The organism is Salmonella sp. NW645 (genome assembly GCF_051703725.1).
Lineage (GTDB): Bacteria > Pseudomonadota > Gammaproteobacteria > Enterobacterales > Enterobacteriaceae > Salmonella > Salmonella enterica.
The window spans coordinates 100,954-214,203 of record NZ_JAMMKR010000005.1; the positions used below are offsets into that span (position 1 = coordinate 100,954).

Sequence of the window (113,250 nt, forward strand, 5' to 3'; positions counted from 1 at the left end):
GGTGCATCCGGGAGGATTCGAACCTCCGACCGCTCGGTTCGTAGCCGAGTACTCTATCCAGCTGAGCTACGGATGCAAATGGCGGTGAGGCGGGGATTCGAACCCCGGATGCAGCTTTTGACCGCATACTCCCTTAGCAGGGGAGCGCCTTCAGCCTCTCGGCCACCTCACCACACGCCTCTTACGAGTGCTTCGAAGAACTTGTTCTGCTCATCGTCGCTGCGTGGCGCACATATTACTTTCTGGGACTTATAAGTCAAACAATTTTTCCAGAGCTTTTATCGTTTGCACACTTCACGCTCAATTAGTCTGTAAAAAAGCCAAAAAGAGTGTTTTATCAACAGATAATTTGATAACACGCTGGCCGCCAAAAGCGCACCATATCCACAGTGAGGTTGAAAAAAGTCATGAAGGGACAACGCGGGCGAGCGAGAAGAGAGGCTGCGTCTCACCCGAAAAGTGAGACGCGAAAACCTTAGTAACTGGACTGCTGGGATTTTTCAGCCTGGATACGCTGGTAGATCTCTTCACGATGGACAGAAACTTCTTTCGGGGCGTTCACGCCGATACGCACCTGGTTGCCCTTCACCCCTAAAACTGTCACGGTGACCTCATCGCCAATCATGAGGGTCTCACCAACTCGACGAGTCAGAATCAGCATTCTTTGCTCCTTGAAAGATTAAAAGAGTCGGGTCTCTCTGTATCCCGGCATTATCCATCATATAACGCCAAAAAGTAAGCGATGACAAACACCTTAGGTGTAAGCAGTCATGGCATTACATTCTGTTAAACCTAAGTTTAGCCGATATACAAAACTTCAACCTGACTTTATCGTTGTCGATAGCGTTGACGTAAACGCCGCAGCATGGGCTGCGGCGCCAACGAACGCTTATAATTATTGCAATTTTGCGCTGACCCAGCCTTGTACACTGGCTAACGCTGCAGGCAGAGCTGCCGCATCCGTACCACCGGCTTGCGCCATGTCCGGACGACCGCCACCCTTACCGCCTACCTGCTGAGCGACCATACCAATCAATTCCCCTGCTTTAACCCGGTCGGTCACATCCTTCGACACGCCCGCAATCAGAGAAACCTTACCTTCAACAACCGTTGCCAGTACGATAACGGTAGACCCCAGTTGATTTTTCAGATCATCAACCATGGTTCGCAGCATTTTCGGCTCAATACCAGCAAGCTCGCTGACCAGGAGCTTCACGCCGTTGAGATCGACCGCTTTACTGGAAAGATTTGCACTCTCCTGCGCTGCGGCCTGGTCCTTCAACTGCTGCAACTCTTTTTCCAGCTGACGTGTACGTTCCAGCACGGCACGCACTTTGTCGCCCAGATTCTGGCTGTCGCCCTTCAGCAGATGCGCAATATCGTTTAAGCGATCGCTTTGCGCATGAACGGTGGCCATAGCGCCTTCACCGGTTACCGCCTCAATACGACGAATGCCCGCTGCGGTGCCGGACTCAGAGATAATACGGAATAGACCGATATCACCGGTACGACTGGCGTGAGTACCGCCGCACAGTTCGGTAGAGAAATCGCCCATGCTCAGAACGCGTACACGTTCGTCATATTTCTCGCCAAACAGCGCCATGGCCCCTTTCGCCTTCGCCGCGTCGAGATCCATGATGTTCGTTTCAATCGGCAGGTTGCGGCGAATTTGCGCATTCACCAAATCTTCAACCTGACGAATCTCCGACGGCTTCATCGCTTCATTGTGCGAGAAGTCGAAGCGCAGCACTTTATCGCTAACCAGCGAACCTTTCTGCGCAACGTGTGTCCCAAGCACCTGGCGCAACGCCGCGTGCATCAGGTGCGTGGCGGAGTGGTTCAGACGGATACGTGCGCGGCGCGCTTCATCTACATCAGCCTGTACCGCATCGCCCACTTTCAGAGCGCCCGCAGACAATTTGCCGAGGTGACCAATCGCCTGACCATATTTTTGCGTGTCGTCCACAGCGAAAGTAAATCCAGCGCCTTTCAGCTCGCCTTTATCGCCAACCTGACCGCCTGATTCCGCATAGAATGGGGTCTGATCCAGCACGACAACAGCTTCCTGTCCCGCGTTAATCGCTTCAACCGCTTTACCATCGACAAACAGCGCAGTCACTTTGCCGTTCAGTTCCAGATGGTCATAACCTTTAAATTCAGAAGCGCTATCAACGCGGATCATCGCGTTGTAGTCCGCGCCAAAACCGCTAGCTTCGCGCGCACGACGGCGTTGCTCTTCCATAGCGGCTTCAAAACCGGCTTCGTCGACTTTGATGTTGCGCTCACGGCAGACGTCCGCCGTTAGATCGACCGGGAAACCATAAGTATCATACAGACGGAAAGCGGTTTCGCCGTCCAGGGTGTCGCCCTGCAATTTCGCCAGTTCTTCATCCAGCAGCGCCAGACCGCGCTCCAGCGTACGGGCGAACTGCTCTTCTTCCGTTTTCAGAACCTGCTCGACCTGCGCTTGCTGACGTTTCAACTCTTCGCCTGCGGAGCCCATTACCTCAATCAGCGGCCCAACCAGCTTGTAGAAGAAGGTCTCTTTCGCGCCCAGCATGTTGCCGTGACGCACCGCGCGACGAATAATGCGACGCAGCACATAGCCACGGTTTTCATTCGACGGCAGCACGCCATCGGCAACCAGGAATGCGCAGGAACGGATGTGGTCGGCGATAACGCGCAGCGATTTATTACCCAGATCGGTGGCACCGGTGACTTTCGCTACCGCTTCAATCAACGTGCGGAACAGGTCGATGTCATAGTTAGAGTTAACGTGTTGCAGTACCGCGGCAATACGCTCCAGCCCCATACCGGTATCTACAGACGGTTTCGGCAATGGTTCCATCGTCCCGTCAGCCTGACGGTTGAACTGCATAAAGACGATGTTCCAGATCTCAATATAGCGATCGCCGTCTTCTTCCGGGCTTCCCGGAGGGCCGCCCCAGATGTGGTCGCCATGATCGTAGAAGATTTCGGTGCACGGACCGCAGGGACCGGTGTCGCCCATCTGCCAGAAGTTATCCGATGCGTATGGCGCGCCTTTATTGTCGCCGATACGGATGATACGCTCGCGCGGGATGCCGACTTCTTTTTCCCAGATCTCATAGGCTTCGTCGTCGGTTTCATAGACGGTGACCCATAAACGCTCTTTTGGCAGAGCAAACCAGTTTTCACCGGTCAGTAATTCCCATGCGAACTGAATGGCGTCGTGTTTGAAGTAATCGCCGAAGCTGAAGTTGCCCAGCATTTCGAAGAAAGTATGGTGACGTGCAGTGTATCCGACGTTTTCCAGATCGTTGTGTTTACCCCCCGCGCGTACGCAACGCTGGGAAGTGGTTGCACGGGAATAATTACGTTTATCGAGCCCAAGGAAAACATCCTTGAACTGGTTCATCCCGGCATTGGTAAACAACAGAGTGGGGTCATTGTTAGGCACCAGGGAACTGCTGGCAACTACCTGATGCCCTTTACTATGGAAAAAGTCGAGAAACGCCTGACGGATCTCAGCGGTGCTCTTGCTCATAATTATCCTGAAATCAAGCTACACTTCATCCTTCAGGCCGCCTCTGCGTTGGCTGCGAGTTTCCCGGTCACGCGTTCCCGAGGCTCACTTGCCGCTTTGATGCGGCTTGAATGATTTTGTGTATTTAAGGAATATTCGTCGCAGACGCTGTTCGCCGTTAAGCAACCCGCGTCCAGACGGAAAAAGTGGGAATAAGATAAGTTTTCTTTACCGGGAAGTAAAATCCCGTATGCGCTCAATCTGCAAAATTTCGCCATATTTGCTGGATATCGTCCATCAGATACCCGCGATAGAGCAAAAAGCGCTGTACCTTAACCTTTTCTGAAAAGTTTGAAGGGAGCGGCTCGCCATATTTGCGAATGGCCTGTTCACGTGCCATTTCACTCCAGTCAATTTCACATTCTCGCATTGCTTTTTCAGTCGATTCACGGGAAATGCCTTTCTGATTCAACTCCTGGCGAATACGCGCCGGGCCATAGCCTTTGCGGCTACGACTGGCGATAAAGCGCATCACGAAGCGCTCGTCATCAAGATAGTGATGTTCGTGGCACCAGGCGATCACGCGTTCATAATCGTCTGCCGTCGCATCAATCTCTTCCGGCCCATTTTTGCCCATCACCGGCGCGGAGAGTTTACGCCGTAATTCCTGCTCGCTGTGATCGCGGACAGCAAGAATACGTACCGCACGATCAAGGAGACGAGCATAAGCGGGACGGCGCGATGTGGGTTCACTCATAAAAAACCTTAACAGGGAGAAATGCCAAAAGGGCCGCATAAATGCAGCCCTTGATGGTAATTTAACGTTTTGCTGAATGGCGGCTTCGTTTTGTCCGACCCACCATCACCTGATGATTAAAAATCTTCGTTGGTTTCTGCAACGCCTTCGCTATCGTCAACGGCGAAATCGGGCGTGGCATTCTGATTACTCAACAGTAATTCACGAACCCTTTTCTCGATCTCTTTCGCTGTCGCCGGGTTCTCTTTCAGCCAGGTAGTCGCGTTCGCTTTGCCCTGGCCAATCTTCTCGCCGTTGTAGCTGTACCATGCGCCCGCTTTCTCGATCAGCTTCTCTTTCACGCCCAGATCAACCAGTTCGCCATAGAAGTTGATGCCTTCGCCGTAGAGGATCTGGAACTCGGCCTGCTTAAACGGCGCGGCGATTTTGTTTTTCACCACTTTCACACGCGTTTCGCTACCCACGACATTATCGCCCTCTTTCACCGCGCCAATACGACGGATATCAAGACGAACAGAAGCGTAGAATTTCAGCGCGTTACCGCCGGTGGTGGTTTCCGGGTTGCCGAACATCACGCCAATCTTCATACGGATCTGGTTGATGAAAATCAACAGCGTGTTGGACTGTTTCAGGTTCCCCGCCAGCTTACGCATCGCCTGGCTCATCATACGCGCCGCGAGGCCCATGTGAGAGTCGCCGATTTCGCCTTCGATTTCCGCTTTCGGCGTTAGCGCCGCTACGGAATCGACCACAATGACGTCCACCGCGCCTGAACGCGCCAGCGCGTCACAGATTTCCAGCGCCTGCTCGCCGGTATCCGGCTGAGAACAAAGCAGGTTATCGATATCGACGCCCAGCTTGCGTGCGTAAACAGGGTCAAGCGCGTGTTCCGCATCGATAAACGCACAGGTTTTACCTTCACGCTGCGCAGCGGCAATCACCTGCAGCGTCAGGGTCGTTTTACCGGAAGATTCCGGCCCGTAAATTTCGACGATACGCCCCATCGGCAGACCGCCCGCACCGAGTGCGATGTCCAGTGAAAGCGAACCGGTGGAGATAGTTTCCACATCCATAGAACGGTCTTCACCCAGACGCATGATGGAGCCTTTACCAAATTGCTTTTCAATTTGGCCCAGTGCTGCCGCCAACGCTTTCTGTTTGTTTTCGTCGATAGCCATTATTACTCCTGTCATGCAACTTGGTATTGAACCGGATAGTGAATTCGTACTGTTGAAGCAATTATACTGTATGCTCATACAGTATCAAGTGTTTTGTAGAAATTGTTGCCACAGGGTTTGTAGCGCGTACGTCGTCGCCTGTCGACGCACCGATTCACGGTCGCCGCTGAAGCATTCCCGACGCGTAATCCCTTCTCCGCTGACGCTGGCGAAAGCAAACCACACCGTACCAACCGGCTTTTCTTCACTGCCGCCATCCGGCCCGGCAATTCCGCTAATAGCGACAGCAAAATCGGCGCGAGCGGCCTTCAACGCCCCGATCACCATTTCGACCACTACGGGTTCGCTGACCGCGCCATGCTGCGCCAGAGTCTCTTCACGCACGCCAATCATCTGCGCTTTGGCTTCATTACTATAGGTGACAAAGCCGCGTTCAAACCAGGCGGAGCTTCCGGCGATGTCGGTAATGGCTTTCGCCAGCCAGCCGCCGGTACAGGACTCTGCCGTCGTTACGGTCGCCCTGCGCGCTTTTAACGCCAGCCCGACCTGCTCGCTAAGCCGCATCAGTTCACTGTCAGTCATCATGACCTCTGTCAGTTAGAAATCTTGCCGCACAAGATAGCACTTTCTCACCAGAGATGGGGACGAGCAGTCGATTTTACGAGTCGGATTCCGAAAAAATGCCAGCAGGTTATTTATGCAGAATGAAAGAGGTAGCACATGACTAAATAGCAGTACCATGTTGCTAAATTTACACGCACGGAGACAAAGCAAGGATGTCACTCAAAAAAACGGAAAGCACACAGCACAAACTGAAACAAACCTGTCAACTACGGCTGTGGTTAATTGTGGGTGGAGTATGTTCATTAGGAATGGGAGTACTGAATATATTGTCGTCAGGCTATTTTGAACCGTATGATGGCGGTCAAATTATCTTAGGCCTGGGATGTCTGGGATATAGTCTGGCACTATCAAAGAAGATATCCCACTTGCAGGCAGAGAATCAGCCCAAAAAGCCATAATAATAGCGGAGGGGGTGCACCCCTCCCTAAGCGTAAATTAGCGCACCCGCGCCAGCGCTACCGCCTGGCCCAGTTGCCAAACCGCCATCGCATAATGCGTGCTGTGGTTATATCGGGTAATGGTGTAGAAGTTCGGCAGGCCGTACCAGTACTGGTAGCCCGTACCGATATCCAGACGCAGCAGGCTGGCTTCCTGATGATTGCCCAACGATTGCTGCGGCGTTAAGCCTGCGGCGGCAAGCTGAGAGAGGCTATATTTTGTTTTGAAACCATTCGCCAGCCCAGGCGCCTGACCATTCGCCGGCACCGCAACCGTATCGCCTTTCACCCAACCATGCGCCTTGAAGTAGTTCGCCACGCTGCCGATGGCATCAACCGGGTCCCAAAGGTTGATGTGATTGTCGCCATTGAAATCGACCGCATATTCTTTATAGGAAGACGGCATAAACTGGCCGTAGCCCATCGCGCCCGCAAAGGAACCTTTCAGATTGAGCGGATCGTCTTGCTCATCGCGCGCCATGAGCAGGAAGGTTTCCAGCTCGCCGGAGAAATATTCCGCCCGACGCGGATAGTTAAATGACAGCGTCGCCAGCGCGTCCAGAATCCGCGTTTTCCCCATGATACGTCCCCAGCGGGTTTCCACGCCGATAATCCCCACGATGATTTCCGGCGGTACGCCGTATACCTGCCAGGCGCGGTTCAGCGCGTCTTCATACTGATTCCAGAACGCGACGCCGTTTTGCACGTTATCCGGCGTAATAAATTGTTTGCGGTAGCGCAACCAGGCGCCATTTGGTCCAGCGGGCGGCTGAGTGGTCGGCGCTTGTCTGTCCATCAGACGCAGGACGTAATCCAGTCTTTTAGACTGCGAGAGGATCTCCTGCAGTTGCTGACGGTCGAAACCGTGTTTACTGACCATTTTATCAATGAACTGCTGCGCATTAGGGTTGTTGGCGAAGTCGCCGCCCATTTGCATGACGTTATGCTGCGGCTCAAGCAGGAAGCCGCCGGAAGGCGTGCCCGTCGTCGCTTGAGTCTCGGAAGATTTTGGCTTGCTGCTACAGGCAGCAAGCAATACGCAAAGTGGAAGTAACGCTACATAACGACGCTTGAACATGAGACATCCATTAAACAAATTCAGCCAGGAAGAAGTATGGTAAAGCATCCCCCGCCGCACAAGGAAGCGGCACAAGAGAATAAATCACCTTTCTCCTCTTTTCAGTTTGTATCTGCTCCCCCACCCCACAAACTTTCAACTTAAAATATTTTTCTTTTATTTTGAGATCACAATAACACTTTTTAATCTTTCAACATGATTAAAATGAATAGGAAATTAGCAAGAAAACTAAAAACCCTACAGGAGAGAACAATGATCGAAACCATTACACATGGTGCGGAGTGGTTCATCGGGTTATTCCAGAAAGGCGGAGAGGTGTTTACCGGTATGGTGACAGGTATTCTTCCGCTACTGATAAGCCTGCTGGTTATCATGAATGCGCTCATCAATTTTATCGGCCAGCAGCGTATTGAGCGTTTTGCCCAACGTTGCGCCGGAAATCCGCTATCTCGTTACCTGCTTTTACCGTGTATCGGGACATTTGTTTTTTGTAATCCGATGACCCTGAGTCTGGGACGCTTTATGCCGGAGAAGTACAAGCCGAGCTATTACGCGGCGGCCTCCTATAGCTGTCACTCCATGAACGGTCTGTTTCCGCATATCAATCCCGGCGAACTGTTTGTTTATCTGGGTATCGCCAGCGGACTCACCACGTTAGGGCTTCCTCTCGGCCCGCTCGCAGTGAGCTATCTGCTGGTAGGTCTGGTGACGAACTTCTTCCGCGGTTGGGTAACCGATCTCACCACCGCTATTTTTGAGAAAAAAATGGGGATTCAACTTGAGCAGAAAGTTCATCTGACAGGAGCGGTATCATGACACGGGTTCGTATTGAGAAAGGCGCCGGCGGCTGGGGCGGCCCGCTTGAACTGGACGTTACGCCAGGCAAAAAGATCGTCTATATCACAGCCGGTACGCGCCCGGCGATCGTCGACAAACTGGCGCAACTAACAGGCTGGCAAGCGGTGGACGGCTTTAAAGAAGGCGAACCGCCGGAAGCGGAGATCGGCGCGGCCATTATCGACTGTGGCGGTACGCTGCGCTGCGGTATCTATCCGAAACGCCGGATTCCAACCATTAATATTCACTCGACGGGTAAGTCCGGCCCACTGGCGCAGTATATTGTTGAGGATATTTATGTCTCCGGCGTAAAAGAAGAAAACATTACTCTTGTCGGCGAAACGCCTGACAGTCCCCAGCCTGCCAAAACGACATTAGGACGTGACTACGACACCAGCAAAAAAATCACCGAGCAGAGCGACGGACTGCTGGCAAAAGTTGGTATGGGAATGGGCTCCGCCGTGGCGGTACTGTTCCAGTCCGGTCGCGACACCATTGATACGGTTCTGAAAACAATCCTGCCGTTTATGGCGTTCGTTTCGGCGCTGATCGGCATCATTATGGCCTCAGGTCTTGGCGACTGGATCGCCCACGGCCTGGCGCCATTAGCCAGCCATCCACTGGGGCTGGTGACGCTGGCATTGATCTGCTCTTTCCCGCTGCTGTCGCCCTTTCTCGGCCCTGGCGCGGTTATCGCTCAGGTCATTGGCGTCCTGATCGGCGTTCAGATAGGCCTGGGCAATATCCCCCCGCATCTGGCGCTTCCCGCCCTGTTCGCGATTAACGCGCAGGCGGCCTGCGACTTTATCCCGGTCGGCCTGTCACTGGCGGAAGCGAAACAAGACACCGTTCGCGTCGGCGTACCTTCCGTGCTGGTCGGACGCTTCCTGACTGGCGCGCCCACGGTACTTATCGCCTGGTTTGTTTCCGGCTTTATCTATCAATAAGAGGTTTAGACATGAGCGTGATTTATCAAACCACTATCACCCGTATCGGCCAGAGCGCGAAGGAGGCGCTCGGCGAACAGATGCTGATTACGTTTCGGGAAGGCGCGCCGGCGGATATCGAAGAATTTTGCTTCATCCATTGTCATGGCGAACTGACCGGCGCGCTGCAGCCTGGCGCGCGGTGTGAATTGGGCCAACATTGCTATCCGGTCACGGCGGTCGGCAGCGTAGCCGAGCAAAACCTGCGTGAACTGGGGCATATCACTTTGCGCTTCGATGGTCTGCGTGAAGCGGAATTTCCCGGCACCGTACACGTTGCGGGGCCTGTACCGGACGATATCGCGCCGGGCTGTATTTTGACGTTTGTCGCTTAAGGAGAAAAAACATGAATCAAGTTGCCGTTGTCATTGGCGGAGGCCAGACCCTGGGGGCATTCCTTTGCCGTGGGCTTGCAGAAGAAGGATACCGCGTGGCGGTCGTTGATATTCAAAGCGATAAAGCCGCGAATGTCGCCCAGGAAATTAACGCCGATTTTGGCGAAGGTATGGCGTACGGTTTTGGCGCTGACGCTACCAGCGAGCAGAGCGTGCTGGCGCTGTCCCGCGGCGTAGACGAGATTTTCGGGCGCGTCGATCTGCTGGTTTACAGCGCGGGTATCGCCAAAGCGGCGTTTATCAGCGATTTCCAGCTGGGCGATTTTGACCGCTCGCTACAGGTGAATCTGGTGGGCTATTTCCTCTGCGCCCGGGAGTTTTCCCGCCTGATGATCCGCGACGGCATTCAGGGGCGCATTATTCAGATTAACTCTAAATCCGGCAAAGTGGGCAGTAAACACAACTCCGGCTACAGCGCGGCGAAATTCGGCGGCGTGGGGTTAACCCAGTCTCTGGCGCTGGATCTGGCGGAATACGGCATTACCGTACACTCGTTGATGCTCGGCAACCTGTTGAAATCGCCAATGTTCCAGTCACTGCTGCCGCAATACGCTACTAAACTGGGCATTAAGCCCGACGAGGTGGAGCAGTATTACATTGATAAGGTACCGCTCAAACGCGGGTGTGATTATCAGGATGTGCTGAACATGCTGCTATTTTATGCCAGCCCGAAAGCGTCTTATTGCACCGGGCAGTCGATCAACGTAACCGGCGGTCAAGTGATGTTCTGACCGTGAATTGCCGGATGGCGCCGTAGGCCGGATAAGACGGTTACGCCGCCATCAGGCAAAACAACAGGAGCACATTATGGTTTCCACTCTGATTACCGTCGCCGTTATCGCCTGGTGTGCGCAACTGGCGCTGGGCGGCTGGCAGATTTCCCGCTTTAATCGGGCTTTCGATAAACTTAGCCAACAGGGGCGGGTCGGCGTCGGGCGCTCCGGCGGGCGTTTTAAGCCCCGGGTGGTGGTTGCCGTGGCGCTGGACGAACAGCAGCGGGTGACGGACACTTTATTGATGAAAGGCCTTACGGTATTCGCCAGACCGGTTAAAATTGCCGCAATGCAAGGAAAACATTTGCATGAATTACAGCCTGATGTGATCTTTCCCCATGATTCGCTCGCGCAGAATGCACTATCATTGGCGCTTAAACTGAAACATGGGTAATTTCGTTGTGAATGCGTATAGCTTGCGAAATTATCATTTTGCAACCAATACCCTAAATAATTCGAGTTGCAGGAAGGCGGCGACGCAGTGAATCCCAGGAGCGTACATCAGTACGTGACCGGGGTGAGCGAGGAAAGCCAACGCACATGCAGCGTGAAGTATGACGGGTAAATACATAAGTCAGGGTAATCACGCCTATGAAACCTCGTCAGCGTCAGGCCGCGATTCTGGAGCACCTGCAAAAACAGGGAAAATGCTCGGTTGAAGAACTGGCCCAGTACTTTGACACGACAGGCACCACTATCCGTAAAGATCTGGTCATTCTGGAAAATGCCGGAACCGTCATCCGCACCTATGGCGGCGTGGTGTTGAATAAAGAAGAGTCCGATCCGCCTATTGATCACAAAACGCTTATCAACACCCACAAAAAAGCGCTGATAGCCGCAGCCGCTGTGAAATATATCCATGATGGCGATTCCATTATTCTGGACGCCGGAAGTACCGTGTTACAGATGGTGCCGTTGCTTTCGCGTTTTAGCAACATCACGGTGATGACCAACAGCCTCCATATTGTTAACGCGCTATCGGAACTGGACAACGAACAAACTATCCTGATGCCCGGCGGCACCTTCCGTAAAAAATCGGCGTCGTTTCACGGTCAACTGGCGGAAAACGCCTTTGAGCAATTCAGCTTTGATAAACTTTTCATGGGAACTGACGGTATTGACCTGAACGTCGGTGTGACCACGTTCAATGAGGTTTACACCGTCAGTAACGCAATGTGCAATGCAGCACGCGAGGTGATTCTGATGGCGGACTCCTCAAAATTTGGTCGTAAAAGCCCCAATGTGGTGTGCAGTCTGGAAACCGTCGACAAACTGATCACGGACGCGGGGATCGATCCGGCATTTCGTCAGGCGCTGGAAGCAAAAGGGATTGAAGTAATCATAACCGGAGAAAGCAATGAGTGATGCACTACTAAACGCGGGCCGTCAGACCTTAATGCTGGAGCTACAGGAAGCCAGCCGTCTGCCGGAGCGTCTGGGCGATGATTTTGTCCGCGCCGCCAATATCATTATTCACTGTGAAGGCAAAGTGATCGTTTCCGGCATTGGTAAGTCAGGCCATATTGGTAAAAAAATCGCCGCGACGCTTGCCAGTACCGGTACTCCCGCTTTTTTTGTTCATCCGGCGGAAGCACTGCATGGCGATCTGGGGATGATTGAAAGCCGCGACGTGATGTTATTTATCTCCTATTCCGGCGGCGCAAAAGAACTCGACCTCATCATCCCGCGTCTGGAAGATAAATCCGTCGCGCTGCTGGCGATGACCGGTAAACCTCACTCTCCGCTGGGGCGAGCGGCAAAAGCCGTTCTGGATATTTCCGTCGAGCGTGAAGCCTGCCCGATGCATCTGGCGCCGACGTCCAGTACCGTCAATACGCTAATGATGGGCGATGCGCTGGCGATGGCGGTCATGCAGGCGCGCGGTTTTAACGAAGAAGATTTCGCCCGTTCGCATCCGGCTGGCGCACTGGGCGCGCGTTTGCTCAATAATGTGCATCACCTGATGCGCCAGGGCGATGCAATACCGCAGGTGATGCTCGCCACCAGCGTGATGGATGCCATGCTGGAACTTAGCCGTACCGGACTGGGGCTGGTGGCGGTTTGCGATGAGCAACATGTTGTGAAAGGCGTCTTTACCGACGGCGACCTGCGTCGCTGGCTGGTGGGCGGCGGCGCGCTCACCACGCCGGTAAGCGAAGCCATGACGCCCAACGGTATTACGCTCCAGGCGCAAAGCCGCGCCATTGACGCCAAAGAGATCCTGATGAAACGCAAAATTACCGCCGCGCCAGTGGTCGATGAAAACGGCAAACTCACCGGCGCCATTAACCTGCAGGATTTCTACCAGGCAGGGATTATCTAATCCTTCAGTCCCAGACGCTTCGCCAGCCGATGCAGGTTGGCGACGTCGGTTTCCAGCGCCCGCGCGCTGGCCGCCCAGTTATGATTATTTTGCGCCAGCGCCTGGCGAATCATCTCTCGCTGGAAGTTCTCCGTCGATTCGCGCAAATTGCGGCAGGTTGGCAGCGCCAGAAAGCTTTCCGCAGGCGGCGCGGGTAAAACGTCCTCTGACAAGGCAAAATGCTGCGCCTCCAGTATCACCTCATCCCCTGCCCGAGTCGCTCTCGCCAGCACAACCGCACGGTGAATGGCATGTTCCAGCTCCCGGACGTTGCCCGGCCAGCCATAGTTGAGCAAATGGCGGCGCGCGTCGGGACTCAGCACCACGCGGGACAGCCCCAGCCGCAGTCGGCACTGCTCGCAAAAATAGCCCGCCAGCAGCACCACATCATCGCCACGCTCGCGCAGCGGCGGCACAAAGAGCGGAAAAACGCTCAGGCGATGGAACAGATCGGCGCGAAAACGCCCCGCCAGCACCTCTTCACGCAGGTCACGGTTGGTCGCCGCCAACACCCGCACATCCACGCGCAGGCTACGATCGTCGCCGACGCGCTGAATATCGCCATACTGCAACACGCGAAGTAGCTTGGCCTGTAGCGCCAGCGACAGTTCGCCAATCTCATCCAGAAACAGCGTACCGTTATCTGCCATTTCGAACTTACCGCTACGATTACTGATAGCCCCGGTAAAAGCCCCTTTTACATGACCAAACAACTCGCTCTCCGCCACGCTTTCCGGCAGCGCGGCGCAGTTGAGATAGACCAGCGGATTGACCGCTCTGGGGGAGCCCTGGTGAATAGCTTTCGCCACCAGCTCTTTACCGGTCCCCGTTTCACCGCCGATCAGCACGTTAAGATCGGAGCCCGCCACAATCTCGATCTCTTTTTTCAACTGCGTCATCGCCGGCGACAGGCCGATCATGTGCGTCTCTTTTATCGGTTCAAACGCGCCTGACGACCCCGGCAGCATGTTCTGGCTTTCCAGTTGTTCAATTAACAGCGCATTACTCAATGCCCCGGCGGCCAGCGCGGCGACAAGCCGTAGCTCTTCATCGCTAAATACCTCGAACTGCTCCGGCGTCATAGCATCAAGGGTCAGCGCACCGATGAGGTTCTGTCCGGCAAACAGCGGCAGACCAACACAGGCGTGGACTTTCAGGCTTTCCTGTCCGGGAATTAACCCGTCATACGGATCGGGCAAATCGCTATCAGCCGGAAAACGCACCACGTCCCCCGCGCGGGCGATGGCTTCCAGGCGCGGATGCCCTTCCAGGGTAAAACGTCTGCCGAGGACGTCCTGCGCCAGGCCATCAATCGCCAGTGGAATAAATTGTCGTGATTCATAACGCAACAGCGCCGAGGCGTCGCACGCCAGCACCTGACGCAGCGTAGTAATCAGCCGCTGAAAACGATCCTGATGCCCAATACCGCGTTGTAACTCAATGGCGATGCCCGCCAATACCTCCACGGAAAAACTCATGGTTACCTCATTGTCATTTTGACAATCTATAGTGTCATATTGACAGCATCATTTATAGTCTTTTTGACTATATCAAAAATACAAACTTATTATAACTTCATATAAATCAATAAGATGTAAAGTTGGCACACTACCTGCAATAAGCAAAACAACTTTTTGCAAACGTTGAATGAATTGAGGTGGTTATGTCTATCCTGGTTAAAAATAATATTCATTGGGTTGGCCAACGCGACTGGGAAGTACGTGATTTTCACGGCACTGAATACAAAACTCTGCGCGGCAGCAGCTATAACAGCTATCTCATTCGTGAAGAAAAGAATGTGCTGATCGATACCGTCGATCATAAGTTTAGCCGTGAGTTTGTGCAAAATCTGCGCAGTGAAATCGACCTCGCGGACATCGACTACATCATCATTAACCATGCCGAAGAAGACCATGCGGGCGCGCTGACCGAACTGATGGCGCAGATCCCGGACACGCCTATCTACTGTACCGCCAACGCCATTGATTCTATCAACGGCCATCACCATCACCCGGAATGGAATTTTAAGGTGGTGAAAACCGGCGATACGCTGGATATCGGCAACGGCAAGCAGTTGATCTTCGTGGAAACGCCGATGCTGCACTGGCCGGACAGCATGATGACCTATATGACCGGCGACGCGGTGTTATTCAGCAACGACGCCTTTGGTCAGCACTACTGCGACGAGCGTCTGTTCAATGATGAAGTGGACCAAACCGAACTGTTTGAACAATGCCAGCGCTACTACGCCAATATCCTGACGCCGTTCAGCCGTCTGGTAACGCCAAAAATTACCGAAATCCTCGGCTTCAACCTGCCGGTGGATATGATTGCCACATCACACGGCGTGGTATGGCGCGACAACCCAACGCAAATCGTGGAACTGTATCTGAAATGGGCGGCAGATTATCAGGAAGATCGTATCACTATTTTCTACGATACCATGTCGAACAATACTCGCATGATGGCGGATGCCATCGCACAGGGTATCAATGAAGTGGACCCGAACGTGGCGGTCAAAATCTTTAACGTCGCCCGCAGCGATAAAAATGAAATACTGACCAATGTCTTCCGTTCGAAAGGCGTGCTGGTCGGCACTTCTACCATGAACAACGTGATGATGCCGAAAATCGCTGGTCTGGTGGAAGAGATGACCGGCCTGCGCTTTCGCAACAAACGCGCCAGCGCCTTCGGTTCTCATGGCTGGAGCGGCGGCGCGGTGGATCGACTGTCCACGCGCTTACAGGATGCCGGTTTTGAAATGTCCCTGAGTCTGAAAGCAAAATGGCGTCCGGATCTGGATGCGCTGGAGTTGTGCCGTCAGCACGGTCGCGACATCGCGCGTCAGTGGGCGCTTGCTCCGCTGCCGGAAACCACACAGAAAACCGCGCTAGCCGAAGAAACCACAACCTGCGCCGCCGCAGACCTCGGCCCTAAAATGCAATGCAGCGTATGCCAGTGGATTTACGACCCTGCGCTGGGCGAGCCGTTGCAGGATGTCGCGCCGGGTACGCCGTGGAGCGACGTGCCGGATAACTTCCTGTGCCCGGAATGTTCATTAGGTAAAGACGTATTCGACGTACTGGCGACGGAGGCAAAATGAGTCGGGGAATCATCATTATTGGGTCGGGCTTCGCCGCCCGCCAGCTCGTCAAAAATATCCGTAAACAAGATGCGCATGTGCCGTTAACCCTGATTGCGGCGGACAGTATGGATGAGTATAACAAGCCCGATCTCAGCCACGTTATCAGCCAGTCGCAGCGCGCCGATGATCTCACCCGCCAGTTAGCGGGGGAATTTGCTGAACAGTTTAATCTGCGACTGTTCCCGCATACCTGGGTTGCTGACATTGATGCCGATGCCCATGTGGTGAAAAGTCAGGATAAGCAGTGGCAGTACGACAAGCTGGTACTGGCGACCGGGGCGACAGCCTTTGTACCGCCGATTGCAGGACGTGAGTTAATGCTTACTTTGAATAGCCAGCAGGAGTACCGCGCCTGTGAGACACAACTGCGCGAGGCGCAGCGAGTGCTGATTGTCGGCGGCGGTCTCATTGGCAGTGAATTAGCGATGGATTTCTGCCGCGCCGGGAAAACGGTAACGCTGATGGATAACGCCGCCAGCCTTCTCGCCTCACTGATGCCACCGGAAGTGAGCAGCCGCTTACAGCATCACCTGACCGATATGGGGGTGCATCTGCTGCTGAAATCGCAGTTGCAAAAACTGGAGAAAACCGAAGCCGGTATCCGCGCTACACTGGCAAGCCAGCGTAGTATTGAGGTCGATGCGGTGATTGCCGCCACCGGCTTACGCCCGGAAACCGCTCTGGCGCGCCGCGCCGGGGTAGTCGTCAACCGCGGCGTCTGCGTGGATAGCTATCTACAGACCAGTCACCCGGATATTTATGCGATCGGCGATTGCGCGGAAATCAATGGTCAGGTGCTGCCCTTCCTGCAACCGATCCAGTTAAGCGCGATGTACCTGGCGAAAAATCTGTTTGGCGGCAACGCGCCGCTGAAGCTACCGGCGATGCTGGTCAAAGTCAAAACGCCGGAACTGCCGCTGCATCTGGCGGGAGAAACTCAGCGCCGCGATTTAAGCTGGCAGATTACCGCAGAATCTGACGGTATGATTGCCAAAGGCATGAGTGGAGAAGGCCAACTACGCGCCTTTGTGGTGAGTGAAGACCGCATGAAAGAGGCCTTTGCACTACTGAAAACGTTGTCCGTATAAGCCTGTGATGCCGGATGGCGCCGCTTCGCGTCTTATCCGGCCTACGAGTGAGCATCTATTTACAGGCCGAATAAGGCGCAGCCGCCATCCGGCGCCCTACACTTCCCTTAACGCTCGCGCTGCGGCAATCACGCCCTGTCCAAACGACAGCCCGCCGTCGCCCGCTGGTAACCGCTGCGGAAATAACAATTTAAAATCAGAAAGATAAAAGGCAAGACGCGCGCGCAGTAAGCGGTTGTGTATCACCCCGCCGCTGAAGACCAGAGTGGTTATCCCCCGCGCCGTAGCCTGCTGGCGCATTAGCGTGGCAAACCCGCACGCCAGCGCATCATGAAAAGCCCAGGCGCGTTGCGCGGGCGTGGCCTGCCAGTTCAACCATTGCCGCCAGAAAACAGCGACGTCCAGTTGAGCGCCGTTAAGCGGCATCGTTACCGGATGCTCAACGTTAGCGCATTGAGAGGCCAGCGCCTCCAGCGCGCAGGCGGCCTCGCCCTCATAGCTAAGCGATGCTGGCGCGCAGCGAAGCGCGGCAGCCACCGCGTCAAACAACCTCCCGCAGGAAGAGGCCAACGGGGCATTGACGCCGCGCTCAATGGCACGCGCCAGGACACTCCAGTTTTGCTGTTGCAGCCCCGCTGTCTCCGGATAATCCAGCCAGTCCGGCACAAAGCGCAGGCACTGCGCTAACAGATTACGCCACGGCTGTTTGGCAGCCAGATCGCCTCCCGGCAGCGCCACGGCGGGTAAACCACCTAAATGTTCGCATTCGCGATAATTGACCCGCAAACATTCTCCGCCCCATAGCGCGCCATTCTCACCCATGCCGATACCGTCTACCGTCAGGGCAATCACCTCTCCGCCGTCCAGCGGCCAACCATGCTCGGCCAGGCAAGCCGCCGCATGGGCATGATGGTGTAACACCGTCTCTGTCGGCAGACGCATCTCACTGGCCCACTGACTGGAAACATAGCCCGGATGCGCATCACAGACGATACGCTCTGGCGTAAAATCGTAGATTGACTGGATCAAACGCAATGCCTCGCGCCACTGCGCCTGGATACCGTCATCGCTGAGATCGCCCAAATGTTGGCTGACAACCGCCTGTTCGCCGCGTACCAGACAGAACGTGTTTTTCAGATCCGCGCCCAGACAAAGTATCGGCGGCACATCGCGAAATCCGGGCGGCAACGCAATCGCGTCCGGCACGTATCCCCGCGAACGACGCAGCATTTCGCCGCTGTCGCGCACGACAGAGTCGTCCATGCGCTGTACAATGTCGCGATTGTGCAACAGAAAACCATCGGCAATATCGTGTAAATCGTCCAGCGCCTGTTCGTTGGTGATGGCGGGCGGTTTGCCGCTCAGGTTGCCGGATGTCATCACCAGCGGGTAATTGAGCGCCTGCAACAAGAGATGTTGCAATGGGTTGGCTGGCAGCATCACACCCACTTCCGTAAGTCCTGGCGCGATGCCTTCACCCAGCGAAGGCACATACTGCTTATCCACCAGCACAATCGGGGCCGCTGGCGTGGTCAGCAGCGAACGCGCCGCGCTCGGCAGCGTTTGCGCCGTGGGCAACATCACCGCCAATGGTTTCGCCGGGCGATGTTTACGCGCCCGCAGCATCGCCACTGCGTTATCGTTGCGCGCATCGCAGGCCAGATGAAAACCACCCAGCCCTTTAACGGCAATAATGCCCCCGGCGTTCAGTTGGGCGACCGCCGCCTGCAAAGCCGCCTCTTTTTCCGCTCGTTCATGTTGGCTCCGCCACTCAAGATGCGGCCCGCATGACGGACAGGCAACGGGCTGGGCATGAAAACGGCGATCGTACGGATCGCGGTATTCGCTGTCGCATTCCGGACACAAGGGAAACGCCGCCATCACCGTAAATGGTCGGTCATAGGGCATAGCACGAATAATGGTGAAGCGTGGTCCGCAGTGGGTGCAATTGATGAAAGGATAACGGTAGCGCCGCTCGCCTGGGGTATTCATCTCGGCAAGACATGCCGGGCAGGTCGCCGCATCCGGCACGATTTGCGTGTTCATCGAACCGCCTGCGCTCTGACGAATGGTAAAATCCGTCGGTGCGCGCTCCCATATCAACGACGCGTGTTCAACGCTGTCAATCCGCGCCAGCGGCGGGCAATCCTGATAAAGCGCGGCAATAAATTGCGACGGCTCTTCCAGTAGCCGAACGACGACGCCGTCGCCGTCATTACACACGTCGCCGTGTAATCGCAACTGCTGCGCCAGCTGCCAGACAAAAGGACGAAAACCGACGCCCTGTACTTTGCCCCGAATGCGTAGCTGTACGCCGGAAGGTGTGTCTATCGCCATCTTATTTTCCCGCCATCATCGAACCCGGATGCCTGATGGCGCGACGCTTATCAGGCCTACAACCGCACGGACCGTAGACCGGATAAGGCATTGATACCGCCATCCGGCAATGCTTTGTGGCGTATTCTACGCGCAATCGCAGAAATCAGAAAAGCAGCGATGCCGTTGAATCCAGCGCCGCACGACGGCGTTTTTCCGCGCTCAGCTGTTCAAGCTTATTGCGGTCCACGCAGATGAGGGCGTGCGTTGGGCAAGCGGCCATACAGGCCGGACCGGCCTCACGGTGGTGACATAGATCGCACTTGTTGGCTTCGGCTTTTTCGGCACGCACGTTCAGCCCCGCGCCGCTATTGCGAACCACCGGACGTACCACCACGTCCATGGCGCCGTAAGGACATGCCACTACGCAAGTTTTACAGCCAATGCAGCGTTCCTGCATCACATGAACAAAGCCTTTGTCACGGCTGATGGCGCCATTCGGGCAAACGTTGGCGCACGGCGCGTCTTCACACTGGCGACACAGCGTTGCCGTGGAAACGTTCACGCCTTTGATGACATGGATACGAGGTAAAAAGGTTTCAGGGGTCAGCGATGCGCAATCCTGATTTTCCTGATGGGATACGACGCAAGCCACTTCACAGGTACGGCAACCAATGCACTTACTCGCGTCTGCAATGATGAAACGGTTCATCAAATTCTCCAGCAATAACAGATGATGTGCCGATATATACACGAATCGTGCCAATTTTTATTTCATTGTTATTTAATAATATTATTTCTATTTTCGTGAGCATTTACGTGTCATCGTCACAAGTGTCGATGACACGTAATGTCGCCAGTGGTGGTCAAGATTTGCAGTGATAGCCAGCCAACTCTGCACCGCAACTGGCATCAATCCTGATTAACGCCTGGCAATACGTTACCGCGTATTAAACAGCGCTGCGTAAGGGAAAGATCGTCCGTTTGCGGATTCCTTCCGGCAATAGGTTTGATAATTAATTTACGGCCAGGATAGTGATTAAAACGGGTCAGCGCCGGATAACTCAACCGGCCAAACCAGCCGTGTACGCGCTGCCAGCGGGCGTCCTTCACCTGATATAAATTGGTTATCCAGTAGCCTGAGTCAAACTGCATATCCAACAGTTGCGTGCGCCCATTGCCCTGTAAATCAAGCAAATCATCGACACCAGTATCGGTCGCGGTATAAAACCCCCACGGTTCAAAGACGCAGGGGCGGCCATTCTTGAGAAAGGTGAAAATGATGTATTGCGCGCTCGGCGCCAGGCCCAACCCAGGATTGCCCAACCAGATAACCAGGTCCTGAATGCCGTTACGATCGAGGTCAGCGCGATAAAATTGCGCATTACCCGCCAAATTAATCAGCCTTCCCACCGGGACAACCCACGAATTACCGGCTCTGTCTTTTCCGCTAATCCGCCATTCGTTATCTTTTTTCGGCTCCGGCAGTAGCGTCACGCCACTGACTCCGACCTGGCGAAAATGCCAGGTCTGGTCGGGCGATACAGAATAAGGCAGGGTCAACAGCGGCTTCAGCGCACGCTTTTGCGCATATTCACCGTCGCTCATCGGCAGGTAACCGACAAAACCGGTGGCCAGTGCGCGCGCGGCGATGCAGAAAAATAGCAGTCCGCTCCATACGATAACCTTCACGTCCTTCTTACCGCCTTTGCCGGGTAACACAAATTCTCCCTAAATATGTGCGCATTTTACGCCTCCGGCGCTTCCAGCGCGGCAAATCCGCCGTTTCCCTGCCAGCCTTCCAGGCGCTGATAGACGATGTTTACCGCGTCCTTAATCGGTTGAGTCATCGGATAATAAAACCCGACGATATCCGGCTGGATACCAAGAAAAATCACCTCGCCGACATCCTCTTTGAGCTGATCGATAAGGTAGTTGAGCGGCATGTTGTGGGTGGTCATCATAAACATTTCGGCGATATCATCCGGATCGATAATGCGGATCTCGCCCGGATTAAGTCCCATGTCGGTGGCGTCGACAATCAACAGACGCTGCGGGCGCAGTTCGCGAATCGCCACAATGTCGTTTTCCGGCACGCTGCCGCCATCAATCACCACCCAATTACCCTTCGGCTGCGCCGCGCACATTTCCGCCAGTAGCGGGCCTGCGCCGTCGTCGCCCATCATGCTGTTGCCGACACAGAGTAAAACGTCAGTCACGAAGCCTCCTCACCATCAGGTAGATGGCGCTTTCCTGATGAATGTCATGCAGCATACTGAGCATCAGTTTGCTCCATTCTTGCTGCTGCGGGGTCTGCGCGGCGCGCGCCTCATCAAACGCGCGCGCCAGCATTTGCACATGGTTGAAATCGATGACGATCTCGCCATACTTCGGCACGCCTTCCATTTTACGCCGGGCATCGCTACCGGCTTCCAGGGTGGCGATCCACGCCAGATACTCATCCCATGGGCAGGTGAGCGCGGCCTCCAGACAATCGATAACCCCCAGGTGGTGACCAATCGCCAGGCTGTAATAGACAACCTGCTGCGCCTCGGCAGGCGTCGCATCGTTCTCATCAATAAACTTACGGCTCAGTTGACTGAACACCACCTGTTCGCTCATCGGATACGCGCCTCTTCAACAACATGATTGAGATGGGTGACAATTTCGGTTAAACGCGGATCGTTTTCCGCTTCCAGCCAACGCGCCACTTGCTGCTCGCCCTGCCCCAACTGTGTCAGGTAATCATCGGCGATCTGACGACCATAGCGATAACCCGCCAGCCGGCGCGCCGCGCGATCCACCTTCACGCGCAGCGGCTGCACCATATCCGGATGCAGGATCTCTGCGGGCTGATCGTCCAGCTCACCCGGCGCGCGGGCGTGGATTTTCTGCTCCAGCAGGCCAAGCGCCATCGCAAAGCCATACAGCGTGGCGGCAGGCGTTGGCGGGCAGCCTGGAATGTAGACATCTACCGGGACGATTTTATCCGTACCGCCCCATACGCAGTACAGATCATGGAAGATGCCGCCGCTGTTGCCACAGGCGCCGTAAGAGATACAGATTTTCGGGTCCGGCGCCGACTGCCAGGCGCGCAGCGCCGGAGAGCGCATGGCGCGGGTCACCGCGCCGGTAAACAGTAGAATATCGGCATGACGCGGCGACGGTACCACTTTGATGCCGAAACGCTCGGCATCAAACAGCGGCGACAGCGTCGCAAAGATTTCGATTTCACAGCCGTTACAGCCGCCGCAGTCCACGCGGTAAACGTATGCCGAACGCTTAATATTTTTCAGTAGAGACGCTTTCATGCTGGCGATGGATTCATCCACCGTCATCGGTACCGGAATGCCGTTGGCGTCACGCGGGCCTAATAAATTGCTCATTAGCTGACCTCTTTCATATGGCGAGTCAGTTCAATACGGTCGGACGGCACCAGGCATTTCTGACGCTTACAGTCCGGGCAGGTCTCAAAGCTTTCGCGGTGGTTTTCCGCGCGGCTGTCGCCGTTGTGCGCAAGCAGCGCAATGGCGTAGTCGATCTCTTTCTGTACCGAGAAAGGACGATTGCACACGCGGCAGTTGCACAGCGCGAAGCGGGACTGTTGCAGGAAGTCTTCTTTCTTCCACACTGCCAGTTCGTACTCTTGCGACAGTTTAATCGCCGCCGTCGGGCACACCTCTTCGCAGCGACCGCAGAAGATGCAGCGGCCAAGATTGAACTGCCACGCCAGCTCATTGGTCGCGAGATCGGTTTCCACCGTCAGCGCGTTCGACGGGCAGGCATTAACGCAGGCGGCGCAGCCGATGCACTGCTGCGGATTATGTTCCGGCTTGCCGCGGAAGTTTTTATCAACCGCAATCGGCTCCAGCGGATAAGACGAGGTCGCCGTGCCGGTTTTGATAACTTTTTTGATAAAGGTAAACATGGCGATTCCTTATTTCAGCGGCGAGTTTTTACGCTCAATGCTGTAGCGCTCAAGTTCTTTGTACGGCACGACTTTGCTCTTCTTCTTACGCACATCGACCACGGTCATCCGGTCGGTACAGGAGTAGCACGGGTCGAGGCTGCCGATAATCAGCGGCGCGTCGGAGACGGTGTTGCCGCGCAGCATATAGCGCAGCGTCGGCCAGTTGGCGTAGGTCGCCGCACGGCAGCGCCAGCGGTACAGCTTCTGGTTGTCGCCGGTCATGCTCCAGTGGATATCGTCACCACGCGGCGCTTCAGCGAAGCCGAGCGCAAAACGGTGCGGAATATAGGTAAAGCCTTCCACCATCAGCGGGCCGCCCGGCAGATTATCCAGACCGAAATCGATCATATTCAGCGAGGTGTAGACTTCGTTGATACGGACTTTCAGACGAGAAATCACATCGCAGCCCTGCTCGCTATGTACTTCCATCGGCAGCAGACCGTAACCGACAAACGGGTGGTCGGCGCGGGTGTCGCGGGCGTGACCGCTGGCGCGCACCATCGGGCCGACATTACTGAAGTCACGGGCAATTTCCGGGTCCAGACGGCCGATACCCACGGTACGCTGTTCCATATTCGGCGTGCTCAGCAGCATGTCCACCAGCTCCTGCACGTCACGACGCATCTGCTGCGCCAGTTGACGGGTCTGGAGCATGTCTTCTTTCAGCAGATCGCGGCGAATCCCGCCGATCAGGTTCAGACCGTAAGTTTTGCGCGCCCCGGTCAGTATTTCCGCCATCTTCATGGAGGTTTCACGCACGCGGAAGAACTGCATAAAGCCGGAGTCAAAGCCGGTAAAGTGGCAGGCCAGGCCGAGGTTGAGCAGGTGCGAGTGCAGACGCTCCACTTCCAGCAGAATGGCGCGGATCATCTGCGCGCGTTCCGGCACCTGAATGCCCATCGCGTTTTCCACGGAAGTGGTGTAGGCGGTGCTGTGGGCGAAGCCGCAGATACCACACACGCGATCCGACAGGAACGTCACTTCGTTATAACCCATACGGGTTTCCGCCAGTTTTTCCATGCCGCGGTGGACATAGAACAGACGGTAGTCGGCGTCGATAATGTTTTCACCATCGACGAACAGACGGAAGTGGCCCGGTTCATCGGAAGTGACATGCAGCGGGCCAATCGGCACCACGTTATTTTTCTTGTCACCCAGCTCGTTAATGAACTCGTAGGTTTCCGCATCGGTGGTCGGCGCCGGGCGCTGACGATAATCCATGCTGTCTTTACGCAGCGGATAGAGTTCATCCGGCCAGTCGTCCGGCAGCACCAGACGGCGCTCGTCCGGCAGACCGACCGGGATTAAACCGTACATGTCGCGTACTTCGCGCTCACCCCACACGGCAGCCGGCACGCGCGGCGTAACGGATGGGAATTCCAGCTTATTGGCATCCACTTCAACGCGGACGGTGATCCAGCACTTGGTGCCCTGCTCCATCGACAGCACGTAATAAACGGCATAGTGGCCGCACAACTGGCGTTCGTCATTACCGAACAGCACCGACAACCACCCACCCTGCTGGTAGTAAAGAAACTCCACCACTTCCGGCAGATAGTTCACTTTTACCGTAATAGTCAGCTGATCTTTGGTCTGCCAGGCTTCGTCCAGCACGACGCCCGGAAAGGCCTGGTGCAGCGCCGCAAGGTATTGTTGACCTAATTTTTCTTCAGACATGCTCAAACTCTCTTAAATCACGCCGCCAGCAAGGAGACGAAGGCTAAAAACGCAAACCCAAAACCGGCCCAGGTCACGCGTGAAGTGGCGCAAAAACGCAGTCGCGCCATGCTGTTTTCAAACAGGGCGATCACCAGTACGCCGACAATCAGCTTGACGACGGCAATCACCAGCGCCAGCAACAGTCCGCCTGCGCTGAAGGTTTCCATCTGTCCCCACGGCAGAAACACGCCGACGAACATTTGCAACACCACCAGTTGTTTAAGGCTGATGCCCCATTTCAGCACCGCAAAGCCGCTACCGCTGTATTCGGTCAACGGCCCTTCCTGCAACTCCTGCTCCGCTTCCGCCAGGTCGAACGGCAGCTTGCCCATTTCGATAAAGGTGGCGAAGGCGCAGGCGCACAGCGCCAGAATCAGCGGAATACTGCGCGCGACAGGCCAGTGATAAATGGTATCGGCGATATTGCTGATATGAGTTGAACCCGCCACCTGCGCGGCGACCCACAGACCCAGCAGCAGAATCGGCTCCACCAGCACCCCGAGCATCGCTTCACGGCTGGCGCCGATCGCGGTGAACGGGCTGCCGGTATCCAGGCCTGCAATAGAGAAGAAGAAGCGCGCAATCGCGAACAGGTAAATCAGGGTGATTAAATCACCCAGTTGCGGCAACGGAGATCCAACGGTGACAACCGGCAGCGCGGTGGCGATAGTCAGCATCACGCCGACCATCACAAACGGCGTCAGGCGAAAAACCCAGCCGGAATCCGCAGGCGCAATACTCTGACGACCGAGCAGTTTGATAATGTCGCGGTACTCCTGCAACACACCCGGCCCTCGGCGATTGTGTAGACGGGCGCGCGCCACGCGAGTAATACCGGACAGCAATGGCGCAACGGCAAATAGCACCAGCGCCTGAATTAACGGATAAAACACACTCATTTTCAGGCTCCTCGTGAAACCACAATCACCACCAGCACCGCCAGCTCAATCAGCGCCAGACGACGGAACAGCACCGCGGCCGCCGCGTTCTGCCAGCCCGGCACCAGCGATACCGGGTTCAGCCATTTACGCAGTTTGAGTACCGGGGCAAAGGCCTCTTTCACCGGCATGGCAAAACCGTGCGCGGTAATCACCATCGACTGCTCATGGTCGTAGCCGCACACCCAGGCCGCGCCGCGAGAACGCGACGGCAGACGGTTGCCTTTGAACATCGCCATAATGATGAACGGCAGTAGCGGACAGGCGACCAACAGCAGCGTGATCATCGGCTGCGATACGGTGGTGTGCGCAGTTTCCAGCGGCAACGGTACCGCAGTGGAAATCATCGGCAGCAGCCACGGCGCGGCAACCCCGCCCAGTACGCAGCAAATCGCCAATGCCACCACGCTGACGCCCATCAGGATCGGCGCGCAGCTGGCGTTTTCAGCTTCCTTCGTGCGCGGCGCGCCAAGGAACGTCACGCCATACACTTTCGCCATACACATCACCGCCAGCGCGCCGGTAATCGCCAGGCCAACCGCCAGCAGCGGTCCTAACAGACGACCAACAAACGCGCCGCTGTTGCCCAGTTTGAAGAAGGACTGGTAAATCACCCACTCGCCGGCAAAGCCGTTCAGCGGCGGCAGCGCGGCCATCGCCATCAGACCGACCAGCATGGCGATAGAAATAACCGGCATCCGTTTACCAATACCGCCCAGTTTTTCGATATCGCGGTGACCGGTACGGAACCAGATGCTGCCCGCGCCCAGAAACAGCACGCTTTTAAACAGGCTATGGTTCAGCAGGTGATAGAGCCCGCCGGTCAGACCCAGCGCGATCAGTACCGGCTGATTGAGAGCAATCCCGGTAACGCCTGCGCCCAGACCGAGCAAAATGATGCCGATATTTTCCAGCGTGTGATAGGCCAGCAGGCGCTGAATGTTATGCTCCATCAGCGCGTACAGACCGCCGACAAAGGCAGTGATCATCCCAAGCACCAACAGCGCCACGCCCCACCACAGCGGCGCATTGCCGCCAAGCAGAGATAGCGTGAGAATGCCCAGCAGCCCGATTTTCATCACCACGGTCGAGAACAGCGCGGCGGCGGGAGCGCTGGCGTTGGCGTGCGCCTGCGGCACCCAACCGTGTAGCGGGATAATCCCGGCCAGCAGACCAAAACCGATAACGCCGAGCAGCCAGATATCGGAGCCCAGCGGCAGTTGCTGAGCGCGTTGATCCAGCAGCCCCAGATCCAGCGTGCCGTAGCGCTGCCACACCAGCCAGCAGGCGATTGCCAGCAGCAGCGTACCGAGACGGCCCAGCGCAAACCACAGTTTGCCCTCTTTGCTACCGCCGGTGAGGAACACGGCGCAGAGCGCCATGATTTCCGCCATCACCACCATCGTCCCCAGATTACTGGCGACCACGGCGCAGGCGGCTGCCGCCATTAGCAGGTTGATTAACAGCCCGTTGGCTTTTACCTGTGGATGGCGATGCCAGTCGATATTGAACAGGCTGACGAACAGACCGCACAGCCCCAGCGTAATCAGCCAGATAGCATTCAGCGGCGTAATTTGCAGCATGTGACCGGTAAACGGCATCACGCCGCTCACCGTAACGGCGCTGGTCAGCGCGGTGAACCCCGCGCCAGCCGTACACAGGCTGCCGACCGCGCCGCCGATACCGGCAATCCAGCCGCTCAGCGCTTTATGAAACGAAAACAGAAACGCCAGAACGGCGGCGGCGGCAAACCACGCGACGCCGCTAGTAATCAGTGAAAGTGAACTCATTATGCATCCCCACTCTGAGCCTGCTGAAACAAGGTGAGATCGCCAAAATCGGTATTAAACGTCAGCTCACGTTTACGTTTGCTGGCGCGGGCGATATCCGTGTTCTCCACCAGGTGTAGCGCTTTAGTCGGGCACATCCGCACACAGGCCGGGCCTTGCTCGTCAAAGCTGCACAGGTCGCATTTCACCGCGATAGCGCGTACGCCCGGTACCCAGTCGAGCAACGTACTGACGCGCGCAGGCGCTGGCGGCGCGGGCGGCGCTTTCGGCGTATTGGCGTTCGCCGGAATATGCAGCGGACGGCTGCCGGAAAACTCAATAGCGCCAAACGGACAGGCAATACCGCACAGTTTGCAGCTCACGCACAGGCTTTCATTAAGCTGGACAGCGCCGTCAACGCGATTAATCGCGTTAACCGGGCATACCGTGGCGCATGGCGCATCTTCACAGTGGTGACAAAGCTGCGGCGCAGATTCTTTTTCATTCAGCATCACTTTCAGGCGCGGCATTGACTGCAGGCCATGCTGGCGATGCGTCTCTGAACAGGCGGCCTCACAGGTGTGGCAGCCGATACAGAGAGTGGAGTCAGCAATTACAAAACGATTCACCAGGCATTCCTCAGGTGATTGTCATTTTTGACGAAAACATGCCGTTGAAATGTCATTTTCGACACTTATCGACACGCCCATCCCCAAAACATTCATGACGTGGCGCAACGCCACATCGCGAATCAAAGCGGGCAACGCCTCAGGCTTATACCGCCGGGCTGTGACCCTTTACCAATTGACGCAAATTAACCGGCGAGTTGGTTTCTACAGCGGTATAGAGGCTGTCGTAAACGCTGGCGATTTTTTCCAGATAGTGCTCCAGCACCTGCTCGCGATCGCGGTTGTTAACCCGTTCATCAACCTTGCCATCGATATCGAGCTGCGCCTGTGCAATCAATTGCTTATCTTCGCCATCTTTGGTTTCAACGTAGTACTCAATGGTGTGGCTGTTAAAACCATCCGCCAACGCGACGTAAATACGAAAGTGCTCAAACAGGACAAAGCAAAGATCCCTTTCCGGCGCGCAGCTCATTGCGTGATGCAGGCGCGCTTTCGAGAGGGTGATCCCCTGAACCAGCGAGTTGCAGTAAATATGCCACTGGTCCTGTAGGCGACGATGCCGTTGCGCGATGTAATCGGCCTTTTCGCTTATTTCCCAAATAGTCATGTCAGGTTACCCGTTTAACAGAGATGCCTGCGTTAAGCATTTTCCATGCCAATTTTTAACTTATTGTTTTTAATGGCAGAAGCACACAGTAACTGCCGTTTCGACGCGGTGACGACATGTCATTTCGTCATCGTCGACATTAAACTGCCAGGGGATAAAAATATTGGCATAAATATTGCTTTACAGGGGCAACCACTACGGGAGGCGATATGCACGAAATCACCCTCTGCCAACGGGCACTGGAATTGATTGAACAACAGGCTTCAGCATACGGTGCAAAACGTGTGACAGCCGTCTGGATCAAAATTGGCGCATTTTCTTGCGTGGAAACCAGCGCTCTTTCCTTTTGTTTTGATCTGGTATGCCGCGGCACGATAGCAGAAGGTTGTAAACTGCACCTCGAAGAACAGGAAGCCGAATGCTGGTGTGAGCATTGTCAACAATATGTCACGTTGTTAACCCACCGTGTACGTCGTTGTCCGCAATGTCATAGCGATACGCTGCGAATTGTGGCCGATGACGGCTTACAAATTCGGCGCATAGAGATTGATGAAACTGAAGATTAATGCCGGATAGACGCTCGCGTCGCCATCCGGCAGAAAGCCTGTAACAAGAAAAAGATCAGGAGTAAGCGATGTGTACGACTTGCGGTTGCGCTGAAGGCAACCTTTATATAGAAGGCGATGAACATAATCCGCACTCAGCGTTTCGTAGCGCGCCCTTTGCCCCAGCGGCTCGCCCGGCGCTGAATATTACCGGCATTAAAAAGCCTGACTTTGCCCCAAGTCAGACCGCAGAAGGCGATCTGCATTACGGCCACGGCGAAGCCGGAACCCACGCGCCTGGTATGAGTCAGCGGCGGATGCTGGAGGTTGAAATCGACGTGCTGGACAAAAATAATCGTCTGGCTGAGCGCAACCGCGCCCGTTTCGCCGCCCGCCAGCAACTGGTGCTCAACCTGGTGTCCAGCCCCGGGTCCGGTAAAACCACCCTGCTGACCGAAACGCTGATGAAATTGAAAGACCGTGTACCGTGCGCGGTGATTGAAGGCGACCAGCAGACAGTGAACGACGCCGCCCGCATCCGTGCTACCGGCACGCCCGCCATTCAGGTCAACACCGGTAAAGGCTGCCATCTTGACGCGCAAATGATCGCCGACGCCGCGCCGCGCCTGCCGCTGGATGACCATGGTATTCTGTTTATCGAAAACGTCGGTAACCTTGTCTGCCCGGCCAGCTTCGATCTGGGCGAAAAGCATAAAGTCGCAGTGCTTTCCGTGACCGAAGGTGAAGATAAGCCGCTGAAATATCCCCATATGTTTGCCGCTGCGTCGCTCATGCTGCTCAATAAAGTCGATCTGCTGCCCTACCTCAATTTTGACGTTGAGAAGTGCATCGCCAGCGCGCGTGAAGTGAACCCGGAGATTGAAATTATCCTGATTTCCGCCACCAGCGGCGAAGGCATGGATCAGTGGCTGGCCTGGCTGGAGGCGCAGCGATGTGCATAGGCGTGCCGGGTCAAATCCGCGCCATTGACGGCAATCAGGCAAAAGTTGACGTCTGCGGCATTCAGCGCGACGTCGATCTCACATTAGTCGGCAGTTGTGATGAAAACGGTCAGCCGCGTCTGGGTCAGTGGGTGCTGGTTCATGTCGGATTCGCCATGAGCGTCATTAACGAAGCGGAAGCGCGCGACACACTCGACGCGCTACAAAATATGTTTGATGTTGAGCCGGACGTCGGCGCACTGCTGTATGGTGAGGAGAGATAATGCGTTTTGTTGACGAGTACCGTGCGCCGGAACAGGTAATGCAGCTCATTGAACACCTGCGTGAACGCGCCGCCCTTCTTCCTTACACTGCCGAACGTCCGTTGCGCATTATGGAAGTCTGCGGGGGTCATACCCACGCAATTTTTAAATTTGGTCTCGATCAGTTACTGCCCGAAAACGTGGAGTTTATTCACGGCCCCGGTTGTCCGGTCTGCGTGCTGCCGATGGGACGCATCGACAGTTGCGTGGAAATCGCCAGCCATCCGGAGGTGATTTTCTGCACCTTTGGCGATGCCATGCGCGTGCCGGGGAAACAGGGTTCTCTGTTGCAGGCTAAAGCGCGCGGCGCAGATGTCCGTATTGTTTACTCTCCGATGGACGCGCTGAAGCTGGCGCAGGATAACCCGACCCGCAAAGTGGTATTTTTCGGGCTGGGCTTTGAAACCACCATGCCGACCACCGCCATCATGCTGCAGCAGGCAAAACAGCGTGACGTGCGAAACTTCTACTTTTTCTGCCAGCACATTACGCTGATCCCGACGCTGCGTAGCCTACTGGAGCAGCCGGACAACGGCATTGACGCCTTTCTTGCGCCAGGCCACGTCAGCATGGTCATCGGCACCGAGGCGTACCAGTTTATCGCCGCCGATTTTAATCGCCCGCTGGTGGTGGCTGGATTCGAACCGCTTGATCTACTGCAAGGCGTGGTCATGCTGGTTGAGCAGAAAATAGCGGCCCTAAGCCAGGTTGAAAACCAATACCGTCGCGTGGTGCCGGATGCCGGAAACATGCTGGCGCAGCAGGCCATCGCCGATGTGTTCTGCGTTAATGGCGATAGCGAGTGGCGCGGTCTGGGCGTGATTGAATCCTCCGGCGTCCACCTGACGCCAGAGTATCAGCGCTTTGACGCCGAAGCGCATTTCCGCCCAGCGCCGCAGCAGGTCTATGACGATCCGCGCGCCCGCTGCGGCGAAGTGCTGACCGGCAGATGCAAGCCGCATCAGTGCCCGCTATTTGGTAAAACATGTAATCCAGAGACCGCGTTTGGCGCGCTGATGGTCTCTTCCGAAGGCGCATGCGCCGCCTGGTATCAGTATCGTCAGCAGGAGTGTGAAGTTTGAACAATATACAACTCGCCCACGGTAGCGGCGGCCAGGCTATGCAACAGTTGATTAATAGCCTGTTTATGGAGGCCTTTGCCAACCCGTGGCTGGCGGAACAAGAAGATCAGGCGCGTCTGGAGCTGGCGCAACTGACGGCGGAGGGCGACCGTCTGGCGTTTTCTACCGATAGCTATGTGATCGATCCGCTCTTTTTCCCCGGCGGCAATATCGGCAAACTGGCGATTTGTGGTACGGCGAACGACGTAGCGGTGAGCGGCGCGATCCCCCGCTATCTCTCCTGCGGCTTTATCCTTGAAGAAGGGCTGCCGATGGAGACGTTAAAAAGCGTGGTCAATAGCATGGCGGCGACCGCGCGGGAAGCGGGTATCGCCATTGTAACCGGCGACACCAAAGTTGTGCAGCGCGGCGCGGCGGATAAATTATTTATCAACACTGCCGGCATGGGGGCGATTCCCGCCGATATTCGCTGGGGCGCGCAAACGCTGAGCGTTGGCGATGTGCTGTTAGTCAGTGGTACGCTTGGCGATCACGGCGCCACTATCCTCAACCTGCGTGAGCAACTGGGACTGGACGGCGAGCTGGCGAGCGACTGCGCAGTATTAACGCCGCTTATTCAGACGCTGCGTCATATTGACGGAGTTAAGGCATTGCGTGACGCCACGCGCGGCGGCGTGAATGCGGTCGCCCATGAGTTTGCGGCGTCCTGCGGTTACGGTATTGAATTGTCCGAATCCGCACTGCCGCTCAAACCTGCCGTGCGCGGCGTCTGCGAGCTGTTGGGGCTGGATGCCCTGAACTTTGCCAACGAAGGAAAACTGGTGATTGCCGTTGAACGGCAGGCCGCAGATCGGGCGTTGGCGGCATTACGCGCGCATCCGCTGGGACGTGATGCGGCGCTGATTGGCGAAGTCGTGGAACGCAAAGGCGTTCGCTTAGCCGGACTCTATGGCGTGAAGCGAACCCTTGATTTGCCACACGCCGAACCATTACCTCGTATATGCTAGCAGCCTGTTGGCAGCATACTGTAGGCCGGATAAGACGCATTTGCGTCGACATCCGGCATTAACGCTGCATGAACGCCTGATGGCGCTTTGCTTATCAGGCCTACGGAGTGTGTGACCAGCGAGTTTGCGGTCAGCCATCCGGCAATAACTTACGACTTATACCTATAATTCATTTACCGTTTTCGCACCGTTTTGCGGTATTTTCCTGGAAAAGCAACATGTCGTATACACCCATGAGCGATCTTGGACAGCAAGGCTTGTTCGATATCACTCGTACCTTATTGCAGCAGCCCGATTTGGCGTCGCTCAGTGAAGCGCTTTCGCAACTGGTAAAGCGTTCAGCGCTCGCCGACAGCGCCGGCATTGTGCTATGGCAGGCGCAGTCGCAACGCGCACAATATTATGCGACGCGAGAAAATGGCCGTCCTGTTGAATATGAAGATGAAACCGTACTGGCGCACGGCCCGGTACGTCGCATCCTTTCTCGCCCCGATGCATTGCACTGTAATTTCCATGAGTTTACCGAAACCTGGCCGCAGCTTGCCGCGAGCGGCCTCTACCCTGAATTTGGTCATTACTGTCTGCTTCCTTTAGCCGCGGAGGGCCGTATTTTCGGCGGCTGCGAATTCATCCGTCAGGAAGATCGCCCCTGGAGTGAAAAGGAATATGACCGTCTGCATACGTTTACCCAAATTGTCGGCGTGGTCGCCGAGCAAATTCAAAACCGGGTAAACAATAATGTCGATTATGATCTGTTGTGCCGCGAACGCGATAACTTCCGTATTCTGGTTGCGATTACCAACGCCGTCCTGTCGCGTCTGGATATTGATGAACTGGTAAGCGAAGTCGCAAAAGAGATTCACCACTATTTCAATATCGACGCGATCAGCATCGTGTTGCGCAGCCATCGCAAAAATAAGCTGAATATCTACTCCACCCACTACCTTGATGAGCATCATCCGGCGCACGAACAGAGCGAAGTCGACGAAGCCGGCACGCTCACGGAGCGCGTCTTTAAAAGTAAAGAGATGCTGCTTATCAACCTCAACGAACGCGATCCGCTTGCCCCCTACGAACGCATGCTGTTCGATACCTGGGGCAATCAGATCCAGACGCTTTGCCTGCTGCCGTTGATGTCCGGCAAGACGATGCTTGGCGTGCTCAAACTGGCCCAGTGCGAAGAAAAAGTGTTTACCACCGCCAACCTCAAGCTGCTGCGTCAGATTGCCGAACGAGTAGCCATTGCCGTGGATAATGCGCTGGCCTATCAGGAAATCCACCGACTGAAGGAACGCCTGGTCGACGAAAACCTGGCGCTCACGGAGCAGCTTAATAACGTCGACAGCGAGTTTGGCGAGATCATCGGGCGCAGCGAAGCGATGTACAACGTGCTAAAGCAGGTTGAGATGGTGGCGCAGAGCGACAGTACCGTGCTGATTCTGGGCGAAACGGGAACCGGTAAAGAGTTGATTGCCCGCGCCATTCACAACCTGAGCGGACGTAGCGGGCGCAGGATGGTAAAGATGAACTGCGCCGCGATGCCGGCGGGGCTGCTGGAAAGCGATTTGTTTGGTCATGAGCGCGGCGCGTTTACCGGCGCCAGCGCGCAGCGGATTGGCCGTTTCGAGCTGGCGGATAAAAGCTCGCTGTTTCTGGATGAAGTGGGCGACATGCCGCTGGAGCTACAGCCTAAGCTGCTGCGCGTCCTTCAGGAGCAAGAGTTTGAACGTCTCGGCAGCAATAAACTGATCCAGACCGACGTGCGGCTGATCGCCGCGACTAACCGCGATCTGAAAAAAATGGTCGCCGATCGCGAATTCCGTAACGATCTCTACTATCGGCTGAATGTATTTCCGATCCAGCTTCCTCCGTTACGCGAACGTCCGGAAGATATACCACTACTGGTCAAAGCGTTCACCTTCAAAATCGCCCGCCGAATGGGGCGTAATATCGACAGCATTCCCGCCGAAACACTGCGCACGCTCAGCAGCATGGAATGGCCGGGGAACGTTCGCGAGCTGGAGAATGTCGTCGAGCGCGCCGTGCTGCTGACGCGCGGCAATGTGCTACAACTGTCGCTGCCGGATATTACCGCCGTAACGCCCGATACCTCACCTGTTGCGACTGAAAGCGCCAAAGAAGGCGAAGATGAATACCAGCTTATTATACGCGTGCTGAAAGAGACCAATGGCGTAGTGGCTGGACCAAAAGGCGCGGCGCAGCGTCTGGGGCTTAAACGAACCACTCTGCTGTCGCGTATGAAGCGATTGGGTATTGATAAAGACGCGTTAGCGTAACGGGTTGCCGGATCTGATCCGGCCTGGAGATGATGCGCGCCGTAGGCCTGGCGCTTCCCCTTCACTTCTTGCGCTGATATTTTTCCGGCAATTCCGGAACGGGGCGCTTATCGTCGATAAGGTGCCGCAAGGTCAGGACAGGATGCCGCCAAAGCATTCGCGGACCTGCCCAACGCATAATCTGCTTCATCTCCTCGCGTTTAGCCGGCTGATAGCAGTGCACCGGGCACTGCTTACAGGCGGGTTTTTCCTCGCCAAATACGCATTTATCAAGACGTTTTTGCGCGTAGGCGAACAGCGCGTCGTAATGCCCCTGCACCGCTGACGCCTGTGGGCACTGGCTTTCATACAGCGCGATCATTTTTTTGATCGTCAGTTTTTCACGAGCGATACGTTTACCAGGCATCGTGCTCTCTCCGAACATTAAGATGCATTTATTTTACACCTTATCCCTCTTTAGCACTATCACTGCATATCGTCGCCATTACGCAAATAAGAATTATTTTCATTTATTCATACCTTGTGCTATATAACATAGCAAAGGCTATATTCGATGATTAATTAACCACATTGTTGCGAGGGATACTATGACGAATCTACATCGTCTGAAAACACTCCTGATTGCCGGTATTGTTGCGATACTCGCGCTATCGCCAGCCTATGCAAAAGAGAAATTTAAAGTCATCACCACGTTTACCGTTATTGCCGACATGGCGAAAAACGTGGCGGGCGACGCAGCGGAAGTCAGCTCAATTACCAAGCCCGGCGCTGAAATCCATGAGTATCAGCCAACGCCCGGCGATATTAAACGAGCGCAGGGGGCACAGCTTATCCTCGCGAATGGTCTGAACCTGGAGCGATGGTTCGCCCGCTTTTATCAACACCTTTCCGGCGTACCGGAAGTCGTCGTCTCCACCGGCGTCAAACCGATGGGCATTACCGAAGGCCCGTATAACGGTAAACCGAACCCGCACGCCTGGATGTCGGCAGAAAACGCGCTGATTTATGTCGATAACATTCGCGATGCCCTGGTGAAGTACGATCCGGATAATGCGCAGATCTATAAGCAAAATGCCGAACGCTATAAAGCGAAAATTCGCCAGATGGCCGATCCGTTGCGTGCCGAGCTGGAAAAAATTCCCGCCGATCAGCGCTGGCTGGTCACCAGTGAAGGCGCCTTCTCTTACCTGGCGCGCGATAACGACATGAAAGAGCTTTATCTCTGGCCAATTAACGCCGATCAACAGGGTACGCCAAAACAGGTGCGTAAAGTGATTGATACCATTAAAAAGCACCATATTCCCGCCATCTTTAGCGAGAGTACGGTTTCCGATAAACCGGCCCGCCAGGTCGCGCGTGAATCCGGCGCGCATTATGGCGGCGTGCTGTATGTCGATTCTCTGAGCGCCGCTGACGGCCCTGTGCCAACCTATCTGGATCTGCTGCGCGTCACGACCGAAACCATCGTCAACGGCATTAACGACGGACTGAGGAGTCAACAATGAGTCAATCTGCGATTACCGTTGATCAAGTCACGGTGACGTATCGCAACGGTCATACCGCCCTACGGGACGCCACTTTTCAGGTGCCTGGCGGTTCAATCGCCGCGCTGGTAGGCGTAAATGGTTCCGGTAAGTCTACGTTATTTAAAGCTTTAATGGGCTTTGTGCATCTTGCGCAGGGCGATATCACTATTCTGCAACAGTCAGTCAACAAGGCGCTGAAAAAAAACCTCATTGCTTATGTTCCGCAATCGGAAGAAGTGGACTGGTCATTTCCGGTGCTGGTAGAAGATGTGGTGATGATGGGACGCTACGGCCATATGGGCTGGCTACGCCGTCCCACTGCGCATGATCACGCCTGTGTTGACGCCGCGCTGGCGCGGGTGGATATGCAGGAATATCGTCACAGGCAGATTGGCGAGCTGTCCGGCGGGCAGAAAAAACGTGTGTTTCTTGCCAGGGCCATCGCTCAGGATGGACAGGTGATCCTGCTGGATGAACCTTTTACCGGCGTGGATGTAAAAACCGAAGCGCGAATCATCGATCTACTGCGGGAACTGCGCGATGAAGGCCGCACGATGCTGGTCTCAACGCATAATCTCGGCTCCGTCACCGAGTTTTGCGACTATACGGTAATGATTAAAGGAACCGTACTGGCCAGCGGCCCTACCGAAACCACGTTTACCGCCGCGAATCTGGAACAGGCGTTTAGCGGCGTTCTACGTCATATCGCGCTAAGCGGAGGCGAAGAGCACATCATCACCGATGACGAGCGCCCCTTTATTTCCCGGCGCGTGGTCAGCGGAGGAAAATCGTCATGAACTGGCTTGTTGAGCCGTTTGGCTACCAGTATATGCTCAACGCGATGTGGGTCTCCGCGATGGTGGGCGGTCTGTGCGCGTTTCTCTCCTGCTATTTGATGCTCAAAGGCTGGTCGCTCATTGGCGATGCGCTATCTCACTCTATTGTGCCTGGCGTCGCTGGCGCCTGGATGTTAGGGCTGCCCTTCTCGCTCGGCGCGTTTCTTTCCGGCGGACTGGCGGCAGGCAGTATGCTCTTTCTTAACCAACGCTCACGCCTGAAAGAAGACGCGATTATCGGGCTTATCTTCTCCTCTTTTTTTGGCGTCGGCCTTTTTATGGTGTCGCTCAATCCGATGTCGGTGAATATCCAGACGATTATTCTCGGCAACGTGCTGGCTATCGCGCCAGCGGATATTGCGCAACTGGCGATTATCGGCGCAGTCTCGCTGACGATTCTGCTGTTAAAGTGGAAAGATCTGATGGTCGTCTTTTTCGATGAAACTCATGCGCGTTCTATCGGGCTTAATCCGGGTCGACTAAAGCTGTTGTTTTTCACTCTATTGTCCGTCTCCACTGTGGCGGCCCTGCAAACCGTTGGGGCGTTCCTGGTGATCTGTCTCGTCGTCACGCCGGGCGCGACGGCCTGGTTACTCACCGACCGTTTTCCACGTCTGCTCATGATTGCCGTCGTGATTGGCAGCCTGACCAGTTTTCTGGGCGCATGGCTTAGCTACTGGCTGGATGGCGCCACGGGTGGAATTATTGTCGTCATGCAAACCTTACTGTTCATCACAGCCTTTATTTTCGCCCCGAAACACGGTCTGTTAGCCAACCGTCGACGCGCCCGCCTGCAGAAGGAGCCGACATGTTCTTAACAACGTTACTGGAACCCTTTCAGTTTGATTTTATGGTGAACGCCCTTATGGTTTCGGTCATTGTGGCGATTCCCTGCGCCTTGCTGTCCGTGTTTTTAGTGTTAAAAGGCTGGGCGTTAATGGGCGACGCAATGAGTCATGCGGTATTCCCCGGGGTCGTGCTGGCATATATTGTGGGGATCCCCCTGGCGATTGGCGCTTTCATTGCCGGATTATTTTGCGCTATCGCGACCGGCTATCTGGACGATAACAGCCGCATCAAACGTGATACGGTGATGGGCATCGTCTTTTCCGGGATGTTTGGCGCAGGTCTGGTGCTCTATGTTTCTATTCAATCGGAAGTGCATCTGGATCACATCCTGTTTGGGGATATGCTGGGCGTATCGCTGGGGGATATCGTACAAACGTCGGTTATTGCACTGGGTATTGCGTTAATCATAGGGCTGAAATGGAAAGATCTCCTGCTACACGCTTTTGACCCGCACCAGGCGAAAGCCAGCGGGCTGAATACGACGCTACTGCATTATGGCCTGCTATGTATGATTGCGCTGACTATCGTCGCCACGCTGAAATCGGTGGGCATTATTCTGTCGATTTCATTGCTTATCGCCCCCGGCGCAATTGCCATTTTGCTGACGCGACGCTTTGCGCGCGCGCTGGGATTAGCGGTGAGTCTGTCAGTTATTACCGCTTTTGCGGGCGTCTATCTGTCTTTTTATCTTGATAGCGCGCCAGCGCCGACCATCGTGGTATTATTTGCCATCGTGTTTATTGCGGTATTTATTTACGCAACATGGCGCGACAGGCGTAATGAAATCGTACCAGAGGCGCAAGGTTAACACTTTTTTGCCTGCTATTCAGGAAACATACGGTCATAATATAGAGTAGTCTTATGGCGCTGGAAGGATTTCCTCTGGCAGGCAACCTTATAATTTCATTACGGTTTAAGTAAAGACTTATATTCAACTATCCTTTTTTTATGAGCGGATATAGAGAGTTTTTTATCGTTTAGCATAACGGCATTGTTATCGAATCGCTCATAAAGCGTTTCATTCTTTTTGTTTACTATACTGCTTCCCGCCGCCGGATTGGCCTCCACATATTCATTTAATCGTTGTACGCCTTGAGTATGTTTGTAAAAACTCACCGGCAGATAGCGGTCTGCTTTATCGGACGGGAGAAAAGGTTCTTCACCACACAGACGTTCACAAATATTATCTTCATGAATTTTTACTAAGTTCATAAATTCAAGCTGAAGTTTTTTGGCGAGCGCCAGGCTAAAAATACCGCATTCAGAAGAGCTTCGTTGAATGTCCAGCTCGACCATAGCAAAATAACAATCAGGCAGTTGTTCACGTTCAAGAGCTGCTTTGGTCCTCAACGCCAGTAAAGCAGGTCCAAAAGCGCTACACGCTGCAGGTTCGAACAAAATCACCGATGTCTTTCCGTCCATAACTCTAAAATCGACGACTGAAATATGGATACCTGAACTTCCCATATTTACGAGAAATCGGGCAGATTCAACGCCTTCCATTCTGGTCTCCTTTATAGAGGAAACAAGCTCATGGACTGACATAACAAATTTAAGATTTAACTCTGGATACTTCTTATTGGCCTGTGCAACAAGAAAAGGCATCATTTCGAGATCGGTTTCCTCGTAACTGATATGAATCCAGCTGCCATCTATAATTTCACTTTCCAGACGCTCAACAATACAGGTCAATGCTTCGGTGTTTAGCTCCCCGCTGACGTCAGGCTGAGGCGATAAACTCGCCCCCATATTACGAGTCGTAGGACTTAGCATACTTTTCCCTCCACATGATAGCTCCTGCACCGAAAATATCATCTTTAACTTTTCAGATTCAATATATTGCCTGCAAAAATATGCCTCAATGATTGAACCAGGTTACCAACCACCTCCGGATGATTATATATAAGAATTACTACTCAAAAAATCTTTTTTATAATAAAAGCTCAACACATGGTCATAAATGATAAAAAATATTTTAATTCATTCCTACCGCAATCGGTAACGCGCAATTATCGTCAGGTACAGCAGGGTTATGTGCAAAAGCAGTGCGCTGTAAATGCGCGTCTAGTTTCAGTCCCCGGAACAGCGATAGCGGTGAAGAGTCCATCCCCAAACGATACATAACCTTCTTACGATAAATACTAACGGTTTTTGTTCCCAGACCAAATTTTTTCGCCAGTTCAATTGCTGGATGTCCGGAGGATAATAATATCAGCAGCGCATATTTCGCCTGAGTGACGCCGGGAGGTAGATTCCACCAGGCGTATTGATTGATATTAAACAATACCTCTTCCGGCGTCTCGCCGGCATTAAAAGCATACGTAGCAGCCACGGTTTTCTTTTGTGGCCTGTGGCAGAAACGCAGCCAGGCTTCCGGAAGACGGAGCTTCTCTCGATCCGAGCGGATAGCGCAGGATAGTTCGTCTTTTAAAACATAATCCATAACGCCAAAATATTGCAGCACACAGCGATCGATATAATACAAGCGATCTGCCACTACCAAAACTTTACGGTTCTGCAACCGCGCCTGCAACGCATGAAAAAGATAAACATGCTCATGCGGGTTCAAAGCTAAAATCAGCCCGGCGTCCGGCATATCGGATAGAGAATGCAAAAGTGCGGTTAATGAGTTACACGTTTTAACGCACTTTTCCGGATATTTTTGCTTAAAAATAGACTGAAGGGCATAACAATTAGTCCAGTTAATACCGTATATAATTACATTTCTCATTTATTTATCCTTTTTTGAAAACTGACCACAGCTTCGGTAATGATTTTTCTTCCTGGGCGACTACTGCGCAAGTAGATAACGCCTTCTTACTACAAAGGTAATAAGACCAGATACGTTATTACATGCGCAATGTCGTTACCGAAATGAATTCCTTTTACAAATCTGATAATGATTAAATTTGCTGTTTTACTTTACTGTAATCTCTTAGAGTACAACGATTGCCCGGCGCCTGGTGGCCATGTATGTCTGACAATGAACGCTTTCGATTCCCTTTCATTAACTACATATCACTGGTGTAGCGATACTGAAATATACACTACGATTAAAAAATATTTGGTATCTGTAACGCAAACAGATAGTAACGTTTAAAATAATTTCACAAATCAATGGTTCATTGTACGCATAAAGCTAAGCGGTGTAATCTTAAAATGCCGTTTAAAAATAGCGATAAAATAAGAAGGCGTATCATAGCCACACATCGTCGCGACTTGTGAAATATTTCCAGCCCCCATACGTAATAATTTTATAGCCTGATTCATACGAGCATCCAGGTATATTTTGCTAAAACTCACCTCTTCAGCGGCCAGTTTTCGCTTCAGACTTGATACGCTCATAAACAGCTTTCCTGCCACCTCAGCCTGTGACCATTTGCGGGTGAGATCGCTGATAATAATGTTATAAACTTTCTCTTTTGTCGTAATTTTTATTGCTCGCTCAAGGAAATCAAACCCACCGGGCTTACGTACAAATGCTGATATAAGATACATCAATGAGAAATATGAATAATCATGATCATCAATACTCACATTACTACAAACCCGTGGACATGCCACACCATGCAAAATAGAGTCAAAAGTATCACTCATCCCTGGCAACAAGTCCGCATGAAAAAAATACTTTGGTTTCGTTTTTAATGATAGCTCTCGATCATTATAGTTTCTTGTACTGTAAAAAACTTTGTAGAATTTTTGCATTAAGTCATAGGAAACTTCCAGTGAAGAAAAATCAATATGCCCTTCTATTTCGCTCATACTAAGCGTGATTGTTTGATCTTTTTCCAATAAAAATAAACACGGCGCAGATTGTTCGATGAACTCCCCAAATTCGTTTTCAATTCGCAAACTGCCTTTATTAAGTTTAAACAATAAGCAGTTTGCGACATAATAGTCTCTTACGTCAGCTAATCCATTTATTAATGGAAATTTGTTCGGCTGTTGAAGGTGATTATTGCTAATGGCCTCAACTGATTTATTCATTGAAGGCAATACCATATTTTATCCTGTGTGCTATAAGGAACTCAAAATCGTTATATTCTTATAAACAAATAATTAAAACTCACAGAGATGATTTAAATCCGATTTTTTTATTATTATAGCCAATAATTACATTCCAACGCGCGTTCATTTCGTCACAAAAAGATACTCTTACAAACTTTATGCACAATTTTGTAATGGAAGCTTACAATATTAATATAATCATTTCAGAATAAAACGCCTGGCAGATACCTTAATAATCCATATACATCAATAAGATAGATACACTGGCATGGTGCATTTTCTGCATTATTTGCTGATATATACACCATACCTTATCACAAATCGCCAGCAATGGGGGTTCACCAGTCAATTGCCTCTTTGTTTTCCCCGCCCGATAAAATAATCTCCTGCATCCAGGAGGTCATTTGTGACTGTGCATTCATTGTACCAACTAATACCCCGTTTAAAGCCTCATATAAATGGGTGCCCGGTTCAACTTTTGCTAACATGTTTTGTAGCATAGCCGTTTGCTGCTCAAAAGAAACAAAAGCCGAATCACCACTTTTAGGATCTTTGAAGGCATTCATCTCTTGATAAATGCTATCTTTAAGCGTTTCAGAAGAGGCTGACTCAGGAAGCGCCAAAAGTCGTTGGTAGAATGCATCATAAAGATCAACGTCGCCGCCATTGCTTAAAGGCGCGCTATCCACATTATTCAGCATAGCGGCCCTGGCACTCAACGAAACCACACCTGTCGCTTCAGTATCCGCTGTCGGGACCAAATAAGAAGTCGGAATCGTACCCGGTATCACCTTATAACCTCCATTTTACAATCCTTGCGTTTTTGTCTTCCATTCATCAATAAGTGCGTTAATGGCGTTATCAGAAATTGTCCGGCAGTCTTGTGGAAGTTCATCAAGATGATGCTTAATGACGCCTACTGCCGTTTCAACAAATTGTTCAGGTGAAAATTCTGCGATCTGATCGCCGCAACTCATGATAAAGCGCTGTTCCTGATGATATTTAAGATTAAAAGTGCCTGGCCAGTTCTCCATAAGCAACACCATCAGTTTTTGGTGATCTTTTTTCGCATTAACTGGTAGTGTTAAAAAAAGTTGCCCCTCAGGCTTATCGAAATCCCTCAGCCACTCATCCAGGACGGTTAAAAGCGTTTCGGGATGGTCGACCGCAGCTGAAAATAACTCGCGGGCATAAATCTGTATTTTTTCCATCCACTTCCAGGCCATTGTCTGATTATCAGTAAGATAAGCGGCGACCTGCTGTAACGCGTCTATCATTCCCTGCTCGTAACCTTCCTGATAGGCGTACATCCGCAAGGTCTTTGCCTCTTCTTCCGCCTCTCGCAAAATACGCTTAGCCCGTTGATGCGCCTGCTGTTCTAATCTTTCAATAGAGAAATAACGTTCCAGCGTTTTACGCTTTATCAGTATCCCCTCAACAGGCGAAAGCGGGGACGGAATTGGGATATTTTTGAGCATATTGTAAGGCCAGTAGCAAAATTGACATTTCTACAGCATCCTGCTTCGATGCCTCCTCAATAAATGGAGGAAAAAGCAAAGGAAAACGCTGTGCTAAAGATTCAGGTAAAAATTCATTCAGGGCATTTAACTGTGCATACCCGACGCTAAGTAAAAACCGGTGATTCGGCGCCTTATTGCAGACAGATAAACTTGTTCCCTGATGCATTGCCAAAAATGCTTGCGCCCAATCCGGCAGGCCAAGCAAGGCTCCCTGCCTTGCCAGATCGGCTCTCAGTTTATGGCAACCGAGTAAATACGCTACTTGCGGCAGTCGGCGCCACTGACGCAGCCACAGCTGCGTCAGTGAGTTTTGAATACACTCCTTTTCTCCGTTCTTAAGCCGCCATGCCGCCAGTATTAACTCATTTGCCGCCGCCCTGGCGGCGGGTCTGACAATCATTTCCGGCGCTATCTGCAACCGCTGAGGATGGATATACGATAACGGATCAAAAATGATTCTTTGCCAGATAATGGGTAATGGCTGCCTATTCATTTGACGATTTCGCCTTATCATCAGCCGTTATGCCTTTCTTATTGCGGGCATAATGGTTTTTGTAATACCAGACGCCAAAGCCTGCTGACATCACGGATAACAAAATAATCAACACAATCCAACTGGTTGCAAAAGAATTACGTTTTACTGGTGTGCCGGGAGCCTGTAATTGGGCATCAGAACGTTCTGACAACACAACAGAAATGTTGTCATAATCCACATCGGCAAAACTATTCTTTAAGAAACGCTTGATATCGCTGATCTGATGCGCAAGCGGCGAACCTCGTTCATATACGGCTAATGCCGACAGATGAACAGGTTTTGGCGGGCGACCATTTTCACCAGCATCAATATCATAACTAATATGGACCCTGGCGGAGAGCACGCCCTCCATCGTCTGTAATGACTGTTCCAGTCGCTGTTCAATAGCCGAATATAACCTGGCCTTTTCAGCTCGCGGAGACGATACCAGCGAATCCGCCGGGAACATCTGCGCTATTTCCACCCGTGGCCGGGGAGGAAGCTGATAAGTTTTAATCCAGTACACCGCAGCGGTAAAATCAGGCTCAGCAACAGTAATGCTATAGCCCAATTTTCCGCTATCAATTTTATTCGCCTCTATATTGTGCATTTGCAGAACGGCAATGACCTCATTAGCCTGTTCCTGGTCCAGTCCTTTTAAAAGATCCTTATCCTTACAGCCGGCAAGGGTCATTACCAGCAGAAAGGTATATAGATATCGACGAATCATGAGCGTAATAGCGTTTCAACAGCCCCGACTCCTTTACGAGTAAGGGTACTTACCATAGAAACATACAGGTTATAATCTGAAATCATCTCTTGCGAAATAGCCAGCTCTTTAGGATCCGTCACCAGATTAGGGTCCTCAATCCTGTTGGTAATCGTCTGTTTATCCACAGCCGTGGCAATCGCCGAACCAGAAAAAGCCTGGAGTAGCCGGTCATCCAGCGAGACAATGTCCGTCTCCATAGACCTGATATTGACCGCCTGCCCTATAACGGCATTCTCAGGGACAATAGTTGCAATCGACATAATCCACCTTATAACTGATTAACGGAAGTTCTGAATAATGGCAGCATCAATATCCTTAAAGACTTTTACCGTGTTCGATTGCGCGTTACGGTACAAGTTATATTCCGAGAGCTTACTCTGATACGCCGCCAGTAGCGCCGGATCGGAGGGTTTTGCTGCTAATTTATCCAGCGCCTCTGTTACCTGCGTTTGTAGATTATCAACGCCCGTATCAAATTTTGCTGAAACTTCATCCAGATAGCCTGACCAAGGTGTTGGCATAATGACTTCCTTATTTGCGTTAAATTAAAGTGGGCTTGGGAAATACCAATGGCCTGGGCTCATTTTGATATAACCTTCCGCCCCGTACTGAAATGAGCGCCCCTTGAGCCAGTCATCTTTTAATTCGATCGCAAACTGCACATAGCGTCCTCCCCATGTGCGGTAATAGCTATCGACAAATTGACGAGCTCTGAGTATTTCTACATCATCGAGCGCCCCCTGAATAACAAACGTTACGCCCCCCTTATGATTCCTGCGGGAATAAGGTAACGCCTGCTGTTTTAGCCCCGCTTCCGCCTGGCCTGCGGCGGTAACATCGTCCATCAACGTGATGTTAACCGAATCCGCGTAAGGCATTAGCGCTCTCAGCTTTTGACTTAACACCTCGAGCTCTTTCTTGCTCATCGTGTTTCGCTGGCGGCTTAGCCAGAAAACGGGTTTACGCGGCTCATCGAAATGAAGCCGATAATAAGCCAGCTGCGGATAATAGGTATCCAGCCAGGTAGAGATACGCTTATTTTCTTCGTTTTCGTTAATCACTCGCGCATTTTTATCATAATCGCCCCTCGCTAAAACCTGACGAGCCCACAGCGTATCTCTTTCATTTTGCGCAGCGACATAGAGCATTTTGTCCCGTCCTGGCAACACCTGAAAGCGCTCCTTCTCCTGCCCCAATAACGAATCGAGCTCTGCGGCCTGCCGCTGCGGCGAGTTAAGTATCCATAACGTCCCCACCGTCCCAATTCCCAATATAAAAAACCCGGCCAGTGCTGCTACAATTCCGTTTTTAAAACGCGGCTCGTTCTTTTTTGCAGACGTTTCTAACTTCTCAGGCTGCTCGGGCACCCACGGCTCGCTTTCCGGGCGAATCAGGATAAGCAATTCACCGACCTGTATTGGCGTATTTAATTGCACCGAACGAGATTCAGAATTTCCTTCTTTCAGCTCATGGAGTATAATTTCGGTCGCATCCGTATCCACCTGGATTTCAAAATTTACTCCGCCATGGTCCAGCGGGATAAAAAAGCTATCGGCAGGTATATCAGGGAGTTGGCCTGAAGCAGTGAGCGCATCACTCTGACCTACCACAAAGAGTGTTCGGCCTGTCAGCAATGGAAACTCACAGCCGTTCAGTGAGCTGTTAAGTAATCGAACTATGTATGGCCCTGGGCTTGTTATCGTCTTCTCTTTTGATGTTTCCATATATACTGTTAGCGATGTCTGTCGTTCTCGATAGCAGCAGATTACCGCACAGGACACAGGGATTCCTGATGAAAATAGAATGAAAAGTGAGAAATAAAATCAATTTATTCTGTATAATGCGTCTCAACACATATTAAAAGAACCATCATCCCCATTGGGGCTTAAACTACTGTAGATAAATTACCCAAATTTGGGTTCTTTTGGTGTAACAATCAGACCATTGCCAACACACGCTAATAAAGAGCATTTACAACTCAGATTTTTTCAGTAGGATACCAGTAAGGAACATTAAAATAACATCAACAAAGGGATAATATGGAAAATGTAACCTTTGTAAGTAATAGTCATCAGCGTCCTGCCGCAGATAACTTACAGAAATTAAAATCACTTTTGACAAATACCCGGCAGCAAATTAAAAGTCAGACTCAGCAGGTTACCATCAAAAATCTTTATGTAAGCAGTTTCACTTTAGTTTGCTTTCGGAGCGGTAAACTGACGATTAGCAATAATCACGATACGATTTACTGTGACGAACCTGGGATGTTGGTGCTCAAAAAAGAGCAGGTAGTTAGCGTGACGCTTGAAGAAGTCAATGGCCATATGGATTTCGATATACTCGAGATACCGACGCAACGACTTGGCGCTCTCTATGCACTTATCCCAAACGAGCAGCAAACCAAAATGGCGGTACCCACAGAGAAAGCGCAGAAAATCTTCTATACGCCTGACTTTCCTGCCAGAAGAGAGGTATTTGAACATCTGAAAACGGCGTTCTCCTGTACGAAGGATACAAGCAAAGGTTGCAGTAACTGTAACAACAAAAGTTGTATTGAAAATGAAGAGTTAATTCCTTATTTTCTGCTGTTCCTGCTTACTGCTTTTCTCCGACTCCCGGAGAGTTATGAGATCATCCTTAGCTCGGCTCAGATAACGTTAAAGGAGCGCGTTTACAACATTATATCTTCGTCACCCAGTAGACAGTGGAAGCTTACGGATGTTGCCGATCATATATTTATGAGTACGTCAACGCTCAAACGGAAACTTGCAGAAGAAGGTACCAGCTTTAGCGACATCTACTTATCGGCAAGAATGAATCAGGCAGCAAAACTTTTACGCATAGGCAACCATAATGTTAATGCTGTAGCATTAAAATGTGGTTATGACAGCACGTCCTATTTCATTCAATGTTTCAAAAAATATTTTAAAACTACGCCATCGACATTCATAAAAATGGCGAACCATTAACATTTTTTGTATCTGTCACTCAAGTAAAGATTTTTATTAAAATTATAATAATTTAAAATTCAGACTGCGCATTAACACGCTATATCAGGATGGGAGGCTATTCAATATCATTGTTCTGTCAGGAAGACAGCTTATACTGATATCTCTGGTAATTTAAAGTAAGGCTGATTATATAACACGATTTTTGTGAACTTGTCATCGCTATGATGACTGGTAAATCGATATTGCCTTATTCACAGCGTAACAATCCATCCAGATGACACTATCTCCTTCCGGCTTTAACCCTGTGGATTAAGGCCGGCATTTTATTCATATTTATACATCATCCGTTCCCTCTGGGAACTATTTGCCTGAACGGTCTACACCGAAACAGTCACGCTTGTTAGCTTCTGCCTGGCATACCTCTTCTCTTCCTCCTGATATCGATATAATGCCTGGGGGCCAGCCTGAGGATGATACTGCTCATAACCCCCCTGCCTTTTTGACGCTATAGCTGAAGGGAGTAAAGAAAAGACGATATCATTATTTTGCAAAAAAATATAAAAATAAGCGCACCATTAAAAACAGTCTTTCATTTATATTTTGGCACCTAAGACAAATTACACTCTTAAACTTTCAACGAATGGTCATTTAGTGGAAATCTTCGAGAAAAATGGTTCTGATGGTGTAATTATCAGACCATTAACCATGAAGATATAATAAGCAGCATTTACACCCAAAAAAAATGCAGTAAGATAGCTACAAAACTAATCTCTATTGCAATGAGGCCAAGTTAAATATGTAAATATTTAGATGCCCGGCGCTGACTCTCTGCACCAGGATATACGACAGCGTCCATTCGATAATCACGGTTAGTTATAACAATATTATTACCAACATGTCAGTTATTTAAAGCACAGGCATAAGCTAAATAATCAAATGTTAAAAACATATAAACCCGAGCCCGTACAATATGACATTAAGCTCATAATAAAAGCTCAACCTGACCGTTAGTACTAACAGCAGAATTACTGAAACAGTAGATTCTATCCTAACGACTTGTATTAGCTATTATAACTTTTCACCCTGTAAGAGAATACACTATTATCATGCCACATTTTAATCCTGTTCCTGTATCGAATAAAAAATTCGTCTTTGATGATTTCATACTCAACATGGACGGCTCCCTGCTACGCTCAGAAAAGAAAGTCAATATTCCGCCAAAAGAATATGCCGTTCTGGTCATCCTGCTCGAAGCCGCCGGCGAGATTGTGAGTAAAAACACCTTACTGGACCAGGTATGGGGCGACGCGGAAGTTAACGAAGAATCTCTTACCCGCTGTATTTATGCCTTACGACGTATTCTGTCGGAAGATAAAGAGCATCGTTACATTGAAACACTGTACGGACAGGGCTATCGGTTTAATCGTCCGGTCGTAGTGGTGTCTCCGCCAGCGCCGCAACCTACGACTCATACATTGGCGATACTTCCTTTTCAGATGCAGGATCAGATTCAATCCGAGAGTTTGCATTACTCTATCGTGAAGGGATTATCGCAGTATGCGCCCTTTGGCCTGAGCGTGCTGCCGGTGACCATTACGAAGAACTGCCGCAGTGTTAAGGATATACTTGAGCTCATGGATCAATTACGCCCCGATTATTATATCTCCGGGCAGATGATACCTGATGGTAATGATAATATTGTACAGATCGAGATAGTTCGGGTTAAAGGTTATCACCTGCTGCACCAGGAAAGCATTAAGTTGATAGAACACCAACCCGCTTCTCTCTTGCAAAACAAAATTGCGAATCTTTTGCTCAGATGTATTCCCGGGCTTCGCTGGGACACAAAGCAGATTAGCGAGCTAAATTCGATTGACAGTACTATGGTTTACTTACGCGGTAAGCATGAGTTAAATCAATACACCCCCTATAGCTTACAGCAAGCGCTTAAATTGCTGACTCAATGCGTTAACATGTCGCCAAACAGCATTGCGCCTTACTGTGCGCTGGCAGAATGCTACCTCAGCATGGCGCAAATGGGGATTTTTGATAAACAAAACGCCATGATCAAAGCTAAAGAACATGCGATTAAGGCGACAGAGCTGGACCACAATAATCCACAAGCTTTAGGATTACTGGGGCTAATTAATACGATTCATTCAGAATACATCGTCGGGAGTTTGCTATTCAAACAAGCTAACTTACTTTCGCCCATCTCTGCAGATATTAAATATTATTATGGCTGGAATCTCTTCATGGCTGGTCAGTTGGAGGAGGCCTTACAAACGATTAACGAGTGTTTAAAATTGGACCCAACGCGCGCAGCCGCAGGGATCACTAAGCTGTGGATTACCTATTATCATACCGGTATTGATGATGCTATACGTTTAGGCGATGAATTACGCTCACAACACCTTCAGGATAATCCAATATTATTAAGTATGCAGGTTATGTTTCTTTCTCTTAAAGGTAAACATGAACTGGCACGAAAATTAACTAAAGAAATATCCACGCAGGAAATAACAGGACTTATTGCTGTTAATCTTCTTTACGCTGAATATTGTCAGAATAGTGAGCGTGCCTTACCGACGATAAGAGAATTTCTGGAAAGTGAACAGCGTATAGATAATAATCCGGGATTATTACCGTTAGTGCTGGTTGCCCACGGCGAAGCTATTGCCGAGAAAATGTGGAATAAATTTAAAAACGAAGACAATATTTGGTTCAAAAGATGGAAACAGGATCCCCGCTTGATTAAATTACGGTAAAATCTGAGAGAGGAGATATGCATTATTTTTTTATCATCGTAATCTGGTTGCTTAGCATAAATACGGCATGGGCTGATTGCTGGCTTCAGGCTGAAAAAATGTTCAATATTGAATCCGAACTACTTTACGCTATCGCCCAGCAGGAATCGGCGATGAAACCAGGCGCCATTGGTTATAACCGAGATGGTTCAACCGATCTTGGCCTGATGCAAATTAACAGCTTCCATATGAAAAGGCTGAAAAAAATGGGGATTAGTGAAAAACAGTTGTTACAGGACCCCTGCATTTCTGTCATTGTGGGCGCATCCATTTTATCAGATATGATGAAAATCTACGGTTATAGCTGGGAGGCCGTTGGCGCTTATAATGCCGGGACGTCACCAAAACGATCGGATATAAGGAAGCGTTATGCTAAAAAAATTTGGGAGAATTACAGAAAATTAAAAGGGATGTCAGCAGAAGAGAAAAACAAAAGACTTTCTATCGCGGTAAACAAATAATTATACAGAAATAGCTTACTTTCAGATAGTTCTAAAAGTAAGCTATGTTTTTATCAGCTTGCCGTTGTCATAAGCAACTGGGCTTGCATTGCTTTTAGTTGTACAAACTGTGAGGCGTCTTCCAGCATTCTATTGTTCCGTGAATCCCGGAAATCTGCACGTACCTGCTCCAGATTACTATGAGGATTATCCTTAAGTACAAGAGCCGCCGCCATCGTTCCGGTTCTCCCCACTCCGCCCAGACAATGAATCATCGGTAAATGCTTATCTGATGAACTACGCCCCGGCGCGCCATTTTGGTTACTATTTTTCACCCTATCCGCCAGGTATTCTAACTGATCAGTAGACGGTAACGGCTGGTGATCTGGCCAATTTTTCACATGCAATACCGGGATTGTATACTGCTTTTCCCCGCAGGACAGGTGCATATTGTATTGGTCTATCGCTCCTCCCTGACTGGCTGAGCTCACTTTTTGGCTGTTGGTATGCACCTCGCCAAAAGTGTAGCTCCCTCTGAAATAGGCTGGTAATTGTTTTGCCTGCATCTGATCTTCCGACGTTAACACCACCAGGCACGAGCATTCTTTTTCAAGAAGCATTTTCATATGCGCTTCCAGCGCGTCCGGCGTATTTTTTGGGTACGAACCGGCTAATGCCACAGGCTTACCGTCAAAAGTTAACGTATTCACTGGCACAGGCATTCCATCGCTCAGTTTCACTTGGGTTTGCTGATTAATTGGAATGCTGCTGACCGCAAACCGTGCCAGGCCCAGTGTCGGTCCGCTCATCGTCTGTGGCATTGGCGCGCCGGCTTTTATTTTCTCAAGTTCAGCTGTAACGTTTTTCAGTTCTTTAGCAATAACGTGAATTTTTTTTACAGCCTGGGTTAATTCATGGGTAGAGGCTTTATCAATCCACCTCTCAACCACTCCCCCACAGGTTCCCCATTGTGAGAACCTGTCTGCTCCTATCTGAATATTTTTTAACGTTGTAACATAATCATTAAGTTGTTTAGCCTCTGGAATTTTATTTAAATTCTGTAAATTCGTCATTAATGAACGTAGCGGGCCGTTACCTGAAGCCATCTCCTGGAAGTTTTCTCGCAGGCTATTTCCATCCATTTGTTCCAGTTGCGGTATTGTTCTCTTAAGTCCTTTTAGCGCGATATCGAGTAAAGGTTGCTTACTTTCTGCTCCAACATCGTTATTTTTTTCTGCCACTTTTGTATCGCCGCCTTTTATGACTAAAGCGGCATTCATGACACCAACATTATCCTTGCTCTTAATAAGGTTTATAAACCCTTCGTCAGCAGCTTTTACACACTCCGTGATCTGCACTGCTAAACGTTGGGTAAGGGGTTTGTTCATATTTATACGGGACATTAACAGTGCGTTATTGACCGCTGTTTCCCCATATTTTTCCGTTAGTGCCTGGAGAAATGTTTGTAAAATTTTCTGATCCTGTCCCTTGATGTTTTCCGTATGTTTTTGCACCACTTCAGTGTTTTTAAATAACGGCATTTTTCCAAGCCAGGTTAATACTTTTGACGAAAATTTTTCAGGCGCAACATATGCCTTATCCGTATTTTCCTTAGCAATATAAAGTCGGGCATCATTCGACACACCAACTTTTGAAAACGAAGACAACGTTAAATTATTCAATTTTCTCTCCTCATACTTTAGCATATTCCTGCAGTATGTTTTTGAGCGCTTCCTGCTGATTCACAAATGACTCAAGCTGCGATATAATATGGTAAGTATTTGTCAGATCGGTAATTGCATGTATAAACAACAACGTCTCAGCAGCCTCAATATACGCTAACGTACCTTCATTATTCGCAGCCAGTTCACCATTAATCACCATAATCTGCCGCCAGATAGAATCGCCACAAACAGGCGATAACGGTATAATCATACCGTTCAATAACCAGATATCATCTTTAGCTTCAATAGACGTAAAAATATCGCTATCGAGTAGTAATAAGCACTGATTGTTGTCGTCAAAAGTGAGCGGTAAACCCAATTTCTCACCAATATTAGCGATAATATCCTGGTGTGCTTGCAATTTACTTTCCTCTTGAATTATATCTTTTATAAGATTGCTTCTTCAAATTTAATCTGGTTACACAATGTCTTGATACTTTTTCGCGCCCATCGCCGGGCGCAATATTTCTCTCCTTTAATCCAGTAGAATAGCCATTCACTACGCATCGGAACACATATCAGCAGCTCCTTCGGATCATTTTCAACATGACGTAACTTGCCTTTAATAACAAAACGCGGACTGTCAGCAATATCATCATATATTGCAGCCATACCTGAACCGGGTACTACGTGTGTGATGATTTTCATAACAATTAATCTTGTTCAATTGTTGTCGAGCGAGAGAAAAATACTACACCCTGGACTCAAGACTTTTTTTAACAACACGGCATATATCCGCAAAGGTCGTCATATCAGGAAGATCGTTTTCATTGCAACTAATGTCAAACTCCTCACTAAGACCAAATACAATATCAATTAAATCCAATGAGTCAGCATAAAGATCCTCAACCAGATGGGTCTGACCATTGATACTATCAACATCAACGGCAATACAGGAGGTGATCACTTTTTTGACTCTTGCTTCAATATCCATATTCATCGCATCTTTCCCGGTTAATTAACGCTGCATGTGCAAGCCATCAACGGTAGTAATAACCCGATCTACGCCAGGTTTATTCAGGTATGACTCGTAAGCCGGGCCAGCTCGCCAGCTACCGTCTCCGATAAGGCCGTCCAGCACATTACTTAACACATAGTCAGTTTCCCCTTTTTGCCTGGTCAACCCCGCCTCTCTGGCAAACTGCAGTGCAATCTCAGCCAGTTTTTCTTTTTGTGGATGATGAGTAATGACCTCTTTAAGCGTATCCATTTTCGCTTTCAATTCTGGGTGCTTGTCAATATCGCTACATTGCGCTTTCAACGCTGCACTCTTTATCGTGTCATTGGGTAATATTTCCGCACGCAAGCCGTCAAACGCTCTGCGTACAGGGAACGGTGTGGAGGTATCCGGCTCCAGGGCTTTACGTATCACACCCAAAAACGCCTCACGGGCGTTGAAATGCATTGAATGCATATTCGTAACGCTCGGTACTGTTGAGAGGAAACTATTTTGCTTAAACTTCAAACCAGAAAATGGGCCAGTCTTATCTGTCTGGCTATTATCATTATCGGTCGTACCGGCTTTATTACCTGTAATTACCGTCGAGTCTGATTGTAAGGTATCGATTTTAACATTCTCAACGCCAGCCAGTTGACTGGCAAGCGGCTTCACATTCACAATCTCTGCCGTCTGGCTTTGCTGTTTATTATCATCAACGCCGTGCACCGTGGCCTGTACCGGCTTGCCGATAATGCTCTTGCTGGTTACGCCATCAACTTCATCAAAAGAGGTTGTTTCACCCGTAGTGCCCTTTTCTGACGTGACCACCTTTCCATCTTTACTTTCGGATGAAGAGTTGGTCACAGCCTCTGCCGTCGCATGAGCCGTGATGTCAATTTTACCTGCGATGCCATGGTCAATTGCCCCTGTGTTGGCGCTGTGTGCCGTCTCCGTTTGATGCGTAGTCGAATCCACACGCGAATGACTATGACTTACGTTGCTGCTGTTAGTCGAATGGTGTGACTCGCCATGGCGTTGGCTGTTATCAATAAATGTTCGGCTATTATCAATCGTCTTCCGGCTATTATCATGGTTGCTATTATCGATATGGCGCTGGCTATTATCGACATGGCTTCGGCTATTGTTAATATGCTTACTGTTATCCACGCTATGGTTACTGCTATCAATATTAATATTGATATTAATACCCGTAGGTTCTGCTTTTTTCCCACCATCAGGTACTGGTCCAGCCGCAGGTTCCGGAATTTTAGGGTCAGGCAGTTTATCTGCAGGAATTTGTGCAAAAACATTACGTAGCAGCAGGGGTATCAACGTTTGCATTTCAAGGTGCCGGGCTTCCCGTCCTACGCTGGTACCCTGCTCTTGCGTTAATTTTTGGTGGCACATATCAAGCGCCTCAACCGCCTTCGCCGCCGCGGCGTCAACAAGGTACGTAAGATTGCTGCGGGTTAACGGATCTAACGTACAGCTAAAGTTATGTTCAATGCAGCTGGCAATATAGGGCATCACCTCCTGCATAACAAAATTCGTCGATAATTTACTTAATTCACCGCCAGTGTTATTTTTGATGATATCTAACAGCTGCTTTTCCAGGTTTTCCAGCTTCGCTTCCGCTTTCTTTGTTTCTGGCAGCCATGGCCCAAAAGCTGACTTTTCTTTCAGGCCATCTTTTATGATTTGCGCGGTATACTCTGCCCCCACCTTCATCAGTAGCGTCTTCGCCTCAGGAGAATCACTGGTGGCGTTGAGCGCTGAACGAAAGAGCCCGGCAAACTCCATTATCGCTTTCTTACCTGCAACATTATTTGAATTGGTAAAAACTTCTTTTAACGCCTCGGCGTCTTTTCCGCATTTAAACAATGCATCCAGACTCGCCTGTTTGATCAGCGCGGGAAAATCTTCCAGTTGCGGGCCTTTAATTTCCCCTGACAGCGTCGCTGTGGCACTTTCTCTGACTGCGGAAAGATTCGCCGCAAGATTCGTGGCTTGCGTTTTGATCTCGGTCTGCATACCTGGCATCATGACGGGGGGCTGAGTTCTTACACTTGTAACCATTATTAATATCCTCTTCTATTATCCTTGCAGGAAGCTTTTGGCGGTTTCCAGGCTGCTACTTATCGTACTGCTCAGCACTTTTACCAGGTTGTCGTACAATGAATTGGCATTGCTGTATTTTTGCGTCAGCGTCTGTAATGTGGTTTTCAGATTTTCTTCCTGTGCTTTAAAACCCGACTGCCAGGCTTGATATTTGGCGTTATCCAGTTCAAGGGCTGAACCCGATCCTATTCCATTAAGATCGCTAACCATTTTGCTCAGTGGCCCCGTATCCACCAGTACGACATAACCAGAACCAGACGCCTTTAGACAGCTGTCCGGTAAATTCAATTCTTTAATCCACTGCTCAGCTTCCGCTTTCGTTGCTGTTGTCACTCCGCTGCCAGTTTGCGAGGGAAATAAAATCGTATTTTTATTTATTTGAGTGTATTTATTAATTAAACTACTTATTTCACTTTTAAGTGAGTCAACATTTAGCTTAATGGTATTTCCATCCTTACCAGGCGATAACCAGCCTCCCATTTTGGAAAGAATATCACTGAAGGCCTGATAAAAATCGGTATAGACTGCGACAACGTTTTCATAAACGCCCAGATAGCTGTCACCTATCGCCGATATATTTTGGGAAACCATATCCCAAATCTCAGCATCAGAAATGGTTGTTCTCGGTTGCGCCATAGGCGAAGCGCTAAATAAGGCCGACGTCGGCGCAGAAAACGCGCTCCGCAGGTTCTCATTTTGTTCTGCGGATAATGACACGCCAGACTTCGCCAGCGCATTCAGGCTGCTGGTCAACTGCTGGCGCGCCAGCGTGCGCTCGTCATTATTCTCTTCAGAGATCGGTGGCGTTGACTGCAGCGTCTGCTGTGCCTGCTGGATTTTAGTAGCCGCCTGCGATAATGAAATGATATCTGTGCCGCGATGTTCTGTGGTAGACGGTACCACGGCAGTCTCGACGTGCTCGCTCGCCGAGGGAGTCTGCGGCCGTTCGGCAACGATCCCCGGATGAGGAGAAGCGGAATAATTTTGAATATTAAGCATAATATCCCCAGTTCGCCATCAGGAGCGCGATTAAATCACACCCATGATGGCGTATAGATGACCTTTCAGATTAAGCGCGAATATTGCCTGCGATAGCAGCAAGTGCGGATGCTTTCGACTGGTTAATGCTCTCCATTGTTTTCAGCATTTCCTGAATCAGGCTGGTCGATTTACGTGAACTTTCACGGGCTTCGTCCGATGCGGTGCTGGCAACACGGTTATTCACCTGGCTAATTTGCTGCTCGGAACGTTCCTGAGTAGCGGCGTACTGCCCGGACGCCCCTGCAATACCACCGACCGTGACCGAGTTCTTCATAATCAGATCGCCCGTCATCTGCATCTTGCGCGCATCAATTCGGGTCATATCCATGGTATTCTGCTCAAGACGAATATCGGATTCGACAGACTCAAGACGTTTCGACAGAATAGCCTGATGTTCAGGGGAGATTTGTTTATTACTGTCTTTAATACCCAGACTTTCCGTGGCGCTGGTTCCGGCATTAGATTTAAGCGTCGCATCATTAAGATTTTTCGTCGCATCGGTACCGGTTTTCTTCATATTTAACGATTTCAGAGAATCGACGCCTTCAGCACCGAGTTTGACGCTATTCTGCCCGTTCAGCACGTTTTTAATACTGTGGCTTTCAGTGGTCAGTTTATCGATCTTCGCGGCATTATGTTTAAGCGCGCCTCTTTCATTCTGCAGCCCCTTATATTCCATTTTGGCGCCCACGCCAGTGATCCCCAACTGAAGCGCGCTCTGGGAAATACTACCGGACAACGCATTCATCCCTTCGCGCATCATGGAGCTTGCCGTCGTTTTAGCTGCATCAAAACTGACTAATGACAACTTACCAGACAGTTTGCTATCAGCCTGGTTCAACGTCAGCATTAACGTATTCGCGGCAGCCAACAGCGCAACGGCACTGGAAGACATTCCGCTAATATCAAAAAACTTTCCGACTTCTGCCTGCTGCTCGCGTAACTGGGTTTGCACAACCTCATTCGCTTTAGTCGTGACATTATTTGCCAGGGCATTCAAATCCTGATTCATGTCGGTATTTTGAATACTGGCTTTTAAAAAGGACGTGATCGTTCCGGGGGTTTGCGTTAATACCCCTGGCGCAGGCGCGCTCAGCGTAGGACTCAACCCCAGGTCACTGACTTTACTGCTGCTAATACCAATACTATTCAGAATATCTTTAGCGCTAACGGATTGCGAAGCTGTCTGTGAACTATTCTCAACAGAATGATTATTTAAATAAGCGGCGGGATTTACTCCCACATTACTAATTAACATATTTTTCTCCCTTTATTTTGGCAGTTTTTATGCGCGACTCTGGCGCAGAATAAAACGCGAAGCATCCGCATTTTGCTGTACCGCAGAAGACATGGCTTTTTGCAGTTCCGCCGTTACCTTCTGGTTTTCACCAAATATTTCTACGGATTGTTTAAGCCACTGCTGAATCTGATCCATGGCAAAACGGGCGAGCATAAAATCAGCAAGCGCCTCGCTGGCATTTTTAATAAATACCCCCTCGGCAACACCACCGGCTGACTGGGCTGCGGTATTCGTGACTTCCATGCCCAACGCCACTTTATTTAGGGTATTACCTACCAGCTCTTTACTTAAGGCATTCGTTTGCAGGCCCATCTTGCTACCCACATTACCCAGGCCGCTAGTAATACGTTGCATCCCCTGGGTAAAGAGTTTGCTGCCGTTTTGCGCCAACTGTTTCAGCACGTTAGGCACCAACTTCTTAATCGTTTCGCCCATCATTTTGCTCAGCGCGTTACCCAGTTTCGCCGCCGCGCCTTTCCCGACAACTGCGACCACCACAATGACCGCTACCATCGCAATAGCGGCGACAATCGCACCAACAATGCTGCCGGCCATCTCTGCCGTTTTCTTATCGACGCCTAATCCTTCCAGCGCTTTGGTAATCGCCTTGCCAATCAGCTCCATTAACGGCTTCAGCACATGCTCCATAATCGGGTTTAGCGCCTGCTGAATAAACGACACCCCCGTCGCCGCCTTCACAATTTCATCGGCCACCATTACCGCAAGTCCCACCGCAGCCAGCGCCAGACTCGCCCCACCGGTAAAAACAGCTGCCACAACGCTGACAATGGTTAGCAGCGCGCCGAGGACTTTCCCGATACATCCCATAATGCGGTTCGTTTCCTCGGCTTTGCGCGTCTCTTCCTGGAATTCAGCCGATTTCTTTTCCATCTCCGCCTGACGCCCTTCCTGCAAGGCGTTGAAAAGCGCAAGATCGTTTTGCAGGCTTTCTTCCGTATTTTTGCCCACAATCTCAATAAACATGGCCATGAGCATAGTGAGGCGGGCGACATTTGACAGATTATCCTGCTCACCCTGGGAAACCTGATTCTGAGAGGCGGCATTAGCCGTTCCCTGGAATTTGGTCAGAATGTTATCCGCTTTCTCGGCTTTCGCTTTGGCGTCTGTGCCTGCTTTAACCGTCGCATCCGTGGCCTTATCTAATGCCTCTTTCGCCTCTGTCGCTTCTTTTCCGGCCTGTTCTACCGCGGCTTCAGCTTGTGCATAGCCGGGGTCAGCCGGGTCCAGCGATTGCAATTTATTTTGCGCCTGCGTCAGTTTTTTGGCCGCAGCGTCATAAACACTCTTGGCGGTATCCGTCTTTTTGATGCTGGCTTCATAGAGATCCGTCGCCTCCTGAGCCTCTCCCAGAGCTGTCTGGAATTCTTTCGATACCTGAATCCCCATCTCTTTTTGTGACTCAATCATCGCCTGCCATACCGCCAGACGAGACTCCAGTTGAGACAGCGAAACATCGCCCAGTAGGGTCATTAACTTGCCAAGCAGTAATGTCAATTGCCCTTCGCTGGAGAGTTTTTCCCGGGCGGCGTCCGTAGGCGGCTTTAGACCCACCGTATTAATAGCGCTCTCGCCGGACTTTGTTCCAGCTTTAAGGTCGCCCGCTTTCGTTGCCACCACATCTTTAAAAGCTTTATCCGCCGCTTTTAAAAAGTCCGTGTTCTTACGAACGCCTTCAAAAGCCGCCTCAGCGAGGCGCGGATTTTGGGTATATCCGCTACGGCTAATGCTACTTGCGTCATTTACCATAATTATTCCTTTTCTTGTTCACTGTGCTGCTCTGTCTCCGCCGTTTTTAGCGCCTCCAGATAGACCAACGCTTTTGCCCGCAGAGACTCATCTTCAGTACGTTCATTGACAAGTTCAAAACACTGCCTGGCTTTTGCCGCCTTACGCATTAATAATTGACACTGCCCGGTAAAAAAAACGGGGCGATAATCATTTTTAAGTAACGTAAACGCTACTGCATAAAGGTCACATGCTTTCTGAAATTGTTTTTTCAGTTGGCATACTGCCGCCAGTCCCATGGTGTAATCGGGATTGTAAAAATCATAAATGCATAAGAAACGAAAGAATGTCTCAGCTTCATCCAGTCGTCCCTGGTTATAAAACTCATAAGCATGAGCATATAAACCGTCCATCATATCTTGAGGGATCCCATGAACGTCTTTTAGCGTGGCGCCTTCACTAACGGCATCCCAAATCATTTCCGCAACACGTTCTTCGCTGACATTATTTTGATAATCCATTACTTACTCCTGTTATCTGTCACCGACTTTGTAGAACTTAACGACTGCGTTTATCTGATGCAGTTATTAAACCCCGACGGTGGTTAGTGAACATTCAAAAAACGCCCAATGAATACATCGCTACTGCTTTACGCGGCTCAATGTCGTACTTCATTTTCTTGTGGCTGAATAACGTCTTTGCCCGCGTTTTCTACCTCTTCCAGCCAAACCAGAAGACGTAAAACTTCATCAATTTCTTCCAGACTCACCAGATCATAACGGCGATGGGTTTTGAAAAGACTGCGCGCCAGTTTGATATCGACGATCACAGGTACGCCAACCTTCTCCGCATAGGCGCGGACGGCCAGTGCGCGCTGATTCGTTTCATACACCGAGATCATCGGAATCGGCATCAGTTCGGGTTTAAAATAAATCCCGATCGTAATATGCGTGGGGTTGGCAACAATCAGGCGTGAGTTTTCAATATCGGATTTCACCTGTTCAGACAGAATTTCCATATGAACTTCACGTCTTTTAGATTTAACCTCTGGGTTCCCTTCCTGCTCCTTCATTTCACGCTTCACTTCTTCCTTATCCATTTTCATATCTTTCATGGTCAGGAAATATTCCGCAATAGCATCCAATAATAAGACAATCAATGCGCAAGCAAGGCAAGTTAATACCAACGCGAGAAGAAGCTCACGCCAAATGACGGCAATACCTACAATATTGCCATTTAGCTGAGAAAAGATTTCAACCTTATATTTCTTCCAGCAAATGATGGCGGCCACCACAAAGGATGAGAGATACAGTAGGGTTTTGACCGTATCTTTAACCGTTCGCATACTAAAAAGTTTTTTCGCCCCTTCTACCGGGTTTAACGCCGATAAATTAGGTTTTAATGCTTCTGTCGCCAGCACAAAACCGGCCTGTAATAACGCTGGTAATGCGGAACACACTAAGCAGAGCAGCATAAATGGAATCAGATATTTTAACCCTATCCCAAAAACGGCCAAACTGTAGTCAGCCATGCTCTGATCAAAATTATCCGCAATAATGATCTTAATTATCCCCATAAACTCATTAAATGAGCCATACGACACCAGATAGGCAATTCCTCCCAGCGTCAGGCAGGCGATAATGAGATCTTTACTTTTAAATGACTGGCCTTTTTTAGCGGAGTCTTCCAGCCGTTTTTTAGTCGGTTTTTCTGTTTTATTCGAGGACATGCGTCGCCCCTCGCTCGTAAAACCAACTGCTTAATCCTGTGGCCTGGAAAGAGAGTCGCAGTACATTGTCCGGTAGCACCGGAGAGAAATAAAGCAGCATAATTAAAACGGCAATGCCGCTTTTTACCGTCAGTGAAATCGCAAAGGCGTTCATTTGCGGAGCAAAGCGCGACAATAAACCCAGGAATACTTCTGACAGCAACAGCACTAATACCACCGGACTGGCCAGAACCAAGGCGTTTTGAGCCACCTGATTAATAAACGTTAATAGCGGCGGTAATGAAGGCGTGCACTCGTTCATCGGATCGCATAGCTGATAGCTTTTATTTAACACGTCAACCATCGTGACCAGACCGCCGTTTTGTAAATAAACGACAGCGGCAAACATATTCAGGAAATTAGCCATTTCCGAGGTATCAATGCCGTTTGCCGGATCGATACTGCTACTTAGCGTTGCCCCTCGCTGGTTATCGATAATACAACCCAGCGCATGCATAACCCAAAAAGGCCATGACAGCAGACAGCCCAGCATGACGCCTACCGCCGCTTCTTGCAGAACTAACGGGATCATCGCCACCGATAAAAACGGCGGCGCCTCGTTCAATGCATGCGGCCATACTCCCAATGCCACCAGGATGATAATGGCGTTTCTCGGCGCGCCGCTTAATACCCCGCTATTCAAAAACGGCAGGAAGAAAAAAATCGGCGCCACGCGAGCAAACCCTAGTGCCGCAGACGCAACCAGGTGATGAATTTCAAAGTACAACGCGTAAAACATTTTTTACCCCTTAGCCAACGCCAGGAATATCACCTGACGCCCGTAAGAGAGTAAAACTTCGCCATACCAGCCAGAGAATAAAAACAAGCATAAACACACGCCAAGTAATTTAATGCCAAAAGGCAGCGTCTGTTCCTGTAATTGCGTTACCGTCTGGAATAACCCTACCAGGAGGCCGATAATCGTTGCGACAATCGTCGGCCACCCTGACAGGATCAAAACAAGATAGAGCGCCTTATTACCTGCAAACACTAAATCATCCATTTAACTATCCCGTCTCGTAATGATGTCATGTTGCAATGTCCATATACTGTAAAATCAATCCCTTAGACAGTAATGTCCAGCCATCAAGCGCGACAAAAAGCACCAGCTTAATAGGTGTAGATATCGTCACCGGACTCATCATCATCATCCCCAGCGCCAGTAGCACGCTGGATACCACCAGGTCGACGACAACAAAGGGCAAATAGAGATAAAAACCAATTTTAAACGCGCTTTTTATTTCGCTCAGCGCATAAGCAGGTAATAACGCAAATATTGATGGTTTTTCAATTTCATCTTTGTCACGCTTTACCGTCTCGGTCTCTTCTCCATACTGACGCTTCAGTTGCGCGTTTTCAAAAAACTGAACTAACTCGCGATCTGAATATTTGATCAGATAATCGCGATAACCATCCAGACCTTCATCAACGTGTTTACTTAATGACGAAATATCATTAAAGGTGACATCTTCGTCCTCAAAATAGACGTAGGCATCATGCATTATGGGCCACATAACAAACATAGAAAGCAGCAATGCGACGCCGTTAAGCGTCATATTTGAAGGTATCTGCTGCAATCCCAGGGCGTTACGCACCATGACAAATACAATAGAAAATTTAACGAAACAGGTTCCTGACGCAATAATAAATGGCAACAGGGTGGAAAATGCCAGTAAGGCAATTAATGAGATATCATTCCCCATTACCAGACTCGCTCAGCCATTCATGGATCTCAACGCCTAAGGTGTCATTCATCTGTACCAGTTCGCCATTACCCAGCAAAACACCATTCGCCATAATTTCAACGTTAAGTTCAGCATTGGTCGGCAGTGATAATAGCTGCTGCTGCCCCATGGTTTCGAGTTCGGCGAGGGTAACGTTCTTACGATACAAAACAAATTCCAGTTTGACGGGCAATTGGTTCAAGCCAGGCAGAGTTTCTGCAGTTTCAGTTGTATTATTTTCTTCTTCGATATGTTGAATATCTAACGTTTCCACAATAATTCCCCCTTCAACACGGTTGAAATGACCTAACTTTTTCGCGTAGCAATAAACTTCCGCACGGGAAGTACGAATCAGGAGTACATCTCCGATCCCGATTCGGCCCAGCAACGAACGCTGCGTATCACTGCTACCGATTACAAAGCGCAACGGCCAATGCAGCATTTTCGGCCTGCCGCCCCCGACTGCAGGCAGTTCAGGAAGATATTCAAACCACAGGCCGCCCCGATCGCTCATAATGTGCAACAATTTCCCTTCCGGCAGCGCGCTTCCCGGCACGGGGTTCTCTACGCATAAACGCCGACAGGACAAATGCGGCACGGGCAACTCAAACGGTCGCTCTGTTGCAGCAAGCCAGGGAACGACCAGGTGCTCAGCGCCAGCAGAAACCGCCGCCCCCGCCAGAGCGGGAGAGACATGCTCAAGCCAGTCCCCAGGTTGAATCCACGCCGACCACCGTTTTTCTGCATCGCTCAACCGAACCCACATTCCCTGTCGCGTCGGATATTCCAGCGTAGCTTCCTGGCCATGGCGCTGGCATTCTGTCGCGGTTTGCGCCAATAGCCATTCGCGACGATCAATCTGTCTCACACGCAATGACATCAGGCGTCATCCTCCTCGCCAGATTGCTGTCTGTGCTGTTGCTGCTGCGGATTTTGTTGATCGTCTCGCGTCAGGTGCCAGCGCTGGGGATTACCGTTTTGCCATTGATCATGCAAACGATGTTCAACCTGCGTATTTGACGGTATTAACGAAAACTCCCCTGCTTGCCGCGCCTGAATATTGACGGAATAGTCATTTCCCCAGCGCTGAAAACGGTAAGTCAGTGAGCTATCCTCCCCTTTCACGCCATCGGCAGTGGGAAAAATAGTCATCATCGGCTTTGATTGCGCCGCTAAAGGCATTTTTTCATCGCCGCCGGTTAATTGGCTAAGATCGGCGATAGTGGTTGGTTGCAGCGGAAGCTGAGAAACATCTTTAACCTTTTTATGATCTTTATCGTCAGGCTTACCGGTATTGGCTGCGGCCATTCGGGCAGGTGCGACATCCCGCGCCAGCGGCGCGCCCTCTTTACGAACGCCTTCACCCGCGATGGCTTTATTATCCCCAGGCAATGCCTTGATATTATCGTCAGAGATTCCCGTGGCGTTATCGGTTACTTCACTAACGGATTCCACAGCTTTTAAATCAGCAGATAATTTTTTACCACTTACGCTTTCTAACGGCCTATTTTTAGACGATAGCAACGCTGCGGATTTATCTACTTTGGCCTCCGCAGAGATCAAACCGACAGATTTTTCAGCAGTGACTTTCAACAGTTTTTCAGCAATCCTGAGTTCGCCTTTTCCGTTATGATGCAGACCAGAAACGTTGCCATTGTGATGTTCTGATTTCGCTAGCGCGCCATGTCGCCATGCCGCCAGCAATACCGGTAAAGCCGTTTCTTTATGCATTACGAAAGCATCGCCATAGTCGCGATCTTTTTTATGATCGGAATATTCTGTCTTATGTTTTTCCACCGCTTTTTTTAATGCTTCTGATAAACCGCCAACCTCATCCTGCTGCGGCAGTAAAATGTTCCCGGATGAACTGACAGCTGACACATCGCCCATTAAATTATCTCCTCTGACTCGGCCTCTTCCTGCTGTATCTCTCGCTGGATATAGTGTCTTTTCTGACGGATTATCCAGCGTTGATAGTTCCCTTCTTTGCGCAACCAATATTTACTTTTTTTCTGAAACTCTTCCCTTTTCTTTTCCAGCTCGCTCCGTTTTTCCTGAATTTGTATAATCTGGAGTTCTAAATCTTTTATCTGCCGGCGAACAATAGACTGCTTACGTAATAACGTATAAATTTCCTCACGACTGAGCTGTCTGTTTTCTGCACGCAGCGTATCTAATAACAATTTCAGACCCGCTATTTGTTCAAGGATCGCCTCCTCCTCGGCCTGCAGCCCGCGGTCCTCATCCTGATAGCGAAGTAATATCGACTCACACTGTGAATGAAATACCGTACAGCGCCGCTGCAATACTTTAATTCTGGTCAGCGAATGCATTCATACCGCTCAACGTGTCATCAAAGGATGAATATTGCGCTACCGGCTGGCATAACCAGGCTTTCAGGCTATCCCGCATCTGCATCGCCCGATCGTTATCGATATTTTCGCCAGGACGATATTCTCCCAAGTCAATGAAAAGCTGGAGCTCTTCCAGACGCGTCATTAATTTACGCACGGCAGATGCCTGTTCAGCATGTGTCGGCGTCGTGACTTGTCCAAAAACGCGGCTTACGCTTTTCAGTACATCGATTGCCGGGTAATGTCCCTGCCCGGCCAGCTTTCTGCTCAGATACAGGTGACCGTCAAGGATAGAGCGAATTTCATCCGCCATCGGGTCCGCCTCTTCCTCGCTTTCCAGCAGTACCGTATAAAAGGCAGTAATGCTTCCCTCGCTGGTCGCCCCGGGGCGTTCCAGCAAGCGGGGCAAATTATCGAATACGGAGGCGGGATAACCTCGACGGGCCGGACGCTCTCCCGACGCCAGTGCCACGTCTCGCAAAGCACGCGCATAACGGGTCATGGAATCGATAAAAAGCACGACCCGTTTTCCCTGGTCGCGAAAATATTCCGCTACGGTTGTCGCCAGTTGCGCTGCATTGCAGCGATCGACCGAGGGGAAATCGGAAGTGGCAAAAACCAGCACGCATTTTTCTTTCTTATGCGAAGCGCGCAACATATCCACGAATTCAGTGACCTCGCGGCCTCGTTCACCGATAAGACCAATAACAAAAACATCCGCCTCCGTTTGCTCGATCAGCATATGCATCAGCATGGTCTTACCGCATCCTGCGGAGGCAAAAATGCCCATTCGCTGGCCTACGCCACAGGTCAATAACCCGTCAATCGCGCGCACACCGGTAATCAGCGGTTCACGGACGCCAACGCGCGAAGCGTAAGAAGGCGGTGCGACATCAATAACGCGTTCTTCGCTAATCGGCGCCACTTCAGGGGTAAAACGCTCAACGATTTTCCCTGTCGGATCCAACACCGCGCCTAATACCGAGTATCCCACCCACGCCGATAACGCACGTCCAGTGGGATAAAGCACGACATCGCGGCTCAGCCCCTGGGCATTGCCGATAAGGCTCAGCACGGTGCGTTCCCGCTGTAAGCCAACCACCTGCGCACGTGCAACAACCTGTTTTTGGTGCCAGCCACGGCGTATTTCACACAGTTCGCCAATGGCTACATCGCGCAATTCCGCCTCAATAATTGGGCCGGTTATTTTTTGTGGGTAGGCCAGATATTGCAGTAAACGAGGTGTTTTCATCTCATTAGCGACCGACTAAAAACTTCCAGATAGTTGTAAAACCCATTCAAGGCAGTAGAGAACTTTTCACCGTCAGATAAAAAATCCGGATGCACTAAGGCTTTAAGCGTTAGCTCCCCATTCTGCTCCCCCAGTAGTAATTGCCCGCCGCGGGCAAAATGGCATCCTTCCATTATGGTCATTAAGATTTCATAAGCCCGCTGTTGTAATACCACCATGCTGTCAGCACCCAATTGCGCCCAGATCCATACATCATCGTCCTTGACGCTGATACAGATACTTGGCAATGCAAATAAATCCAGAACAATTGTTGAATGGCTATCTATTCCTCCGATGAGTGAAGGATCGCAACCACTTACTTCCAGTGCGGAACGAACTAATTCAGCGATATCCAAATGTTGCATAGATCTTTTCCTTAATTAAGCCCTTATATTGTTTTTATAACATTCACTGACTTGCTATCTGCTATCTCACCGAAAGATAAAACCTCCAGATCCGGAAAACGACCTTCAATCATTTTCTTAATAAATCGACGGACATCGACAGACGTAAGGAGGACAAGATCTTTATGTGCAATCAATAAATCATCCAACTTAAGTGTAATGAGATCCATCAAATTAGCGGAGGCTTCCGGGTCAAGGCTGAGGAAGGTACTGCCAGAGGTCTGACGGATCCCTTTGCGAATAACATCCTCAACTTCAGCAGATACCATTACTGCTCGTAATTCGCCGCCATTGGCGAATTTATGGCAAATATAACGCGCCATTGCCCCACGAATATGCTCCACAAGGTTAATGACATCTTTTTCTCTTGGCGCCCACAATGCGAGCGCTTCCATAATTAATTTCATATTACGCACGGAAACACGTTCGCTTAACAAACGCTGCAAAACTTCAGATATACGTTGTACCGTGGCATGTCTGAGCACTTCTTTAAGTAAATCAGGAAATTTCGCTTCCAGTTGGTCCAGCATATGTTTTGTTTCCTGAATACCGAAATATTCATTGACGTTGCGCGCCAGCGTCACCGCCAGACAGTGGTAAAGCTCATCAAGCGCGTTCCGCAACACATAGCCAAGCTCCCGGAGTTTCTCCCCCTCTTCATGCGTTACCCAGAAATACTGACTGCTACCTTGCTGATGGATTGTTGGATTAATGCCAAAGGACACGACTTCATCGGAATAATTTACCACTCGCATCAAATCAAAATAGACCGTAAATTGTTCAACACGGATCTCATTAATCAACAATACGATGCTGTTATCGTCCAGACCATCGCCATCGCGTAACAATACTTCCGGCAGGCGCACGCCATAATCAATAAAGAACTGACTACGTAGACGCTCCGCAAGTTGAGCTTTTTCCAGATCTTCACGCCGGCTCTTCGGCACAAGTAATATCAACGGTACAGTCTCTGTAGAGACTTTATCGAGATCGCCAATCAGTCCTAACGACGACCCTTCTTTTTCCTCAATACTGAGCGGCTGCTCGCCTTTGCTGGTTTTAGGTTTGGCGGCGCTACGTTTTGCTTCACGGAATTTAAAATAGAAGAGTACGCTTAAAACCACCGATAAAATAACAAATACCGGCAGCGGGAATCCCGGCAGAGTTCCCATTGAAATGGTCAAAATAGCCGTAACAACCAATACAAATGGGTTGTTCAACAGCTGCGTCATGATATTCCGCCCCATATTATCGCTATCGCCATTTACGCGAGTCACGATAAAACCGGCACTAATCGCAATCAACAATGCGGGGATCTGGGCGACAAGACCATCACCAATGGTCAGCATGGTATAAGTAGACAGGGCGGAGGACAAATCCATACCATGGCGGGTCATCCCCACCGAAATACCGCCAATAAAGTTCACAAAGATAATAATGATGCCGGCAATAGCGTCACCTTTGATAAACTTCATCGCACCGTCAAAAGAACCGTAAAGCTGGCTTTCCCTTTCCAGTACACTTCGCCGTTCGCGCGCAGCATCCGCATCAATAATACCGGCCTTCAAATCGGCATCAATACTCATCTGTTTACCGGGCATACCATCCAGAGAAAATCGGGCCGCGACTTCCGCGACGCGTTCTGAACCTTTGGTAATAACGATAAACTGGACCACGGTGACAATAGAGAAGACAACAAAACCCACCGCCAGGCTATCGCCAATAACGAATTGCCCGAACGTGGCGATAATTTCACCGGCATCGGCTTCAATCAATATAAGACGGCTGGTACTGATCGATAATGCCAGACGAAAGAGCGTGGTAATTAACAGTACCGCAGGAAACGTTGAAAAACTGAGGATTCTGTCAATGTAGAACGACCCCATAAACACCAATATCGCCAGTACGATATTCAGTGCGATCAGGAAATCAACCAGATAGGTAGGTAATGGAATGACGAACATAGAAATGATCATCACCATTAGTACCAGAATCAGTAATTCAGGTCGTAAACGAGCACTGTTAAGTAGAGAAAGCAGCACTATAGGTATCCTGTTAATATTAAATTAAGACAGCTTTTCAATAGTACGACGCTGTTCTGCCATTTCATGCTTGTAGGCAATATCGGTCATACTACGTAACGCCATTAACAATTCTTCCTGCCAATATTCTTCATAAAAGAGTGAAGAGGGTATGGCTTTACATACTTGATAAAATATCTGCAAAAAGGATGCATGTTCTTTATGACTAAGCAATAACGCATTCAAACCTATAATATCGGCTAACAGCGAATCCACTTCATGTGGCTGTTGCAATAGCGAAAGCATCAGTAGTAGCCACGACGACTCCTCCGCATTAAACGCTTTGGTAAACGAATACGACAATAATGTACTCACAAACAGTAGGTCAGCGGAGCGCAACATTTTAAGTTGCGTCAGACGTCGTAAAAGCTGGCCAAACTCCAGACGCGAACAGCTGGCGTCATTCGCGTCAATATCGGTTAATAGCGAACCCTCGATAAAATCCAGTACCACCAGTCGACGTTGATAGCCATAACTGGCTATCCAGTCAGAGTAAATCTCCACTTCATGTGATTCACTCTGGATAAATTGCCGATAGCTGGCGCGCAATAAGCCTGGTTTTAACGATAATGTTTTCCCAAAAAGCCGGGCCTTCAACGCACAATTAATCCCTGCCTTGAGGGTCTTCGGATCGGTTTGCTCTTCAACGTGCTTAAGTAACGACTCCAGCTTTTTCCGCACGATCTCTTCCAGATCTTTACGACGAAGCAATTCGCGTAACACAAGGACTAAATCACTGGGGTCAGGAAATAAGCTACGCGCCTGACGTAAAAAATCTTCTAACGCGCCGCCATGTACGCTAATTAGCTTTAATATTTGCTTCGCCTTCGGTAAAGCCTCATCCTCCAGCACGCGTTCAAAACTATTAGATAAATTACTGGATTTTTTTTCATAATCGCGACGGTTACGAAATTGCGCCAGCGCCGCTGACATTTCGTCCGTCGACTGGACAAATTTTTGTACTTCCGCCCCTGGAGACGAATCCTCTGCGGCCTGTTGTATTTCCGCCTGCTGCGCATCAGTATGCTGGGTCGCATCCTGGTGAGATGTCTGCCGGGATAATATTCTGGAAAATGAAATACCGGAGGTTGAGCCAGGAATCATTTAATTGCCTCCTGACCTCTATCCAGATAAACACGAACCCATTTCTGTAACTTATCGTCCCCACTCCAGGCACCGCTTTGTTGCAGAATATTGTTTACCGATTCGCTGGCATCCGGCGTTAACGGGTCGACAATTTCTTTTGGTTCAATCATGAATACACGAACAACATTACTTTTATTCTTACTGGAATAACGGAACAGGCTACCAATAAGCGGTAATTTGCCTAAAAACGGAATACTTTGGACAGTATCGGTATTTGCATCCCGTGTATAACCCCCGACCAGCAAACTTTTTCCGTGCGGAACTCTCGCAATAGTGCTAATTAACGTTCGCCCGACTTCGGGTAACGCATCTACGGAGGTGGTAGTATCGGATTGCGGCGTCTTATCGTTGCCATCTTCAATGTCCAGCGACATTTCTATCTGACCATCTGCGGAAAAACGGGGCAGCACTCGGATCATTGTTCCGTATGTTACATGCTCAAGCGCCACATTACGTTCCCCAATCAGCTTGGTGTAAAACGTTCTGTTGTTATCAAAAATAGCGGGAACATTTTCCTGAGTCAGTAATACCGGGCGCGAAACCACCGTCGCCTGTTTCTTCTCTTCTAACGCATTTACCGCAGCGATGAATCGACTGCCATCAAGGGTACTTATTGAAGCCTGGTTTAATGACACGCCAAGTTTGTCCCCAATAGTAATGCTGCCGCTCCATGAAGTGCCCAAACGCTCCAGATCGCTTTTATTAAGATCGACAATCCACAGGGATAATTCTACGTGACGTTTGGCGACATCCAGCGCTTTAACCAGCATTTCGATAAAATGCACCTGCTCAGCCGTTCCTTTTACTAACAAACTGTTGGTATCCGGATAGGCCACGATTTTAATATTGCCCGCCGCGGCATTTTGCTTTAAAGCTTCCTGCAGACTCATGCCACCGGCATAATTTGCTGCTTTACCTTTTTCTCCATTCGCTGAAAACGCTGGCATCGCCGGAGGTTCGCTACTGACAATATTACCTAAGGGTTGCTCTTCTCCCTGCAATAACCTTTCAATCGCCGTAGCAATACCGGGGATAACCATTTTCTGATCGCGCAGATTGTAGGTACGATCGCCCACGAAGGTATTGTTCAGACGCATCACCCCTATTTTCTGGCGTCCCAGCTCAATACCATCGTTTTGCTTGTCCATCATGGTGGCGGCGTTGACCACCATATCAACATAGACGGGTGGCCCTGAAACATAGAATGTTCCTTTACGGTTATCGCCACGTAGCGGGTAATTTTTGTTATATAAACCTGAGCGTTTTAGAAAATTGTTGAACTCATTGAGTGAGACGTTGCGTAAAGAAACCACGGCATTGCGCATTTCACTGGCGTCATAAATATAGATAGCCTGCCCATCGAAATACCAAATCAGCCCCAGTTGTAGGGAAAGCTTCTCCAGTAATGCGTTAGGATCGTGAAACTCAAAGTTGCCCGTAATTTTTTTTCGTGCCGCCATTTTGCTAACAATGACAGGCTCCTTTAGCTGTAGCGCCATGGCATCGAAAAATGTCCGCAGGCTATCGTCTTTCGCAACAAACCCACTTCCCGTTACAGGTATTTTTTCACTAGAATAACCAGGTGCAACCAGAACAAGCGCGGCACATGCCAGCACTCTGGCCAAAAGAATATGTGTCTTCATTTGTCTGCCAATTGAATAATATTTGATAATTTCCGCGGCGAAACGCCGATCAGCTCTTTGATCTCACTAGAAAAATGTGAAGGCGATGAGTAACCATGATTAACGGCTAATTGGGTGATGTTCTCGTGGCCTTCTACACTATTCAGCAGCGATTGCGCCATACGCCAGTTTCGTAATTCACTCTTCGCTTTTCCGCCCAACGCTCTGCTGCACAAACGACGAAAATGGGTATAAGAAACGCCATAGTCTTCTCCCAGCATTCTCATCGTGTTGCCGCTGGTTGACTGAGCGAGTAAATAGCCAACCAACCAGTAACTCTCGCTTTTTCGTAACAGCGCCAGTACCTTATTGAAGGCCGGAGAAGGCGTAATAATTTGCTGCAAAAACCAGTACTCGCAGCGTTTACGATCTTGCCAAATAGCGCGAAACTCAGGACTCAGCAAAACCCATTTATCGGATTCAGCATATGTCGTGTCCACTAATCCTGCGCCATCGATAAATGCCAGTAATTTGCTGAGTACTTCAATTTTTAACGGTCGAAAAACCAGGTCTCCTGATACTGGTGCGACAACGGCCTGCTCGCAAAAAAGCAGCGCGCCTTCCTGAATCAGGCAGTTTTCATTGCGTCGGCTTTCAGAAAATGACATATGCAGCTTTTGCGCGGAACACGTCTGTATAAACCATGCTTCCGGGCTGCGGATTTTCCGCTTCTCTCCTTCTTTAAGTACTTCCTGCGTATTTAGCATAGTTGTCAGCACCAGTTAAAAATCATTTTAATATGTAAACAATACCGGGAGCGAGTGGCAAAATCCTGATGCAATCATTATGAAACTGATGCCACCCGCTAATTAAATTGGCCCACTTGCACAGCGCTTGATAATTTAAAATAGAAAATCAGCTCATAGTGTATAAATTCTGGCTTATTATTCTGCAGCAGCAAAAAATCAAATATTGTCATCGGGATGAAGAATTAATTATTTATATCAGAAGTTTTTTTTGCTAGCATTCCTGAAACGCATTCGCCCCCTTATCACTATTGTCAGATAACGTTCTGACGGTTGTGTAAAAACATTGTGCCTCATTCTTCTGTAGTTGGAGTTAATATGAAAAAATTTTATAGCTGTCTTCCTGTCTTTTTACTGATTGGCTGTGCCCAGGTGCCCCTCCCTTCCTCCGTGAGCAAACCGGTACAGCAACCTGGCGCTCAGAAAGAGCAACTGGCCAACGCAAATAGTATTGATGAGTGTCAGTCTCTTCCGTATGTGCCGTCAGACCTTGCGAAGAATAAATCATTATCAAACCAGAACGCTGATAATTCCGCATCAAAAAATAGCGCAATCAGCTCAAGCATTTTTTGCGAAAAATATAAACAAACCAAAGAACAGGCGCTCACCTTCTTCCAGGAACATCCACAATACATGCGTTCGAAAGAAGATGAAGAGCAACTCATGACCGAATTTAAAAAAGTTTTACTTGAACCAGGAAGTAAGAATTTAAGCATATATCAGACGTTACTTACTGCCCATGAAAGACTGCAAGCCTTATAAGGCCATATCACAGTTGGCTGAACTCATCATGATATAATTAAGACCATATTTTGCATTGCCACTTAATATCAATATAATTATTATAGCTATGGTCACTTTTACGGTTGGCCATTTGTCTCTTACGTTGCATTTATCAATCTGCTTTTTGATACAGCAGCACCTCGCTGCTGCTTTTTTTATTTGCGATAAAGAACTGCCTCCCAGACTCGGGAAAATAGCCGAAACTTATACTGACAAACTATCGTCTCGTATATCGCGGTAAACTGACATCCCCCTCTTTCTCCACATGTTGGCATTCTTACGATATCCCATCCACTTTTCGCGGATAACGTTCTTTTTACCTGTGACAGCGTATTGACTACCAGGCTAGTATAGCGGCAGAAACGTCCCGATGTCTGGAATGAATGGCAAACAGTCTATAAGGTGATTGAATGGATACGACAGAAGAACTAAACGGAACCTACTTCTACCACGGACAATCGAACCTGTCAGCAGGTGAACTATTTGATGTAATTTTCCTTGAGCAATTTTGTGATGAACCTGGGATTGGCATTGAGTCAGGTGCTGCTATCCTCGCCGGGCAACCGTGGTTAAAAACCAGAACGAAACCGGGAGAGGCAATCAAAGGGACAAGTGTTATCTCCAGGTATGGGAGAATGCTTTTACGAAATGCACGAACTCCTTTTGGTATTAGAGTTCCTACACCCGTTGGTATAAGAATGCGAAAAACAAATAATCTTGCCGCAGTCATAGCACGATATGTTCCATGGTTAGGTTGGGTTGGTCTTGTGAATTCAATTTACCAGGTATCAAGGAGAACTCAGGCAAAATACAACCTAATAGCACGCCCTAAAGATCGTATACAATGGACATCCTTTTGATGGACACAATTCAGCAAGAGGTGTTAGCACTCTTCCGTGAAGAGATTCCCGGATATTTAGACAGCAATTGGAAAGAAATCCCTTTAGAACTTGATTCTGATTTATTTGAAGCTCCAGGCGATGACCTGCATGAAGCTTTGGATAAATTTGAAAAAAAATTTAATGTAGATTTATCACAAGTTAAATGGTCGTGTTATTTTCCCTGGGAGAATACTCCACTGCTTACACGATGGTTTAAATTAAAACGGGAAGATGTAGAACGAACTCGTACACCTTTAACAATCAGAATGTTTTCTGAGTCAGCGAAAGCTGGGAAATGGCTTTATGATTAGTGAAAAATATGTCGAATTAATCAGGAGTTAATTACTATGAATTTTGTTATTTGGCGCAGTATCATTAAACGATCAACCCCTTTCCTTGTTGCTGTCGTTTAAAACGCTTTATGCTACTTTATCTGCATCTGGTAGGTTATGACAACATGAGGCTTTGTTGAATAATTCAGAATCGGCCAACGATAAGGATACAGGACTCCCACCGGAGCACTCGTTATACGAGCCTGACGCTGGTCGACATTGCCAACAACATCATCCGGTTCAGCGCTTTGAGCATCGCCATCGCTTCACCCACCTGCGCGTCATAGTTTCGCAGGCTCAGATGGCCGCCCAGCAAGGTTTTGATACGGAACATGACCGTTTCCGCTACTGAACGACGGTGATGGCCCACTTTCTTTTTCCAGACCTCATTGCTGCCGCTCAGATGTTGATTCGCCACCGCGTGGTTACGCTCATGGTACTTGTCCGGCCAGTATTGCGCACCGCTTCGTGGCGGGATTAGCGGCCTGATTTTTTTCCGCAATAACACATCATGGCAATAGCGCGTGTCATAAGCGCCGTCAGCCGAGGCTTCCCTGATTTTACGGTGAGTCTGGCTAATCAGCCCCGGCAGTGCCTGCGTATCCGTCGTGCCGCTGAGCGGGAAAGTATGCCTTTGCAATTAATCAGGAAAGTGTTGCGCGAGAAATCGTGCATCTTTCAAGCACATCGTTTACTTTAATTAACCGATTCATAAAATATATATTCTCTGTTGATTTCTAGCTTGTAGGTTATTTTAATAACTGTGTATTTTAAACAATAAAAATTAATATTACCCTACTTCTTTGTTATAATACCAGCCTCCAAAATTGTGCTATAGGAACATCATGGAATTAATCCGTTATGCTGACATCAACAGCGATCTCTATCGCCACATTTGGGTCGTTGGTGATATTCATGGATGTTACTCCTTATTGTTAACCAGACTGGCTCAATTACATTTCTCTCCTGATACCGATCTCTTGATCTCCACTGGAGATAACATTGATCGAGGAAAAGAAAACCTTGAAACACTGAGACTGTTAAATACCCCATGGTTTATTTCTGTAGTGGGTAATCATGAAGCTATGGCGCTTGACGCTTTTGAAACACAGGATGGCAATTTCTGGTATGTAAACGGTGGTTACTGGTACGACTCGGTCACCGAAAAAGACAGGCAAGAAGCCACTGAGCTATTACTAACTTTTAAGCAGCGTCCTCACATCATAGAGGTTGAAACGTCCTCAAAGAAGTACGTGATTGCCCATGCCGATTATCCAGATGACAGCTACGATTATGGGAAGCAAGTTGATATTGATAGCGTTCTATGGTCACGCGATCGTCTGCTTGGTTCGTTACAGGGGAATATCCATCCAATACGCGGTGCGGATACTTTCATCTTCGGCCATATGATTGTTGACTACACAACAACATTCGCCAATCAAATCTACATTGACACAGGTTCTTTCTGTTCAGGCAATCTGTCTTTTTTTAAAATAAAGTAATCTGGAAATAGAATTATATAATATCAACCCTCCCTGCATTATGGGCAATGATATAGCCTTCAATAAGTACCATTGCCCATTCGTAATAGCGTCTAAATTTCGCGTTTTTCTGCCCATTTCAGCATTAAGATCGCAGGCCAAAAAACGAAGCCGTAATCCGACGCAGGTAGTTACTCGATCGCCTGAGACGAGTAAAGATCGCACATCTCAAGATACCTATCGGAAGAAAGCGCAATAACCGTGGTGGCGAAATGGATCGGCTTGCCTTCATGCAACACAATCTTAATACCGGCGGCGGCCGGGATGAAGTTAATGCTCTGTGAATGCCAGGTGTTTTCGGCGATATTTGTCCAGGCCGCGAATTTGCCATTACAGAAGCGAATACCTTCACGACTGATGGTGACTGCCGGCTTTGCCGCGCTTAAAAATGTGCGAGCCAGGCGCACAATAAATAACAGACTGCCGCAACAAATAAGTCCCATAAAGACGGCACCGCCAGTTTTGGGCTCCTCGGGATCGGTGGCCATACTCACCGCCAGCGCAATAAAAACTCCCATCATACAAATCCAGAACACAATACCAACCAACATTTTAGATCTGGAATAATAGATATTGAACTCCACAGGCATGTTTTGCTGGCTGGTTTTTGATACATACAGTTCCATTGATTCATCCTTGTATAAAAATGTCGTCAGGCGGGTAAACGCTGGGAAAGAAAGTTGAGCAGCAGCGGCTCATTGACGATAGTGGAGCGGTCGATTTTGCAGATCCGGCCCGTAGCGGTGCTAATCATCAGATAGCTCATTGAACTGCCAGCACCCTCCTCGCGCTGGGTGCGAATACTGGCGATCTGCGCATACGGCACCGCCCGGTTTTTGTGTTCAAGCCGATCCGCCAGCGCGGTCACTTTGCCGAATTTAAGACGTCCATCGGCGGCGAGGCGCGCACCCAGCGCAGAACCGTGTCGCCGGACAAGTTCAGCAGCCAGTCGGTCGTAAATTCCGTTGCCATCGTTCCAGAAATCAAGGTAGATGACGTACTTCTTGCCGCCACTGTGGCGCAAGATGAGTTTGTCGGATTGGTGGAGCAGACGCATTGATTCAAGCGCATCGTAATGGATAACCCGATGCCCGGCCTGCAACGCGGTTTCGGTTAACGTCATCCTGCGTGGCGTAAACAGAAACAGAACTGTGACGCTGAATTTCCAGATGATAAACAACAGGCCCACCAGTAGCGATATACCGGAAAGCCGATAATTCACGGTGGCTGTTGCTATGCTGAGAATAAAAAAACCGATCCCGATAGCAAACCATTTCAGCTCCGAAAGCGAAAGATGCCGGGTGTATTGACGACTTTCCATGATGGTATGGTATCCCTGATTTTACTGTCGGCGTATTACGTCAGGTTGAGTAAGGAAGCTATATCCGTTATGTTTTAAGTTATATACACTTCATCCTTCAGGCTGCCGGAGCAACTATTGTACGCTCCCGGAGATTAATGAGAGACATCCTGCCTCTCACCGAAGACCAACCACGAGCCTATACACCATTCGGTGTAAATGCCTTTCTCAGAAGTGAACGTCCAGGCGGCTACCGAACCCGAGCGTGATAATAAAGCGACTCGTTGTCATGAGCCAGTCCCTTAGCGACATTGTCCATTTTCGGATGTCGGCCTGAATTGCCAGTCACACGACCTTTTTCACTGACTCGTCCGTCGGAAACACTGTACGCTTTTGATAGCATGTTGGTTATCTATGCAGGAAATGCGAGTCTGGTTTTTCTTCAGCAGACGATCGAACGGGCTGAGATCTTCAGGTATTTTGAGATTTTGGCCAGTGCATTAGCCAGATCCTGCAACTGTTTTCGTCCATAAAGCAACCAGCTTTTGATGTTGAATCGAACATATCAAAATCAGGCAATTACACAATTTTAATTACAGTCTCATTTTGAGTTCGGAAGCATCCGTTTCCCTCTTAATTTTGTTGGGATTTCTCTTTGTTGCGAGCATGGTCTGAACTAATTGCCTGGTTACTTGCCTTGTTTCGTCAATATTTGGAAAATCGAACACATTTCCAACTTTTACTTTCAAGACAGAACTTGGCTTCCTACCCTCACTGACATTACGATCTGACGAGGCTACTCTTCGCTGGATTACGTAGGTTTTTTTCGTCAAACTGGCTTTTACCCCGAAACCAGCAGGAGCTTCTCTGTGGTCATCGAAAACAATGTAGAGTTTTTGAGCTGGGTTAGCTTCGAAAACGATTTTTCCAGAGCGACTGAGCGCAGACTTAACATTGATACTTAACTTGTTGATAATGAAAGGCTGGCTGAGAGTTGTTTTCAAAGTATCACCCCTGTTGTAGTCCAGGAATGATGAGAATGTAACCTGTCACATTTTAGGCTACAGGTGAGCTACAAATTTATGGGTTTATGTGAGTTTATAAGGGTTTTCCCCGGGGCCACATGAGCACTTGAAAGAATAAAAAAACGAGTAAAATCAATATGAATGAGTCATTTGATAAGGACTTCTCCAACCACACACCAATGATGCAGCAGTATCTCAAGCTGAAAGCCCAGCATCCGGAGATCCTGCTCTTTTATCGTATGGGAGACTTTTACGAGCTGTTTTATGACGACGCAAAGCGTGCGTCGAAGTTGCTCGATATTTCGCTGACCAAACGCGGCGCATCGGCTGGCGAACCTATCCCTATGGCGGGTATCCCGCACCATGCCGTAGAAAACTACCTCGCGAAACTGGTCAATCAGGGCGAATCCGTCGCTATTTGCGAACAGATTGGCGATCCGGCCACCAGCAAAGGTCCCGTTGAACGTAAGGTCGTGCGTATCGTTACGCCTGGCACCATCAGCGATGAAGCCCTGTTACAGGAGCGTCAGGATAACCTGCTGGCGGCTATCTGGCAGGATGGTAAAGGCTACGGTTACGCCACGCTGGATATCAGCTCCGGGCGCTTTCGTCTGAGCGAACCCGCCGACCGTGAAACGATGGCCGCAGAGTTGCAGCGCACCAATCCCGCCGAACTGTTGTATGCCGAAGATTTTGCTGAAATGGCGTTAATAGAGGGACGCCGGGGTCTGCGCCGTCGCCCGTTGTGGGAGTTTGAGATTGATACCGCCCGCCAGCAGTTAAATCTGCAATTCGGTACGCGGGATCTGGTCGGTTTCGGCGTCGAAAATGCCTCGCGTGGATTATGTGCGGCAGGCTGCCTGTTACAGTACGTAAAAGATACCCAGCGCACCTCCCTGCCGCATATTCGTTCCATTACGATGGAACGCCAGCAGGACAGCATCATTATGGATGCCGCGACCCGCCGCAATCTGGAAATTACCCAAAACCTGGCCGGCGGTGTCGAAAATACCCTCGCCGCGGTGCTTGACTGTACCGTGACGCCAATGGGTAGCCGAATGCTTAAACGCTGGCTGCATATGCCGGTACGAAATACCAACATATTGCGTGAACGCCAGCAGACCATCGGCGCCTTGCAGGACACCGTCAGCGAACTGCAACCGGTGCTGCGTCAGGTCGGCGATCTGGAGCGTATCCTTGCGCGTCTGGCGCTGCGCACCGCGCGTCCGCGCGATCTCGCCCGAATGCGTCACGCCTTCCAGCAACTGCCGGAATTGCACGCTCAGCTTGAAACCGTTGACAGCGCGCCGGTACAGGCGTTACGTAAAAAAATGGGCGATTTCGCCGAGCTGCGCGACCTCCTGGAACGCGCCATTATTGACGCGCCGCCGGTACTGGTCCGCGACGGCGGCGTTATTGCGCCCGGCTACCATGAAGAGCTGGACGAATGGCGCGCGCTGGCGGACGGCGCCACCGATTATCTCGATCGTCTGGAAATTCGCGAACGCGAGCGTACCGGGCTGGATACGCTGAAAGTCGGCTATAACGCGGTACATGGTTATTACATTCAGATTAGCCGTGGTCAAAGCCATCTGGCGCCCATCAATTATGTGCGTCGCCAGACGCTGAAAAATGCCGAACGCTACATTATTCCTGAGCTAAAAGAGTACGAAGATAAAGTTCTGACCTCGAAAGGCAAAGCGCTGGCGCTGGAAAAACAGCTATATGACGAATTGTTTGATCTGCTGTTGCCGCATCTGGCCGATTTACAGCAGAGCGCCAACGCGCTGGCGGAGCTGGATGTGCTGGTTAACCTGGCCGAACGCGCCTGGACGCTGAATTACACCTGCCCGACATTTACCGATAAACCCGGAATCCGTATTACCGAAGGTCGCCACCCGGTGGTTGAACAGGTACTGAATGAGCCGTTTATCGCTAACCCGCTCAATCTGTCGCCGCAGCGCCGGATGTTGATCATTACCGGCCCCAATATGGGCGGTAAAAGTACCTATATGCGGCAAACGGCATTGATCGCCCTGCTGGCCTATATCGGCAGTTACGTTCCGGCGCAAAACGTGGAAATCGGCCCCATCGACCGTATTTTTACCCGCGTCGGCGCAGCGGATGACCTGGCCTCCGGGCGTTCGACCTTTATGGTGGAGATGACCGAAACCGCGAACATTCTGCATAATGCCACGGAAAACAGTCTGGTATTGATGGATGAAATCGGGCGCGGTACCTCCACGTATGACGGGCTGTCGTTGGCCTGGGCCTGCGCGGAGAATCTCGCGAATAAGATTAAAGCGTTAACGCTGTTCGCTACCCACTACTTCGAGCTGACCCAATTACCGGAGAAAATGGAAGGCGTGGCAAACGTCCACCTGGATGCGCTGGAACACGGCGATACTATCGCGTTTATGCACAGCGTGCAGGACGGCGCGGCAAGTAAGAGCTATGGCCTGGCGGTCGCGGCGCTTGCGGGCGTCCCTAAAGAAGTCATCAAACGCGCGCGCCAAAAACTCCGCGAGCTGGAAAGCATCTCGCCCAATGCGGCGGCAACGCAGGTGGACGGCACGCAAATGTCGTTGCTTGCGGCCCCGGAGGAGACATCGCCTGCCGTTGAAGCGCTGGAGAATCTCGATCCGGACTCCCTGACGCCACGCCAGGCGCTGGAGTGGATCTATCGGCTGAAAAGTCTGGTGTAAACGTGTCGGGCCCGATAGCGGCGCGTTATCGGGCCCACGCGCCGGAACAGGCTTTTCAGGCTGTGACTGTCGTTTCGTGTAAATGACGCCAGACTATCCGTCCTCTTTCCCTTTTTAAAATGACCGTCGACCAGCGTACCGTCTCAGCCTGGCCCGGCAGTTGCTGGCGCTCACGATAACGCAGCGCGGCACCTTCCGGCCACTCCGCCACAAGGTCAATGTGCTCAACCACGATAACCAGCCCCGGGCGACACGCGCGCTGCGCCTGGAAAAAAGCGCCCAGCGCCGGATAATCCAGACAAATACCTCCTGGCGTTATCATCGTAAAATCAACAGCAAAACGCGCTATCAACGCCTCCAGGCTACCCACCCCCTTACTAAGCCAGTTCTCAATCGCCGCATGGGCATGAATAATTTCTTCTTTATATGGATTCATGATCTTTCCTTTTTCAGGCACAGAAGCGCCTGTCTATTGTTTAGACAGACAGCGTAAATAAGGGGCAGCAGGGTGATACCGGCGGCGGCAATAAAGGTCCAGCGATAAGCAACCTCAAGCGACATAACGCGCTGGAGCGCGTTTAACAGCAGCGTCAACAGCGTCGCGCCAAGGAAAAAGCTGAGCTGACGATTAAGATTCCATAGCGCGCTGGCGTCAGGCATGTCCCGGCGAGCAATAGTCAGGAAAGCGCCACTCTGCGCGGTACTGCTGCACAAACTGCCGCCAGCGCCCATTAAGGCGAATATCATCATCAGTACACGGTGCGATGTCGCAGGCGTAACGTTAGTTAAAAGCAGTATCCCTGCGGCCTGAAGAAGACAGCCGACGATAATCAGCGGACGCGGCCCAAGCCGATTGAAGTAACGTCCGGTAAACATAATGGCGACAAATGAAGCGATCGACCAGGGGAGCATCAGCGACCCCGCCGCCGCAGGCGATAGCTGCGCGACGTTCTGTAGATAAAACATCCCGACCACGCTGATACCAATGAACATACCCGGCACACACAGATAGACGATCATGGCAAAACGCAGCAGCCTGTCCGTCAACAACGGCAGATGGAGCAATCTTGCTGACGCCATTGTCGTCGAAGCGACATTCAGCCAACAATAAGCGAGCAATAAAGTGAGAACGGCCACCGGCAGCGTGGCAAAGAATATCCAGCGCCAGCCGCACGTTTCCACCAGCAGCCCGCCAATCGCAGGCGAACATGCCGGCGCCAGTAGCGCCACCATCATGACAACCGATGACACGCCAGCGCGTTCATGCGGTTTAAACTGTTGCCAGGTTAACGCCTGACCAACCGGGATCAATAAGCCACCGCCCACCCCCTGCACAATACGCCAGAAAACAAGGCTGTGTAAGGAATCGGCAAAACCTGCGGCAGCGGCGGCAACGCTAAACAGAATGAGCGAAAATATGATCAGCCGTCGTGCGCCGAGATAACGCGAAAGAAACGCGCTAAACGGAACGATCAGCGTTAATCCTGCGATATAACCGTTACTCACCCATGCCAGCGCCGATATGGACGTATGCAGATCCACGGACATCGCAGGAAAAGCCACGCTGGCAATAAACAGATTAATCAGATCAAGAAAGAAGCCGAGCAGGTAAACCACTGCCACTTTACTGCGATACGTCATTATGCATCCTCCGTCAGAGGCGCTAATGTAGCCGTCCGGAGAAAGCCAGATAAGTCCGCGCTTCAACGATATACTGTCAAAATAATTTTGACAGTAAAGGAGCTCGCCATGCTCAATTTGCAGCGTATGTCGCTGTTTATCGCCGTGGTAGATAGCGGCAGCTTCACGGCCGCTGCCGCCGCATCGGGCCAAACAAAAGCGGTAGTGAGCTTTAATATTCGGCAGCTTGAAAAAGAGCTTGGCGTAACGTTACTGCTACGTTCCACCCGACGACTGACGCTCACAGACGCCGGCGTCCTCTTTTACCAAAAAGGCGTGAATTTACTCAACGCCGCGAAAAATTTGCAGGATGAAGTGCGTGCCAGCCATAGTGGGCTGGGCGGCGAGTTACGTATTACCACTACGCCCGAGTTTGGCGAACAGGTGGTCATTCCGGTACTGGCGCAGTTTAGTCAGCGCCATCCCGATCTCCGTATTCGGCATATGTCCTCATCACATCATGCCGATTTAATTGCCGAGCGCTTTGATGTGGCGATTCGGCTTGGCTCGCTGGCGGACTCCCGCTATCGCGCCGCGCTGATATCCCGCTTTACCATTCTGCCGGTCGCCGCGCCGCAGTGGCTCGCCCGCCACCCCGTGTCGTCACTGGAGTCGTTGGCCCATGCGGAATGGATTATTCATGAGCGATTACCTACGCCGCTACGGTGGACAGTAACGAATAATCATGGCCAACACTCACGCCTGGAGATAAGCAAAGCCGGCAAAATTTCTGTCGACAGCGCGCGCTCGCTGATGGCCTTCGCTCTCGCGGGAAGCGGCGTCGCATTACTGCCGCAATGGTTAGTCAACACCGCACTGGAGGATGGAACGTTAATTCACGTGTTACCCGACTATCAATTTCCCCGTCAGGGCATTTATGCCGTTTACCCCGACGCCCGCCATGTATCGACAAAAGTACGCGCATTTATTGATTTTTTACGTTCGCAATGGGATTGCGGGGAGCACGCCCCATCATCGTAGCCAGTCCGGGAGCATTGCGCTCCCGGACGGATAATACCGTCTTAATCCTTAACTACCAGCTTGTCTTTGATCCCCTGCGCCTGCCAACGCACCCACAGCATAATTGCCGCCAGAACGACGATCGGCAGTAACGGATCGAGCCAACTGCCGCCGGAACCAAACAGCAGGTTAATCAGCGCCACGCCGGTGCCGCCAATCGCCCAGGCAATGGTCGTCGGTACAGACCAAACCACCATCTGCTGTTTGACATCAGAGACGCCCATCATGCGGTTAACCACCCAGAACAGGCTGTCGTTGAAGTAGCCGAAGAACAGCGACCCCATCGTTGCGGCCTGAGCGGCAAGCAACATATTGATGCCGGGGATCTGCGCCAGGATCGGCGCGGAAATCGAGGCGGCAGTGATCATCGCCACCGTCCCCGATCCCTGAATCAGGCGTACCAACGTCGCCACGATAAACGGGATCAGGATCGGCGAGATCGGCAGGTTGGCAACCTGCTCCGCCAGCTGTTGCCCCGCGCCGCTGTCGCGCAGGATCGCGCCCAACGCGCCGCCAGCGCCCGTGACCAGTAAGATAATCCCGGCGCTTTGCAAGCCCTCTTCCAGACGCTCTGCGGTGGTATGTTTATCCATACGCGGCACCAGCGTATACACCGCCAGCAGAACGCTGATGGCCAACGCGATCACTGGACTTCCCACAAAGTTGATTGCCTGTACCACCGGATGCGTCGCCAGGCCGGACCATCCTTCTATGGTGGCGAGGGTGGAACAGATAGCCTTCAGGAAGATCAGCACGATCGGCACCACAATAGGCAGCAGAGAGAGCGTCAGGCTCGGCAGATCCTTTTGCTCTTTCTCTTTATTGTACTGCTCCAGCGCGGCATTGACTTCATCGGCGTTCAGCGTGCGCGGCACGAAATCAGGGTAGCGTTTATCCAGCCACTGCGCATAGAACACAATGCCGATCACACAGGGCACCGCCAGCGCCATCCCGGTCAATAACATTGCGCCGATGTCGACGTTAAAAATTCCGGCTACCCCCAGCGGGCCTGGCGTGGGAGGTACCGTATGGTGAGTGACCACCAGCCCGCCCGCCAGCGCGACGCCCAGCGTCAGTAGCGAACGCTTACCGCTTTTCGCCAGCGCTTTCGCCACCGGATAAAGAATGACAAAAGCGGAATCGACGAAAATGGGGATGCTGACAATATAACCCGTGATCGCCAGCGCCCACTCTTCACGGCGTTTCCCCAGCCATTTGATAAAGCTCCAGGCGATACGCTCCGCCGCGCCGGAAACCTCCAGCAAGCGCCCCATCATTACGCCGAGACCAATCACCAGGCCAATGCTACCCAGCGTCGTACCGAATCCGCTGGTGATGACAGAGAGCGTTTTATCAATGCCCATTCCCCCCAACAGACCGGCGATACAGGCCGCCGCCAGCATCGCGATCAGCGCATGAACACGGGTGCGTAACACCAGCCATACCAGCACGAAAACGGCAACGATCAGGCCGATAATTGGGGTCGGTAAACTTGTCATGACCTCCCCTCCATATCATCTTGTCGAAAGCGTTCGATAATGTCATCGAAGCGTTTATCGGCGACAAAACCTAACGCCAGCGCACGCTGGTTATCGATACGTCCCGGCCAGGAGGCGACAATTTTCTCGACGCCTTCATCGCGCTGATGCGTAACCCGATCGCGCGCCGCCTGACCGCCCACCTGACGCAACGTTTCCAGCATCTCGCCCACGGTTACGCTGATCCCCGGTAAGTTGATGCTGCTCGCCCCGCCAGGCGCGGGTAACGTTGCGGCCAGCGACAGGTTATGGATCACCGTCGCTGGGCTGGAAATCCACAGCCACAAACTTTCCGACACCGGGCAGACGGTCGTCTCGCCCTGCAACGGTTCACGAATAATCGCACTGACAAAAGAAGAAGCGGCGCGGTTTGGTTTACCCGGGCGAACACAGATCGTCGGCAAACGCAGCGCCAGCCCATCCACATAGCCTTTGCGGGTATAGTCGTTGACCAACAGTTCACAGGCGGCCTTCTGCGCGCCATAAGACGAGCGCGGCGTGAGCGCGGTGGTATCGGTGACGCATTCCGGCAGCGTACCGCCATAAACGGCAAGCGAGCTGGAGAAGACAAAACGAATTTTCTGCGGTTGTCGACGACACGCCTCAAGTAACTGGCGGGTAAGATCCAGGTTAACTTTCCATCCCAGATCGAAATCGTCTTCCGCATGACTGCTGACAATCGCAGCGAGATGATAAACAACAGAGGTATTAGCGGTAATCACATTCTCCAGCACGCCCGGCTGGGTTAAGTCAGCCTCCAGGCAGCGTAAACGAGGAGAATCTGATAACCGTGCAGGCATTTTTAAATCAACAAGAAGCAGTTCGTTAAACGCCAGCGATGAGTTTAATAAGGCGCTTGCGAGTTTCTGGCCTAAAAAGCCGCCCCCGCCGGTAATGATAATCTGCATCCGGATGTCCTCTTTATTGTTGTGTAGGGTAGTTCAGGGTTAGCGCCAGGCGTTAAACCAGCCAAGCCCGTCCTGAGTGGTATTCCGTGGTTGGTATTCGCAGCCTATCCAGCCGCGATAACCGACGTCATCGAACAGCCGGAACAGCCACGGGTAGTTGATCTCGCCATCATCCGGTTCATGTCTGTCCGGTAGCGAAGCGATTTGTACATGGGCATAGCGGCCCGCGTACTCGCGAATCAGGTGACTCAAATTGCCATCCACTTTTTGCGCGTGGAAAGTGTCGAGCTGGATGAATACATTCGGGCGGTTAGCCTCTTCTGCGATGCCCAGCGCCTGATATTGGCTGGAAAAGAGGTAGCCGGGTTTAACGCCGGGACTCAGCGCTTCGATCAAAATACGTTTATCGTGGGCGGCAAACCGGTCGGCGGCATAACGCAAATTATCGATAAACGTGGCGCGATAACGTGCGCCATCAGCGCCATCCGGCACTACGCCCGCCATGATGTGAACCTGCTCACATTCCAGCGCCAGAACGTATTCCAGAGCCAGATCGATATCGGCGCGCGCGTCGTGTTCGCGCCCCGGTAGCGCGGCGCGTCCCCACTCGCCCGCCGCGGTATCGCCCGCCGAAGTATTAAACAGCGCCAGCGTCAGATCATGACGCGATAGCTGGGCTTTAATCTCGCTGGCGGCAAAGTCGTAGGGGAACAGAAACTCAACGGCCTGAAAACCGGCTTCGGCAGCGGCGGCAAAACGCTCGATAAACGGCACTTCGGTAAACATCATCGACAAATTGGCGGCAAAACGCGGCATCGGGTTATCTCCTTAACTGCGCAATTTCTTCGGTGGTTAAATAACGAATCGGGCGTTCGCCAAGGATAAAAATCAGCTTTGCCGTCTCTTCCAGCTCCTCGGTATTATTAGCGGCTTCCTGCAAATTCTCCCCGCACACGACCGGCCCATGATTAGCCAGTAAAAAGGCCTGATGCCGGGCCGCCAGCGCAGCCAAATCGCGGGCAATTCGGTCATCCCCCGGGCGATAGTAGGGAACCAGCGGAATGTCTCCCATCCGCATCACCACATAGGGGGTAAACGGGCGAATCACATTTTGCGGGTCCAGCCCTTCGAGACAGGAAAGCGCCGTTGACCAGGTGCTGTGCAGATGTACCACGGCCTTGCAGCAAGGGTTATTGCGATACAACGCCAGATGAAAACGCACCTCTTTAGACGGTTTATCGCCGCTGAGCCATTCGCCCTGCGGGTCCACTTTGGATAGCCGCTGCGGGTCGAGATTACCCAGACACGAACCGGTGGGCGTCGCCAGAATATTGCCGTCCGGCAGTAACAGCGAGAGGTTGCCTGCCGAGCCGGTGGCATAGCCGCGCTGGAAAAACGAGGCGGCTATCCTGACCATTTCTTCTCGCAAAGCGTGCTCTTCTTTTGCCAGTGTCGTCATATCTGAAACTCCCTTTGAGCGCGGATGAAAAAGGATTCATCGCCAAAATTGCCTGACTTTAGCGCCAGTGAGACTGGCGCATGGAGCGCGTTGACCCACGGCACGCCGGGTGAAATGCACGGTCCAATGTGAAAACCGGTAATACCGAGGCTTTGCGTCACCACGCCCGAGGTTTCGCCGCCCGCCACGATAAACCGGGTGATACCGCCTTCCGCTAAGCGAGCGGCCAGCAGGGAAAAGAGCGCCTCTACCGCATGGCTGGCTTCGGTAGCGCCATATTGCTGCTGGATGGCGGCCAGCGCCTGCGTGGAGGCGGTGGCGCTAATCATTGGCGCCAGTTCGCTGTCCTGACTGAGCACCCACTGCGCCAGCGCTTCAGCGTAGGCCTCGCGCGTCTCGGATGACAGGCAGCGCGCCACGTCAACGTCGCGTGTGGGAGCATGTTGTCGATAGAAGGCCACCTGCTGATTCGTCATTTGCGAACAGGAACCGGAAAGCACCACCGCGCGACCGCTCAGCGGATAGCCTGCGGAACGGGCCTGAGAAACGCCGTGCTTCGCCCACTGACGCGACAGCCCCATTGCCAACCCGGAACCGCCAGTCACCAGCGGGGCATCACGCAAAACCTCGCCCTGGATTTCCAGGTGCCGCTCATTGAGCGCGTCAAGTACTGCGTAGCGATATCCTTCCTGCTGTAAACGCGACAGCGCCGCACGGGTCGCGGCAACGCCTTCATCAAGCGTCTGAGCCGGAATAACGCCGCAGCGCCCTTGCGCCTGCGCTTCCATCAGACGCGGCAGGTAGCTGTCGGTCATCGGATTGATAGGGTGGTGGCGCATACCGGACTCCGCCAGCAAGTGGTTCATGACAAACAGATAGCCCTGATAAACCGTGCGTCCGTTAACCGGCAGCGCGGGAGAAATCACGGTAAATGAGGTATCCAGCGCCACCATCAGCGCATCGGTGACCGGGCCGATATTGCCTTCGGCGGTACTATCGAAAGTCGAGCAATATTTGAAATAGACTTGCTGGCAGCCCTGTTTTTTCAGCCATACCAGCGCCGCCAGCGATTGTTTTATCGCCTCTTGCGCCGGGCATGAGCGGGTTTTCAGGCTGATAACCACCGCGTCGCACCCTTCCGGTTGCGTCCCGGTTGGGACATCATTGATCTGCACTGTCGGCATCCCGTTTTCGACCAGAAAACTGGCGATGTCGGTCGCGCCGGTAAAATCATCGGCAATGACGCCAATTTTTAACATGACGGCTCCTCAGGCGTGACGCCAGGCAGAGTAATCCCTGAGAAAATTTTGATCACAGCGCTGTCATCCTCTTTGCCATAACCGGCGTTACTGGCGCTGGTGAACATATTTAACGCCGTAGAGGCCAGCGGTAAGGGGAAGCGCAGCGCTTTCGCCGTGTCGGCAACCAGCCCCAAATCTTTGACAAAAATGTCGACGGCCGAACGCGAGGTATAGTCGCCATCAACGACATGCTGCATACGGTTTTCGAACATCCAGGAGTTTCCGGCGGCATGGGTCACGACGTCATACATCACGTCCAGAGGAATACCGGCCCGCGCGGCCAGCGCCATCGCTTCGGCCGCCGCCGCAATATGCACGCCAGCCAGCAGTTGATGAATAATTTTGACGGTTGAGCCTGCGCCCGGCGTATCGCTGATGCGATAAACGTTGCTGGCAACGGCGTCCAGCACGGGCTTCAGGCGGGTAAACGCCGCCTCGCTCCCGGAGGCCATCACCGTCATTTCGCCCTGCGCCGCTTTTACCGCGCCGCCGGAAACCGGCGCATCCAGCATGTTAAGATTCAATGCCGTCAACGCCGCGGCGATCTCTTGCGCGTCGGCGCTTGAGATCGTAGACGAAACCATCACCGCGCTTCCGGGTTTCATCAGATGGGCGACGCCATCCTCACCGAATAACACCTGTCTGACCTGGGCGGCATTGACGACCAGAATGACTAACGCATCCACGACGCCGGCGAACTCCCTGGCGCTGGCGGCAGCCCCACAAGCCCCTTCAGCGAGAAGATTCGCGCACGCTTGCGGGTTAAGATCGGCCCCCCATGTGGAAAGCCCGGCGCGCAGGCATGAACGCGCAGCGCCCATTCCCATTGAGCCAAGCCCCACAATGCCGACATGAAAATCAGTTCCTGTTGTCATTATCACTCCATGTTAATTTACGTGATATTATGTTTTGTTATGTGAATATAGGCGTTTTTGTAAACAATTGCGGTGAGTTGTTTCACAAAAAATAACAAAATGTGTTATTTTTTGTGAAGGCAATCCTCATAGAACTTCACACGCAGTGACGAGAAATCGCGTAAAATCGCGACAGGACTAAAGAAAGGAGCAGACGTTGATACCTACTGAGCGTCGACAAATCATTCTTGATATGGTGGCGGAGAAAGGCATCGTCAGTATCGCTGAACTGACCGAGCGCATGCATGTATCCCACATGACTATCCGCCGTGATTTACAAAAACTGGAGCAGCAAGGCGCGGTAATCCAGGTCTCTGGCGGCGTGCAATCATCGACTCGCGTGGCGCACGAACCCTCGCATCAGATCAAAACCGAACTGGCGACGCCGCAGAAAGCGGCGATTGGCAAACTGGCCGCCAGCCTGGTACAGCCAGAAAGCTGTATCTACCTTGATGCAGGTACTACCACGCTGGCGATTGCCAGGCAGCTGGTTACGATGAATAAACTTACGGTGGTGACGAATGATTTCGTTATCGCCGATTACCTGATGGACAATAGCGATTGCACAATTATTCACACTGGCGGGGCGGTATGCCGGGAAAACCGGTCGTGCGTCGGTGAAGCCGCGGCGACGCTCTTGCGCGGGTTGATGATTGACCAGGCCTTTATTTCCGCCTCTTCCTGGAGCGTGCGCGGTATTTCAACGCCGGCAGAAGATAAAGTCACGGTGAAACGGGCCGTCGCCAGCGCCAGCCGCCAAAAAATTCTGGTGTGCGACGCGACCAAATACGGCCAGGTCGCTACATGGCTGGCGTTACCGCTGGCGGAATTCAACCAAATCGTCACCGATGACGGCCTGCCGGAAAGCGCAATTCGGGCGCTGGCCAAAGTGGATATCTCACTGCTGATGGCCAAACAATAGCAAAGCGGCGCAAGCCGCTTACGTCATCATCTTGCGTACCAGTTGCGTAAACTGTTCGCGTTCTTCAGCGCTCAGTCGCCCCAAAAACTCATCGTCAACGCGATCCCCCAGTGGTATCGCGGCGGCGAGCAACGTTTGGCCCTGAACGGTGAGATAGACAAAACGCCGACGTTTATCCAGCGGATCGTTTTCTCGCTTTACCAGCCCACGATTTTCCATCCGGCTTAACATCTCCGCCAGCGTCGCTTTAGTGCTGACCGCCGCTTCAGTCAGATCGACCTGTTCAATACCCGGATGTTCAGCAATAACGCGCATCACCGCATATTGAGGTTTGGTGAGCTCCGGTAGTTCATGCTGCCAGCGTGCGGTATGTTGCTGAAAAAGTTGGCGTAACAAATGAAACGCGGTGTTTCGTAACTCCATGAGCGCTCCGGATAAATTAACTTTTTCTATCATAACGACTTATGCACGGTTTTTTAATGACGAATGCTTTAGCTAAACGTGCGCAGGCGTCGGGAGCGATCTTGTCGCAAAGGCCGTGTGGGCGTATTTTGATCAAAATGTTCGTATACGAACGATATTTGAGGTAAGAAATGAGATTGATTGTGGGGATGACCGGTGCGACCGGCGCGCCGCTTGGCGTCGAGCTACTCCAGGCATTGCGGGCGATACCTGATGTTGAAACGCATCTGGTAATGTCAAAGTGGGCGAAAACCACTATTGAACTGGAGACGCCCTACACGCCCGCTGAGGTAGCCGCCCTGGCAGATTATTGTCATAGCCCGGCCGATCAGGCGGCGACCATTTCCTCCGGCTCATTTCGTACCGACGGCATGATTATTATCCCCTGCAGTATGAAAACACTGGCGGGGGTTCGCGCCGGCTATGCCGAGGGGCTGGTGGGACGCGCTGCCGATGTCGTGTTGAAAGAGGGTCGCAAGCTGGTGCTTGTGCCGCGGGAAATGCCGCTCAGCACGATTCATCTGGAAAACATGCTTGCGCTTTCTCGTATGGGGGTGGCGATAGTGCCGCCCATGCCCGCGTTCTATAACCTGCCGCAAACCGTTGACGATATTATCCAGCACATCGTAGCGCGCGTTCTCGACCAGTTTGGTCTGGAGCATACGCGCGCGCGCCGCTGGCAAGGACTGCGACAGGCAGCAAATTTTTCACAGGAGAATGGATAATGGCATTTGATGATTTGCGTAGTTTTTTACATGCGCTGGATCAGCAGGGACAACTGCTGAAAATCAGCGAGGAAGTGAATGCGGAGCCGGATCTCGCCGCCGCTGCCAACGCAACGGGACGCATCGGCGATGGCGCGCCCGCGCTGTGGTTTGACAATATTCGTGGTTTTACCGACGCCCGCGTGGCGATGAATACCATCGGTTCCTGGCAGAACCATGCCATCTCACTGGGTTTGCCGCCTAACACGCCGGTTAAAAAACAGATCGATGAATTTATTCGCCGCTGGGACAATTTTCCGGTAGCACCGGAACGACGGGCGAATCCGGGCTGGGCGGAAAATACCGTCGACGGCGACGCAATCAACCTGTTTGATATCCTGCCGCTGTTTCGTCTGAACGACGGCGACGGCGGATTCTATCTGGATAAAGCCTGTGTGGTATCACGCGATCCGCTCGATCCCGATAACTTCGGCAAACAGAATGTCGGCATCTACCGTATGGAAGTTAAAGGCAAGCGTAAGCTGGGTCTGCAACCAGTGCCGATGCATGATATCGCATTGCACCTGCACAAAGCTGAAGAGCGTGGCGAAGATCTGCCGATTGCGATCACGTTGGGTAACGATCCGATCATTACCCTGATGGGCGCAACGCCGCTGAAATACGATCAGTCAGAGTATGAAATGGCAGGCGCGCTGCGTGAAAGCCCCTATCCTATCGCCACCGCGCCGCTGACCGGTTTTGATGTGCCGTGGGGATCTGAAGTCATTCTTGAAGGGGTCATCGAAAGCCGTAAACGTGAAATTGAAGGACCGTTCGGCGAATTTACCGGCCACTATTCCGGCGGTCGCAACATGACCGTGGTGCGTATCGATAAGGTCTCTTACCGCAGCAAACCCATTTTTGAATCGCTCTATTTGGGGATGCCGTGGACGGAAATCGACTACCTGATGGGGCCGGCGACCTGCGTGCCACTGTATCAACAGTTGAAAGCCGAATTTCCGGAAGTGCAGGCGGTAAACGCCATGTACACCCACGGCCTGCTGGCCATCATCTCAACCAAAAAACGCTACGGCGGCTTTGCCCGTGCGGTGGGCCTGCGAGCGATGACGACGCCGCACGGTCTGGGATATGTGAAGATGGTGATCATGGTCGATGAAGATGTCGATCCATTCAATCTGCCACAGGTGATGTGGGCGTTGTCGTCGAAAGTGAATCCGGCAGGCGATCTGGTACAGCTACCGAATATGTCCGTCCTGGAACTGGATCCGGGCTCAAGCCCGGCGGGGATTACCGACAAGCTGATCATTGACGCCACCACGCCGGTTGCGCCAGATAACCGTGGTCACTATAGCCAGCCGGTTGTTGATTTACCGGAAACTAAAGCCTGGGCTGAAAAGCTGACCGCCATGCTGGCCAACCGTAAATAAGGAGTAACCGATGATTTGTCCACGCTGTGCCGATGCACATATTGAACTCATGGCGACTTCGCCGGTAAAAGGAGTCTGGACGGTATATCAGTGTCAGCATTGTCTGTATACCTGGCGCGATACCGAACCGTTACGTCGTACCAGCCGCGAACACTATCCACAAGCGTTTCGCATGACGCAAAAAGATATTGATAACGCGCCAATGGTGCCGAGTATCCCGCCGCTGCTGGCAGAAGACAAACGGTAAAAAAAAGGCCAGTCTGTCGACTGGCCTTTTTTTGACAAGGGTACTTACTCGCGGAACAGCGCTTCGATATTCAGCCCCTGCGTCTGCAGAATTTCGCGCAGACGGCGCAGGCCTTCAACCTGAATCTGACGAACACGTTCACGCGTAAGACCGATTTCACGGCCTACATCTTCCAGTGTCGCAGCTTCATATCCCAGCAGACCGAAACGGCGCGCCAGCACTTCACGCTGTTTGGCGTTCAGTTCGAACAACCATTTGACGATGCTCTGTTTCATATCATCATCTTGCGTGGTGTCTTCCGGACCGTTCTCTTTTTCATCGGCCAGGATGTCCAGCAACGCTTTTTCGGAATCACCGCCCAGCGGGGTGTCTACCGAGGTAATGCGCTCGTTGAGACGAAGCATACGGCTGACGTCATCAACCGGTTTATCCAGTTGCTCTGCAATTTCTTCCGCACTCGGTTCGTGGTCCAGTTTATGCGACAACTCACGTGCGGTGCGCAGGTATACGTTCAGCTCTTTAACAATGTGAATCGGCAAGCGAATCGTACGGGTTTGGTTCATAATCGCCCGTTCGATTGTCTGGCGAATCCACCAGGTTGCGTATGTTGAGAAGCGGAACCCGCGTTCCGGGTCAAACTTCTCGACTGCACGGATAAGCCCCAGGTTGCCCTCTTCAATCAGGTCCAGCAACGCCAGTCCACGATTGCCATAACGGCGGGCAATTTTTACCACCAGACGCAGGTTACTCTCAATCATGCGACGGCGAGAAGCGACATCTCCACGCAGTGCGCGACGCGCAAAATAGACTTCTTCTTCGGCTGTTAACAGTGGTGAATACCCAATCTCACCAAGGTAAAGCTGAGTCGCGTCCAACACACGCTGTGTGGCCCCTTGCGATAACAGCTCTTCTTCAGCCAGGTCGTTATCACTGGGTTCCTCTTCACTCAAGGCTTTTTCGTCAAAAGCCTCTACTCCGTTCTCATCAAATTCCGCGTCTTCATTTAAATCATGAACTTTCAGCGTATTCTGACTCATAAGGTGGCTCCTACCCGTGATCCCTTGACGGAACTAGCAAGTCAAAGCCTGGTTCCGCCGCTTTATCGCTGCGGTAAATAACGCAGCGGGTTTACGGATTTCCCCTTGTAACGAATTTCAAAATGCAAGCGTGTAGAGCTGGTGCCGGTGCTACCCATAGTAGCGATTTTTTGCCCCGCCTTAACTTCCTGTTGTTCCCGGACCAGCATCGTATCATTATGGGCGTAGGCACTCAGGTAATCATCGTTATGTTTGATGATAATAAGATTACCGTAACCACGCAGCGCGTTACCGGCATATACGACGCGCCCATCAGCGGTTGCGACGATAGCCTGTCCCTTACTGCCTGCAATGTCGATCCCTTTATTGCCCCCTTCGGAAGCGCCAAAGTTTTCGATCACTTTGCCATCCGTCGGCCAGCGCCATGCGGAAATCGGCGCGCTGGTTGACGTACTGCTTGCATTTGGTTCGGTCGTGCTTACCGTTGGTGCCGTTACAGGCGCTGTGACAACCGTCCCAGCAGGCTTGTTGTTTGGCAACATTTTGTTAGCACTTTGTTCACCTGAGCCCTCAGAATACGTAATTGTTGGTTGAGACGCAACTGCAACGGTGGAATTTTGTGCAGACCTGGTCACAACTCCTTGCTGTGCTGCATCCGCCTGGGTGATCGCATTTCCGCCAGTAATTGGCGTACCGGATGCGTTACCAACTTGCAAAGTTTGCCCTACATTCAGGCTATACGGGGCAGGAATACTGTTTCTCTGGGCCAGATCGCGGAAATCGTTCCCGGTAATCCAGGCGATGTAAAAAAGCGTATCACCCTTTTTCACGGTGTAAGTACTGCCACCCGTATAGCTACCTTTCGGAATATTCCCATACTGGCGATTGTATACGATTCGCCCATTTTCCATCTGCACGGGCTGTTCCGCGACCGGTTGAGTTTGCATGGGCTGCGTTACAGGACGCTGAACGGGTTGAATTTGCGGCGCTTGTTGCGGCGTTTGTTGCGTCGTCGCGCCCATTTTTGGCGGCGGTGTGATCAACATCCCGGAATTGGTATTTGATGACGAACCACTGTCCACAGACGTAACCGGCGCCGGAGGGTTTGACGAACTGGTACAACCTGCCAGCCATAGTGAAACCAGTGATAGTGCCGCAATGCGACTAACGGTGAATTTTGGGCTTCCCGCGCTCATTTATCCCCCAGGAAAAAATTTGGTTAACAACCAGTGACGTAAGAACCGTGCAACGCATTAAGTGAACACGGGAAAATGTGTTCACGATACGCTTAACCCACCGGGAATAACCAGGAAAACTCCAGGTATTCGTTTCGGCTTCATCAGGCGTAATAGTGGGTGTTTGCAGGGCAAACTAGGCCAGCTCTCCCTTGACTAACGGGACGAAGCGAACGGCCTCCACGGTATCGATAATAAATTCGCCGCCCCGGCGACGCACGCGTTTCAAAAACTGCTGCTCATCGCCCACGGGCAGAACAAGAATGCCGCCTTCATCCAACTGTGCCATGAGCGCGGTAGGAATTTCCGGCGGCGCGGCCGTCACAATGATAGCGTCAAACGGCGCACGCGCCTGCCAGCCTTGCCAGCCATCGCCATGACGGGTAGAAACATTATGTAAATCGAGCTGCTTCAGGCGGCGGCGCGCCTGCCATTGCAGCCCCTTAATCCGCTCAACGGAGCAAACGTGATGCACCAGATGCGCCAGAATCGCCGTCTGATAGCCGGAACCGGTGCCAATTTCCAGCACCCTGGACTGCGGCGTCAGTTCGAGCAGTTCCGTCATTCGCGCCACCATATAGGGCTGCGAAATCGTCTGACCCTGGCCTATCGGCAAAGCGATATTTTCCCAGGCCTTATGTTCAAACGCTTCATCAATAAATTTCTCGCGCGGCACTGCGGCAAGCGCATTAAGCACCAGCTCATCTCTGATGCCCTGCGCGCGCAATTGTTCAAGAAGAGCCTGTACACGTCCACTTACCATTGCGTGCCAACTCCCACGCTGTCTAACCAGTCTGAAACCACATCATGCGCGCTGTGCGCGGTTAAATCCACATGCAACGGCGTGACGGAGACGTAGCCTTCATCCACCGCCGCGAAATCGGTATCCGGCCCGGCATCGTATTTATCGCCCGGCGGGCCAATCCAGTACAATGTATTACCGCGCGGATCTTCCTGCGGGATTACTTTATCCGCTGGATGACGGCTACCACAGCGAGTCACGCGGATGCCTTTAACCTGCGCTAACGGTAGATCCGGGACATTCACGTTGAGAATACGCCCAGTACGCAACGGCTCCCGGCTTAACCCTCGCAAAAGCGCGCAAGTCACGGCTGCAGCCGTATCATAATGCTGATAGCCGTTAAGGGAGACCGCTAATGCCGGAAAGCCGAGATGACGACCTTCCATCGCCGCGGCGACTGTACCGGAATAGATCACATCATCGCCCAGATTCGGACCCGCGTTAATACCGGAAACGACAATATCCGGACGCGGACGCATTAAGGCATTAACGCCCAGATAGACGCAATCGGTCGGCGTCCCCATCTGTACGGCGATATCGCCATTATCAAAGGTAAAAGTACGAAGCGAAGATTCCAGCGTGAGGGAATTAGACGCGCCGCTGCGGTTACGATCCGGGGCTACGACCTGTACATCAGCAAACTCACGCAGCGCTTTCGCCAGCGTTTGTATACCGGGCGCGTGAACCCCGTCATCGTTACTCAGCAATATGCGCATAATCACCCATTGTGTTGATCAGTTCCCTTACTACGCTGGTGGCAAAACTGCCTGCGGGCAGCCAGAAACGTAACTCGACGGTAACGTCATCCCACCAGTTCCAGCTTAATTGTTGCGGATAAAGCAGCATCGCTCTGCGCGACGCCTCTACTTTTTCGCGCAGCAGCAGCGATTGCAACACCGTTTCCTGGGCAATGGCATCTTGCTCAAACGCCAGCGCCGCACGCTGTGTTCCCCACTCTCCGCTGCCCGGCAACGACGCTGTAATCATCAGCTCTTTTTCGTCTACCCGGCGCTGCAATTCAGGCAGTTCTTCAGATGTCGCGACGAACCAGCTTCCACGCCCCGCTAATTGTAGCGCATCGCCGTCAACAACTTGATTAAAGTCTGGTTTCTTCAGCCGCTGGTGAACAATTTGATTAAACAACGCGCTACGTGCCGCCGACAACCAAAAACTGCGTTTATTGCGATCGCGCACCGGCGCGTTACTTTGCGCCCAGCGCAGCGCGCCCTGCAAGTTGCTGCCGCCAATGCCGAATCGCTGTGCGCCGAAATAGTTCGGCACGCCGCTATCGCGAATCGCCTGCAATCGTGTTTCGACATCGCGGCGATCGCTTATTTCACGCAACACCAGAGTAAAGGCATTGCCTTTCAGCGCGCCTAAACGCAGCTTACGCTTGTGACGCGCGTATTCCAGCACTTTACAACCTTCCAGCTGAAAGGCGCTGAAATCGGGCATCTCTTTCCCCGGCACGCGCGCGCACAGCCACTGCTCGGTAACGGCGTGTTTATCTTTTTGCCCGGCAAAGCTCACTTCGCGAGCGTGAATTTTCAGGAATTTCGCCAGCGCGTCAGCGACAAAACGGGTATTGCAACCGTTTTTCAAAATACGCAGCAGAATGTGCTCGCCTTCACCATCCGGCGTAAAGCCTAAATCTTCAACCACCACAAAATCTTCCGGATTCGCTTTCAGCAATCCGCTACCTTGTGGTTTTCCGTGCAGCCAGGTGAGATTGTCAAACTCTGTCATTTCGCCGCCTTCATCAGCAACGCGACCGCTTCGCAGGCAATGCCTTCTCCGCGTCCGGTAAATCCGAGCTTTTCTGTCGTCGTCGCCTTCACGTTAACGTCATCCATATGGCAGCCGAGATCTTCGGCGATAAAGACACGCATTTGCGGAATATGCGGCAGCATTTTCGGCGCCTGCGCAATAATGGTGACATCCACGTTGCCGAGGGTGTACCCCTTCGCCTGAATACGACGCCAGGCTTCACGCAGTAGTTCGCGGCTATCCGCTCCCTTAAATGCCGGATCGGTATCCGGGAAGAGCTTGCCGATATCGCCAAGCGCCGCCGCGCCCAGCAGCGCATCGGTCAGCGCATGTAACGCCACATCGCCATCGGAATGCGCTAATAGCCCTTTTTCATAAGGGATACGCACGCCGCCAATGATAATCGGCCCTTCTCCGCCAAACGCGTGTACGTCAAAACCGTGTCCAATTCGCATTATGCTTTCTCCTGGTGGATGGTTCGGGTCAGATAAAATTCCGCCAGCGCCAGATCTTCCGGACGGGTGACCTTGATGTTATCCGCGCGACCTTCTACCAGCGCCGGATGAAAACCACAATACTCCAGCGCTGACGCTTCGTCGGTGATGGTCGCGCCTTCATTCAGCGCACGCGTCAGACAATCGTGCAAGAGTTCGCGGGGGAAAAACTGCGGGGTGAGCGCGTGCCATAAATCGGCGCGCTCTACGGTATGGGCAATAGCGTTTTTCCCTGGTTCGCCGCGTTTCATGGTGTCGCGCACCGGACTGGCGAGGATACCGCCGACCCGGCTGTTTTCGCTGATGGTCAGCAACCGCGCAAGGTCATCCTGATGCAAACAGGGTCTTGCCGCGTCGTGCACCAGCACCCACTGCGCCTTTGCAACGGCCTGTAACGCGGCCAAAACGGAATCAGCGCGTTCGTTGCCGCCATCCACAACGGTGATTTGCGGATGATTCGCCAGCGGAAGTTGGGCAAAGCGATGATCGCCAGGGCTGATAGCAATAACAACGCGTGTCACCCGAGGATGCGCCAGCAGCGCATGAACTGAGTGCTCCAGAATGGTTTTATTACCGATTGAGAGATACTGCTTAGGACATTCTGTTTGCATTCGGCGGCCAAATCCGGCAGCCGGCACCACGGCGCAAACGTCCAATAAAGTGGCTGCCATGTTAAATCCCTGGATGGTTTATCGATGAGTTTGCCCCGCCGTTGCCGCGCGTTTTGAGGCGTCAGGCACCAGACGATAGAAGGTTTCGCCCGGTTTGGTCATGCTAAGTTCGTTGCGCGCGCGCTCCTCAATCGCTTCCTGGCCGCCATTGAGATCGTCAATTTCGGCAAAAAGCTGATCGTTACGCGCTTTAAGTTTGGCGTTTGTCGCCTGCTGCGCGACCACATCATCGTTGACGCGGCTATAGTCATGTATGCCGTTCTTACCGAACCACAGCGAGTACTGTAGCCAGACCAGTAAAGCCAGCAACAGCAGCGTTAGTTTACCCATCCTGCCCCCTGAAAAACGGCATCATCATCCCATAACGTCCTCTGTGACTCCACATTCAGGACGGGATTGCCGCGACAACGCCGGCAAATGTACCACATTTGCCGGATGTTACGTATACCCGAGTAAGGAGAACATAATCTCATTGTTGGTTACGGTTTGAATTATGACCGGAGGCGCAGTGATAACCCGTCTACCCTAATAGCCATATGAATAACGCGCCGAACAGCGCGCCTACCGCCAGTAGAGTAAACATGATGCTAAAAAGTATTTTGCCCTTTACCAACAGATGCAACGCAATGCCGATAATCACCGATACCGGCATTAACGCGAGGAAAAAGGGCCAGGTATAGAGGAAAAAAAACAGCGTGTTAGGGCCATAAAGCAGAAAAGGGATCCCCAACGCCAGCAGCCATGACACAAAGCCGACCACCGCCCCCGGAAATGCACTGGTGGCGTCATCGTCGACCATGAAGGCGTCTGACCTTGTGAAAGTAATGTTATGGCTATTACGCATATTAAATCCTGTAACCTTGACCATACCGGGCATACAAGCCCGGTGGTGTCTCAGGATCTGATAATATCGCGCCGTCTCAGCAGGTCTAATAATTGGGAAACCAAATTTGTTACTAATTGTTCACCATTAAGATGAACCTGGGGCGAGTCAGGCGCTTCGTAAATGGCGTCGATACCGGTAAAGTTACGCAACTCGCCCGCGCGCGCTTTTTTATACAATCCTTTAGGATCGCGCTGTTCACAGATAGCCAGCGGCGTATTGACATAAATCTCGATAAAACGATCATGGCCGACGCGCTCTTTTACCAGTTGCCGCTCGGCGCGGTGCGGAGAAATAAATGCCGTCAAAACAATCAGACCGGCGTCCGCCATCAGGCTGGCCACTTCGCCTACCCGCCGGATATTCTCCTGGCGATCGGCATCGCTAAAGCCTAAATCACGGCACAAACCGTGGCGCACATTATCGCCATCCAACAGGTAGGTACTGACGCCACGCTGATGTAACGCCTCTTCCAGCGCGCCGGCCACCGTTGATTTTCCCGAACCGGAGAGTCCGGTAAACCACAGCACCACGCCACGGTGGCCGTGGAGCTGTTCACGGGCGGCGACAGTAACGGGATGAGAATGCCAGACCACGTTCTCATCATGCAGCGCCATGTTTATCTCCCAGCAAATCGCGGGCGTCCCAGTGCGGAAAATGACGGCGTACCAGCGCATTCAGCTCCAGCTCAAACGCACTGTATTCCACGGGTGGCGTCGCTCCGCGTTCGTCCAGTTCCCGCACCATGCCAGCGCCCACGGTAACGTTAGAAAGCCGGTCGATAAAAATCAGTCCGCCCGTCACCGGATTTTGCTGATAAATATCCAGCGCGAGCGGCTCATCGAATGTCATCTCTACCAGACCAATACCGTTTAACGGCAGGCTCTCGACGTCTCGTTGGGTCAGATTGTTGATATCAATCTGATAGCGAATAGCCTCGATACGCGCGCGGGTTTTCTTACCCGCGAGTTTAACGTCGTAGCTTTGGCCCGGCGCCAGCGGCTGTTCCGCCATCCATACCACATCGATCGCGGCGTGCCGCGCAGGTGCCAGCGTCTCGTTTGCCGCCAGCAGCAGATCGCCGCGGCTAATATCAATGTCGTCGTTGAGTACCAGGGTAATGGCTTCGCCCGCACAGGCTTCTTCTTTGTCGCCATCAAAAGTGACGATACGCGCCACGCTGGATTCCACGCCGGACGGCAGCACTTTAATGCGCTCTCCGACTTTGACGCTACCAGACGCCAGAGTGCCGGCATACCCCCGAAAATCAAGATTCGGGCGATTGACGTATTGTACCGGAAAGCGCATCGGCTGACGGTCTACCGCACGCTGTATGTCTACCGTTTCCAGGACTTCCAGCAGCGTCGGACCGCTGTACCAGCGCATATTCGCGCTCTGCGCGGCGACATTATCCCCTTCCAGCGCCGAAAGCGGGACAAAGCGAATATCCAGATCGCCCGGCAACTGTTCAGCAAAGGTCAGATAATCTTCACGAATACGGGCGAAGGTCTCTTCGCGGTAGTCAACGAGATCCATTTTGTTGATTGCCACCACCAGATGTTTGATCCCCAACAGAGTGGAGATAAAGCTATGGCGACGCGTCTGATCCAGCACGCCTTTACGCGCGTCGATCAGTAGGATCGCCAGATCGCAGGTGGACGCCCCGGTCGCCATATTACGGGTATATTGTTCATGGCCCGGCGTGTCGGCGATAATAAATTTTCGTTTTTCCGTGGAGAAATAGCGGTACGCGACGTCAATAGTAATGCCCTGCTCACGCTCGGCCTGCAGCCCATCTACCAGCAGCGCCAGATCGAGTTTTTCTCCCTGCGTGCCATGACGTTTACTGTCATTATGCAGAGAAGAGAGCTGATCTTCATAAATTTGCAGGGTATCGTGCAGCAAACGACCTATCAGCGTACTTTTACCGTCATCAACGCTGCCACAGGTTAAAAAACGCAGCAGGCTTTTGTGCTGTTGGGCCATCATCCAGGCTTCGACGCCGCCTTCATTGGCGATTTGTTGTGCAAGTATGGTGTTCATGGCGGCTCCTTAGAAATACCCCTGACGTTTTTTAAGCTCCATCGACCCCGCCTGATCGCGGTCAATCATCCTTCCCTGGCGCTCGCTGGTGGTAGAAACCAGCATCTCTTCGATAATTTCCGGCAGCGTTTGCGCGTGGGATTCCACCGCCCCGGTGAGCGGCCAACAGCCAAGTGTACGGAAGCGCACCATCCTTTTTTTGATGACTTCGCCAGGCTGGAGATCGATACGATCGTCATCCACCATCATCAACATGCCGTCACGTTCCAGAACCGGGCGTTCAGCAGCCAAATACAGCGGCACGATGTCGATGTTTTCCAGCCAGATGTATTGCCAGATATCCTGCTCTGTCCAGTTGGAGAGCGGGAAGACGCGTATACTTTCGCCTTTATTAATCTGACCGTTATAGTTACGCCACAACTCTGGCCGCTGATTTTTCGGGTCCCAGCGATGGAAACGGTCACGAAAGGAGTAAATACGTTCTTTCGCGCGGGATTTTTCCTCATCGCGCCGTGCGCCGCCGAACGCGGCATCAAAACCGTACTTATTCAGCGCCTGCTTTAACCCTTCGGTTTTCATAATGTCGGTGTGTTTAGCGCTACCGTGAACGAACGGATTGATGCCCATCGCCACACCTTCCGGATTTTTATGTACCAGCAATTCGCAGCCATATGCGTTGGCGGTACGATCGCGAAAGGCGTACATCTCACGGAATTTCCAACCGGTATCAACGTGCAATAGCGGGAACGGTAACGTACCCGGATAAAACGCCTTACGCGCCAGATGCAGCATGACGCTGGAGTCTTTACCAATGGAGTACAGCATGACCGGATTAGCGAATTCCGCTGCCACTTCACGGATAATGTGGATACTTTCCGCCTCCAGTTGCCGCAGGTGGGTGAGTCGTTTTTGATCCATAACCGTTCCTTTGCAATACCGTTTTTTGCTAAACATTTCGATTACACGACTATAGGGAGCGCAGGAGAGTGAATGAAATGACGAATTGGAATGAGTAGTTCCTCAAAGGAATAACGCGGCCCAAAAACCAATATCAAAAAATGCTTAACGTACCGGATTGCCAGCATTTAGGAGCAAATGAAATTGTATTAACACGATCGCGGTTTCATACTAGCCACGTAAAATTTTGTTCTGTATTTAAGGACTCATTATGTTTTCCGCAACGCGCCGCTTTGCCGTCATTCTGGCGCTCGGCGTAGGCTTTATTCTTCCTGCACAAGCAGCATCACCAGAGCCTGGTGAAATAGCGAATACTCAGGCACGACATATCGCCACCTTTTTTCCCGGGAGAATGACTGGCTCCCCCGCCGAGATGTTATCTGCCGATTATTTACGCCAACAATTTACCCAGATGGGATACCAAAGCGATATTCGAACGTTTAATAGCCGATTTATTTATACTACGAAGGATAATCGCAAAAACTGGCATAACGTGACGGGCAGTACGGTCATCGCCGCCCATGAAGGGCGCGTGCCGCAACAGATCATCATTATGGCGCATCTGGATACCTACGCTCCGCAGAGCGACGCTGATGTCGATGCCAATCTGGGCGGTTTAACGTTACAAGGAATGGATGATAATGCCGCGGGATTAGGCGTTATGCTGGAACTGGCGGCGCGCCTGAAAGATATACCGACCCATTACGGGATTCGTTTTATCGCCACCAGCGGGGAAGAAGAGGGAAAGCTAGGCGCGGAAAATTTACTCAAACGAATGAGTGACGCTGAGAAGAAAAATACGCTGCTGGTCATTAATCTCGATAACCTGATTGTTGGCGACAAGCTCTATTTTAATAGCGGGAAAAATACGCCGGAAGCGGTGCGTACACTGACCCGCGATCGGGCATTAGCGATTGCGCGCCGTTATGGTATCGCCGCCAACACCAATCCGGGACGCAATCCATCCTACCCCAAAGGAACGGGTTGCTGTAATGATGCGGAGGTTTTCGATAAAGCGGGAATATCTGTGCTTTCTGTTGAGGCGACGAACTGGAATCTGGGTAAAAAAGACGGATACCAGCAACGCGTGAAAAATGCCTCCTTCCCGAACGGTAATAGCTGGCACGACGTACGGCTTGATAATCAACAGCATATTGACAAGGCGCTACCAGGGCGAATTGAGCGCCGTAGCCGCGATGTAGTGCGGATAATGCTGCCGTTGGTAAAAGAGCTGGCGAAGGCGGAAAAAACGTCCTGATATGCTGGTGAAACGTGTTTATCCCCGCTGGCGCGGGGAACACCCTGTTTCAGGTTACTACCTAATCCGTTAAGGCGGTTTATCCCCGCTGGCGCGGGGAACACGGTGGGCGAGAAATGTCGGACTCTTTCCGACAATCCATCTGGCAGCCAACAGAAAATATAGCTGAAGATTATGCCCGTGATGATGGCAACGCGACTACTGAGTGCCATACCTGGTTTGCAGATTCACGCAAAAAAGCGCTGCTGGCGGAAGTCGGCGTAGGTACGCTGGATCAACTCTTAATGGCGGTGATGCCTTTTCGCCATCAATCGCTCCGATTGCTAGGGATGCGCGACAAAATCCTGCTGCTGGATGAAGTGCACGCCTATGATGGTTATATGGTTAAATTGCTGGAAGGTTTATTGCGCTTCCATGCCGCCCAGGGCGGTAGCGCTATTATTCTGAGCGCCACTCTTCCCGCCGCTTTACGGGAAAAATTACTTAATGCGTTTAGCGATGGCGCGGGATTTATGAGCGCTGGTGGTAGCGATAACGCGGGTTATCCATGGTTAAGCCACCTCACTTCCTCCGGTCTGTTAGAGCAACCACTGGCCACACGTCCCGAAGTCCAAAGGACTGTAGCCGTTAATTGGATACAGCAGCGCCAGGAAGCACTGGACATTATTTATCGCGTTGTGGCAACCGGACAGTGCATTTGTTGGATCCGCAACACGGTTGATGATGCGCTGGACACTTACCAGCAGTTGCTACACGAGGGAATCGTTCCAGAGCAGGATCTTTTGCTTTTCCACAGCCGTTTTGCTTTTATCGATCGTATTGCTATTGAAAATAAAACGTTAAACTGGTTTGGTAACAATGCCCCCGTTTCTGAACGACGTGGTAAGGTATTAATCGCCACACAAGTCGTTGAACAAAGTCTCGATCTGGACTTTGACTGGATGATCACCGATCTGGCGCCGATTGATTTATTGATCCAGCGCGCCGGTCGCCTGCAACGCCATATCCGCGATGCCCATGGGCAACGAAAATCTACGCTTCCGGATGAACGCCAGCCACCAGTATTGCATATTCTGGCCCCTCACTGGCAGGAGCAGGCAGAAGAGGGCTGGTTGGGGCAAGAGCTAAAAGGTACCGGCTTTGTTTACGCCGATCATGCCTGCCTGTGGCGTACACAGGCGCTGCTGCGTCAACATGGTGAGATCCGTATGCCGGATAATGCCAGAGCACTCGTTGACGGCGTATACGAGCAGAAAATTGCTGCGCCAGCAGGCTTGCAGACGATCTCTGACGTTGCCTTTGGCAAAGTCCTTAGCCAACGTTCAGTGGCTGCGCAAAATTTATTACGTTACGATCTCGGTTACGATCGAGAAGCCAGCGACTTTTTATGGGATAAAGATAGAGAATTTTCTACCCGTCTGGGTGAAGAGAGTGTTGATGTTTATCTCGCCAGAAAAGACATTGATGGACAGCTACGCCCTTTAGTTGATGAAATAGATTTCTGCTGGGAAAAAAGTCGCTTATCCGTCCGAAAATCATGGTGGCAAAAAAATTCTGGTACATTCCAATGTCCAGATGAGGAAACATTAGCCTGTTTCAGAAAACGCCACCATCGCCCTTCCGGACAGGTTGTGCTGGTATCTGATGCCGGAGAAGCTAGCTATTATAGTAAACGTTTTGGATTGGTTGGATAACGGGTATTATTCTAACTCCGTTGTATAGAGAAGTTATTACATTAGATTCACCAAAATCTTTGTAGCTTCTCTATCTACATCCATTTCCATGAATACCCTTAATTAATTAAATTTAACTACTTCATTTCATCATACTTTATCTCTCAGCATCAACACCATTCATGACAAACCAAAATTTAAAAAAACGACCATTTGCGGCGAATCATCTACCTTTTGTCTGAATTATCGTCACCATAAAGGATTGCCAACACTAAATGTGCTGTATTTATAATGCCGTTCAAATTCTCTCCTGTAGTAAACCTTGTCTGTTTAATAAAAAAGAGGGAGTTGAACGATATATTTTACTCCGGATATTAAATAATATAAATTTGAAGGAAAATATTATGCCAGTCACTTTAAGCTTCGGTAATCATCAAAATTATACGCTTAATGAAAGTCGGCTTGCTCATCTGTTAAGCGCAGATAAAGAAAAAGCAATCCATATGGGGGGCTGGGATAAAGTCCAGGATCATTTTAGAGCGGAAAAAAAGGACCATGCGCTGGAAGTGTTACACTCCATCATTCACGGGCAGGGCCGTGGTGAACCTGGAGAGATGGAAGTTAACGTAGAGGATATAAATAAAATTTACGCCTTTAAACGGCTACAACATCTGGCCTGCCCGGCTCATCAGGATCTGTTTACTATCAAGTTGGACGCTTCTCAGACACAATTTTTACTTATGGTCGGCGACACGGTGATCAGCCAAAGCAATATTAAGGACATCCTCAATATATCAGATGATGCAGTGATAGAATCTATGAGTAGAGAGGAGAGACAGTTATTTTTACAAATATGCGAGGTGATTGGTGCGAAGATGACCTGGCACCCGGAATTACTTCAGGAGTCGATTTCTACTCTACGAAAAGAAGTGACGGGCAATGCACAAATCAAAGCGACGGTTTATGAGATGATGCGTCCCGCAGAGGCTCCAGACCACCCGCTTGTCGAATGGCAGGACTCACTTACTGCAGATGAAAAATCGATGCTGGCCTGTATTAATGCCGGTAACTTTGAGCCTACGACTCAGTTTTGCAAAATAGGTTATCAGGAGGTACAAGGTGAAGTCGCTTTTAGCATGATGCATCCGTGCATCTCCTATTTACTACATAGCTATTCACCGTTTGCAGAGTTTAAACCAACAAATTCTGGTTTTTTAAAAAAACTTAATCAGGATTATAACGACTATCATGCAAAAAAAATGTTTATTGATGTAATTCTTGAAAAGATATATCTAACGCATGAACGTTCTTTGCACATTGGTAAAGATGGGTGCAGTCGTAATATATTACTGACATAAAGATAGTCAGTAAAATAACTAATTTAAAATCCGGCTGCCTGCCGGATTTTTCATAGCAGCAAGTATAATTATACCGCGTAAGGACAATTACCCTTCATGCAGCCCGCACTCGCGCTTCAGTCCGAAGAAGCGTGTCTCTTCTTCCGCCATACCCGGCTCCCATTTGCGGGTGGTGTGCGTATCGCCCACCGACAGATAGCCCTGATCCCACAGCGGATGGTATTTCAGACCGTGCTTTTGCAGATACTGGTAAACCGTGCGGTTATCCCAGTCGATAATCGGCAGCACTTTAAACACGCCGCGCTGGATAGCGAGAACGGGTAAATGCGCGCGGCTACCGGACTGCTCGCGACGCAGACCGGCAAACCAGGTCTGCGCGTTTAACTCTTTGAGCGCCCGGTTCATCGGCTCGACTTTGTTGATGTCATTGTATTTCTCAATGCCCTCAACGCCCTGCTCCCACAGTTTGCCGTAGCGCGCTTCCTGCCAGGCCGGACTTTCGCCCGCGCGGTAAACTTTCAGATTGAGTTTAAGTTTGTCCGTTAACTCATCAATAAACTGATAGGTTTCCGGGAACAAATAGCCGGTATCGGTGAGGATCACCGGGATATCCGGGCGAATCTGGTTCACCAGGTGCAGGCTCACCGCCGCCTGGATGCCAAAGCTTGAAGAAAGCACATATTCGCCGGGCAGATTTTCCAGCGCCCAGGCCACGCGTTCTTCGGCTGTTAGCGTTTCCAGTTGGACGTTGGTTTCCGCCAACGCCAGTACGCGATCGACTTTTGGCAGTTCATTCAATGCGTTGAGATCGAGTTGGGACATAAGTTCCTCACTGTTTGCCTTGCCTGATGGCGCTGTGCTTATCAGGCCTACACAGACGCCATCCGGCAATTCAGGTTATTCCCAGAAATCACGCGCGGGATCGAGCACCGGGCGAATGATGCCCGCACGCACCGTAAAGTCGCCAAAGCCTTCACCCGCTTCACGCTCTTTCGCCCAGCGCCCAATCAGTTCATCCAGCGAAGCCAGAATATCCGGCTCGGTGATATTTTCTTGATACATCCGTGGGATACGTGTCCCAATACGGTTGCCGCCAAGATGCAGGTTATAACGACCAGGCGCTTTCCCTACTAAGCCAATTTCCGCCAGCATCGCGCGACCACAGCCGTTCGGGCAGCCGGTCACGCGCATCACGATATGCTCATCAGGAATGCCGTGTTTTTCCAGAATCGCTTCCACTTTGTCCGTGAACGACGGCAGGAAACGCTCGGCTTCCGCCATTGCCAGCGGGCAGGTTGGGAACGACACGCAGGCCATTGAGTTTTCACGCTGCGCGCTCACGGCATTCATCAACCCGTGGTCGCGCGCCAGCGTCTCGATTTTCACTTTCTGGCTTTCCGGCACGCTGGCAATAATCAGGTTCTGGTTAGCGGTAATACGGAACTCGCCCTGATGAATCTTCGCGATCTCCAGCAGGCCGGTTTTCAGCGGGCGCCCCGGATAATCCAGGATACGACCATTTTCGATAAACAGCGTCAGGTGCCAGTTGTTGTCGATCCCTTTCACCCAACCGATACGATCGCCGCGACCGGTAAACTCATACGGGCGGATCGGCTCAAATTTGATCCCCGCGCGACGCTCGACTTCCGCTTTAAACGTCTCCAGTCCCACGCGCTCAAGGGTGTATTTGGTTTTGGCATTTTTCCTGTCGGTACGGTTACCCCAGTCGCGCTGCGTCGTCACTACCGCTTCGGCCACCGCCAGGGTGTGCTCCAGCGGCAGATAGCCAAACTCGCTGGCCGTACGAGCGTAGGTTTTCTTATTACCATGCTCAATAGACAGACCGCCGCCCACCAGCAGGTTAAAGCCGACCAGCTTGCCGTTCTCGGCAATCGCCACAAAGTTCATGTCGTTGGCGTGCAGATCGATATCGTTTTGCGGCGGGATCACCACCGTGGTTTTGAACTTACGCGGCAGATAGGTCTGACCGAGGATCGGCTCTTCATCGGTGGTCGCCACCTTCTCCTGATCGAGCCAGATCTCCGCATACGCACGGGTGCGCGGCAGCAGATGTTCGGAGATCTTCTTCGCCCACTCGTAGGCTTCCGCGTGCAACTGCGATTCGTACGGGTTGGAGGTGCACAGCACGTTACGGTTCATGTCGTTGGCGGTCGCCAGCGCGTCCAGCCCCACCGAATGCAGCATCTGGTGCACCGGCTTGACGTTCTTCTTCAGAATGCCGTGGAACTGGAAGGTCTGGCGGTTGGTCAGACGGATACTGCCATAAATCGTGTTATCCGCCGCGAATTTATCGATCGCCTGCCATTGCGTCGTAGTAATCACCCCGCCCGGCAGGCGGCAGCGCAGCAGCATCGCGTGGCGCGGCTCCAGCTTCTGCGCCGCACGCTCGGCGCGAATATCGCGGTCATCCTGCTGATACATGCCATGAAAGCGTATTAGCAGGAAGTTGTCGCCTTTAAAACCGCCGGTGAGACCGTCGTTCAGATCTTCCGCAATGGTACCGCGCAGGTAGTTGCTTTCCAGCTTCATGCGCTCGGCATCGGACAGTTTACCTTCGACCACCAGTGGGCCTGGATGTTTTTCGCTCATTAGTAGACATCTCGCTGATAACGGCGCTCGACGCGCAGCTCACTTAAAAATTCATCCGCCGCTTCGATGTCCATTGCACCGAATTCAGCAATCACTTCCAGCAATGCTTTTTCGACATCTGCGGCCATACGCCTGGCGTCGCCGCAGACATAAATGTGGGCACCGTCATTGATCCAGCGCCACAGCTCCGCGCCCTGTTCGCGCAGTTTGTCTTGTACGTAGATTTTTTCTTTTTGATCGCGGGACCAGGCCAGATCGATCCGGTTCAGCACGCCTTCTTTCACGTAACGCTGCCATTCAACCTGATAAAGGAAGTCTTCGGTGAAGTGCGGGTTACCGAAGAACAGCCAGTTCTTGCCTTCCGCACCGTCGGCGGCGCGTTGCTGCATAAAGGCGCGGAACGGCGCGATACCCGTACCTGGGCCAATCATAATCACCGGCGTTTCCGGGTTAGCTGGCAGGCGGAAATTATCGTTGTGTTCAATAAACACGCGCACTTCGCCCTCTTCTTCCACGCGGTCGGCGAGGAAGCTGGAAGCACCACCCGCGCGGGCGCGGCCTTCAATATCGTAGCGCACGACGCCGACGGTTACGTGTACTTCGCTTTCGACTTCCGCCTGCGCGGAGGCGATGGAGTACAGACGCGGCGTCAGCGGACGCAGCAGGCCGATTAATGCTTCAGCGTCGAGCTGCGCCGGAGAGAAACGCACCATATCAACAATGGGCGTGGTCGCGGCGTAGTGCTGGAGCTGCGCTTTGTCGCCCACTAATGGCAACAGCGACTCACTGCGCGTCAGGGTCGCGTAGTTCTCAACAATGTTGGCGGTATTCACCGTCAGCTCGAAGTGCCACTCCAGCGCTTCGGCGAGCGGCAGGGTTTTACCATCAACCGTCACCGGCTCATCGCCCTTCAGCCACAGCAACTCAACCAGCTCCTTCACCAGAGCCGGATCGTTCTGATACCAGACGCCCAGCGCATCGCCCGGCTGGTAACGCAGACCGGAGTCGCCTAAATCAATCTCAATATGGCGAACGTCTTTTTCCGAGTTGCGACCGGTGATTTTCTGATTCACGGAGAGGGTCGCGGTCAGCGGCGCGTCTTTGGTATAGGGGCTGGTGTGGATGTCGTTTACCGCGCCAGTAGCGACGGATTGCGAAGGTGCCGCGACAGGTGCGCGGGACTTCAGAACATCAACCACGCGGGCGCGCCATTCGCTGGCAGCTGCCTGATATTCAACGTCAGCATCGACACGGTCGAGCAGACGTTCACCGCCCAGTTCCGCCAGTTTGCTGTCGAAATCTTTTCCGGACTGGCAGAAGAATTCATAGGATGTATCGCCAAGGCTAAATACGGCAAACGCGGTGTTTTCCAGTTTCGGCGCTTTTTTCGAGAACAGGAATTTATGCAGCGCGACAGCCTCTTCCGGCGGCTCGCCTTCTCCCTGGGTGGACGTCACTATCACCAACAGTTTTTCACTGGCAATCTGTTTGAATTTGTAGTCGCCAGCGTTCACCAAAGTCACATTAAGGTTGGCCGCCAGCAGATCATCACGCAGCGCTTCCGCCACACGACGCGCATTGCCAGTTTGCGAAGCGGAGATAAGCGTAACTCCCGGCATCTTCCCCTCAGGAGCAGGCGTGACGGCAACAGCGCCTGAGCGCGGGTTCAGTACGCCCCAAAAATAGCCGGAGACCC

Annotated in this window: 114 protein-coding genes, 2 tRNA genes and 4 pseudogenes (1 of these 120 only partly in view); 38 read left to right on the forward strand and 82 right to left on the reverse strand. The window is 51.3% G+C overall.

The features are described 5' to 3' along the window. Nucleotides 1-2: 2 nt before the first annotated feature. From NA389_RS12280 to pncC, 7 genes are all read right to left on the reverse strand, one after another. Nucleotides 3-76, reverse strand: a tRNA-Arg gene (locus NA389_RS12280). A 3-nt stretch (nt 77-79) separates the two neighbouring features. Then, a tRNA-Ser gene (locus NA389_RS12285) sits at nt 80-172 on the reverse strand. Between the two features lie 303 nt (nt 173-475). Beyond that, complete coding sequence (gene csrA, locus NA389_RS12290; protein ID WP_000906486.1) at nt 476-661, reverse strand: carbon storage regulator CsrA; 186 nt, start codon at nt 659-661, stop codon at nt 476-478. A gap of 234 nt (nt 662-895) precedes the next feature. Further along, nucleotides 896-3,526, reverse strand: a complete 2,631-nt coding sequence (gene alaS / locus NA389_RS12295) for an alanine--tRNA ligase (protein ID WP_000047228.1) — start codon at nt 3,524-3,526, stop codon at nt 896-898. A gap of 235 nt (nt 3,527-3,761) precedes the next feature. Further along, complete coding sequence (recX, locus tag NA389_RS12300; RefSeq protein ID WP_001294862.1) at nt 3,762-4,262, reverse strand: recombination regulator RecX; 501 nt, start codon at nt 4,260-4,262, stop codon at nt 3,762-3,764. Between the two features lie 116 nt (nt 4,263-4,378). Continuing rightward, on the reverse strand, nt 4,379-5,440 hold the full coding sequence (recA, locus tag NA389_RS12305; protein WP_000963150.1) for a recombinase RecA: 1,062 nt from the start codon (nt 5,438-5,440) through the stop codon (nt 4,379-4,381). 84 nt (nt 5,441-5,524) lie between these two features. After that, a complete protein-coding gene (pncC, locus tag NA389_RS12310; protein ID WP_000132241.1) occupies nt 5,525-6,022 on the reverse strand; it encodes a nicotinamide-nucleotide amidase in 498 nt (165 codons plus the stop codon). 194 nt (nt 6,023-6,216) lie between these two features. Between pncC and NA389_RS12315 the strand changes: the two genes are divergently transcribed. Beyond that, nucleotides 6,217-6,462, forward strand: a complete 246-nt coding sequence (locus tag NA389_RS12315) for a hypothetical protein (RefSeq protein ID WP_001519391.1) — start codon at nt 6,217-6,219, stop codon at nt 6,460-6,462. Nucleotides 6,463-6,499: 37 nt separating this feature from the next. Here the strand turns inward: NA389_RS12315 and mltB are convergent, their stop codons facing one another. Further along, nucleotides 6,500-7,579, reverse strand: a complete 1,080-nt coding sequence (gene mltB / locus NA389_RS12320) for a lytic murein transglycosylase B (RefSeq protein WP_000476811.1) — start codon at nt 7,577-7,579, stop codon at nt 6,500-6,502. 252 nt (nt 7,580-7,831) lie between these two features. On the opposite strand from mltB, the gene srlA reads away from it, so the two are divergent. From srlA to gutQ, 7 genes are all read left to right on the forward strand, one after another. Continuing rightward, nucleotides 7,832-8,395, forward strand: coding sequence for a PTS glucitol/sorbitol transporter subunit IIC (gene srlA, locus NA389_RS12325; protein ID WP_000573333.1), 564 nt, complete (start codon nt 7,832-7,834; stop codon nt 8,393-8,395). Further along, nucleotides 8,392-9,363, forward strand: coding sequence for a PTS glucitol/sorbitol transporter subunit IIB (srlE, locus tag NA389_RS12330; protein ID WP_000199042.1), 972 nt, complete (start codon nt 8,392-8,394; stop codon nt 9,361-9,363). Before srlA ends, srlE begins: the two co-directional genes overlap by 4 nt. Before the next feature lie 11 nt (nt 9,364-9,374). Further along, nucleotides 9,375-9,737 (forward strand): PTS glucitol/sorbitol transporter subunit IIA, encoded by a 363-nt coding sequence (srlB, locus tag NA389_RS12335; RefSeq protein WP_000111553.1) that lies wholly within the window; start codon nt 9,375-9,377, stop codon nt 9,735-9,737. Between the two features lie 11 nt (nt 9,738-9,748). Continuing rightward, nucleotides 9,749-10,528: a sorbitol-6-phosphate dehydrogenase gene (gene srlD / locus NA389_RS12340; protein ID WP_001077372.1), complete on the forward strand. Its 780-nt coding sequence runs from the start codon at nt 9,749-9,751 to the stop codon at nt 10,526-10,528. Nucleotides 10,529-10,604: 76 nt separating this feature from the next. After that, entirely contained in the window at nt 10,605-10,964 is a 360-nt protein-coding gene (gene gutM / locus NA389_RS12345) for a transcriptional regulator GutM (protein WP_000255198.1), read from the forward strand. Between the two features lie 197 nt (nt 10,965-11,161). After that, nucleotides 11,162-11,935 carry a glucitol operon DNA-binding transcriptional repressor SrlR gene (gene srlR, locus NA389_RS12350; protein ID WP_000804536.1) on the forward strand — a complete coding sequence of 258 codons (774 nt, stop codon included), beginning with the start codon at nt 11,162-11,164 and terminating at the stop codon, nt 11,933-11,935. Next, nucleotides 11,928-12,893, forward strand: a complete 966-nt coding sequence (gene gutQ / locus NA389_RS12355; RefSeq protein WP_001278204.1) for an arabinose-5-phosphate isomerase GutQ — start codon at nt 11,928-11,930, stop codon at nt 12,891-12,893. The genes srlR and gutQ overlap by 8 nt, the downstream gene beginning before the upstream one ends. Here gutQ and norR read toward each other — a convergent pair. Continuing rightward, nucleotides 12,890-14,410, reverse strand: a complete 1,521-nt coding sequence (gene norR / locus NA389_RS12360; protein WP_000010804.1) for a nitric oxide reductase transcriptional regulator NorR — start codon at nt 14,408-14,410, stop codon at nt 12,890-12,892. The two genes, gutQ and norR, sit on opposite strands and share 4 nt — an antisense overlap. A gap of 185 nt (nt 14,411-14,595) precedes the next feature. Between norR and norV the strand changes: the two genes are divergently transcribed. Next, nucleotides 14,596-16,035, forward strand: coding sequence for an anaerobic nitric oxide reductase flavorubredoxin (gene norV / locus NA389_RS12365; protein ID WP_000026005.1), 1,440 nt, complete (start codon nt 14,596-14,598; stop codon nt 16,033-16,035). After that, nucleotides 16,032-17,165, forward strand: coding sequence for an NADH:flavorubredoxin reductase NorW (norW, locus tag NA389_RS12370; RefSeq protein ID WP_000086340.1), 1,134 nt, complete (start codon nt 16,032-16,034; stop codon nt 17,163-17,165). The genes norV and norW overlap by 4 nt, the downstream gene beginning before the upstream one ends. A gap of 96 nt (nt 17,166-17,261) precedes the next feature. Here norW and hypF read toward each other — a convergent pair whose 3' ends face one another. The 12 genes from hypF to hycA form a co-directional block, all read right to left on the reverse strand. After that, complete coding sequence (hypF, locus tag NA389_RS12375; protein WP_000963428.1) at nt 17,262-19,502, reverse strand: carbamoyltransferase HypF; 2,241 nt, start codon at nt 19,500-19,502, stop codon at nt 17,262-17,264. Nucleotides 19,503-19,647: 145 nt separating this feature from the next. Further along, nucleotides 19,648-20,193 carry an electron transport protein HydN gene (gene hydN / locus NA389_RS12380; RefSeq protein ID WP_001078787.1) on the reverse strand — a complete coding sequence of 182 codons (546 nt, stop codon included), beginning with the start codon at nt 20,191-20,193 and terminating at the stop codon, nt 19,648-19,650. 200 nt (nt 20,194-20,393) lie between these two features. Beyond that, nucleotides 20,394-21,203 carry a hypothetical protein gene (locus tag NA389_RS12385; RefSeq protein ID WP_000936698.1) on the reverse strand — a complete coding sequence of 270 codons (810 nt, stop codon included), beginning with the start codon at nt 21,201-21,203 and terminating at the stop codon, nt 20,394-20,396. A 26-nt stretch (nt 21,204-21,229) separates the two neighbouring features. After that, the gene (hycI, locus tag NA389_RS12390; RefSeq protein WP_000132990.1) at nt 21,230-21,700 is read right to left on the reverse strand and encodes a hydrogenase maturation peptidase HycI; all 471 of its coding nucleotides are present in this window, start codon (nt 21,698-21,700) and stop codon (nt 21,230-21,232) included. Continuing rightward, nucleotides 21,693-22,103, reverse strand: a complete 411-nt coding sequence (locus NA389_RS12395) for a formate hydrogenlyase maturation HycH family protein (RefSeq protein WP_000003725.1) — start codon at nt 22,101-22,103, stop codon at nt 21,693-21,695. Before NA389_RS12395 ends, hycI begins: the two co-directional genes overlap by 8 nt. Beyond that, nucleotides 22,100-22,867 (reverse strand): formate hydrogenlyase subunit HycG, encoded by a 768-nt coding sequence (gene hycG, locus NA389_RS12400; protein WP_000067419.1) that lies wholly within the window; start codon nt 22,865-22,867, stop codon nt 22,100-22,102. The genes NA389_RS12395 and hycG overlap by 4 nt, the downstream gene beginning before the upstream one ends. After that, on the reverse strand, nt 22,867-23,409 hold the full coding sequence (gene hycF, locus NA389_RS12405) for a formate hydrogenlyase subunit HycF (RefSeq protein WP_000493770.1): 543 nt from the start codon (nt 23,407-23,409) through the stop codon (nt 22,867-22,869). Before hycF ends, hycG begins: the two co-directional genes overlap by 1 nt. A gap of 9 nt (nt 23,410-23,418) precedes the next feature. Continuing rightward, complete coding sequence (gene hycE, locus NA389_RS12410; protein WP_001288156.1) at nt 23,419-25,128, reverse strand: formate hydrogenlyase subunit HycE; 1,710 nt, start codon at nt 25,126-25,128, stop codon at nt 23,419-23,421. 17 nt (nt 25,129-25,145) lie between these two features. Beyond that, nucleotides 25,146-26,069, reverse strand: coding sequence for a respiratory chain complex I subunit 1 family protein (locus NA389_RS12415; protein ID WP_000110563.1), 924 nt, complete (start codon nt 26,067-26,069; stop codon nt 25,146-25,148). 2 nt (nt 26,070-26,071) lie between these two features. Further along, nucleotides 26,072-27,898, reverse strand: a complete 1,827-nt coding sequence (gene hycC, locus NA389_RS12420; protein WP_000097027.1) for a formate hydrogenlyase subunit 3 — start codon at nt 27,896-27,898, stop codon at nt 26,072-26,074. After that, nucleotides 27,898-28,506 carry a formate hydrogenlyase subunit HycB gene (gene hycB, locus NA389_RS12425; RefSeq protein WP_001079164.1) on the reverse strand — a complete coding sequence of 203 codons (609 nt, stop codon included), beginning with the start codon at nt 28,504-28,506 and terminating at the stop codon, nt 27,898-27,900. The genes hycC and hycB overlap by 1 nt, the downstream gene beginning before the upstream one ends. A 145-nt stretch (nt 28,507-28,651) precedes the next feature. Continuing rightward, nucleotides 28,652-29,113 (reverse strand): formate hydrogenlyase regulator HycA, encoded by a 462-nt coding sequence (gene hycA, locus NA389_RS12430; protein WP_000158074.1) that lies wholly within the window; start codon nt 29,111-29,113, stop codon nt 28,652-28,654. Between the two features lie 209 nt (nt 29,114-29,322). On the opposite strand from hycA, the gene hypA reads away from it, so the two are divergent. The 6 genes from hypA to flhA all read left to right on the forward strand — a co-directional run bounded on the left by hypA (nt 29,323) and on the right by flhA (nt 35,308). Then, nucleotides 29,323-29,679, forward strand: coding sequence for a hydrogenase maturation nickel metallochaperone HypA (gene hypA / locus NA389_RS12435; RefSeq protein WP_000544461.1), 357 nt, complete (start codon nt 29,323-29,325; stop codon nt 29,677-29,679). 68 nt (nt 29,680-29,747) lie between these two features. After that, the gene (hypB, locus tag NA389_RS12440) at nt 29,748-30,620 is read left to right on the forward strand and encodes a hydrogenase nickel incorporation protein HypB (protein ID WP_000337631.1); all 873 of its coding nucleotides are present in this window, start codon (nt 29,748-29,750) and stop codon (nt 30,618-30,620) included. Continuing rightward, nucleotides 30,611-30,883, forward strand: coding sequence for a hydrogenase 3 maturation protein HypC (gene hypC / locus NA389_RS12445; RefSeq protein ID WP_000334871.1), 273 nt, complete (start codon nt 30,611-30,613; stop codon nt 30,881-30,883). Before hypB ends, hypC begins: the two co-directional genes overlap by 10 nt. Continuing rightward, nucleotides 30,883-32,004 carry a hydrogenase formation protein HypD gene (gene hypD / locus NA389_RS12450; protein WP_001212954.1) on the forward strand — a complete coding sequence of 374 codons (1,122 nt, stop codon included), beginning with the start codon at nt 30,883-30,885 and terminating at the stop codon, nt 32,002-32,004. Before hypC ends, hypD begins: the two co-directional genes overlap by 1 nt. Next, nucleotides 32,001-33,011: a hydrogenase expression/formation protein HypE gene (gene hypE, locus NA389_RS12455; RefSeq protein WP_001059962.1), complete on the forward strand. Its 1,011-nt coding sequence runs from the start codon at nt 32,001-32,003 to the stop codon at nt 33,009-33,011. Before hypD ends, hypE begins: the two co-directional genes overlap by 4 nt. Before the next feature lie 218 nt (nt 33,012-33,229). Continuing rightward, on the forward strand, nt 33,230-35,308 hold the full coding sequence (gene flhA, locus NA389_RS12460) for a formate hydrogenlyase transcriptional activator FlhA (RefSeq protein ID WP_000122692.1): 2,079 nt from the start codon (nt 33,230-33,232) through the stop codon (nt 35,306-35,308). Nucleotides 35,309-35,369: 61 nt separating this feature from the next. Here flhA and NA389_RS12465 read toward each other — a convergent pair whose 3' ends face one another. Further along, complete coding sequence (locus NA389_RS12465; protein WP_001667031.1) at nt 35,370-35,714, reverse strand: nitrous oxide-stimulated promoter family protein; 345 nt, start codon at nt 35,712-35,714, stop codon at nt 35,370-35,372. Nucleotides 35,715-35,895: 181 nt separating this feature from the next. On the opposite strand from NA389_RS12465, the gene sitA reads away from it, so the two are divergent. The 4 genes from sitA to sitD are packed head-to-tail and all read left to right on the forward strand — an operon-like array spanning nt 35,896 to nt 39,327. Then, nucleotides 35,896-36,813 carry an iron/manganese ABC transporter substrate-binding protein SitA gene (gene sitA, locus NA389_RS12470; RefSeq protein ID WP_000182930.1) on the forward strand — a complete coding sequence of 306 codons (918 nt, stop codon included), beginning with the start codon at nt 35,896-35,898 and terminating at the stop codon, nt 36,811-36,813. After that, the gene (gene sitB, locus NA389_RS12475) at nt 36,810-37,631 is read left to right on the forward strand and encodes an iron/manganese ABC transporter ATP-binding protein SitB (protein ID WP_000083154.1); all 822 of its coding nucleotides are present in this window, start codon (nt 36,810-36,812) and stop codon (nt 37,629-37,631) included. Before sitA ends, sitB begins: the two co-directional genes overlap by 4 nt. Next, nucleotides 37,628-38,488 carry an iron/manganese ABC transporter permease subunit SitC gene (gene sitC, locus NA389_RS12480; protein ID WP_001104336.1) on the forward strand — a complete coding sequence of 287 codons (861 nt, stop codon included), beginning with the start codon at nt 37,628-37,630 and terminating at the stop codon, nt 38,486-38,488. The genes sitB and sitC overlap by 4 nt, the downstream gene beginning before the upstream one ends. Next, a complete protein-coding gene (gene sitD / locus NA389_RS12485) occupies nt 38,479-39,327 on the forward strand; it encodes an iron/manganese ABC transporter permease subunit SitD (protein WP_000480209.1) in 849 nt (282 codons plus the stop codon). Before sitC ends, sitD begins: the two co-directional genes overlap by 10 nt. 98 nt (nt 39,328-39,425) lie before the next feature. Here sitD and avrA read toward each other — a convergent pair whose 3' ends face one another. The 10 genes from avrA to prgH all read right to left on the reverse strand — a co-directional run bounded on the left by avrA (nt 39,426) and on the right by prgH (nt 47,057). Next, nucleotides 39,426-40,334 (reverse strand): type III secretion system YopJ family effector AvrA, encoded by a 909-nt coding sequence (gene avrA / locus NA389_RS12490; protein ID WP_077905962.1) that lies wholly within the window; start codon nt 40,332-40,334, stop codon nt 39,426-39,428. 160 nt (nt 40,335-40,494) lie between these two features. Continuing rightward, a complete protein-coding gene (gene sprB / locus NA389_RS12495) occupies nt 40,495-41,250 on the reverse strand; it encodes a transcriptional regulator SprB (protein WP_001246662.1) in 756 nt (251 codons plus the stop codon). A gap of 383 nt (nt 41,251-41,633) precedes the next feature. Further along, a complete protein-coding gene (gene hilC / locus NA389_RS12500; protein ID WP_000243998.1) occupies nt 41,634-42,521 on the reverse strand; it encodes an invasion transcriptional regulator HilC in 888 nt (295 codons plus the stop codon). A gap of 344 nt (nt 42,522-42,865) precedes the next feature. Further along, nucleotides 42,866-43,318 carry a type III secretion system effector protein OrgC gene (locus NA389_RS12505; RefSeq protein ID WP_000612177.1) on the reverse strand — a complete coding sequence of 151 codons (453 nt, stop codon included), beginning with the start codon at nt 43,316-43,318 and terminating at the stop codon, nt 42,866-42,868. A 15-nt stretch (nt 43,319-43,333) separates the two neighbouring features. After that, entirely contained in the window at nt 43,334-44,005 is a 672-nt protein-coding gene (orgB, locus tag NA389_RS12510) for a type III secretion system linker protein OrgB (RefSeq protein WP_000916656.1), read from the reverse strand. Then, entirely contained in the window at nt 43,962-44,561 is a 600-nt protein-coding gene (gene orgA / locus NA389_RS12515) for an oxygen-regulated invasion protein OrgA (RefSeq protein ID WP_001591231.1), read from the reverse strand. The genes orgB and orgA overlap by 44 nt, the downstream gene beginning before the upstream one ends. Continuing rightward, a complete protein-coding gene (gene prgK, locus NA389_RS12520; protein ID WP_000621238.1) occupies nt 44,533-45,291 on the reverse strand; it encodes a type III secretion system inner membrane ring lipoprotein PrgK in 759 nt (252 codons plus the stop codon). Before prgK ends, orgA begins: the two co-directional genes overlap by 29 nt. Next, nucleotides 45,288-45,593, reverse strand: a complete 306-nt coding sequence (gene prgJ / locus NA389_RS12525) for a type III secretion system inner rod protein PrgJ (RefSeq protein ID WP_000020431.1) — start codon at nt 45,591-45,593, stop codon at nt 45,288-45,290. Before prgJ ends, prgK begins: the two co-directional genes overlap by 4 nt. An 18-nt stretch (nt 45,594-45,611) precedes the next feature. After that, a complete protein-coding gene (prgI, locus tag NA389_RS12530) occupies nt 45,612-45,854 on the reverse strand; it encodes a type III secretion system needle filament protein PrgI (protein WP_001143113.1) in 243 nt (80 codons plus the stop codon). Nucleotides 45,855-45,878: 24 nt separating this feature from the next. Beyond that, entirely contained in the window at nt 45,879-47,057 is a 1,179-nt protein-coding gene (prgH, locus tag NA389_RS12535; protein ID WP_000450196.1) for a type III secretion system inner membrane ring protein PrgH, read from the reverse strand. Between the two features lie 315 nt (nt 47,058-47,372). On the opposite strand from prgH, the gene hilD reads away from it, so the two are divergent. The 3 genes from hilD to iagB all read left to right on the forward strand — a co-directional run bounded on the left by hilD (nt 47,373) and on the right by iagB (nt 51,552). Continuing rightward, a complete protein-coding gene (gene hilD, locus NA389_RS12540; RefSeq protein ID WP_000432701.1) occupies nt 47,373-48,302 on the forward strand; it encodes a transcriptional regulator HilD in 930 nt (309 codons plus the stop codon). Between the two features lie 1,088 nt (nt 48,303-49,390). Continuing rightward, nucleotides 49,391-51,052 carry a transcriptional regulator HilA gene (gene hilA / locus NA389_RS12545; RefSeq protein ID WP_001120080.1) on the forward strand — a complete coding sequence of 554 codons (1,662 nt, stop codon included), beginning with the start codon at nt 49,391-49,393 and terminating at the stop codon, nt 51,050-51,052. Nucleotides 51,053-51,069: 17 nt separating this feature from the next. Continuing rightward, on the forward strand, nt 51,070-51,552 hold the full coding sequence (gene iagB, locus NA389_RS12550) for an SPI-1 type III secretion system invasion protein IagB (protein WP_000558932.1): 483 nt from the start codon (nt 51,070-51,072) through the stop codon (nt 51,550-51,552). Nucleotides 51,553-51,605: 53 nt separating this feature from the next. Here the strand turns inward: iagB and sptP are convergent, their stop codons facing one another. The 22 genes from sptP to invF form a co-directional block, all read right to left on the reverse strand. Next, on the reverse strand, nt 51,606-53,237 hold the full coding sequence (sptP, locus tag NA389_RS12555; RefSeq protein WP_000922291.1) for an SPI-1 type III secretion system effector GTPase-activating protein SptP: 1,632 nt from the start codon (nt 53,235-53,237) through the stop codon (nt 51,606-51,608). Further along, on the reverse strand, nt 53,224-53,616 hold the full coding sequence (gene sicP / locus NA389_RS12560; protein ID WP_001147854.1) for a chaperone SicP: 393 nt from the start codon (nt 53,614-53,616) through the stop codon (nt 53,224-53,226). The genes sptP and sicP overlap by 14 nt, the downstream gene beginning before the upstream one ends. Nucleotides 53,617-53,642: 26 nt before the next feature. Beyond that, complete coding sequence (locus tag NA389_RS12565) at nt 53,643-53,903, reverse strand: hypothetical protein (protein ID WP_000692251.1); 261 nt, start codon at nt 53,901-53,903, stop codon at nt 53,643-53,645. A gap of 43 nt (nt 53,904-53,946) precedes the next feature. Further along, nucleotides 53,947-54,195 (reverse strand): acyl carrier protein, encoded by a 249-nt coding sequence (locus tag NA389_RS12570; protein WP_001055579.1) that lies wholly within the window; start codon nt 54,193-54,195, stop codon nt 53,947-53,949. Nucleotides 54,196-54,213: 18 nt separating this feature from the next. Continuing rightward, complete coding sequence (gene sipA, locus NA389_RS12575; RefSeq protein ID WP_000258826.1) at nt 54,214-56,271, reverse strand: SPI-1 type III secretion system effector SipA; 2,058 nt, start codon at nt 56,269-56,271, stop codon at nt 54,214-54,216. 18 nt (nt 56,272-56,289) lie between these two features. Continuing rightward, nucleotides 56,290-57,312, reverse strand: coding sequence for an SPI-1 type III secretion system needle tip complex protein SipD (gene sipD, locus NA389_RS12580; RefSeq protein ID WP_000932250.1), 1,023 nt, complete (start codon nt 57,310-57,312; stop codon nt 56,290-56,292). Nucleotides 57,313-57,382: 70 nt separating this feature from the next. Then, a complete protein-coding gene (gene sipC / locus NA389_RS12585; RefSeq protein WP_000909029.1) occupies nt 57,383-58,612 on the reverse strand; it encodes an SPI-1 type III secretion system needle tip complex protein SipC in 1,230 nt (409 codons plus the stop codon). Nucleotides 58,613-58,639: 27 nt separating this feature from the next. After that, entirely contained in the window at nt 58,640-60,421 is a 1,782-nt protein-coding gene (gene sipB / locus NA389_RS12590; protein ID WP_000245782.1) for an SPI-1 type III secretion system needle tip complex protein SipB, read from the reverse strand. A gap of 2 nt (nt 60,422-60,423) precedes the next feature. Continuing rightward, nucleotides 60,424-60,921, reverse strand: a complete 498-nt coding sequence (sicA, locus tag NA389_RS12595; protein WP_000386309.1) for a SycD/LcrH family type III secretion system chaperone SicA — start codon at nt 60,919-60,921, stop codon at nt 60,424-60,426. 137 nt (nt 60,922-61,058) lie between these two features. After that, nucleotides 61,059-62,129 carry an SPI-1 type III secretion system export apparatus protein SpaS gene (spaS, locus tag NA389_RS12600; protein WP_000097719.1) on the reverse strand — a complete coding sequence of 357 codons (1,071 nt, stop codon included), beginning with the start codon at nt 62,127-62,129 and terminating at the stop codon, nt 61,059-61,061. Then, nucleotides 62,116-62,907, reverse strand: coding sequence for an SPI-1 type III secretion system export apparatus protein SpaR (spaR, locus tag NA389_RS12605; protein ID WP_000498965.1), 792 nt, complete (start codon nt 62,905-62,907; stop codon nt 62,116-62,118). Before spaR ends, spaS begins: the two co-directional genes overlap by 14 nt. 3 nt (nt 62,908-62,910) lie before the next feature. Further along, on the reverse strand, nt 62,911-63,171 hold the full coding sequence (spaQ, locus tag NA389_RS12610) for an SPI-1 type III secretion system export apparatus protein SpaQ (RefSeq protein WP_438795984.1): 261 nt from the start codon (nt 63,169-63,171) through the stop codon (nt 62,911-62,913). Nucleotides 63,172-63,196: 25 nt separating this feature from the next. Then, a complete protein-coding gene (gene spaP / locus NA389_RS12615) occupies nt 63,197-63,871 on the reverse strand; it encodes an SPI-1 type III secretion system export apparatus protein SpaP (RefSeq protein ID WP_000526016.1) in 675 nt (224 codons plus the stop codon). Then, complete coding sequence (gene spaO / locus NA389_RS12620; protein WP_000058729.1) at nt 63,861-64,772, reverse strand: SPI-1 type III secretion system protein SpaO; 912 nt, start codon at nt 64,770-64,772, stop codon at nt 63,861-63,863. The genes spaP and spaO overlap by 11 nt, the downstream gene beginning before the upstream one ends. Beyond that, nucleotides 64,772-65,782: an SPI-1 type III secretion system protein SpaN gene (gene spaN, locus NA389_RS12625; protein WP_000503092.1), complete on the reverse strand. Its 1,011-nt coding sequence runs from the start codon at nt 65,780-65,782 to the stop codon at nt 64,772-64,774. The genes spaO and spaN overlap by 1 nt, the downstream gene beginning before the upstream one ends. After that, nucleotides 65,782-66,225, reverse strand: coding sequence for an SPI-1 type III secretion system protein SpaM (spaM, locus tag NA389_RS12630; protein ID WP_000555884.1), 444 nt, complete (start codon nt 66,223-66,225; stop codon nt 65,782-65,784). The genes spaN and spaM overlap by 1 nt, the downstream gene beginning before the upstream one ends. Further along, entirely contained in the window at nt 66,203-67,498 is a 1,296-nt protein-coding gene (invC, locus tag NA389_RS12635; RefSeq protein ID WP_000856766.1) for a SctN family type III secretion system ATPase InvC, read from the reverse strand. Before invC ends, spaM begins: the two co-directional genes overlap by 23 nt. Beyond that, nucleotides 67,495-67,902: an SPI-1 type III secretion system chaperone SpaK gene (spaK, locus tag NA389_RS12640; RefSeq protein WP_001164066.1), complete on the reverse strand. Its 408-nt coding sequence runs from the start codon at nt 67,900-67,902 to the stop codon at nt 67,495-67,497. Before spaK ends, invC begins: the two co-directional genes overlap by 4 nt. Before the next feature lie 23 nt (nt 67,903-67,925). Then, nucleotides 67,926-69,983 carry a type III secretion system export apparatus protein InvA gene (invA, locus tag NA389_RS12645; RefSeq protein WP_000927217.1) on the reverse strand — a complete coding sequence of 686 codons (2,058 nt, stop codon included), beginning with the start codon at nt 69,981-69,983 and terminating at the stop codon, nt 67,926-67,928. A gap of 24 nt (nt 69,984-70,007) precedes the next feature. Beyond that, nucleotides 70,008-71,126 (reverse strand): type III secretion system gatekeeper InvE, encoded by a 1,119-nt coding sequence (gene invE, locus NA389_RS12650; protein ID WP_000612171.1) that lies wholly within the window; start codon nt 71,124-71,126, stop codon nt 70,008-70,010. Next, on the reverse strand, nt 71,123-72,811 hold the full coding sequence (invG, locus tag NA389_RS12655) for a type III secretion system outer membrane ring protein InvG (protein WP_000848100.1): 1,689 nt from the start codon (nt 72,809-72,811) through the stop codon (nt 71,123-71,125). The genes invE and invG overlap by 4 nt, the downstream gene beginning before the upstream one ends. Next, complete coding sequence (gene invF / locus NA389_RS12660) at nt 72,808-73,458, reverse strand: type III secretion system transcriptional activator InvF (RefSeq protein ID WP_023217563.1); 651 nt, start codon at nt 73,456-73,458, stop codon at nt 72,808-72,810. Before invF ends, invG begins: the two co-directional genes overlap by 4 nt. A 456-nt stretch (nt 73,459-73,914) precedes the next feature. On the opposite strand from invF, the gene invH reads away from it, so the two are divergent. The 4 genes and pseudogenes from invH to NA389_RS12680 form a co-directional block, all read left to right on the forward strand. Then, nucleotides 73,915-74,358, forward strand: coding sequence for an SPI-1 type III secretion system invasion lipoprotein InvH (gene invH, locus NA389_RS12665; RefSeq protein ID WP_000715100.1), 444 nt, complete (start codon nt 73,915-73,917; stop codon nt 74,356-74,358). A gap of 431 nt (nt 74,359-74,789) precedes the next feature. Beyond that, on the forward strand, nt 74,790-75,239 hold the full coding sequence (locus NA389_RS12670) for an STM2901 family protein (protein WP_000381617.1): 450 nt from the start codon (nt 74,790-74,792) through the stop codon (nt 75,237-75,239). Beyond that, on the forward strand, nt 75,224-75,571 hold the full coding sequence (locus tag NA389_RS12675; RefSeq protein WP_001555786.1) for a DUF1493 family protein: 348 nt from the start codon (nt 75,224-75,226) through the stop codon (nt 75,569-75,571). Before NA389_RS12670 ends, NA389_RS12675 begins: the two co-directional genes overlap by 16 nt. Before the next feature lie 49 nt (nt 75,572-75,620). After that, a pseudogene (locus tag NA389_RS12680) lies at nt 75,621-75,713 on the forward strand (GNAT family N-acetyltransferase); the annotation flags it as partial. Nucleotides 75,714-75,785: 72 nt separating this feature from the next. Here the strand turns inward: NA389_RS12680 and NA389_RS12685 are convergent. After that, nucleotides 75,786-76,211, reverse strand: a pseudogene (locus NA389_RS12685) (transposase); the annotation flags it as partial. Between the two features lie 226 nt (nt 76,212-76,437). Here NA389_RS12685 and pphB point away from each other — a divergent pair. Then, the gene (gene pphB / locus NA389_RS12690; RefSeq protein WP_000420448.1) at nt 76,438-77,094 is read left to right on the forward strand and encodes a protein-serine/threonine phosphatase; all 657 of its coding nucleotides are present in this window, start codon (nt 76,438-76,440) and stop codon (nt 77,092-77,094) included. A 170-nt stretch (nt 77,095-77,264) separates the two neighbouring features. On the opposite strand, the gene NA389_RS12695 is transcribed toward pphB, so the two are convergent. From NA389_RS12695 to NA389_RS12705, 3 genes and pseudogenes are all read right to left on the reverse strand, one after another. Further along, a complete protein-coding gene (locus tag NA389_RS12695; RefSeq protein ID WP_000424939.1) occupies nt 77,265-77,759 on the reverse strand; it encodes a hypothetical protein in 495 nt (164 codons plus the stop codon). A gap of 26 nt (nt 77,760-77,785) precedes the next feature. Beyond that, on the reverse strand, nt 77,786-78,454 hold the full coding sequence (locus NA389_RS12700) for a hypothetical protein (RefSeq protein ID WP_000445914.1): 669 nt from the start codon (nt 78,452-78,454) through the stop codon (nt 77,786-77,788). 584 nt (nt 78,455-79,038) lie between these two features. Then, nucleotides 79,039-79,437: pseudogene (locus NA389_RS12705) on the reverse strand (cytoplasmic protein); the annotation flags it as partial. A 158-nt stretch (nt 79,438-79,595) separates the two neighbouring features. Here NA389_RS12705 and mutS point away from each other — a divergent pair. Then, the gene (gene mutS, locus NA389_RS12710) at nt 79,596-82,163 is read left to right on the forward strand and encodes a DNA mismatch repair protein MutS (RefSeq protein ID WP_001005801.1); all 2,568 of its coding nucleotides are present in this window, start codon (nt 79,596-79,598) and stop codon (nt 82,161-82,163) included. Nucleotides 82,164-82,218: 55 nt separating this feature from the next. Here the strand turns inward: mutS and NA389_RS12715 are convergent, their stop codons facing one another. Both NA389_RS12715 and NA389_RS12720 read right to left on the reverse strand, forming a co-directional pair. Beyond that, on the reverse strand, nt 82,219-82,599 hold the full coding sequence (locus tag NA389_RS12715; protein WP_001070480.1) for a DUF4440 domain-containing protein: 381 nt from the start codon (nt 82,597-82,599) through the stop codon (nt 82,219-82,221). Further along, entirely contained in the window at nt 82,596-83,804 is a 1,209-nt protein-coding gene (locus NA389_RS12720) for an MFS transporter (RefSeq protein WP_000222409.1), read from the reverse strand. Before NA389_RS12720 ends, NA389_RS12715 begins: the two co-directional genes overlap by 4 nt. 87 nt (nt 83,805-83,891) lie before the next feature. Here NA389_RS12720 and NA389_RS12725 point away from each other — a divergent pair, with 87 nt between their 5' ends. Then, nucleotides 83,892-84,824, forward strand: a complete 933-nt coding sequence (locus tag NA389_RS12725; protein ID WP_079917054.1) for a LysR family transcriptional regulator — start codon at nt 83,892-83,894, stop codon at nt 84,822-84,824. A gap of 41 nt (nt 84,825-84,865) precedes the next feature. Here NA389_RS12725 and NA389_RS12730 read toward each other — a convergent pair whose 3' ends face one another. The 6 genes from NA389_RS12730 to ltnD are packed head-to-tail and all read right to left on the reverse strand — an operon-like array spanning nt 84,866 to nt 90,944. Then, entirely contained in the window at nt 84,866-86,362 is a 1,497-nt protein-coding gene (locus tag NA389_RS12730) for a GntP family permease (RefSeq protein WP_000202719.1), read from the reverse strand. Then, entirely contained in the window at nt 86,359-87,309 is a 951-nt protein-coding gene (gene denD, locus NA389_RS12735) for a D-erythronate dehydrogenase (protein WP_001165732.1), read from the reverse strand. Before denD ends, NA389_RS12730 begins: the two co-directional genes overlap by 4 nt. 39 nt (nt 87,310-87,348) lie before the next feature. Beyond that, nucleotides 87,349-88,125: an HPr family phosphocarrier protein gene (locus NA389_RS12740; protein WP_001136897.1), complete on the reverse strand. Its 777-nt coding sequence runs from the start codon at nt 88,123-88,125 to the stop codon at nt 87,349-87,351. Between the two features lie 4 nt (nt 88,126-88,129). Further along, on the reverse strand, nt 88,130-88,768 hold the full coding sequence (otnC, locus tag NA389_RS12745; protein WP_000209068.1) for a 3-oxo-tetronate 4-phosphate decarboxylase: 639 nt from the start codon (nt 88,766-88,768) through the stop codon (nt 88,130-88,132). Then, on the reverse strand, nt 88,765-90,027 hold the full coding sequence (gene otnK / locus NA389_RS12750; RefSeq protein ID WP_000912491.1) for a 3-oxo-tetronate kinase: 1,263 nt from the start codon (nt 90,025-90,027) through the stop codon (nt 88,765-88,767). Before otnK ends, otnC begins: the two co-directional genes overlap by 4 nt. Further along, nucleotides 90,021-90,944 carry an L-threonate dehydrogenase gene (gene ltnD, locus NA389_RS12755; protein ID WP_000206961.1) on the reverse strand — a complete coding sequence of 308 codons (924 nt, stop codon included), beginning with the start codon at nt 90,942-90,944 and terminating at the stop codon, nt 90,021-90,023. The genes otnK and ltnD overlap by 7 nt, the downstream gene beginning before the upstream one ends. Before the next feature lie 196 nt (nt 90,945-91,140). Between ltnD and ygbI the strand changes: the two genes are divergently transcribed. Further along, the gene (gene ygbI, locus NA389_RS12760; RefSeq protein ID WP_000613179.1) at nt 91,141-91,905 is read left to right on the forward strand and encodes a DNA-binding transcriptional repressor YgbI; all 765 of its coding nucleotides are present in this window, start codon (nt 91,141-91,143) and stop codon (nt 91,903-91,905) included. 18 nt (nt 91,906-91,923) lie between these two features. Here ygbI and NA389_RS12765 read toward each other — a convergent pair whose 3' ends face one another. Next, the gene (locus NA389_RS12765; RefSeq protein WP_000423338.1) at nt 91,924-92,328 is read right to left on the reverse strand and encodes a MarR family winged helix-turn-helix transcriptional regulator; all 405 of its coding nucleotides are present in this window, start codon (nt 92,326-92,328) and stop codon (nt 91,924-91,926) included. Nucleotides 92,329-92,498: 170 nt separating this feature from the next. Here NA389_RS12765 and NA389_RS12770 point away from each other — a divergent pair, with 170 nt between their 5' ends. From NA389_RS12770 to NA389_RS12780, 3 genes are read left to right on the forward strand one after another with little or no spacing between them, the layout of a single operon-like run. After that, complete coding sequence (locus NA389_RS12770; protein WP_001237180.1) at nt 92,499-93,092, forward strand: non-oxidative hydroxyarylic acid decarboxylases subunit B; 594 nt, start codon at nt 92,499-92,501, stop codon at nt 93,090-93,092. After that, nucleotides 93,092-94,519 carry a non-oxidative hydroxyarylic acid decarboxylases subunit C gene (locus tag NA389_RS12775; protein ID WP_000863168.1) on the forward strand — a complete coding sequence of 476 codons (1,428 nt, stop codon included), beginning with the start codon at nt 93,092-93,094 and terminating at the stop codon, nt 94,517-94,519. Before NA389_RS12770 ends, NA389_RS12775 begins: the two co-directional genes overlap by 1 nt. Before the next feature lie 10 nt (nt 94,520-94,529). After that, nucleotides 94,530-94,766, forward strand: a complete 237-nt coding sequence (locus NA389_RS12780; protein WP_000562967.1) for a non-oxidative hydroxyarylic acid decarboxylases subunit D — start codon at nt 94,530-94,532, stop codon at nt 94,764-94,766. A gap of 44 nt (nt 94,767-94,810) precedes the next feature. On the opposite strand, the gene rpoS is transcribed toward NA389_RS12780, so the two are convergent. Together rpoS and nlpD are read right to left on the reverse strand one after the other, a co-directional pair. After that, nucleotides 94,811-95,803, reverse strand: coding sequence for an RNA polymerase sigma factor RpoS (rpoS, locus tag NA389_RS12785; RefSeq protein ID WP_000081498.1), 993 nt, complete (start codon nt 95,801-95,803; stop codon nt 94,811-94,813). Nucleotides 95,804-95,865: 62 nt separating this feature from the next. Continuing rightward, nucleotides 95,866-96,948 (reverse strand): murein hydrolase activator NlpD, encoded by a 1,083-nt coding sequence (gene nlpD / locus NA389_RS12790; protein ID WP_223163312.1) that lies wholly within the window; start codon nt 96,946-96,948, stop codon nt 95,866-95,868. Here nlpD and NA389_RS12795 point away from each other — a divergent pair. After that, entirely contained in the window at nt 96,878-97,036 is a 159-nt protein-coding gene (locus tag NA389_RS12795; protein ID WP_223148970.1) for a peptidase, read from the forward strand. The genes nlpD and NA389_RS12795 overlap by 71 nt on opposite strands. Nucleotides 97,037-97,174: 138 nt before the next feature. On the opposite strand, the gene NA389_RS12800 is transcribed toward NA389_RS12795, so the two are convergent. From NA389_RS12800 to cysD, 10 genes are all read right to left on the reverse strand, one after another. Then, on the reverse strand, nt 97,175-97,801 hold the full coding sequence (locus NA389_RS12800; RefSeq protein ID WP_000253542.1) for a protein-L-isoaspartate(D-aspartate) O-methyltransferase: 627 nt from the start codon (nt 97,799-97,801) through the stop codon (nt 97,175-97,177). Further along, entirely contained in the window at nt 97,795-98,556 is a 762-nt protein-coding gene (surE, locus tag NA389_RS12805) for a 5'/3'-nucleotidase SurE (protein WP_001221538.1), read from the reverse strand. The genes NA389_RS12800 and surE overlap by 7 nt, the downstream gene beginning before the upstream one ends. Further along, nucleotides 98,537-99,586 carry a tRNA pseudouridine(13) synthase TruD gene (gene truD, locus NA389_RS12810; RefSeq protein ID WP_000134249.1) on the reverse strand — a complete coding sequence of 350 codons (1,050 nt, stop codon included), beginning with the start codon at nt 99,584-99,586 and terminating at the stop codon, nt 98,537-98,539. The genes surE and truD overlap by 20 nt, the downstream gene beginning before the upstream one ends. Next, entirely contained in the window at nt 99,583-100,062 is a 480-nt protein-coding gene (ispF, locus tag NA389_RS12815) for a 2-C-methyl-D-erythritol 2,4-cyclodiphosphate synthase (protein ID WP_001219244.1), read from the reverse strand. Before ispF ends, truD begins: the two co-directional genes overlap by 4 nt. After that, nucleotides 100,062-100,772 carry a 2-C-methyl-D-erythritol 4-phosphate cytidylyltransferase gene (gene ispD, locus NA389_RS12820; protein WP_000741644.1) on the reverse strand — a complete coding sequence of 237 codons (711 nt, stop codon included), beginning with the start codon at nt 100,770-100,772 and terminating at the stop codon, nt 100,062-100,064. Before ispD ends, ispF begins: the two co-directional genes overlap by 1 nt. An 18-nt stretch (nt 100,773-100,790) precedes the next feature. After that, a complete protein-coding gene (ftsB, locus tag NA389_RS12825; protein WP_000517480.1) occupies nt 100,791-101,102 on the reverse strand; it encodes a cell division protein FtsB in 312 nt (103 codons plus the stop codon). Nucleotides 101,103-101,292: 190 nt separating this feature from the next. Next, complete coding sequence (locus tag NA389_RS12830; RefSeq protein WP_001537530.1) at nt 101,293-101,616, reverse strand: DUF3561 family protein; 324 nt, start codon at nt 101,614-101,616, stop codon at nt 101,293-101,295. Between the two features lie 50 nt (nt 101,617-101,666). Next, nucleotides 101,667-102,272: an adenylyl-sulfate kinase gene (gene cysC / locus NA389_RS12835; RefSeq protein ID WP_001173663.1), complete on the reverse strand. Its 606-nt coding sequence runs from the start codon at nt 102,270-102,272 to the stop codon at nt 101,667-101,669. Continuing rightward, nucleotides 102,259-103,698: a sulfate adenylyltransferase subunit CysN gene (cysN, locus tag NA389_RS12840; protein ID WP_001092269.1), complete on the reverse strand. Its 1,440-nt coding sequence runs from the start codon at nt 103,696-103,698 to the stop codon at nt 102,259-102,261. Before cysN ends, cysC begins: the two co-directional genes overlap by 14 nt. A gap of 9 nt (nt 103,699-103,707) precedes the next feature. Continuing rightward, nucleotides 103,708-104,616: a sulfate adenylyltransferase subunit CysD gene (gene cysD, locus NA389_RS12845; RefSeq protein WP_000372384.1), complete on the reverse strand. Its 909-nt coding sequence runs from the start codon at nt 104,614-104,616 to the stop codon at nt 103,708-103,710. Nucleotides 104,617-104,866: 250 nt separating this feature from the next. Here cysD and NA389_RS12850 point away from each other — a divergent pair, with 250 nt between their 5' ends. The 3 genes and pseudogenes from NA389_RS12850 (at nt 104,867) to sopD (ending at nt 108,944) form a co-directional block, all read left to right on the forward strand. Further along, on the forward strand, nt 104,867-105,913 hold the full coding sequence (locus NA389_RS12850) for an aminopeptidase (RefSeq protein WP_000490473.1): 1,047 nt from the start codon (nt 104,867-104,869) through the stop codon (nt 105,911-105,913). 101 nt (nt 105,914-106,014) lie between these two features. After that, nucleotides 106,015-107,607 (forward strand): annotated as a pseudogene (cas3, locus tag NA389_RS12855) (CRISPR-associated helicase Cas3'); the annotation flags it as partial. A 383-nt stretch (nt 107,608-107,990) separates the two neighbouring features. Then, nucleotides 107,991-108,944 (forward strand): SPI-1 type III secretion system effector SopD, encoded by a 954-nt coding sequence (sopD, locus tag NA389_RS12860; protein ID WP_001145533.1) that lies wholly within the window; start codon nt 107,991-107,993, stop codon nt 108,942-108,944. Between the two features lie 87 nt (nt 108,945-109,031). Here the strand turns inward: sopD and cysH are convergent, their stop codons facing one another. The 3 genes from cysH to cysJ form a co-directional block, all read right to left on the reverse strand. Next, nucleotides 109,032-109,766 carry a phosphoadenosine phosphosulfate reductase gene (cysH, locus tag NA389_RS12865; protein WP_000080400.1) on the reverse strand — a complete coding sequence of 245 codons (735 nt, stop codon included), beginning with the start codon at nt 109,764-109,766 and terminating at the stop codon, nt 109,032-109,034. 75 nt (nt 109,767-109,841) lie between these two features. Further along, nucleotides 109,842-111,554 carry an assimilatory sulfite reductase (NADPH) hemoprotein subunit gene (gene cysI / locus NA389_RS12870; RefSeq protein ID WP_001290665.1) on the reverse strand — a complete coding sequence of 571 codons (1,713 nt, stop codon included), beginning with the start codon at nt 111,552-111,554 and terminating at the stop codon, nt 109,842-109,844. Next, a protein-coding gene (gene cysJ, locus NA389_RS12875) for an NADPH-dependent assimilatory sulfite reductase flavoprotein subunit (protein ID WP_000210909.1) crosses the window boundary here: on the reverse strand, nt 111,554-113,250 show its 3' portion. 103 nt of this gene lie beyond the right edge of the window; the window shows 1,697 of its 1,800 coding nt (coding positions 104-1,800); the start codon falls outside the window, past its right edge; its stop codon occupies nt 111,554-111,556. The genes cysI and cysJ overlap by 1 nt, the downstream gene beginning before the upstream one ends.

What these genes read in the sequence shown, in the direction of transcription:
- NA389_RS12720 (WP_000222409.1), bottom strand. Translation starts at nt 83,804, where the DNA reads ATGACGTATCGCAGTAAAGTGGCAGTGGTTTACCTGCTCGGCTTCTTT.
- hypD (WP_001212954.1), top strand. Translation starts at nt 30,883, where the DNA reads ATGCGTTTTGTTGACGAGTACCGTGCGCCGGAACAGGTAATGCAGCTC.
- hycE (WP_001288156.1), bottom strand. Translation starts at nt 25,128, where the DNA reads ATGTCTGAAGAAAAATTAGGTCAACAATACCTTGCGGCGCTGCACCAG.
- NA389_RS12315 (WP_001519391.1), top strand. Translation starts at nt 6,217, where the DNA reads ATGTCACTCAAAAAAACGGAAAGCACACAGCACAAACTGAAACAAACC.
- invG (WP_000848100.1), bottom strand. Translation starts at nt 72,811, where the DNA reads ATGAAGACACATATTCTTTTGGCCAGAGTGCTGGCATGTGCCGCGCTT.
- srlB (WP_000111553.1), top strand. Translation starts at nt 9,375, where the DNA reads ATGAGCGTGATTTATCAAACCACTATCACCCGTATCGGCCAGAGCGCG.
- sipC (WP_000909029.1), bottom strand. Translation starts at nt 58,612, where the DNA reads ATGTTAATTAGTAATGTGGGAGTAAATCCCGCCGCTTATTTAAATAAT.
- prgK (WP_000621238.1), bottom strand. Translation starts at nt 45,291, where the DNA reads ATGATTCGTCGATATCTATATACCTTTCTGCTGGTAATGACCCTTGCC.
- NA389_RS12775 (WP_000863168.1), top strand. Translation starts at nt 93,092, where the DNA reads ATGGCATTTGATGATTTGCGTAGTTTTTTACATGCGCTGGATCAGCAG.
- ispF (WP_001219244.1), bottom strand. Translation starts at nt 100,062, where the DNA reads ATGCGAATTGGACACGGTTTTGACGTACACGCGTTTGGCGGAGAAGGG.
- hypA (WP_000544461.1), top strand. Translation starts at nt 29,323, where the DNA reads ATGCACGAAATCACCCTCTGCCAACGGGCACTGGAATTGATTGAACAA.
- srlR (WP_000804536.1), top strand. Translation starts at nt 11,162, where the DNA reads ATGAAACCTCGTCAGCGTCAGGCCGCGATTCTGGAGCACCTGCAAAAA.
- cysC (WP_001173663.1), bottom strand. Translation starts at nt 102,272, where the DNA reads ATGGCGCTGCATGATGAGAACGTGGTCTGGCATTCTCATCCCGTTACT.
- mutS (WP_001005801.1), top strand. Translation starts at nt 79,596, where the DNA reads ATGAATGAGTCATTTGATAAGGACTTCTCCAACCACACACCAATGATG.
- csrA (WP_000906486.1), bottom strand. Translation starts at nt 661, where the DNA reads ATGCTGATTCTGACTCGTCGAGTTGGTGAGACCCTCATGATTGGCGAT.
- rpoS (WP_000081498.1), bottom strand. Translation starts at nt 95,803, where the DNA reads ATGAGTCAGAATACGCTGAAAGTTCATGATTTAAATGAAGACGCGGAA.
- ispD (WP_000741644.1), bottom strand. Translation starts at nt 100,772, where the DNA reads ATGGCAGCCACTTTATTGGACGTTTGCGCCGTGGTGCCGGCTGCCGGA.
- spaN (WP_000503092.1), bottom strand. Translation starts at nt 65,782, where the DNA reads ATGGGCGATGTGTCAGCTGTCAGTTCATCCGGGAACATTTTACTGCCG.
- NA389_RS12465 (WP_001667031.1), bottom strand. Translation starts at nt 35,714, where the DNA reads ATGCCTGGTAAACGTATCGCTCGTGAAAAACTGACGATCAAAAAAATG.
- otnC (WP_000209068.1), bottom strand. Translation starts at nt 88,768, where the DNA reads ATGACGACACTGGCAAAAGAAGAGCACGCTTTGCGAGAAGAAATGGTC.
- hycC (WP_000097027.1), bottom strand. Translation starts at nt 27,898, where the DNA reads ATGAGTTCACTTTCACTGATTACTAGCGGCGTCGCGTGGTTTGCCGCC.
- ltnD (WP_000206961.1), bottom strand. Translation starts at nt 90,944, where the DNA reads ATGACAACAGGAACTGATTTTCATGTCGGCATTGTGGGGCTTGGCTCA.
- invH (WP_000715100.1), top strand. Translation starts at nt 73,915, where the DNA reads ATGAAAAAATTTTATAGCTGTCTTCCTGTCTTTTTACTGATTGGCTGT.
- recX (WP_001294862.1), bottom strand. Translation starts at nt 4,262, where the DNA reads ATGAGTGAACCCACATCGCGCCGTCCCGCTTATGCTCGTCTCCTTGAT.
- sipB (WP_000245782.1), bottom strand. Translation starts at nt 60,421, where the DNA reads ATGGTAAATGACGCAAGTAGCATTAGCCGTAGCGGATATACCCAAAAT.
- spaP (WP_000526016.1), bottom strand. Translation starts at nt 63,871, where the DNA reads ATGGGGAATGATATCTCATTAATTGCCTTACTGGCATTTTCCACCCTG.
- hypB (WP_000337631.1), top strand. Translation starts at nt 29,748, where the DNA reads ATGTGTACGACTTGCGGTTGCGCTGAAGGCAACCTTTATATAGAAGGC.
- spaR (WP_000498965.1), bottom strand. Translation starts at nt 62,907, where the DNA reads ATGTTTTACGCGTTGTACTTTGAAATTCATCACCTGGTTGCGTCTGCG.
- srlD (WP_001077372.1), top strand. Translation starts at nt 9,749, where the DNA reads ATGAATCAAGTTGCCGTTGTCATTGGCGGAGGCCAGACCCTGGGGGCA.
- sipA (WP_000258826.1), bottom strand. Translation starts at nt 56,271, where the DNA reads ATGGTTACAAGTGTAAGAACTCAGCCCCCCGTCATGATGCCAGGTATG.
- spaM (WP_000555884.1), bottom strand. Translation starts at nt 66,225, where the DNA reads ATGCATTCGCTGACCAGAATTAAAGTATTGCAGCGGCGCTGTACGGTA.
- sipD (WP_000932250.1), bottom strand. Translation starts at nt 57,312, where the DNA reads ATGCTTAATATTCAAAATTATTCCGCTTCTCCTCATCCGGGGATCGTT.
- norR (WP_000010804.1), bottom strand. Translation starts at nt 14,410, where the DNA reads ATGAGTTTTTCCGTGGAGGTATTGGCGGGCATCGCCATTGAGTTACAA.
- cysN (WP_001092269.1), bottom strand. Translation starts at nt 103,698, where the DNA reads ATGAACACCATACTTGCACAACAAATCGCCAATGAAGGCGGCGTCGAA.
- invF (WP_023217563.1), bottom strand. Translation starts at nt 73,458, where the DNA reads ATGTCATTTTCTGAAAGCCGACGCAATGAAAACTGCCTGATTCAGGAA.
- NA389_RS12565 (WP_000692251.1), bottom strand. Translation starts at nt 53,903, where the DNA reads ATGAAAATCATCACACACGTAGTACCCGGTTCAGGTATGGCTGCAATA.
- norW (WP_000086340.1), top strand. Translation starts at nt 16,032, where the DNA reads ATGAGTCGGGGAATCATCATTATTGGGTCGGGCTTCGCCGCCCGCCAG.
- ftsB (WP_000517480.1), bottom strand. Translation starts at nt 101,102, where the DNA reads ATGGGTAAACTAACGCTGCTGTTGCTGGCTTTACTGGTCTGGCTACAG.
- hydN (WP_001078787.1), bottom strand. Translation starts at nt 20,193, where the DNA reads ATGAACCGTTTCATCATTGCAGACGCGAGTAAGTGCATTGGTTGCCGT.
- sitC (WP_001104336.1), top strand. Translation starts at nt 37,628, where the DNA reads ATGAACTGGCTTGTTGAGCCGTTTGGCTACCAGTATATGCTCAACGCG.
- srlE (WP_000199042.1), top strand. Translation starts at nt 8,392, where the DNA reads ATGACACGGGTTCGTATTGAGAAAGGCGCCGGCGGCTGGGGCGGCCCG.
- NA389_RS12395 (WP_000003725.1), bottom strand. Translation starts at nt 22,103, where the DNA reads ATGAGCGAACAGGTGGTGTTCAGTCAACTGAGCCGTAAGTTTATTGAT.
- NA389_RS12670 (WP_000381617.1), top strand. Translation starts at nt 74,790, where the DNA reads ATGGATACGACAGAAGAACTAAACGGAACCTACTTCTACCACGGACAA.
- NA389_RS12700 (WP_000445914.1), bottom strand. Translation starts at nt 78,454, where the DNA reads ATGGAAAGTCGTCAATACACCCGGCATCTTTCGCTTTCGGAGCTGAAA.
- sicA (WP_000386309.1), bottom strand. Translation starts at nt 60,921, where the DNA reads ATGGATTATCAAAATAATGTCAGCGAAGAACGTGTTGCGGAAATGATT.
- hypC (WP_000334871.1), top strand. Translation starts at nt 30,611, where the DNA reads ATGTGCATAGGCGTGCCGGGTCAAATCCGCGCCATTGACGGCAATCAG.
- sitD (WP_000480209.1), top strand. Translation starts at nt 38,479, where the DNA reads ATGTTCTTAACAACGTTACTGGAACCCTTTCAGTTTGATTTTATGGTG.
- norV (WP_000026005.1), top strand. Translation starts at nt 14,596, where the DNA reads ATGTCTATCCTGGTTAAAAATAATATTCATTGGGTTGGCCAACGCGAC.
- hycG (WP_000067419.1), bottom strand. Translation starts at nt 22,867, where the DNA reads ATGAGCAATTTATTAGGCCCGCGTGACGCCAACGGCATTCCGGTACCG.
- gutM (WP_000255198.1), top strand. Translation starts at nt 10,605, where the DNA reads ATGGTTTCCACTCTGATTACCGTCGCCGTTATCGCCTGGTGTGCGCAA.
- spaK (WP_001164066.1), bottom strand. Translation starts at nt 67,902, where the DNA reads ATGCAACATTTGGATATCGCTGAATTAGTTCGTTCCGCACTGGAAGTA.
- sprB (WP_001246662.1), bottom strand. Translation starts at nt 41,250, where the DNA reads ATGAGAAATGTAATTATATACGGTATTAACTGGACTAATTGTTATGCC.
- truD (WP_000134249.1), bottom strand. Translation starts at nt 99,586, where the DNA reads ATGACAGAGTTTGACAATCTCACCTGGCTGCACGGAAAACCACAAGGT.
- NA389_RS12570 (WP_001055579.1), bottom strand. Translation starts at nt 54,195, where the DNA reads ATGAATATGGATATTGAAGCAAGAGTCAAAAAAGTGATCACCTCCTGT.
- recA (WP_000963150.1), bottom strand. Translation starts at nt 5,440, where the DNA reads ATGGCTATCGACGAAAACAAACAGAAAGCGTTGGCGGCAGCACTGGGC.
- sopD (WP_001145533.1), top strand. Translation starts at nt 107,991, where the DNA reads ATGCCAGTCACTTTAAGCTTCGGTAATCATCAAAATTATACGCTTAAT.
- sptP (WP_000922291.1), bottom strand. Translation starts at nt 53,237, where the DNA reads ATGCTAAAGTATGAGGAGAGAAAATTGAATAATTTAACGTTGTCTTCG.
- NA389_RS12830 (WP_001537530.1), bottom strand. Translation starts at nt 101,616, where the DNA reads ATGCGTAATAGCCATAACATTACTTTCACAAGGTCAGACGCCTTCATG.
- NA389_RS12695 (WP_000424939.1), bottom strand. Translation starts at nt 77,759, where the DNA reads ATGGAACTGTATGTATCAAAAACCAGCCAGCAAAACATGCCTGTGGAG.
- NA389_RS12770 (WP_001237180.1), top strand. Translation starts at nt 92,499, where the DNA reads ATGAGATTGATTGTGGGGATGACCGGTGCGACCGGCGCGCCGCTTGGC.
- iagB (WP_000558932.1), top strand. Translation starts at nt 51,070, where the DNA reads ATGCATTATTTTTTTATCATCGTAATCTGGTTGCTTAGCATAAATACG.
- hilC (WP_000243998.1), bottom strand. Translation starts at nt 42,521, where the DNA reads ATGGTATTGCCTTCAATGAATAAATCAGTTGAGGCCATTAGCAATAAT.
- hypF (WP_000963428.1), bottom strand. Translation starts at nt 19,502, where the DNA reads ATGGCGATAGACACACCTTCCGGCGTACAGCTACGCATTCGGGGCAAA.
- cysI (WP_001290665.1), bottom strand. Translation starts at nt 111,554, where the DNA reads ATGAGCGAAAAACATCCAGGCCCACTGGTGGTCGAAGGTAAACTGTCC.
- orgA (WP_001591231.1), bottom strand. Translation starts at nt 44,561, where the DNA reads ATGATAAGGCGAAATCGTCAAATGAATAGGCAGCCATTACCCATTATC.
- spaQ (WP_438795984.1), bottom strand. Translation starts at nt 63,171, where the DNA reads ATGGATGATTTAGTGTTTGCAGGTAATAAGGCGCTCTATCTTGTTTTG.
- prgH (WP_000450196.1), bottom strand. Translation starts at nt 47,057, where the DNA reads ATGGAAACATCAAAAGAGAAGACGATAACAAGCCCAGGGCCATACATA.
- srlA (WP_000573333.1), top strand. Translation starts at nt 7,832, where the DNA reads ATGATCGAAACCATTACACATGGTGCGGAGTGGTTCATCGGGTTATTC.
- sitB (WP_000083154.1), top strand. Translation starts at nt 36,810, where the DNA reads ATGAGTCAATCTGCGATTACCGTTGATCAAGTCACGGTGACGTATCGC.
- invE (WP_000612171.1), bottom strand. Translation starts at nt 71,126, where the DNA reads ATGATTCCTGGCTCAACCTCCGGTATTTCATTTTCCAGAATATTATCC.
- hilA (WP_001120080.1), top strand. Translation starts at nt 49,391, where the DNA reads ATGCCACATTTTAATCCTGTTCCTGTATCGAATAAAAAATTCGTCTTT.
- hycF (WP_000493770.1), bottom strand. Translation starts at nt 23,409, where the DNA reads ATGTTTACCTTTATCAAAAAAGTTATCAAAACCGGCACGGCGACCTCG.
- prgI (WP_001143113.1), bottom strand. Translation starts at nt 45,854, where the DNA reads ATGCCAACACCTTGGTCAGGCTATCTGGATGAAGTTTCAGCAAAATTT.
- NA389_RS12675 (WP_001555786.1), top strand. Translation starts at nt 75,224, where the DNA reads ATGGACATCCTTTTGATGGACACAATTCAGCAAGAGGTGTTAGCACTC.
- NA389_RS12730 (WP_000202719.1), bottom strand. Translation starts at nt 86,362, where the DNA reads ATGACAAGTTTACCGACCCCAATTATCGGCCTGATCGTTGCCGTTTTC.
- NA389_RS12850 (WP_000490473.1), top strand. Translation starts at nt 104,867, where the DNA reads ATGTTTTCCGCAACGCGCCGCTTTGCCGTCATTCTGGCGCTCGGCGTA.
- cysH (WP_000080400.1), bottom strand. Translation starts at nt 109,766, where the DNA reads ATGTCCCAACTCGATCTCAACGCATTGAATGAACTGCCAAAAGTCGAT.
- invC (WP_000856766.1), bottom strand. Translation starts at nt 67,498, where the DNA reads ATGAAAACACCTCGTTTACTGCAATATCTGGCCTACCCACAAAAAATA.
- gutQ (WP_001278204.1), top strand. Translation starts at nt 11,928, where the DNA reads ATGAGTGATGCACTACTAAACGCGGGCCGTCAGACCTTAATGCTGGAG.
- flhA (WP_000122692.1), top strand. Translation starts at nt 33,230, where the DNA reads ATGTCGTATACACCCATGAGCGATCTTGGACAGCAAGGCTTGTTCGAT.
- otnK (WP_000912491.1), bottom strand. Translation starts at nt 90,027, where the DNA reads ATGTTAAAAATTGGCGTCATTGCCGATGATTTTACCGGCGCGACCGAC.
- NA389_RS12800 (WP_000253542.1), bottom strand. Translation starts at nt 97,801, where the DNA reads ATGGTAAGTGGACGTGTACAGGCTCTTCTTGAACAATTGCGCGCGCAG.
- NA389_RS12715 (WP_001070480.1), bottom strand. Translation starts at nt 82,599, where the DNA reads ATGAATCCATATAAAGAAGAAATTATTCATGCCCATGCGGCGATTGAG.
- hilD (WP_000432701.1), top strand. Translation starts at nt 47,373, where the DNA reads ATGGAAAATGTAACCTTTGTAAGTAATAGTCATCAGCGTCCTGCCGCA.
- spaS (WP_000097719.1), bottom strand. Translation starts at nt 62,129, where the DNA reads ATGTCCTCGAATAAAACAGAAAAACCGACTAAAAAACGGCTGGAAGAC.
- NA389_RS12765 (WP_000423338.1), bottom strand. Translation starts at nt 92,328, where the DNA reads ATGGAGTTACGAAACACCGCGTTTCATTTGTTACGCCAACTTTTTCAG.
- surE (WP_001221538.1), bottom strand. Translation starts at nt 98,556, where the DNA reads ATGCGCATATTGCTGAGTAACGATGACGGGGTTCACGCGCCCGGTATA.
- NA389_RS12780 (WP_000562967.1), top strand. Translation starts at nt 94,530, where the DNA reads ATGATTTGTCCACGCTGTGCCGATGCACATATTGAACTCATGGCGACT.
- spaO (WP_000058729.1), bottom strand. Translation starts at nt 64,772, where the DNA reads ATGTCATTGCGTGTGAGACAGATTGATCGTCGCGAATGGCTATTGGCG.
- sitA (WP_000182930.1), top strand. Translation starts at nt 35,896, where the DNA reads ATGACGAATCTACATCGTCTGAAAACACTCCTGATTGCCGGTATTGTT.
- prgJ (WP_000020431.1), bottom strand. Translation starts at nt 45,593, where the DNA reads ATGTCGATTGCAACTATTGTCCCTGAGAATGCCGTTATAGGGCAGGCG.
- denD (WP_001165732.1), bottom strand. Translation starts at nt 87,309, where the DNA reads ATGCAGATTATCATTACCGGCGGGGGCGGCTTTTTAGGCCAGAAACTC.
- cysD (WP_000372384.1), bottom strand. Translation starts at nt 104,616, where the DNA reads ATGGATCAAAAACGACTCACCCACCTGCGGCAACTGGAGGCGGAAAGT.
- mltB (WP_000476811.1), bottom strand. Translation starts at nt 7,579, where the DNA reads ATGTTCAAGCGTCGTTATGTAGCGTTACTTCCACTTTGCGTATTGCTT.
- avrA (WP_077905962.1), bottom strand. Translation starts at nt 40,334, where the DNA reads ATGATATTTTCGGTGCAGGAGCTATCATGTGGAGGGAAAAGTATGCTA.
- pncC (WP_000132241.1), bottom strand. Translation starts at nt 6,022, where the DNA reads ATGACTGACAGTGAACTGATGCGGCTTAGCGAGCAGGTCGGGCTGGCG.
- orgB (WP_000916656.1), bottom strand. Translation starts at nt 44,005, where the DNA reads ATGCTCAAAAATATCCCAATTCCGTCCCCGCTTTCGCCTGTTGAGGGG.
- NA389_RS12415 (WP_000110563.1), bottom strand. Translation starts at nt 26,069, where the DNA reads ATGAGTGTGTTTTATCCGTTAATTCAGGCGCTGGTGCTATTTGCCGTT.
- NA389_RS12740 (WP_001136897.1), bottom strand. Translation starts at nt 88,125, where the DNA reads ATGCCGCGTTTTGCCGCCAATTTGTCGATGATGTTTACCGAAGTGCCG.
- alaS (WP_000047228.1), bottom strand. Translation starts at nt 3,526, where the DNA reads ATGAGCAAGAGCACCGCTGAGATCCGTCAGGCGTTTCTCGACTTTTTC.
- pphB (WP_000420448.1), top strand. Translation starts at nt 76,438, where the DNA reads ATGGAATTAATCCGTTATGCTGACATCAACAGCGATCTCTATCGCCAC.
- hycA (WP_000158074.1), bottom strand. Translation starts at nt 29,113, where the DNA reads ATGACTATTTGGGAAATAAGCGAAAAGGCCGATTACATCGCGCAACGG.